General features: G+C 61.3%; 117 protein-coding genes, 1 tRNA gene and 2 pseudogenes (1 of these 120 cut by a window edge). 54 read left to right on the top strand and 66 right to left on the bottom strand.

Annotated elements, in window-relative coordinates; translation table 11 throughout:
* Positions 1–78 precede the first annotated feature (78 nt).
* A complete protein-coding gene (gene metH / locus FFM81_RS06630) occupies positions 79–3,852 on the bottom strand; it encodes a methionine synthase (RefSeq protein WP_138385693.1) in 3,774 nt (1,257 codons plus the stop codon).
* 168 nt (positions 3,853–4,020) lie between these two features.
* Between metH and FFM81_RS06625 the strand changes: the two genes are divergently transcribed.
* Positions 4,021–5,280, top strand: coding sequence for an AGE family epimerase/isomerase (locus FFM81_RS06625; protein ID WP_097534061.1), 1,260 nt, complete (start codon positions 4,021–4,023; stop codon positions 5,278–5,280).
* Between the two features lie 40 nt (positions 5,281–5,320).
* Here the strand turns inward: FFM81_RS06625 and FFM81_RS06620 are convergent, their stop codons facing one another.
* From FFM81_RS06620 to FFM81_RS06590, 7 genes are all read right to left on the bottom strand, one after another.
* Positions 5,321–5,818 (bottom strand): heme-degrading domain-containing protein, encoded by a 498-nt coding sequence (locus FFM81_RS06620; RefSeq protein WP_003565164.1) that lies wholly within the window; start codon positions 5,816–5,818, stop codon positions 5,321–5,323.
* Positions 5,819–5,907: 89 nt separating this feature from the next.
* Positions 5,908–6,519, bottom strand: coding sequence for a flavin reductase family protein (locus FFM81_RS06615; RefSeq protein WP_003565165.1), 612 nt, complete (start codon positions 6,517–6,519; stop codon positions 5,908–5,910).
* 5 nt (positions 6,520–6,524) lie between these two features.
* Positions 6,525–7,262, bottom strand: a complete 738-nt coding sequence (locus tag FFM81_RS06610) for an aspartate/glutamate racemase family protein (RefSeq protein WP_138385692.1) — start codon at positions 7,260–7,262, stop codon at positions 6,525–6,527.
* Between the two features lies 1 nt (position 7,263).
* Positions 7,264–8,085 carry an ABC transporter permease gene (locus tag FFM81_RS06605; protein WP_003565169.1) on the bottom strand — a complete coding sequence of 274 codons (822 nt, stop codon included), beginning with the start codon at positions 8,083–8,085 and terminating at the stop codon, positions 7,264–7,266.
* Between the two features lies 1 nt (position 8,086).
* Positions 8,087–9,001, bottom strand: coding sequence for an ABC transporter permease (locus tag FFM81_RS06600; RefSeq protein WP_003565170.1), 915 nt, complete (start codon positions 8,999–9,001; stop codon positions 8,087–8,089).
* Between the two features lie 166 nt (positions 9,002–9,167).
* Positions 9,168–10,466 carry an ABC transporter substrate-binding protein gene (locus tag FFM81_RS06595; RefSeq protein ID WP_003565172.1) on the bottom strand — a complete coding sequence of 433 codons (1,299 nt, stop codon included), beginning with the start codon at positions 10,464–10,466 and terminating at the stop codon, positions 9,168–9,170.
* Between the two features lie 53 nt (positions 10,467–10,519).
* Entirely contained in the window at positions 10,520–11,608 is a 1,089-nt protein-coding gene (locus tag FFM81_RS06590) for an ABC transporter ATP-binding protein (RefSeq protein WP_025416674.1), read from the bottom strand.
* A gap of 270 nt (positions 11,609–11,878) precedes the next feature.
* On the opposite strand from FFM81_RS06590, the gene FFM81_RS06585 reads away from it, so the two are divergent.
* Positions 11,879–12,589: a GntR family transcriptional regulator gene (locus FFM81_RS06585; RefSeq protein ID WP_025416675.1), complete on the top strand. Its 711-nt coding sequence runs from the start codon at positions 11,879–11,881 to the stop codon at positions 12,587–12,589.
* 209 nt (positions 12,590–12,798) lie between these two features.
* Here FFM81_RS06585 and FFM81_RS06580 read toward each other — a convergent pair whose 3' ends face one another.
* Positions 12,799–13,212, bottom strand: a complete 414-nt coding sequence (locus tag FFM81_RS06580; RefSeq protein WP_025416676.1) for a DUF4174 domain-containing protein — start codon at positions 13,210–13,212, stop codon at positions 12,799–12,801.
* A 115-nt stretch (positions 13,213–13,327) separates the two neighbouring features.
* Positions 13,328–13,711 (bottom strand): BRA0787 family protein, encoded by a 384-nt coding sequence (locus FFM81_RS06575; RefSeq protein WP_003565180.1) that lies wholly within the window; start codon positions 13,709–13,711, stop codon positions 13,328–13,330.
* A 361-nt stretch (positions 13,712–14,072) separates the two neighbouring features.
* Between FFM81_RS06575 and FFM81_RS06570 the strand changes: the two genes are divergently transcribed.
* Complete coding sequence (locus tag FFM81_RS06570; protein WP_003565183.1) at positions 14,073–14,297, top strand: hypothetical protein; 225 nt, start codon at positions 14,073–14,075, stop codon at positions 14,295–14,297.
* A gap of 25 nt (positions 14,298–14,322) precedes the next feature.
* On the top strand, positions 14,323–14,562 hold the full coding sequence (locus FFM81_RS06565) for a DUF2934 domain-containing protein (protein WP_003565184.1): 240 nt from the start codon (positions 14,323–14,325) through the stop codon (positions 14,560–14,562).
* Positions 14,563–15,161: 599 nt separating this feature from the next.
* On the opposite strand, the gene FFM81_RS06560 is transcribed toward FFM81_RS06565, so the two are convergent.
* Positions 15,162–15,356, bottom strand: coding sequence for a hypothetical protein (locus tag FFM81_RS06560; RefSeq protein WP_003565186.1), 195 nt, complete (start codon positions 15,354–15,356; stop codon positions 15,162–15,164).
* 124 nt (positions 15,357–15,480) lie between these two features.
* On the opposite strand from FFM81_RS06560, the gene FFM81_RS06555 reads away from it, so the two are divergent.
* The 3 genes from FFM81_RS06555 to FFM81_RS06545 all read left to right on the top strand — a co-directional run bounded on the left by FFM81_RS06555 (position 15,481) and on the right by FFM81_RS06545 (position 17,270).
* Positions 15,481–16,206 (top strand): LuxR family transcriptional regulator, encoded by a 726-nt coding sequence (locus FFM81_RS06555; protein WP_003565188.1) that lies wholly within the window; start codon positions 15,481–15,483, stop codon positions 16,204–16,206.
* A 210-nt stretch (positions 16,207–16,416) separates the two neighbouring features.
* On the top strand, positions 16,417–17,082 hold the full coding sequence (locus tag FFM81_RS06550; protein WP_003565194.1) for an acyl-homoserine-lactone synthase: 666 nt from the start codon (positions 16,417–16,419) through the stop codon (positions 17,080–17,082).
* Positions 17,079–17,270, top strand: a complete 192-nt coding sequence (locus FFM81_RS06545; protein WP_003565196.1) for a hypothetical protein — start codon at positions 17,079–17,081, stop codon at positions 17,268–17,270. The genes FFM81_RS06550 and FFM81_RS06545 overlap by 4 nt, the downstream gene beginning before the upstream one ends.
* Before the next feature lie 121 nt (positions 17,271–17,391).
* Here FFM81_RS06545 and FFM81_RS06540 read toward each other — a convergent pair whose 3' ends face one another.
* A complete protein-coding gene (locus tag FFM81_RS06540; protein WP_003565199.1) occupies positions 17,392–17,760 on the bottom strand; it encodes a response regulator in 369 nt (122 codons plus the stop codon).
* A 221-nt stretch (positions 17,761–17,981) separates the two neighbouring features.
* Here FFM81_RS06540 and FFM81_RS06535 point away from each other — a divergent pair.
* From FFM81_RS06535 to FFM81_RS06515, 5 genes and pseudogenes are all read left to right on the top strand, one after another.
* Positions 17,982–18,057 (top strand) — tRNA-Ile (locus FFM81_RS06535).
* A 303-nt stretch (positions 18,058–18,360) separates the two neighbouring features.
* Positions 18,361–18,714, top strand: a pseudogene (locus FFM81_RS06530) (L,D-transpeptidase); the annotation flags it as partial.
* Between the two features lie 339 nt (positions 18,715–19,053).
* Positions 19,054–20,142: a septal ring lytic transglycosylase RlpA family protein gene (locus FFM81_RS06525; protein ID WP_246401172.1), complete on the top strand. Its 1,089-nt coding sequence runs from the start codon at positions 19,054–19,056 to the stop codon at positions 20,140–20,142.
* A gap of 659 nt (positions 20,143–20,801) precedes the next feature.
* Positions 20,802–21,029: a hypothetical protein gene (locus tag FFM81_RS06520; RefSeq protein ID WP_097537524.1), complete on the top strand. Its 228-nt coding sequence runs from the start codon at positions 20,802–20,804 to the stop codon at positions 21,027–21,029.
* Between the two features lie 95 nt (positions 21,030–21,124).
* The gene (locus FFM81_RS06515) at positions 21,125–21,412 is read left to right on the top strand and encodes a DUF1236 domain-containing protein (protein WP_003565315.1); all 288 of its coding nucleotides are present in this window, start codon (positions 21,125–21,127) and stop codon (positions 21,410–21,412) included.
* 119 nt (positions 21,413–21,531) lie between these two features.
* Here the strand turns inward: FFM81_RS06515 and FFM81_RS06510 are convergent, their stop codons facing one another.
* The gene (locus tag FFM81_RS06510) at positions 21,532–21,813 is read right to left on the bottom strand and encodes a DUF982 domain-containing protein (RefSeq protein WP_003565317.1); all 282 of its coding nucleotides are present in this window, start codon (positions 21,811–21,813) and stop codon (positions 21,532–21,534) included.
* Positions 21,814–22,065: 252 nt separating this feature from the next.
* Here FFM81_RS06510 and FFM81_RS06505 point away from each other — a divergent pair, with 252 nt between their 5' ends.
* From FFM81_RS06505 to FFM81_RS33220, 5 genes are all read left to right on the top strand, one after another.
* Positions 22,066–22,338, top strand: a complete 273-nt coding sequence (locus FFM81_RS06505) for a BON domain-containing protein (RefSeq protein WP_037091455.1) — start codon at positions 22,066–22,068, stop codon at positions 22,336–22,338.
* Positions 22,339–22,465: 127 nt separating this feature from the next.
* Entirely contained in the window at positions 22,466–22,861 is a 396-nt protein-coding gene (locus FFM81_RS06500) for a DUF1236 domain-containing protein (RefSeq protein ID WP_003565321.1), read from the top strand.
* A gap of 98 nt (positions 22,862–22,959) precedes the next feature.
* Positions 22,960–23,757, top strand: coding sequence for a DUF1236 domain-containing protein (locus FFM81_RS06495; protein ID WP_138385010.1), 798 nt, complete (start codon positions 22,960–22,962; stop codon positions 23,755–23,757).
* Between the two features lie 51 nt (positions 23,758–23,808).
* Positions 23,809–23,961 (top strand): hypothetical protein, encoded by a 153-nt coding sequence (locus tag FFM81_RS06490; RefSeq protein ID WP_003565325.1) that lies wholly within the window; start codon positions 23,809–23,811, stop codon positions 23,959–23,961.
* Between the two features lie 185 nt (positions 23,962–24,146).
* The gene (locus FFM81_RS33220) at positions 24,147–24,356 is read left to right on the top strand and encodes a hypothetical protein (RefSeq protein ID WP_003565327.1); all 210 of its coding nucleotides are present in this window, start codon (positions 24,147–24,149) and stop codon (positions 24,354–24,356) included.
* A gap of 272 nt (positions 24,357–24,628) precedes the next feature.
* Here the strand turns inward: FFM81_RS33220 and FFM81_RS06485 are convergent, their stop codons facing one another.
* Positions 24,629–24,823, bottom strand: a complete 195-nt coding sequence (locus FFM81_RS06485) for a hypothetical protein (RefSeq protein WP_003565328.1) — start codon at positions 24,821–24,823, stop codon at positions 24,629–24,631.
* 253 nt (positions 24,824–25,076) lie between these two features.
* On the opposite strand from FFM81_RS06485, the gene FFM81_RS06480 reads away from it, so the two are divergent.
* Positions 25,077–25,223 (top strand): hypothetical protein, encoded by a 147-nt coding sequence (locus FFM81_RS06480; RefSeq protein ID WP_003565330.1) that lies wholly within the window; start codon positions 25,077–25,079, stop codon positions 25,221–25,223.
* Positions 25,224–25,264: 41 nt separating this feature from the next.
* On the opposite strand, the gene FFM81_RS06475 is transcribed toward FFM81_RS06480, so the two are convergent.
* A complete protein-coding gene (locus FFM81_RS06475; RefSeq protein WP_164895991.1) occupies positions 25,265–25,441 on the bottom strand; it encodes a hypothetical protein in 177 nt (58 codons plus the stop codon).
* A gap of 304 nt (positions 25,442–25,745) precedes the next feature.
* On the opposite strand from FFM81_RS06475, the gene FFM81_RS06470 reads away from it, so the two are divergent.
* Entirely contained in the window at positions 25,746–26,486 is a 741-nt protein-coding gene (locus FFM81_RS06470; RefSeq protein ID WP_025416691.1) for an SIMPL domain-containing protein, read from the top strand.
* Between the two features lie 322 nt (positions 26,487–26,808).
* On the top strand, positions 26,809–27,759 hold the full coding sequence (locus FFM81_RS06465; protein WP_138385009.1) for an IS110 family RNA-guided transposase: 951 nt from the start codon (positions 26,809–26,811) through the stop codon (positions 27,757–27,759).
* 369 nt (positions 27,760–28,128) lie between these two features.
* Here FFM81_RS06465 and FFM81_RS06460 read toward each other — a convergent pair whose 3' ends face one another.
* The 7 genes from FFM81_RS06460 to FFM81_RS06430 all read right to left on the bottom strand — a co-directional run bounded on the left by FFM81_RS06460 (position 28,129) and on the right by FFM81_RS06430 (position 32,809).
* Positions 28,129–28,482: a hypothetical protein gene (locus FFM81_RS06460; RefSeq protein ID WP_003565336.1), complete on the bottom strand. Its 354-nt coding sequence runs from the start codon at positions 28,480–28,482 to the stop codon at positions 28,129–28,131.
* Between the two features lie 153 nt (positions 28,483–28,635).
* On the bottom strand, positions 28,636–28,941 hold the full coding sequence (locus FFM81_RS06455) for a hypothetical protein (protein ID WP_003565338.1): 306 nt from the start codon (positions 28,939–28,941) through the stop codon (positions 28,636–28,638).
* A 118-nt stretch (positions 28,942–29,059) separates the two neighbouring features.
* On the bottom strand, positions 29,060–29,482 hold the full coding sequence (locus FFM81_RS06450) for a secondary thiamine-phosphate synthase enzyme YjbQ (protein WP_128399565.1): 423 nt from the start codon (positions 29,480–29,482) through the stop codon (positions 29,060–29,062).
* 131 nt (positions 29,483–29,613) lie between these two features.
* Positions 29,614–29,967 carry a DUF1428 domain-containing protein gene (locus FFM81_RS06445; protein WP_025416692.1) on the bottom strand — a complete coding sequence of 118 codons (354 nt, stop codon included), beginning with the start codon at positions 29,965–29,967 and terminating at the stop codon, positions 29,614–29,616.
* A gap of 92 nt (positions 29,968–30,059) precedes the next feature.
* Positions 30,060–30,728 (bottom strand): DUF922 domain-containing Zn-dependent protease, encoded by a 669-nt coding sequence (locus tag FFM81_RS06440; RefSeq protein WP_245456695.1) that lies wholly within the window; start codon positions 30,726–30,728, stop codon positions 30,060–30,062.
* Between the two features lie 3 nt (positions 30,729–30,731).
* A complete protein-coding gene (locus FFM81_RS06435; protein WP_138385008.1) occupies positions 30,732–31,952 on the bottom strand; it encodes an MFS transporter in 1,221 nt (406 codons plus the stop codon).
* Between the two features lie 137 nt (positions 31,953–32,089).
* The gene (locus tag FFM81_RS06430; protein ID WP_025416695.1) at positions 32,090–32,809 is read right to left on the bottom strand and encodes a Crp/Fnr family transcriptional regulator; all 720 of its coding nucleotides are present in this window, start codon (positions 32,807–32,809) and stop codon (positions 32,090–32,092) included.
* Between the two features lie 130 nt (positions 32,810–32,939).
* On the opposite strand from FFM81_RS06430, the gene FFM81_RS06425 reads away from it, so the two are divergent.
* Positions 32,940–33,182, top strand: coding sequence for a DUF6894 family protein (locus FFM81_RS06425; protein ID WP_138385007.1), 243 nt, complete (start codon positions 32,940–32,942; stop codon positions 33,180–33,182).
* A 151-nt stretch (positions 33,183–33,333) separates the two neighbouring features.
* Here FFM81_RS06425 and FFM81_RS06420 read toward each other — a convergent pair whose 3' ends face one another.
* From FFM81_RS06420 to dnaG, 17 genes are all read right to left on the bottom strand, one after another.
* Positions 33,334–33,567, bottom strand: a complete 234-nt coding sequence (locus FFM81_RS06420) for a DUF6894 family protein (RefSeq protein WP_003565354.1) — start codon at positions 33,565–33,567, stop codon at positions 33,334–33,336.
* Between the two features lie 79 nt (positions 33,568–33,646).
* Positions 33,647–34,045, bottom strand: a complete 399-nt coding sequence (locus FFM81_RS06415) for a DUF427 domain-containing protein (RefSeq protein WP_138385006.1) — start codon at positions 34,043–34,045, stop codon at positions 33,647–33,649.
* Between the two features lie 82 nt (positions 34,046–34,127).
* Positions 34,128–34,820: a B3/B4 domain-containing protein gene (locus tag FFM81_RS06410; RefSeq protein ID WP_138385005.1), complete on the bottom strand. Its 693-nt coding sequence runs from the start codon at positions 34,818–34,820 to the stop codon at positions 34,128–34,130.
* Between the two features lie 3 nt (positions 34,821–34,823).
* Positions 34,824–35,723, bottom strand: coding sequence for a DMT family transporter (locus FFM81_RS06405; protein ID WP_138385004.1), 900 nt, complete (start codon positions 35,721–35,723; stop codon positions 34,824–34,826).
* A gap of 84 nt (positions 35,724–35,807) precedes the next feature.
* Complete coding sequence (locus FFM81_RS06400) at positions 35,808–36,614, bottom strand: AraC family transcriptional regulator (RefSeq protein ID WP_025416698.1); 807 nt, start codon at positions 36,612–36,614, stop codon at positions 35,808–35,810.
* Between the two features lie 140 nt (positions 36,615–36,754).
* On the bottom strand, positions 36,755–37,543 hold the full coding sequence (locus tag FFM81_RS06395; protein ID WP_025416699.1) for an APH(3') family aminoglycoside O-phosphotransferase: 789 nt from the start codon (positions 37,541–37,543) through the stop codon (positions 36,755–36,757).
* Positions 37,540–37,701: a hypothetical protein gene (locus tag FFM81_RS06390; protein ID WP_003565364.1), complete on the bottom strand. Its 162-nt coding sequence runs from the start codon at positions 37,699–37,701 to the stop codon at positions 37,540–37,542. Before FFM81_RS06390 ends, FFM81_RS06395 begins: the two co-directional genes overlap by 4 nt.
* Positions 37,702–37,794: 93 nt before the next feature.
* Positions 37,795–38,850: a DUF930 domain-containing protein gene (locus FFM81_RS06385; protein ID WP_046154803.1), complete on the bottom strand. Its 1,056-nt coding sequence runs from the start codon at positions 38,848–38,850 to the stop codon at positions 37,795–37,797.
* 87 nt (positions 38,851–38,937) lie between these two features.
* Complete coding sequence (locus FFM81_RS06380; protein WP_138385003.1) at positions 38,938–39,675, bottom strand: DUF930 domain-containing protein; 738 nt, start codon at positions 39,673–39,675, stop codon at positions 38,938–38,940.
* 177 nt (positions 39,676–39,852) lie between these two features.
* Positions 39,853–40,146, bottom strand: coding sequence for a GYD domain-containing protein (locus FFM81_RS06375; protein ID WP_003565370.1), 294 nt, complete (start codon positions 40,144–40,146; stop codon positions 39,853–39,855).
* Positions 40,147–40,352: 206 nt separating this feature from the next.
* Positions 40,353–42,410: an RNA polymerase sigma factor RpoD gene (gene rpoD, locus FFM81_RS06370; RefSeq protein WP_003565372.1), complete on the bottom strand. Its 2,058-nt coding sequence runs from the start codon at positions 42,408–42,410 to the stop codon at positions 40,353–40,355.
* Between the two features lie 89 nt (positions 42,411–42,499).
* On the bottom strand, positions 42,500–42,658 hold the full coding sequence (locus FFM81_RS06365; protein WP_157214757.1) for a hypothetical protein: 159 nt from the start codon (positions 42,656–42,658) through the stop codon (positions 42,500–42,502).
* Between the two features lie 219 nt (positions 42,659–42,877).
* A complete protein-coding gene (locus FFM81_RS06360) occupies positions 42,878–43,225 on the bottom strand; it encodes a GFA family protein (protein ID WP_003565374.1) in 348 nt (115 codons plus the stop codon).
* A 10-nt stretch (positions 43,226–43,235) separates the two neighbouring features.
* Positions 43,236–44,273, bottom strand: coding sequence for an L-threonine 3-dehydrogenase (gene tdh, locus FFM81_RS06355; protein ID WP_003565376.1), 1,038 nt, complete (start codon positions 44,271–44,273; stop codon positions 43,236–43,238).
* A gap of 59 nt (positions 44,274–44,332) precedes the next feature.
* Positions 44,333–45,520, bottom strand: coding sequence for a glycine C-acetyltransferase (locus FFM81_RS06350; protein ID WP_128399973.1), 1,188 nt, complete (start codon positions 45,518–45,520; stop codon positions 44,333–44,335).
* A gap of 95 nt (positions 45,521–45,615) precedes the next feature.
* Complete coding sequence (gene recQ, locus FFM81_RS06345; protein WP_138385002.1) at positions 45,616–47,484, bottom strand: DNA helicase RecQ; 1,869 nt, start codon at positions 47,482–47,484, stop codon at positions 45,616–45,618.
* Positions 47,484–49,490, bottom strand: coding sequence for a DNA primase (gene dnaG, locus FFM81_RS06340; RefSeq protein ID WP_138385001.1), 2,007 nt, complete (start codon positions 49,488–49,490; stop codon positions 47,484–47,486). The genes recQ and dnaG overlap by 1 nt, the downstream gene beginning before the upstream one ends.
* A 672-nt stretch (positions 49,491–50,162) precedes the next feature.
* On the opposite strand from dnaG, the gene FFM81_RS06335 reads away from it, so the two are divergent.
* On the top strand, positions 50,163–51,050 hold the full coding sequence (locus FFM81_RS06335) for a hypothetical protein (protein ID WP_128399443.1): 888 nt from the start codon (positions 50,163–50,165) through the stop codon (positions 51,048–51,050).
* 7 nt (positions 51,051–51,057) lie between these two features.
* On the opposite strand, the gene FFM81_RS06330 is transcribed toward FFM81_RS06335, so the two are convergent.
* Positions 51,058–51,510, bottom strand: a complete 453-nt coding sequence (locus FFM81_RS06330) for a GatB/YqeY domain-containing protein (protein WP_128399444.1) — start codon at positions 51,508–51,510, stop codon at positions 51,058–51,060.
* A 270-nt stretch (positions 51,511–51,780) separates the two neighbouring features.
* Here FFM81_RS06330 and carA point away from each other — a divergent pair, with 270 nt between their 5' ends.
* Together carA and FFM81_RS06320 are read left to right on the top strand one after the other, a co-directional pair.
* Positions 51,781–52,986 carry a glutamine-hydrolyzing carbamoyl-phosphate synthase small subunit gene (carA, locus tag FFM81_RS06325; RefSeq protein WP_025416705.1) on the top strand — a complete coding sequence of 402 codons (1,206 nt, stop codon included), beginning with the start codon at positions 51,781–51,783 and terminating at the stop codon, positions 52,984–52,986.
* Between the two features lie 125 nt (positions 52,987–53,111).
* Positions 53,112–53,432 carry an antibiotic biosynthesis monooxygenase gene (locus tag FFM81_RS06320; protein ID WP_138385000.1) on the top strand — a complete coding sequence of 107 codons (321 nt, stop codon included), beginning with the start codon at positions 53,112–53,114 and terminating at the stop codon, positions 53,430–53,432.
* Between the two features lie 16 nt (positions 53,433–53,448).
* Here FFM81_RS06320 and FFM81_RS06315 read toward each other — a convergent pair whose 3' ends face one another.
* Positions 53,449–54,852, bottom strand: a complete 1,404-nt coding sequence (locus tag FFM81_RS06315) for an MATE family efflux transporter (RefSeq protein ID WP_003565393.1) — start codon at positions 54,850–54,852, stop codon at positions 53,449–53,451.
* Between the two features lie 142 nt (positions 54,853–54,994).
* Positions 54,995–56,239 (bottom strand): TCR/Tet family MFS transporter, encoded by a 1,245-nt coding sequence (locus tag FFM81_RS06310; protein ID WP_003565395.1) that lies wholly within the window; start codon positions 56,237–56,239, stop codon positions 54,995–54,997.
* 367 nt (positions 56,240–56,606) lie between these two features.
* Between FFM81_RS06310 and FFM81_RS06305 the strand changes: the two genes are divergently transcribed.
* The gene (locus FFM81_RS06305) at positions 56,607–57,599 is read left to right on the top strand and encodes an aldo/keto reductase (RefSeq protein ID WP_003565396.1); all 993 of its coding nucleotides are present in this window, start codon (positions 56,607–56,609) and stop codon (positions 57,597–57,599) included.
* Positions 57,600–57,640: 41 nt separating this feature from the next.
* On the opposite strand, the gene ypfJ is transcribed toward FFM81_RS06305, so the two are convergent.
* Together ypfJ and FFM81_RS06295 are read right to left on the bottom strand one after the other, a co-directional pair.
* Entirely contained in the window at positions 57,641–58,561 is a 921-nt protein-coding gene (gene ypfJ / locus FFM81_RS06300) for a KPN_02809 family neutral zinc metallopeptidase (RefSeq protein WP_003565398.1), read from the bottom strand.
* 330 nt (positions 58,562–58,891) lie between these two features.
* Complete coding sequence (locus tag FFM81_RS06295) at positions 58,892–59,161, bottom strand: hypothetical protein (RefSeq protein ID WP_138384999.1); 270 nt, start codon at positions 59,159–59,161, stop codon at positions 58,892–58,894.
* 419 nt (positions 59,162–59,580) lie between these two features.
* On the opposite strand from FFM81_RS06295, the gene carB reads away from it, so the two are divergent.
* Positions 59,581–63,069 (top strand): carbamoyl-phosphate synthase large subunit, encoded by a 3,489-nt coding sequence (gene carB, locus FFM81_RS06290; RefSeq protein ID WP_003565402.1) that lies wholly within the window; start codon positions 59,581–59,583, stop codon positions 63,067–63,069.
* Positions 63,070–63,152: 83 nt separating this feature from the next.
* On the opposite strand, the gene FFM81_RS06285 is transcribed toward carB, so the two are convergent.
* Both FFM81_RS06285 and FFM81_RS06280 read right to left on the bottom strand, forming a co-directional pair.
* Complete coding sequence (locus FFM81_RS06285) at positions 63,153–64,607, bottom strand: UdgX family uracil-DNA binding protein (protein WP_138384998.1); 1,455 nt, start codon at positions 64,605–64,607, stop codon at positions 63,153–63,155.
* Entirely contained in the window at positions 64,607–65,839 is a 1,233-nt protein-coding gene (locus tag FFM81_RS06280) for a putative DNA modification/repair radical SAM protein (protein WP_037091464.1), read from the bottom strand. The genes FFM81_RS06285 and FFM81_RS06280 overlap by 1 nt, the downstream gene beginning before the upstream one ends.
* Before the next feature lie 253 nt (positions 65,840–66,092).
* Between FFM81_RS06280 and greA the strand changes: the two genes are divergently transcribed.
* Entirely contained in the window at positions 66,093–66,569 is a 477-nt protein-coding gene (gene greA, locus FFM81_RS06275) for a transcription elongation factor GreA (protein WP_003565408.1), read from the top strand.
* Positions 66,570–66,591: 22 nt separating this feature from the next.
* Positions 66,592–67,650 (top strand): glycosyltransferase family 4 protein, encoded by a 1,059-nt coding sequence (locus tag FFM81_RS06270; protein WP_003565410.1) that lies wholly within the window; start codon positions 66,592–66,594, stop codon positions 67,648–67,650.
* A gap of 72 nt (positions 67,651–67,722) precedes the next feature.
* Here FFM81_RS06270 and FFM81_RS06265 read toward each other — a convergent pair whose 3' ends face one another.
* Positions 67,723–69,057 (bottom strand): dicarboxylate/amino acid:cation symporter, encoded by a 1,335-nt coding sequence (locus FFM81_RS06265; RefSeq protein WP_003565412.1) that lies wholly within the window; start codon positions 69,055–69,057, stop codon positions 67,723–67,725.
* Positions 69,058–69,282: 225 nt separating this feature from the next.
* On the opposite strand from FFM81_RS06265, the gene FFM81_RS06260 reads away from it, so the two are divergent.
* Positions 69,283–71,154 carry a sensor histidine kinase gene (locus FFM81_RS06260; RefSeq protein WP_138384997.1) on the top strand — a complete coding sequence of 624 codons (1,872 nt, stop codon included), beginning with the start codon at positions 69,283–69,285 and terminating at the stop codon, positions 71,152–71,154.
* A gap of 4 nt (positions 71,155–71,158) precedes the next feature.
* A complete protein-coding gene (locus FFM81_RS06255) occupies positions 71,159–72,505 on the top strand; it encodes a sigma-54-dependent transcriptional regulator (RefSeq protein WP_138384996.1) in 1,347 nt (448 codons plus the stop codon).
* A 6-nt stretch (positions 72,506–72,511) separates the two neighbouring features.
* Here the strand turns inward: FFM81_RS06255 and FFM81_RS06250 are convergent, their stop codons facing one another.
* The gene (locus FFM81_RS06250; RefSeq protein WP_003565418.1) at positions 72,512–72,979 is read right to left on the bottom strand and encodes an Lrp/AsnC family transcriptional regulator; all 468 of its coding nucleotides are present in this window, start codon (positions 72,977–72,979) and stop codon (positions 72,512–72,514) included.
* 229 nt (positions 72,980–73,208) lie between these two features.
* On the opposite strand from FFM81_RS06250, the gene trxB reads away from it, so the two are divergent.
* From trxB to FFM81_RS06220, 6 genes are all read left to right on the top strand, one after another.
* A complete protein-coding gene (gene trxB / locus FFM81_RS06245; protein WP_025416713.1) occupies positions 73,209–74,183 on the top strand; it encodes a thioredoxin-disulfide reductase in 975 nt (324 codons plus the stop codon).
* A 22-nt stretch (positions 74,184–74,205) separates the two neighbouring features.
* Entirely contained in the window at positions 74,206–75,102 is an 897-nt protein-coding gene (locus tag FFM81_RS06240) for a LysR family transcriptional regulator VtlR (RefSeq protein ID WP_003565421.1), read from the top strand.
* A gap of 553 nt (positions 75,103–75,655) precedes the next feature.
* Entirely contained in the window at positions 75,656–75,949 is a 294-nt protein-coding gene (locus tag FFM81_RS06235) for an ArsR/SmtB family transcription factor (RefSeq protein WP_003565423.1), read from the top strand.
* A 1-nt stretch (position 75,950) separates the two neighbouring features.
* Positions 75,951–77,117: an MFS transporter gene (locus FFM81_RS06230; RefSeq protein ID WP_138384995.1), complete on the top strand. Its 1,167-nt coding sequence runs from the start codon at positions 75,951–75,953 to the stop codon at positions 77,115–77,117.
* Between the two features lie 24 nt (positions 77,118–77,141).
* Entirely contained in the window at positions 77,142–78,266 is a 1,125-nt protein-coding gene (locus FFM81_RS06225; protein ID WP_003565427.1) for an alkene reductase, read from the top strand.
* 78 nt (positions 78,267–78,344) lie between these two features.
* Complete coding sequence (locus tag FFM81_RS06220) at positions 78,345–79,145, top strand: aminoglycoside phosphotransferase family protein (RefSeq protein ID WP_003565429.1); 801 nt, start codon at positions 78,345–78,347, stop codon at positions 79,143–79,145.
* Here the strand turns inward: FFM81_RS06220 and FFM81_RS06215 are convergent.
* Complete coding sequence (locus FFM81_RS06215) at positions 79,142–80,164, bottom strand: NAD(P)H-binding protein (protein WP_003565431.1); 1,023 nt, start codon at positions 80,162–80,164, stop codon at positions 79,142–79,144. The two genes, FFM81_RS06220 and FFM81_RS06215, sit on opposite strands and share 4 nt — an antisense overlap.
* A gap of 94 nt (positions 80,165–80,258) precedes the next feature.
* On the opposite strand from FFM81_RS06215, the gene FFM81_RS06210 reads away from it, so the two are divergent.
* Positions 80,259–81,158 (top strand): LysR family transcriptional regulator, encoded by a 900-nt coding sequence (locus tag FFM81_RS06210; protein ID WP_138384994.1) that lies wholly within the window; start codon positions 80,259–80,261, stop codon positions 81,156–81,158.
* A gap of 106 nt (positions 81,159–81,264) precedes the next feature.
* Positions 81,265–81,780 carry a GrpB family protein gene (locus FFM81_RS06205; RefSeq protein ID WP_003565435.1) on the top strand — a complete coding sequence of 172 codons (516 nt, stop codon included), beginning with the start codon at positions 81,265–81,267 and terminating at the stop codon, positions 81,778–81,780.
* A 2-nt stretch (positions 81,781–81,782) separates the two neighbouring features.
* On the opposite strand, the gene FFM81_RS06200 is transcribed toward FFM81_RS06205, so the two are convergent.
* Positions 81,783–82,064 carry a DUF2188 domain-containing protein gene (locus tag FFM81_RS06200; protein ID WP_003565437.1) on the bottom strand — a complete coding sequence of 94 codons (282 nt, stop codon included), beginning with the start codon at positions 82,062–82,064 and terminating at the stop codon, positions 81,783–81,785.
* Between the two features lie 232 nt (positions 82,065–82,296).
* On the opposite strand from FFM81_RS06200, the gene FFM81_RS06195 reads away from it, so the two are divergent.
* Positions 82,297–83,394, top strand: coding sequence for a calcium:cation antiporter (locus FFM81_RS06195; RefSeq protein WP_003565439.1), 1,098 nt, complete (start codon positions 82,297–82,299; stop codon positions 83,392–83,394).
* Positions 83,395–83,434: 40 nt separating this feature from the next.
* Here the strand turns inward: FFM81_RS06195 and FFM81_RS06190 are convergent, their stop codons facing one another.
* The 4 genes from FFM81_RS06190 to FFM81_RS06175 form a co-directional block, all read right to left on the bottom strand.
* On the bottom strand, positions 83,435–84,124 hold the full coding sequence (locus tag FFM81_RS06190) for a glycosyltransferase family protein (protein WP_003565442.1): 690 nt from the start codon (positions 84,122–84,124) through the stop codon (positions 83,435–83,437).
* Between the two features lie 94 nt (positions 84,125–84,218).
* Entirely contained in the window at positions 84,219–85,076 is an 858-nt protein-coding gene (locus FFM81_RS06185; RefSeq protein WP_003565444.1) for a hypothetical protein, read from the bottom strand.
* A 47-nt stretch (positions 85,077–85,123) separates the two neighbouring features.
* On the bottom strand, positions 85,124–86,029 hold the full coding sequence (locus FFM81_RS06180) for a glycosyltransferase family 8 protein (RefSeq protein WP_037091469.1): 906 nt from the start codon (positions 86,027–86,029) through the stop codon (positions 85,124–85,126).
* A 283-nt stretch (positions 86,030–86,312) separates the two neighbouring features.
* Positions 86,313–87,515, bottom strand: coding sequence for a pyridoxal phosphate-dependent aminotransferase (locus tag FFM81_RS06175; protein ID WP_025416721.1), 1,203 nt, complete (start codon positions 87,513–87,515; stop codon positions 86,313–86,315).
* Positions 87,516–87,748: 233 nt separating this feature from the next.
* Between FFM81_RS06175 and FFM81_RS06170 the strand changes: the two genes are divergently transcribed.
* From FFM81_RS06170 to FFM81_RS06155, 4 genes are all read left to right on the top strand, one after another.
* A complete protein-coding gene (locus tag FFM81_RS06170) occupies positions 87,749–89,422 on the top strand; it encodes an ArnT family glycosyltransferase (RefSeq protein WP_128399454.1) in 1,674 nt (557 codons plus the stop codon).
* 238 nt (positions 89,423–89,660) lie between these two features.
* Positions 89,661–92,045, top strand: coding sequence for a marine proteobacterial sortase target protein (locus FFM81_RS06165; protein WP_003565452.1), 2,385 nt, complete (start codon positions 89,661–89,663; stop codon positions 92,043–92,045).
* Positions 92,035–92,808: a class GN sortase gene (locus FFM81_RS06160; RefSeq protein WP_138384993.1), complete on the top strand. Its 774-nt coding sequence runs from the start codon at positions 92,035–92,037 to the stop codon at positions 92,806–92,808. The genes FFM81_RS06165 and FFM81_RS06160 overlap by 11 nt, the downstream gene beginning before the upstream one ends.
* 59 nt (positions 92,809–92,867) lie before the next feature.
* The gene (locus FFM81_RS06155; protein ID WP_138384992.1) at positions 92,868–94,010 is read left to right on the top strand and encodes a PQQ-dependent sugar dehydrogenase; all 1,143 of its coding nucleotides are present in this window, start codon (positions 92,868–92,870) and stop codon (positions 94,008–94,010) included.
* Positions 94,011–94,014: 4 nt separating this feature from the next.
* On the opposite strand, the gene FFM81_RS06150 is transcribed toward FFM81_RS06155, so the two are convergent.
* Entirely contained in the window at positions 94,015–94,488 is a 474-nt protein-coding gene (locus FFM81_RS06150) for a DUF3052 domain-containing protein (protein WP_138384991.1), read from the bottom strand.
* Positions 94,489–94,584: 96 nt separating this feature from the next.
* On the opposite strand from FFM81_RS06150, the gene FFM81_RS06145 reads away from it, so the two are divergent.
* The 3 genes from FFM81_RS06145 (at position 94,585) to FFM81_RS06135 (ending at position 96,787) form a co-directional block, all read left to right on the top strand.
* Positions 94,585–95,475, top strand: coding sequence for a DMT family transporter (locus tag FFM81_RS06145; protein ID WP_138384990.1), 891 nt, complete (start codon positions 94,585–94,587; stop codon positions 95,473–95,475).
* Between the two features lie 487 nt (positions 95,476–95,962).
* Positions 95,963–96,178 carry a cold-shock protein gene (locus FFM81_RS06140; protein ID WP_003561293.1) on the top strand — a complete coding sequence of 72 codons (216 nt, stop codon included), beginning with the start codon at positions 95,963–95,965 and terminating at the stop codon, positions 96,176–96,178.
* Positions 96,179–96,325: 147 nt separating this feature from the next.
* Positions 96,326–96,787 carry a BA14K family protein gene (locus FFM81_RS06135; RefSeq protein WP_138385017.1) on the top strand — a complete coding sequence of 154 codons (462 nt, stop codon included), beginning with the start codon at positions 96,326–96,328 and terminating at the stop codon, positions 96,785–96,787.
* Positions 96,788–96,848: 61 nt separating this feature from the next.
* Here the strand turns inward: FFM81_RS06135 and FFM81_RS06130 are convergent, their stop codons facing one another.
* Positions 96,849–97,721, bottom strand: coding sequence for an oxidoreductase (locus tag FFM81_RS06130; protein ID WP_138384989.1), 873 nt, complete (start codon positions 97,719–97,721; stop codon positions 96,849–96,851).
* A 35-nt stretch (positions 97,722–97,756) separates the two neighbouring features.
* Between FFM81_RS06130 and FFM81_RS06125 the strand changes: the two genes are divergently transcribed.
* Positions 97,757–98,215, top strand: a complete 459-nt coding sequence (locus FFM81_RS06125) for a winged helix-turn-helix transcriptional regulator (RefSeq protein WP_138384988.1) — start codon at positions 97,757–97,759, stop codon at positions 98,213–98,215.
* Here FFM81_RS06125 and FFM81_RS06120 read toward each other — a convergent pair.
* From FFM81_RS06120 to FFM81_RS06110, 3 genes are read right to left on the bottom strand one after another with little or no spacing between them, the layout of a single operon-like run.
* A complete protein-coding gene (locus FFM81_RS06120) occupies positions 98,212–99,588 on the bottom strand; it encodes an ATP-binding protein (RefSeq protein WP_138384987.1) in 1,377 nt (458 codons plus the stop codon). The two genes, FFM81_RS06125 and FFM81_RS06120, sit on opposite strands and share 4 nt — an antisense overlap.
* Before the next feature lie 23 nt (positions 99,589–99,611).
* A complete protein-coding gene (locus FFM81_RS06115; RefSeq protein ID WP_003565469.1) occupies positions 99,612–100,313 on the bottom strand; it encodes a response regulator in 702 nt (233 codons plus the stop codon).
* Positions 100,314–100,805: a MarR family winged helix-turn-helix transcriptional regulator gene (locus FFM81_RS06110; protein ID WP_138384986.1), complete on the bottom strand. Its 492-nt coding sequence runs from the start codon at positions 100,803–100,805 to the stop codon at positions 100,314–100,316. It abuts the gene before it with no gap.
* 212 nt (positions 100,806–101,017) lie between these two features.
* On the opposite strand from FFM81_RS06110, the pseudogene FFM81_RS06105 reads away from it, so the two are divergent.
* Positions 101,018–101,174, top strand: a pseudogene (locus FFM81_RS06105) (branched-chain amino acid aminotransferase); the annotation flags it as partial.
* An 81-nt stretch (positions 101,175–101,255) separates the two neighbouring features.
* Here FFM81_RS06105 and FFM81_RS06100 read toward each other — a convergent pair.
* Positions 101,256–101,525 (bottom strand): hypothetical protein, encoded by a 270-nt coding sequence (locus tag FFM81_RS06100; protein WP_003581133.1) that lies wholly within the window; start codon positions 101,523–101,525, stop codon positions 101,256–101,258.
* 186 nt (positions 101,526–101,711) lie between these two features.
* A complete protein-coding gene (locus tag FFM81_RS06095) occupies positions 101,712–102,329 on the bottom strand; it encodes a DUF1236 domain-containing protein (protein ID WP_138384985.1) in 618 nt (205 codons plus the stop codon).
* 287 nt (positions 102,330–102,616) lie between these two features.
* Here FFM81_RS06095 and FFM81_RS06090 point away from each other — a divergent pair, with 287 nt between their 5' ends.
* Positions 102,617–103,318, top strand: a complete 702-nt coding sequence (locus tag FFM81_RS06090) for an MBL fold metallo-hydrolase (RefSeq protein WP_138384984.1) — start codon at positions 102,617–102,619, stop codon at positions 103,316–103,318.
* Between the two features lie 8 nt (positions 103,319–103,326).
* Here the strand turns inward: FFM81_RS06090 and FFM81_RS06085 are convergent, their stop codons facing one another.
* The 5 genes from FFM81_RS06085 to FFM81_RS06065 form a co-directional block, all read right to left on the bottom strand.
* Positions 103,327–103,668, bottom strand: a complete 342-nt coding sequence (locus FFM81_RS06085) for a tRNA-binding protein (protein WP_138384983.1) — start codon at positions 103,666–103,668, stop codon at positions 103,327–103,329.
* Between the two features lie 10 nt (positions 103,669–103,678).
* Entirely contained in the window at positions 103,679–104,506 is an 828-nt protein-coding gene (proC, locus tag FFM81_RS06080; protein ID WP_138384982.1) for a pyrroline-5-carboxylate reductase, read from the bottom strand.
* A 1-nt stretch (position 104,507) separates the two neighbouring features.
* Complete coding sequence (locus tag FFM81_RS06075) at positions 104,508–105,008, bottom strand: type III secretion system chaperone family protein (RefSeq protein WP_003541709.1); 501 nt, start codon at positions 105,006–105,008, stop codon at positions 104,508–104,510.
* A 112-nt stretch (positions 105,009–105,120) separates the two neighbouring features.
* On the bottom strand, positions 105,121–105,372 hold the full coding sequence (locus FFM81_RS06070) for a hypothetical protein (protein WP_128399460.1): 252 nt from the start codon (positions 105,370–105,372) through the stop codon (positions 105,121–105,123).
* 29 nt (positions 105,373–105,401) lie between these two features.
* Entirely contained in the window at positions 105,402–105,662 is a 261-nt protein-coding gene (locus FFM81_RS06065; RefSeq protein WP_003581142.1) for an accessory factor UbiK family protein, read from the bottom strand.
* A gap of 202 nt (positions 105,663–105,864) precedes the next feature.
* Here FFM81_RS06065 and lgt point away from each other — a divergent pair, with 202 nt between their 5' ends.
* The 5 genes from lgt to FFM81_RS06040 form a co-directional block, all read left to right on the top strand.
* Positions 105,865–106,713: a prolipoprotein diacylglyceryl transferase gene (gene lgt / locus FFM81_RS06060; protein WP_138384981.1), complete on the top strand. Its 849-nt coding sequence runs from the start codon at positions 105,865–105,867 to the stop codon at positions 106,711–106,713.
* A 19-nt stretch (positions 106,714–106,732) separates the two neighbouring features.
* Positions 106,733–107,833, top strand: coding sequence for a class I SAM-dependent methyltransferase (locus FFM81_RS06055; RefSeq protein WP_138384980.1), 1,101 nt, complete (start codon positions 106,733–106,735; stop codon positions 107,831–107,833).
* Positions 107,834–107,944: 111 nt separating this feature from the next.
* A complete protein-coding gene (pgeF, locus tag FFM81_RS06050) occupies positions 107,945–108,739 on the top strand; it encodes a peptidoglycan editing factor PgeF (protein ID WP_138384979.1) in 795 nt (264 codons plus the stop codon).
* Positions 108,740–108,744: 5 nt separating this feature from the next.
* Positions 108,745–109,896, top strand: a complete 1,152-nt coding sequence (locus FFM81_RS06045; protein WP_138384978.1) for a M24 family metallopeptidase — start codon at positions 108,745–108,747, stop codon at positions 109,894–109,896.
* A gap of 90 nt (positions 109,897–109,986) precedes the next feature.
* Positions 109,987–110,250, top strand: partial view of a hypothetical protein gene (locus FFM81_RS06040; RefSeq protein WP_138384977.1) — the 5' portion only. The gene runs 549 nt beyond the window's last position; the window shows 264 of its 813 coding nt (coding positions 1–264); it begins with the start codon at positions 109,987–109,989; its stop codon lies beyond the right edge, outside the window.

Raw genomic sequence — 110,250 nt, 5'->3', positions numbered from 1 at the left:
AGCATGAAGCCGGAAAGTGAATCACTTTCCGGCTTCATCGTCTCTTGATTCATTGCATTAAGACGCGGCAAGCGGTCGTTACGCCGCGTCGTCGATCTCCTCATCCGTCTTGCGCGGCACATAATTCAGCACCGGCCCGAGCCAGCGCTCGACTTCGGAAACCTCCATGCCCTTGCGCTTGGCGTAGTCTTCGACCTGATCGCGCTCCACCTTGGCAACGCCGAAATAATAGGAATCCGGGTGGCCTATATAGAGGCCGGAGACCGACGAGCCGGGCCACATCGCATAGCTCTCCGTCAGCTTCACGCCCGCCGCCTTTTCTGCGTCGAGCAGCTTGAAGAGCGTCGCCTTTTCGGTGTGGTCGGGCTGGGCGGGATAACCGGGCGCCGGGCGGATACCGGCATAGGCTTCAGTGATGAGATCCTCATTGCTGAGTGTCTCGTCCTTGGCATAACCCCAATATTCCCGGCGCACCTGCTCATGCATGCGCTCGGCAAAGGCTTCGGCGAAACGGTCGGCCAGCGCCTTGACCAGGATCGAGGAATAGTCGTCGTTCGACCGCTCGAAGCGTTCGGCGATGGCGATTTCCTCGATGCCAGCCGTCACCACGAAGCCGCCGACATAATCCTGCACGCCGCTTGTGACAGGCGCGACGAAATCGGAGAGCGCCACGTTTGGCCGACCATCCCGCTTCGAAAGCTGCTGGCGCAGCGTGTAGAAAGTGGCAAGCTCCTGGCTGCGGCTCTCGTCGGTAAACAGGCGGATATCGTCGCCGACGGCGCCGGCCGGCCAGAAGCCGATGACGGCGCGCGGGCGGAACCACTTTTCGTCGATGATCTTCTTGAGCATCGCCTGCGCATCGGCCCAGAGCGCACGCGCAGCCTCGCCCTGCTTCTCGTCTTCGAGAATGGCGGGGTAGCGGCCGCGCAGTTCCCAGGTCTGGAAGAACGGCGTCCAGTCAATATATCGGGCAAGCTCGGCCAGATCGTAATCCTCGAACACTTTCGTGCCGAAGAACTCAGGCTTGGTCGGCTGGTAGGCGGACCAATCGACCTTATGCGCATTGTCCCGGGCCCGTGGCAACGGCAGGCGGACCTTCTCGGCCTCGCTGCGCGCATGGGCGGCCGCCACCTTGGCATATTCGGCCCTTGTATCGTCGACATAGCCCTGGCGCGTTTCCGGCGACAGCAGTGCCGAGACGACGCCGACGGCGCGGCTGGCATCGGTGACGTAGACCGCCTGCCCCTTATTGTAGCCGGGGTGGATTTTCACGGCCGTATGCACGCGGCTGGTCGTCGCCCCGCCGATCAGCAGCGGAATTTCGAAGCCCTGACGTTCCATCTCGGCCGCGACATGCACCATCTCGTCGAGCGACGGCGTGATCAGGCCGGAGAGGCCGATGATATCGACCTTTTCGGCAATCGCCGTTTCGAGGATCTTCGTCGCCGGCACCATGACGCCGAGGTCGACGATCTCGTAATTGTTGCAGGCAAGCACGACGCCGACGATGTTCTTGCCGATATCGTGCACATCGCCCTTGACCGTCGCCATCAGGATCTTGCCGGCCGAGCGACGTTCTTCGCCGCCGTTCAGGCGCTTTTCCTCTTCCATGTAGGGCAGCAACACGGCGACCGCCTGCTTCATGACACGCGCCGACTTGACCACCTGCGGCAGGAACATCTTGCCCGAGCCGAACAGATCGCCGACGACATTCATGCCGGCCATCAACGGGCCTTCAATGACATGCAAAGGCCGGGCGGCCTGCTGGCGCGCTTCCTCGGTGTCAGCCTCGATATATTCGGTGATGCCGTTGACCAGCGCATGTTCAAGACGCTTCTCGACGCTCCATTCGCGCCACGACAGATCCTGAACCCGGCCTTCCCTCGCACCGGCGCCACGGAACCGTTCGGCCACTTCAAGCAGCCGCTCGGTGCCGTCGGGACGGCGGTTCAGCACCACATCCTCGCAGGCCTCGCGCAGTTCGGGATCGATATTGTCGTAGACGGCGAGCTGGCCGGCATTGACGATGCCCATGTCCATGCCCGCCTGGATGGCGTGGTAGAGGAACACGGCGTGCATCGCTTCGCGTACCGGCTCGTTGCCGCGGAACGAGAAGGACAGGTTCGAAACGCCGCCGGAGATATGGACGAGCGGCATGCGCTCCCGGATCGTCCGCGTCGCCTCGATGAAATCGACGCCGTAATTATTGTGCTCTTCGATGCCGGTCGCGACCGCGAAGATGTTCGGGTCGAAGATGATGTCCTCTGGCGGGAAACCGATCTTCTCGGTCAGCAACTTATAGGCGCGCGTGCAGATTTCCACCTTGCGCTCATAGCTGTCTGCCTGTCCCGTCTCGTCGAAGGCCATGACGACGACGGCAGCACCATAATTGTGCAGGAGCCGCGCCTGGGCGAGGAAATTTTCCTCGCCTTCCTTCAGCGAGATCGAGTTGACGATCGGCTTGCCTTGGACACGCTTCAGGCCAGATTCGATGATCGAGAATTTCGAACTATCGATCATGACAGGCACGCGGGCGATATCGGGCTCGGCGGCGATCAGGTTGAGGAACTCGACCATCGCCTTTTCGGAATCGATCAGGCCCTCGTCCATGTTGATGTCGATCACCTGGGCGCCGTTCTCGACCTGGTCGCGCGCGACATCGAGTGCCGCCGTGTAATCGGCATTGGTGATCAGCTTGCGGAACTTCGCCGAGCCGGTGACGTTGGTGCGCTCGCCGACATTGACGAAGGGGATGTCCTTGGTCAGCTCGAAAGGTTCGAGACCCGACAGCGACATGAAGGGGCGATGCTCGGGGATCGGACGCGGCTTGTACTTGGCGACGGTCTCGGCGATCGCCTTGATATGTTCAGGCGTCGAGCCGCAGCAGCCGCCGACGATATTGACGAGGCCTTCGCGGGCGAAGCTGTCGATCTGCGCAGCCATCAGTTCCGGCGTTTCGTCGTACTGGCCAAACTCGTTCGGCAGGCCGGCATTCGGATAGGCGCAGATGAAAGTGTCGGCGACACCGGAAAGCTCCTGCAGATGCGGGCGCATCGCATTGGCGCCGAGTGCGCAGTTGAGGCCGATCGTGAAGGGATTGGCGTGGCGCACCGAGTTCCAGAAGGCCGACGGCGTCTGGCCCGACAGCGTGCGGCCGGAAAGGTCGGTGATCGTGCCGGAGATCATCACCGGCAGGCGGATACCCTTGGCCTCGAAACGTTCCTCGCAGGCAAAGATCGCCGCCTTGGCGTTCAGCGTGTCGAAGATCGTTTCGATCAGGATGATGTCGGCGCCGCCGTCGATCAGCCCGTCGATCTGCTCGCCATAGGCGGAACGCAGATCGTCGAAAGTGACGGCGCGGAAGCCGGGATTGTTGACGTCGGGCGAGATCGAGGCGGTGCGGTTGGTCGGCCCGATGGCGCCGGCGACGAAACGGCGGCGGCCATCCTCGCGCTCGGCGCGCTGGGCGGCCCGGCGCACAATCTCGGCACCTTCCTTGTTGAGGTCGTAGACCGCGCCTTCCATCTCGTAATCGGCCTGCGCGATGCGCGTCGAGGAGAAGGTGTTGGTCTCCAAGATATCGGCGCCGGCCTTGGCGTAGCGGTAATGGATCTCTTCGATCGCATCCGGCTGGGTCAGGATCAGAAGGTCGTTATTGCCCTTCTGGTGACAGGCGCAGCCGATGAAACGGGTTCCGCGGAACTGGTCTTCGTCATAACCGAGCCCCTGGATCTGCGTGCCCATGGCGCCGTCGAGGACAAGGATGCGCTCGCTCGCGGCCTTTCTCAAAGCTGCGAAAACTTCATTGCCGTCACGTTTGCCCGTTTCCGGACCAAAGAGGGTATCAAACACGGGAGGGCTCCTAGACGTCGTAAGACCAGTCTTCCAGATCACATAAAGATATCTTTATGTCAATAAATGCCTATCGATTTCGTGCTTCGCAAGTCTTCAGCGATGACAGGCTCGCCCGACCTCTATATAGGCGTTTGCGACGCCTGTGCACGAAATCGGAGGAACATCATGGCACCCGCAACCGGCAGCCCCGTGCTTGGAAACTGGACAAGCCGTGCCTATCATCGCGGCTGGCTGCTTGCCCAGGCAAACGGCCTCTTCGATTTCTTCCAACATAATTCTCGCAATCCCAAGGGCGGCTTCTACGACCTCGACAATGTCGGCCAACCTCTCGATGCCGAGGGCCAGGTTCGCAGCATCCATATCGCGGCGCGCGCCGTGCATTGTTTCTCGATCGGCACGCTGCTCGGCCGTCCGGGTGCTAGCGATCTCGTCGACCATGGCATGGACTACCTTTGGAACCACCATCGCGACCGGAAAAACGGCGGCTATTTCTGGTCGCTTAACAATGACGGTCCTGTCGACACCAACAAACAGGGTTATGGCCACGCCTTTGTGCTGCTCGCCGCCTCATCCGCCAAGACGATCGGCCACCCACTCGCCGACGGCATGCTCGACGATATCACCGAGATCCTGAACACCAGGTTCTGGGAAGCGCGGCACGGCGCCATCGCCGAGGAATTCACCGCCGACTGGCAGCCGCTCGACGGCGGCGCCTATCGCGGCCAGAACTCCAACATGCATCTGACCGAAGCGCTGATGGCCGCTTTTGAGGCCACCGGCGACCGGGAGTACCTGACCAAAGCCGAAAGCATCGCCGATCTCGTCATCCGCCGGCTGGCCGGTTCCGTCGACTGGCGCGTCGCCGAGCATTTCGACGCCGAATGGAAGCTCGACAAGACCTACTATCATCCGAACGAAATGTTCCGCCCGGCCGGCACGACGCCCGGCCACTGGCTGGAATGGGCCCGCCTGATCCTGCAGCTCTGGGCGCTCGGCGGCAAACGCATCGAATGGATGCCGGACGCGGCGAAGGCGCTCTTTGCGCAATCCATGGCGCTCGGCTGGGACAATGACAAGGGCGGCTTTTTCTATACGCTCGACTGGGACGACAAGCCCGCCAAGCGCAACAAGCTCTGGTGGCCGGCTTGCGAAGGTGCGGCTGCCGCCCATTTCCTCAACGAACACCTGCCGAGCGATTTCCACGAGGAGAGCTACCGCAAGATCTGGAACGTGATCGAACGCGCCTTCATCGACCACAAGAACGGCGGCTGGCACGAGGAACTGACGGAGGATCTCGTTCCCTCGCATTCGCTCTTCCCCGGCAAGGGCGACATTTACCATGCTTTGCAGGCCTGCCTCATCCCACTCTTCCCCGCAACCGGCAGCCTGACGAAGGGCATCGCCGAGGCCGGCGGCAAGCTCTGAGGTCAGTGGTTCGACGCCCGCCGGCGCAGCAACGGCCCGCTCAGAGCGGCGCGGCGAGCCGCAGCGTATCCAGATCCTTGGCAAGCATCAGCGCCAGCGCCTCGACCGCGAGATTGTGGTCGTCGCGCTGCGGCAGGCCGGAGACGGTGACCGCGCCGATGCAGCCGGTGCCCTTGACGTTGATCGGAAAACTGCCGCCATGCGGCGCATAGTCGGCGCCATCGAGCCCGTTATCCTCGACCGTCTTGCCGTCTTTCGCGAGCTTCAGGCCGGAGGCATAGCTGCTGCGGAAATAGCGCAGCACCATGTTACGCTTGCGCCGGACCCAATTGACGTTATCGGGCGTCACGCCCGGCAAGGCGGCATAGAAGACCGGCATCGCATGCAGGGTCACATCGATCGCGATGCCGAGGCCGCGCTCGGTGGCGAGTTCCTGCAGGAGCTTACCGAGCTGCCATGCCGTCGTCAGATCGAAGGCGTCGAAGCTCAGCGCCTTCTCCTGCTCGGCGATCCGGCTGAGATCCTGTTCGATTGTCATGGCTAAGCACTCCTCTGCCGTGATGATCCGCTGGACCATTCTTGCCGGGAGCAAAAAAGTAAAGCAAAAACTTGGGGCTACCCCATGACTCAGAGCTTCGGCGTCAGCATCTCGAAACGATCGCGGATGGTGGCGCAGGTGTCGCCACCGAGCCGCGCAATGGCATCGACCGCAGCCGGATCGACATGTAGCCGCTCCGGATCGACGACGCCGTCGCGGTAATGGGCATAGACGATCTCACCCAGGATAATCTGCCGCGAGCGGCCAAGCTCCAGCGTCACATGCCGCCGGCATTCGAAGGCAGCCGGTGCCTCGGCGATGAAGGGCGAAGCGACTTTCTCGCCCGGCACCGCCGTCAATCCGGCCTCCTTCAGCTCGTCGACGCCGCGCGGATACTTGCTGCCGCAGACATGCATTGCCTCGGCGATGGCGAAGGAGACGATGTTGACGGTGAAGACCTCGGTCATACGGATATTGTGACCGGTATCCTTGAACGACATGTCGGCATTGTTTTCGACGCCGATCGCCAGGATCGGCGGATCGGCCGACAGGCAATTGAAGAAGCTGAAGGGCGCCGCGTTGATCCGGCCATGCTCGTCGACCGTCGTCACCAGCGCGATCGGCCGCGGGATGATCGTGCCGATCATAAGCTTATAGCGTTCGCGCTCGCCGAGCTTTTTGAAATCGAAGGAAACCGCCATGAGGCTCAGCCGATTTTCAGCGCCGGCGAGAAGGCGCTTAACGCGCCCACAAAAGGTTTCGGCAGCGGCGAGGCATAGGAGCCGCGCTTGCTGGTGGAAAGCCCGAGCGAGACCAGCGCCTCGGCCTGCTTGACGGCGGCGGCCACACCGTCGACGACGGGCACGCCATAGATCGCCTGCAATTGCCTCGCCAGATCCGTCATGCCGGCGCAGCCGAGCACGATCGCCTCGGCGCCGTCGGCAAGCGCCCGCTCAATCTCGGCTCTCAGCTTGCCGATCGCATCCGAGGCAGCGTTCTCCAGCTCCAGCACCGGAATATCGGAGGCGCGCACTTTGGCCCGGTCGCCCATGCCGTAGCGGCGCACAAGATTGTCGATCAGCACCCGCGACCGCTCCAGCGTCGTCACCACGGTGAAGCGCTGCGCCAGGAAGCCGGCGGTCACGACGGCGGATTCGCAAAGACCGAGAATCGGCACATCGGCGAAACTCCGCGCCGCTTCGAGCCCGGTGTCGTCGAAGCAGGCGATGACCGCCGCGTCGTAGCCCGCCTGCCGCTCCTTCAGTTCGTGCATCAGTCCGGGGATGGCCAGCGCCCCGTCATAATGGCCCTCGATCGAAACGGGCCCCATGCTGGATGTCGCGGCAATGATCTCCGTGCCGGATGCCGCCACCGCGCGGGCGGCGGCCGCGGCCTTCTCGGTCATGGAGGCGGTGGTATTCGGATTGATGATGAGAATGCGCATGTCAGCTAATCTTTGCCTGCCGCCGGCTGAGCATGGTCATGATGCCGAGCGCGATGAGAATGATGGTGAAGGAAAACAGCGTCGTCACCGTGCCGAGCGCATAGAGCACCGGCGTCGTGACGTTGGTCGTCATGCCGTAGATTTCCAGCGGCAAGGTATTGTAGCTGCCCGAGGTCATCAAGGTGCGGGCGAATTCGTCATAGGAGAGCGTGAAGCCGAACAGGCCGACGCCGATCAGGCTCGGCGCGATCATCGGCAGAACGACGTGGCGGAACGTCTGCCAGGAGGTAGCGCCAAGGTCGCGCGCCGCCTCTTCATAAGCAGGCGAGAAACGGTTGAAGACGGCAAACATGATCAATACGCCGAACGGCAGCGTCCAGGTCAGATGCGCGCCGAAGGCCGAGGAATACCAGGCGGGCTTCAACCCTCCCTCCTGAAAGACGACACCGATGCCGAGCGAAATGATGATCGACGGCACGACGAGGCTGGCAACGGTAGCGTAGAACAGCGCCGTCGAACCGCGGAAACGGCGGCGGAAGGCAAGGCCGGCAAGCAGCGAGACAACGACGGTCACCGCCATTACCATCAGCCCGAGGGTGAAGGAGCGGCGGAACGAGGCGCCGAAATCGCCGACCGCCTGCTTCTCGAACAGGTTGAAGAACCAGTGCGTGGAAACGCCGTTCATCGGGAAGGTCAGGCCGCCGTCCGGCCCCTGGAAGGAAAGGATCAGGATCGCCGAAAGCGGGCCGTAGAGGAACAGCACGAAGACCGCGAAGAAAATCGCCAGCAGATAGAATTCCAGGCCGCGTTTCTCGTGGCTCATCTCAAAGCTCCTTGCGGATATCGACGACGCGCAGGATCGCCGCGACCATTAGCAACACGACAGCGAGCAGCACCACGGCATTGGCGGCAGCCGCCGGATATTGCAGCAACGACATCTGGTTCTTCATCATCAGCGCCACCGAGGCGCTCTGGCCGCCGGACATCACCTGCACCGTCGAAAAATCGGCCATGACTAGGGTGACGACGAAGATCGTGCCGATCGCCATGCCGGGCTTGGCCAGCGGAATGACGACGTTCCAAAGCACCTGCCAGCCCGACGCGCCTGCGTCGCGCGCCGCCTCGAACAGCGACCGGTCGATGCGCATCAGCGTGTTGAAGATCGGCGTCACCATGAACAGCGTGTAGAGATGCACCATGGCGAGTACGACGGCGAAATCGGAATACAGCAGCCATTCGATCGGCTGCGGGATGATACCCATCTTGATTAGCGACGAATTGACGAGACCATTGCGCCCGAGCACCGGGATCCACGAGATCATGCGGATGATGTTCGATGTCATGAACGGCACGGTGCAGACGAGAAAGAGGATCATCTGCGTCGAGGTCTTGCGGATGTGGAAGGCCAGGAAATAGGCGACCCAGAAACCGATGACGAGCGTCAATAACCAGACGATGGCGGTGAACTTCAGCGTGTTGAGATAGGTCTTCCACGTCACCCATGAACCGAGCGTATCGGTGTAGTTCATGGTGAGAAAATCGGGATAGAGACCGGCGAAATCGTAATCCCAGAAGCTGACAATGCCGATCATCGCAATCGGCAGCAGGAAGAAGAAGCCGAGAATGACGAACAGCGGCGTCGCCTGGAGATAGGAGATCGCCGAGGGGGAAAGGCGCAGGGCGCGGCTGCGCGTCGGCTGCGAAGCCGGATCCGTCTGCTCTGAAGCGATGGTCGCCATCCCTTGCCCTTTCATTCGTCGAAGTGATGAAAGGAGGGCTCACAAAAGACCCCTCCCCAACCCTCCCCACAAGGGGGAGGGAGCTTTGTGCCGCACTGCCTCACCTGACCCCCTCCGCCTTGTGGGGAGGGTTGGGGAGGGGAAAACGGCAAACGCCGACTTGGCTTTAAGCCGCGATGAACTCGTTCCAGCGGCGGACCATGTAGCGGTCTTCGTCCATGACCGAGTTCCAGCAGGCGACGGCACCCATCCGGGCTTCGAAGGAGCCGCCGTCGCGAACCGCACCGGCCTTCTCCATGACCTTGCCTTCAGGAGACAGGATGTCGCCGGTCGCTGCCTTGCCTTCGATCCAGTAGCCCCATTCGTCGGCCGACATGAATTCCTTGGCGGTGTCCATGCAGGCGGAATAGTAGCCCTGGCGGTTGAGGTAGCCGCCGACCCAGCCTGATGTGTACCAGTTGATATATTCATAAGCCGCATCGAGCTCGGCGCCCTTGAGATGCGAGGCGAGGCCCAGACCGCCGCCCCAGGCGCGATAACCTTCCTTCAGCGGCTGGAAGGTGCAGGCGATGCCCTTGGAGCGGACGGCGGCCACAGCCGGCGACCACATCGACTGGATGACGACTTCGCCCGAGGCCATCAGGTTGACGCTCTCATCGAACGACTTCCAGAAGGCGCGGAACTGGCCGTCGCCCTTGGTCTTGATTAGGAACTCGATCGTCTTGTCGATCTCTTCCTTCGTCATGTTGCCCTTGTCGGCATATTTGATCTTGCCGGCGGCTTCCATGATCATCGCCGCATCCATGATGCCGATAGACGGAATGTTGAGGATCGCCGTCTTGCCCTTGAAGGCCGGATCGAGAATATCGGCCCAGCTGGTGATCGGACGGCCGGTGAGATCGGGGCGGATGCCGAGCGTATCGGCATTGTAGATGGTGGGAACCATCGTCATCCACTGCGTCGGCTCCTTGGCGAACTTCTTGGAACCCTGCGCCTCGACGAAGCCGACCGTGTGCGGCGCCGTCCCCTGGGCAATCACACTGTCTGCCTTCAGCTTGCCGTTGATGAACAGCGGCACGATCTTGTCGTAATATTTGAGCTTCTTGACGTCCATCGGCTGCAGAACGCCGGTTGGAAACACCTTCTTGGCGATCCAGTATTCGATGTCGGCAATGTCGTAGCTGTCGGGCTGGGTGACGGCGCGCTGGGCAGCGGCGTCGGAATCGGTCGCCGTCATCTCCAGCGTGATGCCGAGATCGGCTTTGCACTTCTCGGCGATGGCATTGATGTTGGAAACGCCGGTGCCGAACTGGCGAAGCGTGATGTTGGTCTTCGCCCAGATGGTGGGAAAACCGGTGATGGCGCCGGAGCCGGCAATGGCGCCGACGGCAGCGGCACCCGTCTTCAGAAGCGTGCGGCGGGAAAGACCCTTCTCCGCCTTGGTCGATGTCATTTCAGTCGTCATGTCAGTTCCCCTTTTCTTGATATGGAAGGTACATGGTTATTGATGGTGATGGCTTATGCAGAAGGTCGGCCGAGCAGCACGGCATCGTCGAGCGCCCAGCTGAGCGCGACGGTATCGCCGACCGAGACCGGCCGGTCGAAATAATCGCCGTCGTCTGATATGACGGTGAAGTCGTCGCTGCCGGCGCCGAGAACGGTGATCTTCACCGAAGAGCCGCGATATTCGATATTGGAGACGATGCCGTTGAAGCCGAGCGTCCATTCGGTTGCCACCTTCAGCAGCACGCGATCGGTGCGGATGCCGATATCGATAGCCTCGCCGACCTCCCTGCGCTCGCCCCGTACGGAAAAGCTCTGCCCCTCCGGCACGGTCATGACGAGCACGCCGTTCTCGCTCGATGTTACCTGGCCGGAAAGCACGTTGTGATCGCCCATAAAACGCGCGACGAAGGCGGTTGCCGGCTTCTCGAAGACCTCGCGCGGGGCGGCCGCCTGCTCGATCCGGCCGTCATTCATGATCACCATGATATCGGCGAGCGCCATCGCCTCTTCCTGGCTGTGGGTGACATGCACGAAAGTGATGCCGAGCGACTTCTGCAGTTTCTTGAGTTCGGCGCGCATGCGGATCTTCAGGAACGGATCGAGCGCCGACAGTGGTTCGTCGAGCAACAGCGCCTCCGGATCGGTGATGAGCGCGCGCGCCAGCGCCACGCGCTGCTGCTGGCCGCCGGAAAGCTGGGCCGGGCGCCTATTGGCATAGGGCTCCATCTGCATCAGCCTCAGCATTTCGAGCGCCTTGGTTCGCCGCTCCGCCTTGTCGACGCCCTTCATCTTCAGGCTGAAGGCGACATTGTCGATAAGGTCGAGATGCGGGAACAGCGCATAGGACTGGAACATCATCGCCGTGCCGCGCTTGGCCGGCGGAAAATCGGTGACGACTATTCTGCCGAGCCGGATATCGCCCGACGAAATGCTCTCATGGCCGGCAATCATGCGCAGCGTCGAGGTCTTGCCGCAGCCGGACGGGCCGAGGAAGCAGCAATAGGAGCCGGCCGGAATCTTCAGGCTGATCGCATCGACCGCGGTCGTCGCCCCATAAACCTTCGAAACGGATACTATATCGATCTCTGCCGCTTTCGACATCATGCCTTCCCCTGTTTGGGAAAAGGCGATGCACATGCCGTGCCAATTCGCTGACAACTTCTCAACGTGTTGATAATCAGCGGCTTTATCTGCCACACATCCGGGAAAGGTAATTTATGAGCAGAAATGCGTCTGCACAGGATTTAGGCTATCGTCTGCAATTTATGCAGATGATCGTATACAATACGTCCCAAGCTTCGAGCACAAATTCCGTTTAACTTTTGCGAGGAAGCCGGATATGGTTTGCCGATCATCAGGAAATCGATTTTCATGAAATCCGCTGCCAAGGCCACGCAGGCCGAAGACTCCGCTGAAACCAGCACACAACTGATCCGCGATTCCATTCGCGTAGCAATCGTCGAGCGCAGACTTTCGCCCGGCACAAAGCTATCGGAAAACGATGTCGGCAATCTCTTTAATGTCAGCCGCACGCTTGCCCGCGCGGCGCTACAAGCACTATCCTATGAAGGCCTCGTCAGCGTCGCGAAGAACCGCGGCGCCTTCGTCGCCTATCCCTCGCCCGATGAGGCTCGCCAGATCTTTGCCGCCCGCCGCCTAGTCGAGCCTGGCATATTGCGCGAAGCGGCGGCGCGGATCACCCCCGATGACATCAGCCAGCTGAAACAGCTTCTGCTGGAGGAAGGCCGCCTGATGAGCGAGCGTGGCCAGACGGCACGCCGCGCCGAGATCAAGGCATCCGGCGATTTCCATCTGCGGCTGGCGGAAATCTCCGGCAACGCGATCATGCAGCGCTTCATGGAAGAGCTCGTTGCCCGCTCATCGCTGGTGATTGCGCTTTATGGCCAGTCGACCGTATCGAGCTGCGGCCATTCCGAACATGGCGACATCATTGCGGCGATCGAAGGCGACGAACTGGACCGCGCCTGCCGGCTGATGCTGCATCACATCGCCCATATCGAGGCCGATCTCGACCTGCGCGAACGCAAGAGTCTCGGCCTCAAGGAAGCCTTCGAGCTTTAGCAATACCCTTTAGAGCAGTTCAGGTTTTCGTAGAAGCGCAGAATCGCTCTAACCTTTTGTATTTGCACAATTCCCGGCAAAAGCGCTTCGCGCTTTGCCTGGGAAAACCGCTTCGCACTTTTCCTGGAGTTACTCCAGACAATCGGCATGCGGAGACGCCGGACACACAGCTTCGCCACGCCCCGTCGCGTTACGCGCAGGCCCAATCCCTACCAAGGCGTCTGCTTCGGCAGCATCTCGAAGGCCGCAAAGATATCCTCCGCGGTCCTTGGCTCGCTGGAGCGCAGTTTGACCGTCCCGTCGCGCCCGATCAGGATCAGCCCGAACTCGCCGGACGGCGGCCCCTGCAGCCGCTCCCTGACATCGTCGGCATCGAGTTCGGAGCCGTCGTCAAGCAGCGAGAAAGCGCCGCCGCCGGCGATGATGAAGACCTCGACGTCTTCCTCGATGAGACGCATATGCGCGTTGCGCAGCCATTCGTCCTGGATGACGGCCCGGTCGTCCTGGGCGTCGGCAAAGATGATCAGCACCCGCTTCCTGTCGCGAAACTGCTCGAGCGACTGCGGAAGTTCCGGCTCACGCCGAGGCGTGCCGATGATTTCATGAACGATAGATTTCAGCATGGTGCTCATTCCTCACCCGCACTGGCGGCGGGCATGCCGGTAAACGGCTGGCAATGAGCGAGGTTCCGCCAAGGAGCGGAAAAGGATCGCAGCCCTGGCCGCGATCCTCATCCTGTCAGTCGCGGCTCTGATCTTCGGCCGCGTGGGCCGAAACGGCGACGAGATCGACCGTGCCATTGGCAAGGAGGCGCTTGCGCACCAGCACGCGCATGACGCGCGCCGCCGTCGAGAAAGTCATCTGGTCGAGTGGGCCTTCGCCCTCCCACGGCTTGGTCAGCCGCTCGGTGACGGCGCCGACGATGTTCATCGGCACGATGTCGGTGCATTCGCGCATAGCCTCGAAAACGAAACCGATGGGGATGACTCGTCCTTCGTATGTTACGATCGGTTCGGTCAATTCGCTGTCCCATTCCTCGAAGGCGTAGAGCGCTTCACGAAACAGCTGCTGGAGGGTAAACGGCGCGTGGCCGTCATGAAGTGGCGGCAGGGCATTCATCATGTCTGTCTCCTCTTGATGGGTTGAGGCCAAAGTCCTCCGGTATCGGTCGCGCCAACGCGGGGAATGGAAGGTTTTGCTGCCCCTGCGAACCGAATAACACTATTGATTCTATAGACTAACGCGCTGGGGTAAAGCCCAATTATGCGCCATTCCGGAAGCCAATTCCATAACGCACTGATTTTCTTGCGCGTTTTAGACGAAATTTTCTCAACGACGACCCTTCCTGAAAATCCATGCCGCCGCCTGCAGATCGCCCCGCAATGGCACGATCAGGCGAAAAAACCCTGAAAATTCACGGAACTTTTGCCGCTGTAATTTGTTTTGTCCTCACACTTTGCAAAACAGTCTGGGGTAACCACCGATGACGCAAATCCGTGAACCGGAGCGCCGAAGCAGAATCCTGCGCGGCCGCCCCTATAGCCTTGATGAATTCGCTTCCAAATATGGCCTGGGTGGCGAGCAGGCCGAAAGCCTTTTCACCCGTTTCGGGCCCTCCTCGATCGAACTCGACCTGCTGATGGCCGCCAAGCGCCGCCTGCCCGTTCGGCAGGACGCACCAATTCCGCAGGACAGAATTGCCGAATAACACCTTGATCGAACGGAATTAACAGATGAGCGACCGACGTCACGAATGGATCAGCAAGAGAGCCTACGCCATCTGGGAAGAACAGGGCCGTCCCGACGGACGCGGTGACGATCACTGGCGCCAGGCGGTGGCCGAACGCAACGCACTGGAACGCACGCAAGCCTCTGTCGACGGCCGCGAGGTGTTGGTGAAGTTCCGACCAAAGCCGCCGCGGCCCGAACTGCCCCGCCAGGATTGGGTCAATCCATCGACGAAGGTTGGCTGATCCCAATCGCGTTGTCAGCGCTCGGCATCATATGGCACCCGGTGGCCGCTAAACGGCACACCGATCAGCGCGCATTCTTGGCTACACCATAAGGGGCCTCGAAGGACAATGGCGGATGGCCAGCCCGATCCTTCGAGGCTACGCCCCGCGGATTCGCTATCCCTGCGTGCATTCGCGGCTGCACCGCTCACCCTCATCTGTCTGCCGGCATCTCGCCCGCTGGGGAGAGGAGAATCGTGGAAGCGCCTCGTTCCCCTTAAGCCTGTGCTACAGGAATGATGACCGTGCACTTGCGCCCTTCTTCCCAGTGGGGAGAAACTGCCCGCAATGATACAGCGCAACCGATTCCCCGACCGCCACTGCTCCGGCTCGAAACGATTCATCAAGCATATTGGCATAAATCCATGGAGTACCGGCTTTCCGTCTGTCCGCCCGCGACATTGCCGCTCGACACTCTCTTCGCAAAATCGGAAACGGATGGGAATGGAAACGCGGTCGCTCGCAGGACACGGATTTCATCTCGCCGTGGCCAATCCCGGCGCCAGGCCTGTGCTGTAATCTCGGGGAAAAGCCTGAACGCCCTGCCGGGGGCGGCCATGTCAGAAAACCTTGTTTTCCACGCTAAGCGCCCTGTGGACCTCGGTCCAGAATAGCGCCAGGGGGGTGTCGCCGTTGCGTTCGGCAACGAGGGCGCGGATCAGCGCTTCGGAGCCCGCCATGTCCTGCCAGCTTGATTTCAGGCCCTTTGCGGCCTGTTGGCATTCGGCAATCTCGAAGGGTCTCTTGCTGTCCATATGAGGTCTCCTCGTGGAAAGGCGCTAGCAGGCGGAGCCGGGGTTGTCATTCCCCGCATATGTGGGGATGCCTTGTATTTAAGACAGTCCTCACGGTAGGATTGAGGGAATTGGGGCAGTGGAAATGATTGAGAATACCTATAGCGAAAAGTTCGAACCCGCCTTCGAACAGATCAAGGCCGCGGCCAACGTGGATGCGGCCATCCGCATTCTGCAGGCGGAGTATGGGCTCGATTTCGTCACCTACCACCTTGCCCAGACGATCGCCAGCAAGATCGATTCGCCCTTCGTGCGCACCACCTATCCGGATGCCTGGGTCTCCCGCTATCTGCTGAACAGCTATGTGAAGGTCGATCCGATCGTCAAGCAAGGCTTCGAGCGTCAGCTGCCTTTCGACTGGAGCGAGGTCGAGCCGACGCCGGAAGCCTATGCCATGCTGGTCGACGCCCAGAAGCATGGCATCGGCGGCAACGGCTATTCCATTCCCGTCGCCGACAAGGCGCAGCGCCGCGCGCTGCTGTCGGTGAATGCCCGCATCCCGGTCGACGAATGGACCGAGCTTGTGCGCCGCTGCCGCAACGAATGGATCGAGATCGCCCATCTGATCCATCGCAAGGCCGTCTACGAGCTGCACGGCGAAAACGACCCGGTGCCGGCGCTGTCGCCGCGCGAGATCGAGTGCCTGCACTGGACGGCACTCGGCAAGGATTACAAGGATATCTCGGTCATCCTCGGCATATCCGAGCACACCACGCGCGATTATCTGAAGACCGCCCGCTTCAAGCTCGGCTGCGCCACGATTTCGGCGGCCGCCTCACGGGCGGTGCAGTTGCGCATCATCAATCCCTGAGAATCGCAATCGATTTTGCGAAAACAAGATGTGTCGATCCAAAGAAGGATCGCGATCCTTCCCGGCCGCGCCTCGTTTTCGCGTGTCGTGACCACTCCTGATACTTTCGGGCTAATCCCCTCATCTGGGGGGGCCCATCTGAGGGAATTTCCGATCCGGCCCGGCTGAACCATTCTGCTCTCCACGAACTTGAAAACGCTGGAGGGCAAAATGTTCGTTATCATCCAGGCACATGAGTATCAGAAATACGCTGCCGTACTCGACCAGATGTTTCGCCTGCGCAAGAAGGTGTTCGCCGATACGCTCGGCTGGGACGTTCCCGTCATCGGCCCTTACGAACGCGACAGCTACGACGCGCTGGCTCCCGCCTATCTGGTCTGGTGCAACGACAGCCGCACCCGTCTTTACGGCGGCATGCGCCTGATGCCGACGACCGGCCCGACCCTTCTCTACGACGTCTTCCGTGAGACGTTCCCCGATGCCGCCGATCTCATTGCGCCGGGCATCTGGGAGGGCACGCGCATGTGCATCGATGAGGAGGCGATCGCCAAGGATTTCCCCAATATCGATGCCGCCCGCGCCTTTTCGATGATGCTGCTTGCGCTTTGCGAATGCGCGCTCGATCACGGCATCCATACGATGATTTCCAACTACGAGCCCTATCTCAAGCGCGTCTACAAACGCGCAGGCGCCGAAGTGGAAGAACTCGGCCGCGCAGACGGCTACGGCAAGTACCCCGTCTGCTGCGGCGCCTTCGAAGTGTCGGACCGCGTGCTGCGCAAGATGCGCACAGCCCTCGGCCTGACCCTACCCCTTTTCATCAGACATGTTCCGGCCCGCTCGGTCGTAACCCAATTCCTGGAGATGGCAGCATGAGCCGCATCGTTGAAACCGCATTGCAGAAAGATATCGGCGCCTTGGAGCGCCACGTGCTCGCCTCCCGCGACATCGCCACGCAAATTGGGGATCCCTTCCTCTCCTATCTTCTCTCGATGGCGCTGTTCACGATCTACGAGAAGAAGGCCCATCACGAGAACGAGGCGCTGAAGAGCAACTTCAGCTGAGGGCGTGACCCCCTCCGTGCGCCTGAAGAGGAGGCAAGTCTCCCGGCGCCTCGCGCGCAGCCGCAAAACCAGTCCCCGTTTTGCGGCTGCGCGCCCCTATCATGTCATCAAGGAATCGCCCTCATGACATCAAGGAATCTATGGTCGAGATTAGCGCGTCGTGCATGTAGGGCTTCGGCAGGAAAGCGGTATTGGCGGGCAGCGCCATCGGGTCGAGCCGCACCATGCCCGAGGTGATGATGATGCGGATATTCGGCCGCATCGCCCTCACCCGCTTGGCAAGCTGGATACCGTCCATCGAACCGGCCATGTTGACATCGGTGAACAGGATATCGACATCCTGCCGGCCCTTCAGCACCACCATCGCCTCGTCGGCATTGGCCGCCTCCAGCGCTATATGGCCAACATCTTCAAGCACATCGAGGACACTGAAACGGATCAGCGGCTCATCCTCGACGATAAGCACCACGGCACTGTTCAACCCCACCATCTACGATCGCCTTCCTCATCGAATCCAATCTCTGTAATTGTCGCCGGCGCCACAAGGTTCCAGTGCCCGCATCCATGAAATATGCATCGTCCACAGATGCTTGCGCTCTGCGCTTGTGGCTCCCTGCAATTTGCGTTAGAGCGAACCGATGCTGCGGGAACCATTGCCCCGGCATTACGGTGCCGGCCTCCGGCATCAAGGCGCCGGACATCCGACGCTGAGGGCCTGTAGCTCAATGGTTAGAGCCGGCGGCTCATAACCGCTTGGTTGGGGGTTCGAGTCCCTCCGGGCCCACCACTTTTTCCAGGGTTTTGCGCCGTGCGGCCCGCGCTGGCTTCATCTGGTCAACAGGCAGACGGCTATATATCGCCTCCTGTGGCGCGCATTGTATAGAAAGTACACGGTTTTTCAACGGTTAGCGAACCGCTGGATTGGTCACTCGATCAGGCCGCGGAGCTGTTTGAGCCATGGAGCGCCGGATTAGCGTTCGAGCCGCAGTTCGAACCGCCCCGCCCCGCCGTGGCTAGACAGGAATCCGCTGGCGGAGGTCGAGCGGTTTGGTCAACGGAATGGTCAACGTATCAGGTCTTTTGCCCCACCACGACGTCGTGGGGCGAGCAGTTCGCCTATCCCATCGCCGTCGGCCGCGAAGGCAAGCAAAATGGTACGGCACAACGCGGGTGGTGTCGAAGCGACTGCATCCCGAGTGGCGGCCAACGGCAGGTATGCGCCAGAAGAACCCAAGGCTTCCGGAAGTTGTGAAACCCGGCCCCGCAAATCCGCTTGGAACCCGCGCCATCTACCTTGCCGACTTTGCTCCGCATCCACGGAACCAACGACCCCTCCTCCATCGGCACCAATGCGTCGAGCGGATGCTTTCGGATGTACCGCGAGGACGTCGAGGAACTTTACAATCTGGTCCAGCCGGGGACACAAGTGATCGTCCAGCGGTGATCGGATCGGGTGGAGCCCCCAGCTGACCCCCTCTCCAAGCTGCAGCTGGCGCTAGGCTAGCCTTAGTTGGTTTAGCCGGTTCAGCTACCTGGCAAAGCACGGCGTAAAATCGCATGTCCCCATGGAACTATTGGCCTCAGGCCAGATTTCACAATTATCTCAGGGATGGAGCGAATTGACGGCACAATCCCAGAAGGTAGTAGCGCATCGAAGTGCGCTCGGGCGGCTATTCCGTCTGGCTCTCGACCCCACGCGTAGCAAACTTCTGCGCGGCCGGGATGAGCGTTTGTATCGACGCATGGCGCGGATACATGGAAGACTGTTGTCAACGATGAACGGATGGCTATTGATTTAAGTGCTGCAAAGGGCTTGCGATGGCTGGCGATCATGGCCGTCTGCGCATGCTGTGCCTGTACGACCACACAAACACCGAACACGTATCGCAGCAAAGGATATGTTTCCGAGAAGGTTTACGGTGTGAAGACGAGCCCGCGACACGCCCACGGCAGGAATATTCGCAAGGGTGGTGGCCGTTATACCGTCGGCAAGCCCTACGTGGTGAAGGGCAAACTTTACTCACCGAAGGAGGACCCGAGTTACGACAGGAATGGTGTCGCTTCCTGGTACGGCTCAGCGTTTCATGGTCGCCTGACTGCAAACGGCGAAGTTTACGACAGGGATCACCTTTCCGCCGCGCATCCCACCCTCCCTTTGCCCAGCTACGTGAGGGTGACCAATCTTGAAAACGGTTCTTCGCTCATCGTGCGTGTTAACGATCGCGGTCCCTACCATAGGGGCCGCATCATCGACGTTTCCAGCAAGGCGGCAGATTTGCTGGACCTGAAGCACCATGGCACGGCCTATGTTCGGGTCCAGTATGTAGGCCGCGCCGGCTCGGACGGACATGATATGCCTTTTCTTATGGCTTCTTACGTCACGAAGGGTGATCGTCTCAGGGACATCAAACCAGAGCCCGACGTGACGGTAGCCTCGAACCAGTCGACCGGCGATCATTTGGGGAGCCACAGCAAGTTCTTCTCGTCGTCACGGGCGAACCCTGCCATCAAGGCGATGAGCGCCTCCTACCAGCCGGGGGCAATCGCCGCGGCGGCGTTTCAGACATTCGGGCAATTCGTGATGTTACCTGAGATCGGCACTACTACCTTTGAGCGGACGCCCGAATTCGCTCCATCGATGCCGCCACAAAAATACTGCTTGAACAAGGATAGTGATGACGGTGAGCGCGGCTCCTGCGAGGTTCAGGCTCTCCCGTTACCGGGCGTCAAACGCAATGTGCGTCTGACGGTGGTTGTCTCCGTAAAGCGACGCCGCTCTCGACTAAGAGGCCACCGCCGGCGAGGAACAGCAATGGTTCTTCCCCAGAGTGCGCAAGAAGCCGTCACGAGACATGCCCACCTGCGGCGATAGTGCCAAGATAACCGGCGATAGCGCCCGAGCCCATGATCGCGATCCGCATGCCCCCGACGACCAAAGCCGTGGTTGTAAAATCAATACAGCAATTCCACCGCCACAGAGCAGAATCGAATGCTAAGTCCGGGGTGGCTGCGCATCGCAGGGTCGTGCGCGACAATTGAGCGCTTTTGCAGCCAAACGCTCGTCTAACGCCAAGGGCAGGATATACTTTACTCGTGGCTCCCCAATAAAGATCTGGCGCTCACGGAAAATCTCCCAAAAAATCACGATTGTCTTTTGGCGCTATTTCGATCATTTCGACGTGCTGGGATATTCACTTGCGAACAAGTCAGCGAAGACGCCCAAATCATCGGAGATAATTCGCTTTGAAACTTTTCGCGTGGCTTTCCTGGATGAATTGTTCGAATGAATGGACGCCTTTCCCTTCCGAAGAAAATGGAAACCTTGGCGGCATAGTCATGCGACGGCGTGGCACGAAATTTCTATTGGTTGAAACTCGCGTTCCGACGCTAGATGAACAACGTGAAGCACAGCTCTACTACGCCATACGTTAGGCGGGGGCTGCGCGTTACCATACAGACTGGCGTGGGCGCCTTCATCCTGCGTTCAGGCTCGATGGTAGAAACTGACGCGTCTTCTTGGGGGTGTTCACCATGACCAGAGATCATTTCGCTGCGATCGATGCACCATTGCAGAACGAAGATATTGTGATCTGCAAAAGGGTCTTCGATCATATCTGCGCGACCGGACACATAACGGGCGGCGACGCCTGCGACGAGCTCGCAACCCAGATCATCTATTTCTATCAGCATGGCGTCACGAACGAAGACAGCTTGGAACAGTTACTCGCGCGGGTTGCCAACAAACAAAGGCAGACATGAGTATTCCGAACATGCCCGCAGGCATTTCGTGTAGGGGCGGAACGATAGCTTATCGGCAGCGTTGTGCCCGGACACTCAAGGTCCTGGAGGATAACATGAAAATACTGCTCATCTCTGCCGCATCGCTGTTTTTGACACTCGGGGGAGCGGCGGTCGCGCAGACTACGACGGTCGTCGTTCCTGGCGAGGTCAAAACCTACGTCCTCAAACAGGAAACGCCATCCGTCATGTTTGAAGGTGACGTTGCAGTCGGCACGGCGCTTCCTGATACAGTCGAGATCCACACAATCCCCGATCAACCTGATTACGGTTATGTGGTCGTCAACAAAAAGCGTGTGCTCGTCAATCCGAAGACCCGCGCAGTCATTGAGGTCGTCGAATAAGTTGAAAGAACCGCGGGCCTCTTCCAAGGCCCGCGAGTTCTCTGCGCAGGCCCATCTGGAAGATAAGCCAAGCCACGGCCGAACGGCCCCGACTGACAAATATGGTCTGCGGCATCTCGTCAGTGGACGGCGGCAATCACGGGAATTCCGGCTTCCTCCGCCGCGCGAATGAGCGCGTCACGCGCTGTCTTTGCGGGGATATTGCCTTGAATGGCATCCAGGCAGGTTTTTACGGCCGCAATATATTCCCTGCCGTCGTCTGCCGGCCATGCGGCGACAAGGGCCTCGGCAACCTCGCCAAGTGATCGGATCAGCCTATGCTTTTCCTGACCGCTCATCACAAGCATAAGAGGGGCGAAATCTTCGCTTCCATGCCAATCCACGATACCAACCGTTTGCATTAATAGCCGCCCTTTATGCCCAAGAAGCGCCCGACATGGATCGACAACGCTTCATCAGGGAGGTTCTGACTGGAGTTCAGCAACATGGCTAAAACCTCCCTGATGTCCTTTCAACAAGGATCAGGAGAACCTAAGCCGGATGGCGCCGAAGGAAAGACAGACTTAAGTCGGGCTGGCGGCCTTAGACCCCGCTTCTCATATTAGATTTGAGGTAACATGACGGTCCGTGGAGGGACGGAACAGGAGGACGATATGAAGTTCGGTTCCGACAACACCAACCATGAAGAGTGCTGCTCCCAAGGCCATAGTTCGGCCTCGACCATCGCGACGATCGAAGCGGCGCTTTCCGCTGATCAGGATATCGACAGCAGTGCCATCGAGATCAGGATGCTCGGCCCGGTGGTCCTGCTCGAAGGCTACATAACAAACGCCGCAGACCGCGAGAAAGCCATCTCGCTTGCAGCGATGATCGTTGGCCGCGAGAACGTCCAGGATCGGATGCTGAGTCGCTTCCCCACGCAGTAATATATCCAAATGCGGTTAGGACCAAGGTCGGGCTGAGCCCCGGCATCAAGTCTTAGCTTTGGAACAGTTCCTCTATTCGACGGTTTGGCTCTGCAGCGGAACCAACCGCATCTAAAGAGGAAAACAAATGAATATCAAAGTTGTAGGTATTGCCGTCGGTGTCCTGTTGGCATCGACATCCGCCTTTGCACAGTCATCGACGGTGACAGGCGCCGTTGGTGGGGCTGCAACGGGCGCGATCGTCGGCGGCCCGGTCGGTGCGGCTGTCGGCGGCATTGTTGGCGGCGTGGCAGGTAGCGTCATTGATCCGCCGCCTCAGCAGGTTGTGACCTATGTTCAGCAGGCTCCGACCCCGACCGAACGCGTCGTGGTGAAGGAGAAGGTCGTCGTCGGCCAGCCCCTGCCGGAGACCGTCGTCGTGACGCCAATTCCCGATGATCCGAAATATGCATATGCGATCGTCAACGATCAGCGTGTGATCGTCGAACCTTCCTCGCGGAAGGTCATCCAGGTCATCCAGTGACCGACGGGCGGCTCCAGCCGCCTCCTTCCAAAAAATGACGGCATGCCTGCACCGCATCGAATGCGGGTCGTCGTATGCACAAACCTCGGAGATCGATCATGAAAGGCAACCATCTCGCCGTGCTCGTGGCAGCACTGTCACTGAGCGTATCCCCACTTGCAACATTGCCGGTGGCGGCCCAGCAGGACACAAAGAGCAGCGGACAGGCCCAGCCTAGCACGGAGGCTGGCGCCCAGTCGGGCTCTGCCAAGACCGGCGCCGACTGCACCCCCGACGCTTCCGGAGCCTGCCCAGGCAAGGGCCAGTCATCGCAGCAGAAATCCGGTCAGGGCTCCGACGTGAAAAAGAGTGCCGAGCAGCCTTCGACCGATGGCGCGACGAGCGGAAGTGCATCCGGCAAGACTTCGACAGAAACCAAGCCTGCATCGAAAGACGGCGGCGGTGGCACCACGACAGAACAGAAGCCCGCCGGCAAGTCCGGCACCACGGATAGCAGCGGCTCGGCCACCACAGGCACGAAGAGCACTTCGGAAAGCGGCGATGCGTCGAAGCAGTCGACAGACCAAAACGCCACGACAACAAACAAGAGCTCTTCTGAAACCAACGTCGACAACACCACGACGAACACCAAGACCAGCGTCAACATCTCGGTCGAGCAGCAGACCGAGATTCGAACGGTGGTGAAGGAGGTTCATGTTGCGCCTGTGAAGGAGGTCGACTTCACCATCTCTGTCGGTACGGCGATCCCGAAGAAGGTCCGGCTTGAACGGCTGCCGACGCGCATCGTGAAGATCGTTCCGCAGTATGAAGGCTACCGCTTCTTCATCCTTGCGGATGGCAGGATCGTCATCGTCGATCCCGACGCTCTCACCATTGTCTACATCATCGAGGCCTAACACGCGTTTCCCGGCGGCGTCCTATGCGTCGCCGGGCCGCAGGAGCAATCAATGATCTACCATGAAGATAAGCCGTCCGGCCTCGCGTTTCCCATCATCGTCATCCTGATTGCCATGGTCGCAATTGTCGGCAGCCTGGCACTGTCATCAGGCCATCAGGCATCAGCTCGGGTCTGGCTCCCTGCTACTTCGGCAGGGCCTTGATTTCATTTTAATATGCTGAGCGCAGAGCGCGCGCTTCCCCGTTGAGGCGCTTGGTCATCCTAGCGAGGTCGCGCTTTGCGCATGGATATGCGCGTGATTGACCCGGTCGTCGAGCCACCTGCCTTTCGATCGAAGTTGTGGTACTGTTTGATGGATGTCGTTGTCCTCGGGAGGGGTAGCAATTCATGGTCGTGCACAGGGATATGACTAGCGACGAATGGAAATGGCTTGTGCGCCTTTGCCAGCACGAGGCAGATAGCATTCCAAAGGAAATCGAAGCGCGATTTACCGAACTTGGTCTGTTCGGGCCGGACGGTCTCTCGGACAATGCCAGGAATTTGGTTCGAAATGAACTGCTGGCAGAGCGACGGAACAGACTGCAAGGGCTTCACTGACTGATAACTTTAGACGCAGAAGTCCAAAGCGGTGATGTCGGACGAGACGTTCCAAGCCGGAGATCCGACTATCTCGGCGCGCCGGCCGCAGACAGCTGGTCGCAATCGTCCAGCCGCAGTCTAAACCTGTGGAGATTCCGATCGCTCGGCCTCGGGAAAGCCAAGCATGGATTGGGCCATAAGGACGATGTCGGGGCGAACATCGGCTCCCGCGCGATGCCGGCAAACCTGCTGACGTCGTCCCACGGCGTTGTGTTGATTGGCCCTCTTTTCTAATAGCTACAAGACCGCCCGTCGCTGGGCCTGAACCCGCCTCCACAGGCCGGATTGAGCGGCTGGCTCTCGTAATGGTAATAACCGCCGCCGATCGACGAAGTCTGATCGGGGCTTGTGGATGTGCAGGCCGAAGTGATCGTGGCAAGGCTGATCAGCGTTCCGGTCGCGATAAATGCGAAAAATCGGTTCATCTGAGCGTCTCCTCGGAGGGGCGTGGCTTTGCCCCGGCCAAGCAATCTACCACGCCATAGCGAATGCAGGCATTGATTGATGGCAATCGACTGCCTTCTGCGGCCTCGCGTAACGCTAAATTGATCGCCTTTCAGCCCATCTTTTCAAGCCTATGCACCGTCACATAACTGTCATGCAAAATTGCCCATTGTTATGGCAGCCTGAGCAAAATATATGCCGCGGGCTAACAAAAAGAAGAATGAGCGACCTGTGATGAGTGCCATACAGAAACTTTTCAACCGCAATCTCCTGACCCGTTTTGTGACCGGTCTCGGTGCGGTTCCGCAGCGTTTTCGCGAAACCCGCGAAGAGCGCAAGCCTGCGATCCATCCCTCCTTCATGGATGATTTCGGCGCCTGACCCTACAATGCGTCCGCCGGCCGCCGGGTGAGGCAAACGCCTTATCCTGGCTGGCGCGGGCCCTCAGTTGACCGCGGGCGTCGCCATCCGCCCACCAGGAAATAAGAAAACCGATTATTCTCGGAAACTGTGGAGCTGCCGACCAGGCCGGCGAAATTCGTGCCGGTCTCGGTCTTCGCGGCCGGCGCCATATGCCGGTAGATGGTCATGCCGTCCATAAACGGCGCCTGACGAAGGCGTTACCCTCAACCTCCTTCGGTCCTGTGCTCGTCACAGGAATCCAGCCACTGCGCGTCTGCGCGGTGAATGACCCTTCTATGTGAAAGCCGAGTTTTCCGCGCCCAAAGACTTGGGCGCCTTGGATTCCTGTGACGAGCACAGGAATGAGAGAGGGGAAGGAGGAGCCCCCTGAGGACCCACATATTTTTCCCGCGATGAGGCTCACGGTTCCCTTCCGCCGCAATAGCTTCACAATCAACCGACAGAAAGTTCATCCGGGAAACGACAACTAGGGAATGAAACATGGCGCCGATTCTCTCCAAGACTCTTCTGATGACTGCCCTTCTGGCCCTGCCGCTTGGCTCCGCCGCGCCGGTATTGGCGCAGGAGGCAAAGCCGCGTGAGGCGGTGATTTCGGTGACGGGCGATGGCGAATCGGCCCTCGCGCCCGATATGGCCGTCGTCAACCTCGCCGTCGTCAAGCAGGCGAAGACCGCCCGTGAAGCGCTCGACGAAAACAACAAGGCGATGAACGAGGTGCTGAAGGCGCTGAAGGACGGCGGCATTGCCGAGCGCGATCTGCAGACCTCCGGTTTTTCCATCCAGCCGCAATACAACTATCCGCAGCCAGTCGATGGTCAGCAGCAGCAGCCGCAGCTGATCGGCTACCAGACCATCAATTCCATCACCATCAGGCTGCGCGATCTTGCCAAGCTCGGACAGGTGATCGACCAGTCCGTGACCCTCGGCATCAACCAGGGCGGCGACATCCAGTTCACCAACGACAAGCCGCAAGCAGCCCTCGAAGAGGCGCGCAAGAATGCCGTCGCCGAGGCGGTGAAGAAGGCGAAGACGCTGAGCGAAGCGGCCGGCGTCAAGCTCGGCCGCATCATCGAGATCAACGAGAATGTTCCTCGCCCGATGCCGCAGCCGGCCTATCGCGCCACGATGATGAAAGAAGCCTCAGATGCGGCCGTTCCCGTCCAGGGCGGCGAGAACAATTACAGTGTCAGCGTCACTGTGACTTTTGCGATTGAGCAGTAAAATGAGGGTGCCGGTGTCTTTGAGGACGCGCGGCGCTCAGACTGCTGACAATTGACGAGCAAGAGTTCAGCGTGACGGCCCGTCCGGCCTCGGAGATCGGTGAGATCAGCCCCTCATCCGCCTGCCGGCACCTTCTTGGATGATGAAAATGTAGGATATTGATGCTTGCCGGGCGGGTGGCCGCCCGCCCGGCAGCTGGTTGTCGGATCGTCACCTTCTTAGCCGTTTGGGGCTGTGGGGAGCAGGATCGCAACCGGCTCTTCATCTGGCCCGTGTGGTTGCAGGAACCTTGGGGTTCGTATCCAAGACAGGGACGACGAAGATGACAGATAATAGCATGATCTGTGCCGGAATCGATGTCGGCAAAAGCCATCTCGACATTGCCCTCCATCCCGGCAACGCAAGGCTGAGGGTCACTTACGACACCGCTGGCCTGACGGCGCTTGACGCCTTTCTTCGAGAGCATGACGTCAGCCGCATCGGCTTCGAAGCTTCTGGCGGCTATGAATGGCGGCTGCTGGCGCATCTGCGGGCCGGCGAGCGGCCGGCGGCGCGTCTGCAGCCGGCACAATTGCGTTTCTTCGCCAAGAGCCGGCTCAAGCGAGCCAAGAACGACCGGCTCGATGCCGCGCTGATTGCACTCTTCACGGCAAGTCTCGAGCAGTTGCCGGCGCTGCCGGACGCACGCTTCGACAAGTTGGCCGCCGAACTGACCTATCTGGAACAGATCGAGCAGCAGATCGCCCTGGTCAAGACCTTTGCCGAGACCGCCTTGTCGGAGCCGATCAAACGCCGTCACGCGCGCGAGGTCGCCCGCCTCGAAACCTGTCGCAAGGCCCATCTGCTGCGGCTCGAAAAGACGGTTCGCAACGATTGTGACCTGGCGCAACGGCTCGATCTGCTGATCTCAATCAAGGGAATCGGGCTGCGCAGCGCACTGTGCCTGATCATTCGGCTGCCCGAACTCGGCCATGCCGGCCGCGCCGAGATCGCCGCCCTTGCCGGCGTCGCACCCTATGACGACGATAGCGGAAAACATCATGGCAGACGCCGCATCCAGGGTGGTCGCGAACGCCTGCGAAAGAGCCTGTTCATGTGCGCATTCACGGCAACCCGGCACAATCCGGATCTCGCCGCTTTCTACACGCGCTTGCGTCAGAGCGGAAAGGAGCACCTGTGCGCCGTCATAGCCGTCGCCCGAAAACTCATCGCTCTCGCCAACACAATCCTCTTTCGAAAGACCGAATGGACGCCACAATACAGCAAAAATTAAACATGGTTGCTCCCCGCTTGCGGGGCGAAGGGGATATGGCGCACCGGCCTCCTCCATCTCCACGTTGCCTTTGGCACGTCCCCTCGCCCCGTTTTTTACGGGGAGAGGGTTAGGGTGAGGGGCAGTCGTGCGGTCGAACCGCAGCTATGGCAGTAGGCGAAGACGACGCCGGACTCACAAAAGAAAACCGCCCTTGCCGATCCGGGGAGACTGGCAAAGGCGGTTTTGCAGCGCCGCACGTCTTTCGGACGTGCTAAGGACGCCGCAACACTTTGAATTGCTGCATAATTTTATCCTCAGATCGATTCCGATCTAAGAAATTATGCAGTGCCGCCGCATCGGGGAGACGAGGCGGTATTCTACTTGATATCAGCGGCGCATCGCCGGGCAGCCGCGGACGTTGGCGAAGCTCATTTCGCCGGGGCCGCGGCGGGTCCAGCCCTGGACGATGACGCGGCGGGGCGTGACGTCGACGACGCGGGCGCGGCGGAAGCCGTAATCGCGGGCCATATCTTCGGCCATACGCGGATCGCAGCCGCGCGGCCGGCGGTCGAAGCCCGGACGCTCGTAACCCGGAGGCGGACGGCGGTAGTCGCGCGGCGCGTCACGGTCCTGATCGCCGATAATGATATTCAACTGCGCGGCGGCAGGCGCCACCGTGCCGGCAAGGGTGCCGGCTGTCAGCATGACGGCAAGACCCGCCTTTGCCAAAAACTGCATCATCGAAAAACCTTTCATTCTATAGTCGGTGCGGTCGAGCCGCCCTCCCCCGCTCTCCGCGGGAATCACTCATACGGGTTAGAGAAGAGACGGCTGAAAGTGGCGCCGTCAAGGCAAAACGGCGGCAAGCGCCTGTCGGCGCTCGCCGCTCGATGCTCAGCGCCGGATCAGCGGGCAGCCGCGGACATTGGCGAAGACCATTCTGTCCCAGCCGCGCCGGTCGCGACCGGCGACGACGACGACCCGGGGCGACATGCGGGTGATATGGGCTCTCCGGAGGCCGAAATCACGCGCCTTGTTCACGGCATGGATCGGCGAGCAGCCGCGGATCGGCCGATGATATTGCGCCTCGACGACGAAGTTCGTCTGCGGCCCGGCGGCTGCCGCCGTGGAAACCGTGGCCGGAATGGAGCAGAGGGCGAGCAATGCGGCCAGCGAGGCCTTGGCGAGGAAATGCGTCATGGAGTGTCTCCGTCGGTTTGATAGGCTCTCCCTTCAGGGATTGCCTCGACAGTAGACGCTGCAAACTGAATGGTGTTCGAACCACCCATTCAGTTTTCATTCACAAGGATTAATCCTTTCAGGGGCTGAGATGCAGGACGATTTCGCGCCGGTGCGGGTGGTCGCGATGTTCGAAGAGATAGAGCCCCTGCCAGGTGCCGAGCATCAGCCGGCCGCGCGCGAAGGGAATGCCGATCGTGACCTGCGTCAGCGCCGCCTTGATATGCGCCGGCATGTCGTCCGGCCCCTCGGCCCGATGCACGACCCAGCCCATCGCAGGATCGGTGGCCGGCGGCACCAGGCGGCGGAAGAAGGTGAGAAGATCGGTGCGCACGTCGGGATCGGCATTTTCCTGGATCAGCAACGAGCAGGAGGTGTGACGCACGAAGACGGTGAGCAGCCCCTCCTCCAGCCCCGAGGTGTTGACGAAGGCGTCCGCCTGATCGGTGAATTCATAAAGGCCCTGTCCGCGGGTGGATAGGGTCAGGATCGTCTGGGGCAAGGCGCTCTCCCGTCTCGAAATCTTATCGCAGCGAGGTGGCGCGTCACTGGCGGCAAGTCAAGCTTGCCGGGGCAAGTCAAGCTTGCCGGGGCAAGTCAAGCTTGCCGGGGCAAGTCAAAGCGAACACCGTGTCAAAGCTTGATCAGCGTCTCGAAGCCACCGTAGATCATTCGCTTGCCATCGAAGGGCATCTGCCATTGATCGCCTTTGAGCCGCGGATCGGCCATCACCTTGGCGTTGATATCGTCGCGCTCCTGCCGCGACCGGTAGACAATCCAGGCAAACACTACCACCTCGTCCTCCTCGGCCTGCACGGCGCGGGGAAAGGAGGTCAGCTCGCCATAAGGCACGTCGTCGCCGATGCATTCGACATATTCGAGCGCGCCGTATTCCTTCCAGATCGAACCGGCAAACGTCGAGAACGCCTTATAAGCTTCGATATTCTCCTTCGGCACCGCCACGATGAAACCGTCGATATAGGACATCACACTGCTCCTCCCTCTCGCGCTGGGGTGAGAGATAGGAGCGCGGCGGGGCAGGTCCAGGGATGACGCGCCCGCCAGCCTCGTTAGGGCAGTCAGGGCCCGTTGACCAGCTTGAGGATGAGTTGCTGGATATTGCCGCCGTCGCCCATTTCCACCTTATCGAAGTCGCGGCCGCGATGACGCTGCTTCGCCGAGATCTCGCCGAGGCGCCGGGTCAGCTCTATGCGAATCTTTTTGCAATCGGGGTCGTCGGCAACGGTGAGGCCGATGCTCATCACCTCGATTTCCTTGACCATCTCCTTGATGGTGTCGCCATGCACCCGCTCATGCGCCTGCACGCCGGCGATGAAGCTCCCCCAGCTGCCGCCAACGGCCGGCGGCAGCGCAGCCGAGGGTTTCGGCAGCGTATAGGTGATGATCAGCTTCGGGCGGTTGGTCGTGATGACGCAGGAAGTGCCCTGCGCTTCGTATTTCCGTGTCCAGGTCAGCTTGAACGTCGTATGTGCGATGACCCGGCCGATGCCGACCTGAGGTCCCCGCGCCCCGATCGACTCGTAGAGCTCAGTGCCTGACTTGCCTGATATCGAATAGGGCCGCACTTCCTCGACCACCTGCCACTCGGCCTGCGCCGCAACGGGCGCGCAGGCGAAAACCGCCGCCAATGCATAGGGTAGAAAAGCTCTCGTCACGCGTTGCCCCGCCGAATAATCGTTCGCGCGGACCCTAACGGGAGCCGCCACTACTTTCAACGCGCCATGCATGTTTCAGCCCTGCAGCGTCTTTACCTTGGTAAGAGCGGGGAAGAGCCGCATCCACAGCAGCACGACGGCGATCGTCCCAAGCCCGCCGACGAGGCCGGTGGCGACCGGGCCGAGTGCTGCCGCCATCATGCCGGATTCGAATTCGCCGAGCTGGTTGGAGGTGCCGATGAATAGCGAGTTGACGGCGCTGACGCGGCCGCGCATTTCGTCCGGCGTCAGCAGTTGCACCAGCGAGCTGCGCACGACGACGCTCACCGTATCGGAGGCGCCGACGACAAGAAGGGCGGCGACCGAAAGCACGATATTGGTGGAGAGCGAAAAGACGATGGTGGCGAGGCCGAACACGGCGACAGCGGCAAGCATCTTGCGCCCGACATTGCTCTCGAGCGGCCGGCGAGCAAGCACGATCGACATGGCAAGCGCGCCGATCGCCGGTGCGGCGCGCAGGAGGCCCAGTCCCCAGGGGCCGGCATGCAGAATATCACGGGCGAACATCGGCAGGAGCGCGGTGGCGCCGCCGAGCAGTACCGCAAAGAGATCGAGCGAAATCGTGCCGAGCATTACCGGCCGGCTGCGGATGAAGGAGACGCCGGCAAAGACCGAGGCAAGTGTCACCGGCTCGCGTTTGGAAGGCGCCCATTGCATGCGGATCGAGATGACGTTGAAGCTCGCCACGGCAAAGAGCAGCGCGGCAACAGCGAAGGGCGCCACAGGGTCGAGGCCGTAGAGCAGGCCGCCGAGCGAGGGGCCGACGATCAGCGCCGTCTGCATCAGCGAGGTGGAGGTAGCGACCGCCTTCTGCAGCAGCGAAGCCGGCACGATGTTCGGCAGCAGCGCAGCCATGGTCGGCCGCTCGAAGGCGACGACAGCGCCGAGCACGGTGACGGCGGCAAGGATGCCGGCCGGCGTCAGCCATTGCTGCCAGGTGGCAACCGCCAGCACCAGCGCCGTCACCGCCTCGATCAACTGGCAGATGAGGCCGATTCGCCGCCGGTCGAACCGGTCGGCGACATGGCCGACGACGAAGGTCAGCGCCGCCATCGGCAGGAACTGGCAGAGGCCGACGAGGCCGAGCGCAAAGGCGCTGTGCGTCTGGTCGTAGATCATCCAGCCCATGGCGATGCCGATCGACTGGAAGGCAAGCGAGGAAAAGACGCGGGAGGCAGCGAAGTTCAGATAGCCGGGGTGGCGAAGAACGCTCCGCGGGCCTTGGGATATGTCCATGTTGCGATGTCACCGGCCGACGTGGGAGGCAGCGGCCTTCAGGAGATTTTTCGTGAATGTGCGAATGGTGTTCTGCCCCGATAGAGGGTTTGTCAATTGGAATGAACCGATGTCACCGGATTGTGCATGCGACGCGCTTAGCGCGGCTCCTTTATGATGTTCAGGTAGGCGGAGTCGAATTCGGCGATTTCCTGCAGGCGCTCCCAGTCGACGATTGTGATCGTCCGGTTCTCCCAGGTGAAAACGCCCTCGCGCCTCAGCGCCTGCAGCGTCTTGTTCAGATGGACGACGGAAACGCCGAGCACGTCGGCCATCTCGATCTGCGTCAACGGAAACTGGAAGCTCGCGCCCCGCGTCCGCTTGACGACCTGCAGCCGCACGAAGAGCTCGCAGACGAGGTGGGCGATATGGGCGCGTTTGGAGCGCCGGCCCATGGCGACGATCCACTCGCGGTGAATGGCGCCATCGACCAGCGTATCGAGCCAGAGCAGCCGTGTCAGATGCGGCATTCGCTCGGTGATCGCCCTGAGATCGCCGTGGTCGGCGAAAACGACGTGGCAGGACGACAGCGCGACGATGCCGTGATCCATTTTCTTGACGGGAAAGGCATGCAGGTCGACGAAATCGCCGGCGACATGCAGCGCGGTGATCTGGCGGCTGCCATCGGCCATGACCTTGTAGCGCGCCGCGAAACCATCGAGCAGCAGCGTGCTGTAGGGCGGGCGGCTGCCTTCGGGGACGATATCTTCTCCGGCAGCGAAGTGCCTGTCCTTGATCAGGATCGACCGGAGTAGGTTCTCCTCCTCGGCCGAAAGCACATCGCGGCTTCCAAGGTTGAGCAGCAGGGCTTCAATCACGGGCTTGCCCACCGATGGCACACGAGGAGACCATGACTATGCGACCTGTATTTTCTATAAGAATCAATGCCTAGCCTCGGGAACAATTGTCTTCATCTGTAATTTCTCCCTGTGACGCACAGGAAAAAACATGGCTCGCTACTTTTTCGATCTGCATAACGGCGAAGGTCCCACACGCGACGAGCACGGCACCGAGCTCAGATCACGCGAGGATATTCCCAAAGAGGTCACCCGCATCCTGCTGGATGTGGCCCGCGACGAACTGCCGGCGGGTGATCGCACCATCATCGCCGTCACCGTTCGCAACGAAAGCGGTGACCCGGTGACGGTTGCCAGCCTGGTCTTCAACAATGAATGGCTCGACGTCCTCTGATAGATTCGCCGCTTCAGGCTTGACACCGATCTTCTCCGCACCATCCGACTCGGTCGCCGCGACGCTAAGACCCGCCTTCATGGCCGGCAATTAAATTTGACATAGTCGCGTCATCGCTTGGCCAACATAGCAGGCAGTACACCGGCCGCGGCTATTTGGCGATTTCCTCGAGAATCAGCCGGATTTCCGCAAGCGGCCGCCGGCTTTCGTCGAAGAGTTCCACCGACAGCATGTTCAGAGGTTCCGCCGGCAGGCCTTCGGCGGCCATCTCCGCCAGCACGCGCCGCGCCTCCGCTTTCGCGGCCTCGATGGAGGCGAATTCATATCCTGTCTCGGTCGCCCCGACGCCATCACGATCAAGGAGCTGAAAGTAGAATTTCGGCACGACCCATCCCCCGCTAGATCAGTCTAACGATCCCGCAAGCAACATGTTCCCGACCGCAACCGTGGCCCATCTCCCATGGTCAGAAGGTGCCGGCCTCCGGAGAGGCCATTTCCTCGATGCCGTCGACGCGGTCGGGATAGAAGGCGAGATGGTCCTTGATGCTGCTGACGGCAGCATTCGGCGCCTCGTAAGTCCAGACGGCATTTCTGGAGCGCTCGCCGCCCGCAATGATGCTGTAATAGGCGGCGTCGCCCTTATAGGGGCAATGGCTGGCATGATCGGTGCGCTGCAGCAGCGACATCTCCACATCCCGGCGCGGAATATATTGCACCGGCGGATAGGAGGCCTCACGCAGCGTCAGCGCATCGTGGCTGTCGGCAATCACCTTGCCATCAAGCGTGACGACGACACGGCAGGGATTGTGCTCGACGGTGATCGGATGATCCGGGCCCGGAATCTTGATCGATTTGTCTGACATGAGGTTCGTCTCCACGAGATATCGATCTCACCGAGATAGGGCGGGCATGCCGCCAGCCCAAGACCTTTCGCGACGACATGTATCAGAATTCGAAACGCGGCGATGTCAGGCTCAGCATGGCGGTTTTCGGCGCCGCCGGCCAGTGATGCGCCAGCGCCTCTGCCAGCGTTGCGACCAGCCTGCCAATATCCTCGTCGGCAGAAGCATGCAGGGCCTCGGCAACGATCAGCACCGAGCGGCTCTCCTGCCGCACCGCCGACAGACCGCTCTGCCGGTTTGTCCAGCGCCGCGCATGCGCCCTCTCCTCACCGTCTACGAAGATCACCTCGTTAGGTTCCGGATGCTCGATGTCTCCGCCGAAGGTCAGATAGGTCTCGTGGCCGCCGGCCCGCCGAACCTCGAGATCGCCCGCAATCCGTTCGGTGTCGAAGACGGCGATCGGAATGGCGAAGGCGAGCGAAATCGCATTGCAGAGATTGACGAGCGGATGCAGGCGCGGCAGGCCATGCTCCTGGCGGAAGCGGCGCAGCAGCGCCTCGGAGGCCGAGCGATATTGCGTCGGCTTCAGCCCCATGCGGGAAAAGCCGCGCCGCCACGCCTGTATTTCAGGAAATTCGCCCTCCTGCGCGGCGGCCAGCCGGGCGCTGGCGGTCGCGCTGAAGCCCGCAATCGCCTTCTCGACCTCGGCATCCGCATGAATATCGTCCACATGGAGCGCGCCGGCACGAAGCTCCGGAAACGCCTGCCATATCGCATCGGAATGATGGAACTGCATGGCCTATCTCCCTCCAGATATGTTCATCGCCGCCCGGCTGCCGGCAAAGGCAAGCCCGAGCATGGCCGCCAATACGCAGGCAATGCCGGCGATCTGATTGAGCCCGATCGGTTCGCCGAGGATGAGGAACGCAAGGATGACGGCGGAGACCGGAGCGACCGCAGTGAAGAGCGCGGCTTCCGTGCCGCTCACTCTTGCCGCCCCCGCATACCAGAGCAGGAAGCCGCCGGCCGTCGGCACCAGCGCATAATAAACGACGGCAATAACGGCGCTTGTGGACATATCGCGTGCAAAAGGCGCCTCGAAAACCGCCGGGATGACAGCGACGACAAAGCCGATGCCGGCCATCACAGTCGACTGGGCAAGCGGCGGAATGTCAGTCTTCAGCCTCTTGTTCAGCAGGATGAACAAACCCTCGCAGACGACGGCGCAGAAGATCAGCACATTGCCGGCGAACGACCCGCCGGCGGCACCCGGCGTGAAGGCGATCGAAAACACGCCCGCCGTCGCAAGCGCCACGGCAACAAGCAGACCGCGCCCAGGGCTTTCACGAAGCAGCAGGATGGAAATGGCCGCCGAGACCACCGGCAGCGTGCCGATGATGACGCCGGCATCGGCGGCCGAGGTCAGGCCAAGGCCTGATATCAGCAGCGTCGTATAACCAACGCTGCCGGCACCCGCCTGAATGGCGAGGATCAGGCGGTCATGCCCGGAGAGCTTCGGCAGCCGGCCGCCGCTTGCCCGCATCAGCACGAGGAGGACAGGGAAAGCCAGCGCAAAACGCAGGGCTGTGGCGGTAAATGGCGGGAAGCCCGATGCGATGAGCTTACTGGCAATGACGGTGCTTCCCACCGTCACCATGGCCAGCGCCAGATAGAGATATCCTTGAACCTGCCTCGACATTCAAACGCCTCCTGTTGGGAGCGCAGAGCAAACAGCAGGGGCTTCTCGCGGTCTTGAACGAAATTGCAGGCGCGACGCCGGCTCTTACGGAAAGGCGCTGGCATAGAGCCGCGGCGACAGGCCGTATTTGCGCACGAAGACCCGTGTCATATGGCTCTGGTCGGCAAAGCCGCTGGCGAAGGCTGCTTCGGCAAGCGGCATGCCCTTGGCGATCAGCCGCCGGGCGATATGGATGCGGGCCTGGACGAGATAGGCATGCGGCGTCAATCCCGTCGCCTTGGCAAAGCCGCGCAGCACCTGGAAGCGGCTGAGCCCGCTTTCCCTGGCGAGATCGGCGAGCGAGACGGCGGCAAGCGGATCGTCGTCAATCAGGTCTCGGGCCGCGCGGATGGAGCCCGGCACCGGCGGCCGCTCGTGGCCGCCGGCGCGTTCCCGCATGACATCGGCGACGAGCTGCAGCAGCAGTTGCTCGCAGAGCAGCCCGTTGGCCGCTCCGCCGCCAGTCACCGCGCCAAACAACATTTCGAAACGGGCGGCGATCGCCCTGTTGCGGATGACGGGATAAGGGATTTCCTGCCGCCCTGCCCCACCCTCGGCGAACTCTTGCGACAGGCCAGTGACGATCTCCGGATCGAAATAGAGGATGCGCCACGACCGCCCTTCGCCGATCGGCGCACCGTCATGCACCTCGTTCGGATTGACCGTGATGATATCGCCGGCCTCGGCCTCCACCATGCCGCGGCCGCTCAGCGATTTCTGTGCCCCTGATGAGACGAGGCCGATGCCGAACTGATCATGGGTGTGGCGGATGAAACTGCGATGCGTTTCCGCTTCCATCGCTTCGACGCCCGTCAGCGCCGAGCGCCGCATCCTGAACTGGTTTTTCGGCATGTTTCGTCCGCAGGTCCGATCGCCGCCCACTTTGCCAGCCGGGCGCAGATGGCGCAATGACTAGAGCATGGCGCGCAAAAGTTTGCCGCGGTTTTGCGATCACGACATGCGTAAAAACAGGGAGCTAAAGCGCGTGGCGCTTAGAAGAACTCGTCGAGCAGTTGATAGTAGTCGAGCCTTGCCGGTTCCGGCGCCGTCAGCCCGTAACGATCGAGGAATGGCTGCAGCAGCGCTTCGCCGAAATTATGGGCGATGCTGCGGCAGGCGAGCGCGATATCCTGATAGCGGTCGGCCACGCCGAGCCGGCTGCAATCGATATAGCCGGAAAACCGCTCTTCGGCGGTAATGAAATTCGGCAGGCAAGCGTCGCCATGGGTGACGACGAGATCCTCGTCGATGGGCCTCGTGCGCAGCAGTTCGGCAAATAGGGCCGCAGCGCTCTGTCCAAGCCGCGCCGCGTCGAAATCGGTCTCGTCGACGATGCCGGCCTGCATCCGCGCTTTGGCCACCGCCACGCGGTTCTCCAGCCGGTGATCGAAGGGACAGGATGCGATTGGCAGACGATGCAGGTCGAGAAGCGCCGCAGCCAGCAATTCGACCCGCACAAGCGGCGTCAGCGTCGAGGCGCTGGCGAGATCGGCGCCTGGCAGCGCGCCGATCAGCAGCCAATTACGCTCCCCGTCGCTTTGTTCTGCGATCACATCGGGGCATGGCAAACCGGCGGCCTTGAGCCAGCCGAGCCGGGCCGCTTCATCGGCAATCTCGCCGAATGTCCCCGCCAGCTCGACCTTCAGATAGAGCGCCGACAAGCCCTCGCCTTCCAGCCGGAAGACGCTTGCCGCCGAACGGCCGAGCCCATCCCGCTCCAACCGGTAGCCCGACAGCCGGTCGCCAAACGGTCCGGCCGGCAATGTCCAGGGAAATGTCAATGAAGTGTTTCGGCGGGGGCAGCTTCGAGAAGGATCTCGAAGGCCTCTTCAAGTGCCGCCACCAGAATATCGGTCAGCTCGTCGCCTTTGTGTTCCAGGAACAGCGCGCTGACGGCTTCATCCTGACGCTCCAAAAAACGCTCGATCTCGTTCGACATATCATTGTCCCTTCTTCACCGTATCATTACGGCCGTGAGGAGAGGCTAGATGCGGTTCCTTGTGTGTGGCTTGTTGACATCCAGATTCCAAATTCAATTGTCAGGAAGCCCCCGACGTTTCCATTGGCTGCGCGGAATTTCTCCGCTGACATCAAATGCAAAAGAGACAACCTTCATAGCGTCATCATCCACTTCACAACGAAAGTGGACGTCGTACCAGCCCTCAGCCGTGCGGAAGGCGGCTCGGAGATCCAGAACGGTGCCCTGTGACAAACCCTGACTGGGTACAATAATTGGCTGAAAGCTTGGCGAAGCGTGGATCAGCTGTTGCTGGAGTTCGCTTCTACACAGCTGGGCAACACGTTTACGGCGCGGCACGCCATTCATCGCGATTTTCGCCACAGGATCGTCATCGGCTGACTGCGAAAACAAGGTCTTGGCCTTTACGAGATCGTCCTTTTCTGCGTCCGTCTTCGTTGTCTCAGGAGGCTTCCGTTCTGGCGGCTTGACCACCTGGATATCTGTCTTGGCTTCACCGGTCGCTTCCGCAAGAGGCGCGTTGCGCTCAGGAGAAACGTCGGCCGTCGCGACCTCTGGAAGTTGCACATCGTCAGGAACTGGCCTTGCCGGAGGCGTCTCCGTCTGCGGCTTTTCTGCCGAAACCTCTGCAGGCGCCTGTTCCGGCTTCGCTCCGTGCTGGGGCGCCGTCGTCGCAGGCTTTACCTCACCCTGAGAAGAATTCCCCGCTGGCGATTTTTTCGGTCCGCTATCCCTGTCTCCGAACTCGACGACAGGATTCAGGCTGGGCATGGGGGCCGCGGGCTTGGCTTGCTCTGCCTGCTTATTTTCAACGGGGCGCGGCGGTGGTGGCGGAGGCGGTGGTGGCGGTGGCGGCGGCGGTTGTTTCTTGGCCTGTTCCGGGGGCTTCGGCTCCGGTGGCTTTTCCTTGGGCTTTTCCTCCGGCTTCTTCTCCTCCGGCGGCGGGACGAGTTCTACTTTCACGCTCTCGTCTTCGGGCGGCTTCGGCTCGATCTTCGGCAGCCCGAAAATGAGCAGCGCGACGATGGGCACATGCAGAAGCACCGACACGGCAACACCCCAGCGGAATTCGGGCCGCTGTTTTGCCGTTGCGTGATTCGTCTCTGTCATTTCCACGTCGTTTGTCACAGCAGCGATGTGGCTGTTAAAGCCGGCAGCATCAAGCCACGAAACAAAAAAACCTCGTGATCGTGGTGGTCATTGGTCGGCGGCACCGTCGTCCGCCACCAGATCGTGCGCCTGCCATTCACCCTCTGGAATGGCATCGCCGACGAGGAAGGCGAAGGACACGACCTTGCCGGAGCCGGCATCGAGCCCGCATTTGAACTGGATGTTGTACCACTTGCGTTGGCTGCGGAAGGCGCCGCCCCTCACCTCGACATTGTTGCCGCTGACCTTCTCCGCCGCCATCGCGTAGGGGGCGAGCGTATCGGGCCGCAGATCCGGCCGCGCGCGGCGGACCTGCTCCAGCGCCTCGAGGTCGCAAAGCTGCAGATTGCGCTCACTGCCGGCAAGGCCACGCAGCGCTTCGCGGGCGCCCCGGCTGCGCGGATCGGCCAGCACCTTGTCGGAAAACAGCTGGCTTGCCGCGACGAATTCCGCCGGCCTCGGTGCCGGCGGAGCGACTGGCGTCACAGACGGCATTGCCGCAGCGGGCGCGTTAGTGGTAACCGGCGCAGGTCTTTCGGCTTGAGCCCGCGCGGCTTCAGGTTTTGCCGGTCCCGGTGATGGCGCCTTGATCGGCTCGGTCGGTTTCAGTGGCTCCACAGACTGCGGAACAATCTCCACAGAGAGACCATCATCAGGTAATGGCAGCGGCGGCTCGGTCTTCGGCATCAGCAGCAGAAGAAGCAGGATTGCAACGGCATGCAGCGCAAATGACGCGGCAGCGCCGCGCTGGATCCCATCATCCCATTTGCCCGCCGCCAGTTCCATCGGTCAGTAAGCAGCTGTTGAATGATCGGCGGAGATGATGAAACTGAGGAGCGCCTTGATCATGGAGCTTGCCGAAAATCAGGCCGGGAGACCTGCCGCGGAAATTGAAGCACGGCGCGACACTGCCAGCACAGCCGAGGCTCTGCAACATATAAATCACACAACCATAATTTGCACCTAGCCGAGCGAGCCTATCAGATCCCGGTAGGCAGCCTCTGGAAAAGCTTTCAGCGTCTCGGTCCGGACATTGCCGCCCATGGCAAGAGAGAGGGTAAAATGCGCCATCACCGCGTCATCCGGCGCCTCGCAGACGGCAACCATGTCATGCCCGCCCATTGTCAGGAAGAACTGGTTGAAGGAACCGCCCACGCTGGCGAGCAATTTCTTCGCCGCGTCCAGCCTCTTTGCCGAGTCGCGAACGTTGCGGATGCCCTGATCCGTCCAATCGATCAAAAGAATGTAAGTGGTCATGTCGTACCTCCTGAACGGAGGAGCCAGTCCACGCAGGTATGCGTCGACCTTGGTTCGCGCCTCGCGATCGATCCCTTCCCCCGTGGCCGGATTATAGCCCTGTCACCATGAGGGGACAAGAAAATCGCCCCGATCATTGGTGTTAATTACAAAAGCAAAAGCCGGGCGCAGGCCCGGCTTTTCCAATGATCGGCGTCGTCGAAACCTCAGCTGTCGAGGAAGCTTCTGAGCTTCCTGGAGCGGCTCGGATGCTTCAGCTTGCGCAGCGCCTTCGCCTCGATCTGGCGGATACGTTCGCGGGTGACCGAGAACTGCTGGCCGACTTCTTCGAGCGTATGATCGGTGTTCATGCCGATGCCGAAGCGCATGCGCAGCACACGTTCCTCGCGCGGCGTCAGCGAGGCGAGAACGCGGGTCGTCGTCTCGCGCAGGTTCGCCTGGATGGCGGCGTCGATCGGCAGCAGCGCGTTCTTGTCCTCGATGAAATCGCCGAGATGCGAATCCTCTTCGTCGCCCACCGGGGTTTCGAGCGAGATCGGTTCCTTGGCGATCTTCAGCACCTTGCGGACCTTTTCGAGCGGCATGGCGAGCTTTTCGGCCAGTTCTTCCGGCGTCGGCTCGCGGCCGATCTCGTGCAGCATCTGGCGCGAGGTACGAACGATCTTGTTGATCGTCTCGATCATGTGCACCGGAATACGGATCGTGCGGGCCTGATCGGCGATCGAACGGGTGATCGCCTGACGGATCCACCATGTCGCATAGGTCGAGAACTTGTAGCCGCGGCGGTATTCGAACTTGTCGACCGCCTTCATCAGGCCGATATTGCCTTCCTGAATGAGGTCGAGGAACTGCAGGCCGCGGTTCGTGTATTTCTTGGCGATGGAGATGACGAGGCGAAGGTTCGCTTCGACCATTTCCTTCTTGGCGATGCGGGCTTCGCGCTCGCCCTTCTGCACCATGTGCACGATGCGGCGGAATTCCGAAATCGAAATGCCGGTCTCGGTGGCGAGATTCTGGATCTCCTGACGGATATCGCGGATCGTCGTATTTTCGCCGCGGGCGAATTCCTTCCAGCCGCGGGCGGCCAGATTACCGATCGACTTCATCCAGTTCGGATCGAGCTCGGCACCCTGGTATTGTTCCAGGAAGCTATCGCGCTTGACGCCGTAGGATTCGGCCAGACGCAGCAGGCGGCCTTCGTTGGAAACGAGGCGCTTGTTGATGTCGTAGAGCTGCTCGACCAGAGCGTCGATGCGGTTCTGGTTGAGCGACAGCGACTTGACGGCCTTGATCAACTCGTCCTTGAGTTCCTTGTAGCGGCGCTCCTGGGCTGAAGACAGCGTGCCGGATGCCGACAGGCGCTGCTCGACCTGCTGGTCCTGCAGCTTGCGCAGCTTCTTGTAGGTCTCGGCGATCGTATCCAGCGTCTCCATCACCTGCGGGCGAAGCTCGGCTTCCATTGCCGCCAGCGAAAGGTTGGATTCGTCCTCGTCCTCTTCCTCCTCCTCGGGAGGCAGGCCTTCGCCGCCGACATCGGTGATGTCGTCGTCGCCGGAGCGGGCGCGCCGGGTCTTTTCCTTTTCCTCGGCCGCCTTGCGGTCGGCCTCGATTTTCTCGGGGCTCTGGAACTGCGGCGCAGCCTTGGCTTCGGGACCGGAATAGGTGGTTTCGAGATCGATGATCTCGCGCAGCAGCGTCGTGCCTTCGTTGAGTTCGTCGCGCCAGATGATCAGCGCCTGGAAGGTCAGCGGGCTCTCGCAGAGGCCCGCGATCATCGTTTCGCGGCCGGCCTCGATGCGCTTGGCGATGGCGATTTCGCCCTCGCGGGAGAGAAGCTCCACCGAGCCCATTTCGCGCAGGTACATGCGCACCGGATCGTCGGTGCGGTCGGTCGGCTCTTTCTTCTTGGCTGTCGCGAGCGCCGTGCCGCTCGAAGGTGCGAGTTCGCCGCCTTCGCTCTCTTCGTCGCCGCCGCTATCGTCGTCATCGCCGCCGCCGGAAGCACCGGCTTCCTCGGCCTCTTCATCTTCGATGACGTTGATGCCCATGTCCGACAACATCGACATCGTGTCTTCGATCTGCTCGGACGTCACTTCTTCAGACGGCAGGACGGCGTTGAGCTCGTCCATCGTCACATAGCCGCGCTTCTTGGCGGCTTTGATCATCTTCTTGACCGCGTCGTCGGAAAGATCGAGAAGAGGGCCGTCGCTTGCGCCGTCGCGTTCGACTTCCGCGTCTTCGTTCTCTTTGACCTTGGTTGCCATTTATATCGTCGCCTTCCTGACGCTATCCAATCTCGCTACGGTGAATGGGCCGTCTCCGGGCCTGACGCGCCGCACGCGTCGCCCTAGAATCACCTTTGCCCACCTAACGGGATGACATTTAAAGCCTGATTAACCACGATCGCCGGCACCGGATAGCAAAGCTTTTTTGCTTTTGGATTTCCGGCCATGGTTGCGCGATCCGCCTTGACCCAATTCACCGTTTCAACAAGTCGAACGGTGATTCCCACATTTTTTGCTCTCGTCAAGCTTTTCCAGAAAAAAAGCTCACGAAATATCGGAAAAAGCCTTATCCACAGGCTTTGAACCGCGGCAGCGATTGCGAACCCTTATTTAAGATGCGGCGAACAAAAGACAAGGGCAGCACAGATTTTGCTCCCCGTGCCAGTTGTTCGCGGCTTTTTTGCGTCCTGTCGTTGGTCTATTCGCCTCTGTACGGACAATACTGGCTACTTTGCCTCACCATCATAGGCCGTCACCTTCAGCGCGCCGAGATCGACCGCAGGAATGCAGCGCAGATTGACCGACGCCATGGCCGCGCCATTCGGTCCTACGCCTTCGCCGAACGGCGCGATGCCGCAATTGGCGCAGAAGTGATGCCGGATGACATGCCTGTTGAAAGTATAGGTCGAGAGATCGTCTTCGGGCGTCTTCAGCACCAGCTTGTCGCGCGGCACGAAGGCCAGGAGCCCGCCCCGCCGGCGGCAGAGCGAACAGTTGCAGTCCAGCGCCTCGGTGAATTCGCCTTCGACTTCGAAAGCGACTTTTCCGCAATGGCAGCTTCCTTCATAGAGCATGTCTTCCTCCTCACATCCAATCCATCACGACCTTGCCTGAATTGCCTGACCGCATCGCCTCGAAGCCGTCGCGGAAATCGTCGATGCCGATGCGGTGGGTGATGATCGGCGAAAGGTCGAGGCCGCCCTGGACGAAGGCGATCATCTTGTACCAGGTCTCGAACATCTCGCGGCCGTAGATGCCCTTGAGATTGAGCATCTTGAAGATCACCTTGTTCCAGTCGATCTCGAAACCGGCAGGCGCAATACCGAGAATGGCGATCTTGCCGCCGTTGTTCATCTTGTCGATCATGTCGCGGAAGGCGGGTGCGGCCCCCGACATTTCGAGCCCGACGTCGAAACCCTCCGTCATGCCGATCGCCTTCATCACGTCGGCCAGGTTTTCGCTCGAAGCGTCGACGACGTGGTCGATGCCGAGCTTGCGCGCCAGCGCCAGCCGGTGCGGGTTGATATCGGTGATCACCACCTTGCGGGCGCCCGAACGTTTGGCGACCAGCGCCCCCATGATGCCGATCGGCCCGGCGCCGGTGACGAGCACGTCCTCGCCGACGAGATCGAAGGAGAGTGCCGTGTGCACGGCATTGCCGAACGGATCGAAAATCGCGGCGATCTCATCGGAAATATCCTCCGGGATCGCCACGACATTGCTTTCGGGAATGCAGACGAACTCGCCGAAGGAACCCGGCCGGTTGACGCCGACTCCGAGCGTGTTGCGGCAGAGATGCCCCCTGCCCGCCCGGCAGTTGCGGCACTTGCCGCAGACGATATGCCCCTCGCCCGAAACCCGCTCGCCGACATGATAACGGGTAACCGCCGAACCGATCTCGGCAATCTCGCCGGAAAATTCATGGCCGACGACCATCGGCACTGGGATGGTCTTCTGCGCCCACTGATCCCAGTTCCAGATATGGACGTCGGTGCCGCAGATCGCCGATTTCCTCACCCGGATCAGCACATCGTTCGGCCCGACCTCCGGCACCGGCACATTCTCCATCCAGAGCCCGACTTCCGGCTTCGACTTGACCAGCGCCTTCATCATGTTCGACATATCTATATCCTTGGCCAGTGCCTATTCCCGCAGGGTTAGGGTGAGGGGCAGCCCCAGTCTCAAATCACGCCCAGATCCCGCCCAGCCTCGGCAAAGGCCGCAATCGCCCGCTCCACATCCGCCCTGGAATGCGCCGCCGACATCTGCGTGCGGATGCGGGCCTGGCCCTTCGGCACGACCGGGAAGGAAAAGCCGATGACATAGATGCCCTTCTTCAGCATCAGGCCCGCCATGTCCTGGGCGAGCTTGGCATCGCCAAGCATGACCGGGATGATCGGATGGCCTTCGCCGGCAAGCGTGAAGCCGAGCTTGGTCATCTCGCGGCGGAAGAGATCGGCATTGTCGGACAGGCGCTGGCGCAAGGCATTGCCGTTTTCAATGAGGTCGAACACTTTGAGCGAGGCGGCGGCGATAACAGGCGCCAGCGTGTTCGAGAACAGATAGGGCCGCGAGCGCTGCCGCAGCCATTCGACGACTTCAGCCTTGGCAGATGTATAACCGCCGGACGCGCCGCCGAGCGCCTTGCCGAGCGTGCCGGTGATGATGTCGATCCGGCCCTCGACGCCGCAATGTTCCGGCGAGCCGCGGCCATTCTTGCCGACGAAGCCGACCGCGTGGCTGTCATCGACCATGACCATCGCGCCGTATTTTTCGGCGAGATCGCAAACGCCGCCGAGATTGGCGATGATACCGTCCATCGAGAAGACGCCGTCAGTGGCGATCAGCTTGAAGCGGCTGCCTTCAGCCTTTTTCAGTTCCTCTTCGAGTGCCGCCATATCGTTGTTGGCGTAGCGGAAGCGTTTGGCCTTCGAAAGCCGGACGCCGTCGATGATCGAGGCGTGGTTGAGCGCGTCCGAAATGATCGCGTCCTCCTCCGAAAGCAGCGTTTCGAACAGGCCGCCATTGGCATCGAAGCAGGAGGAATAGAGGATCGTATCTTCCATGCCGAGGAAGGCGGAAATGCGCGATTCGAGCTGCTTGTGCTCTTCCTGCGTACCGCAGATGAAGCGCACCGAAGCCATGCCGTAGCCGTAGCGATCGAGCGCCTGTTTGCCGGCCTCGGCCAGTTCCTCGTTGTCGGCAAGGCCGAGATAATTGTTGGCGCAGAAATTCAGCACCCGCTCGCCTGTGGAAATCGCGATCTCGCCGGCTTGCTTGGAGCTGATGACCCGCTCGGATTTGTAGAGGCCGGCATCCTTCAGCGCCGAAATCTCGGCTCGGAGATGGGAGAGAAATGGCGAGGTCATGGGCGGCCCTTCCTGACGTTTTTTATAGCACTCGGGTTAGCATACCGCCGCCGGCTTGTCTTGTTCAGTGCTGAACGGAGATCAACCGACCTCGTTCAGCCGTTATCCTGCGCCAGGATGATTTCCAGGAACGCATCGCCATAGCGCTCGAGCTTCGCCTGCCCGACGCCGGATATGGCAAGCAGTTCCTTGCGGCTCCTCGGCCGTTCGGTGGCAAAGGCGATCAGCGTCGTATCGGGGAAGACGACATAGGGCGGCACGCCGAGCGATTTGGCGATCGCCATGCGCTCGGCCCGCAGCGCCTCGAACAGACTGCCGTCAGCCCCCGAAAGCCCTGATTTGCGCTCGCTGCGTTCCGCCTTCTTCGTGCGCCGTTCCGAGGCCGGTCGGTCCTTGCGGAAGAACACCTGCCGCTCTTGCTTGAAGACGGCGCGCGCCTCCGGCTCCAGCTTCAGCGCGCCATAGGCTTCATGATCGACACGGATCAGCCCCATGGCCAGCAGCTGGCGGTAGACGGATTGCCAGGTGCGCGATGGAATATCCTTGCCGGCGCCGAACACCGGCATATCGACATGGCCGAAACGCTCGGTCTTTTCATTGATGTTGCCGACAAGCACATCGATGACGTGGCCGGCGCCGAAACGCTCGCCGGTACGGTAGACCGCGGCCAGCGCCTTGATCGCCGCTTCCGTGCCTTCCCAGGTCTCGACCGGCTTCAGGCAAGTGTCGCAATTGCCGCATTGGCCGGCATGCGCCTCGCCGAAATGGCCAAGGATCGCCTGGCGGCGGCAGGAGGCGGTCTCGCAGATCGCCAGCAATGCATTGAGCTTGGCGCGCTCGACCCGCTTGATCTCCGCGGCGGCGCCGCCCTCATCGATCATCCGGCCGCGCTGGATGACATCGGCCATACCATAGGCCATCCAGACCTCCGACGGCAGGCCGTCGCGCCCGGCGCGCCCGGTCTCCTGGTAATAGGCTTCCACCGAGCCCGGCAGGTCGAGGTGGGCGACATAACGTACATTCGGCTTGTCGATGCCCATGCCGAAGGCGACGGTGGCGACCAGGCAGAGGTTTTCCTCTTTCAGGAAAGCATCCTGATTTGCGTCGCGAACCGCCCTGTCCATACCGGCATGGTAGGCAAGCGCGCGCACTCCCTGCCCGTTCAACCACTCGGCCGTATCCTCGACCTTGGCGCGCGACAGGCAATAGACGATGCCGCTGTTTCCCTTGTGGCCGGACAGGAACCGCAGCAGCTGCTGACGCGGCTGGTCCCGCTCGACGATTTCATAGGCGATGTTTGGACGGTCGAAGCTGGTGGTGAAGATCTCGGCAGCGTCGAGCCCCAGCCGCTCGATAATGTCGTCGCGCGTATGCGGATCGGCGGTTGCCGTCAGCGCCACCCTCGGCACGCCGGGATATTGCTCGCCGAGTTGGCCGAGCGCTCGATATTCCGGGCGGAAATCATGGCCCCATTGCGAGACGCAATGGGCCTCGTCGATCGCAAACAGCGCGATCTTTTCGTTGGCGATCAGCTCGCGGAAACCGTCGGACAGGATGCGCTCGGGTGTGACGTAGAGAAGGTCGAGCTTGCCTGCCGAAAGCGCCCGGCGAACCTCGATGAACTCCTCGCGTGACAGCGACGAATTGAGCGCGGCGGCGCGGATGCCGAGCTGCTTCATCGCCTCGACCTGATCGCGCATCAGCGCAATCAGCGGCGAAACGACGATTCCGACACCGTCACGGCAGAGCGCCGGGATCTGGAAGCACAGGGATTTGCCCGCACCTGTGGGGAAGAGCACCACGGCATCGCCGCCGGCGACCACATGCTCGACCACCTGTTGCTGCTTGCCGCGGAAGGAGGAATAGCCGTAGACCTGCTTGAGAATATCGAGCGGCGCGCGGCCGGCGGAAAACAGCGCATCGGCGGCGGAAAAGCCTGGTTCGTTCCGTTCGGTCAGCGGCATCAGTGGTTCGCCGCCCCTTTGACGCGGCCGGAAAGCACGCCGAAGCCGTCGATGATCGCCTCCTGGTTCTCAAGGCGCACGCCTTCGAAATGCACTTCCTGCTGCGCCCGCATCAGCTGAACGATCGCCTCGCCGTCTCCGGCTTCGGTCGCCAGCGCGATCTCGCGTTCGAGCTCGTTCTTCTGCCGGCGCAGCGCTTTTGCCCGTTTATGGGAGGCCAGCGCCTGCCGGTATCCCTCACGCGCATCCTCCATCGCCGCCTCTTCGGTGGCGATCCACAGCCGGGCATTGCGCACCTGCTGGTCGAGGCTCTTGATGAGCGGGCCGAAGCCTTCGAATTCCAACCGTTCGGTCAGATACTCGCGCGTCAGATGCGGGCCGGCGACGGCAGCGGCGGCCCCAAGCATCGCCGACCAGAGCCGCTGCAGCTCGCGGCTGTCATATTCGATTGCGGCGATCTCATCATAATCGTCGATCATCAAGGCCGGATGGTTGACGACGGTGAGCGCCAGCACGCTTTCGCGCAGCGCCGTATTGGCCTGGTGGCCGCGAACGGGGCCCGAACGGGCAAGCCGGTCGGAAATGATGCTGGGGCTTTTCGGCCCTGCCTTGGACGGATTGTCGCGGCCCGCACGGAAATTGCCGTTGCCGTTAAAGGCGCGGCGCTCGCCATTATTGCGGTTCTGGAACTGCGGCTGGAAGAAGGCGTTCAGCCGGTCGCGTATATCCTGCTGATAATGGCGGCGGACATTCTCGTCGGCGATGACCGCCACCAGCTGCTTCAGCCGCGCCTCGAGCTCGGCGCGCGCTTCGGGCGTGTCGAACTTGCCGGTATTGATCTCTCGGCTCCAGAGCATCTCCGATAGAGGCTTTGCCTGGCTCATCACCTTGTCAAAGGGGGCACGGCCGTCATCGCGCACCAGATCGTCGGGGTCCTTGCCATCGGGCAGTAGCGCAAAGCGGACGGAACGCCCGGGCTTCAAATGCGGCAGCGCCAGTTCGGCGGCGCGGTTGGCGGCGCGAATGCCGGCGCCGTCGCCGTCGAAACAGAGCACCGGCTGCGGCACCATCTTCCAGAGCAGTTCGAGCTGGTTTTCGGTGAGCGCCGTGCCGAGCGGCGCGACGGCGTTCTCGATACCCGCCTGATAGAGCGCGATCACATCCATATAGCCTTCGACAGCGATAATGGTGCCGCTCGCATTGTCATCCTGGGGATCACCGCGGCCAGGCCCCTGGATGGCGCGGCGCGCGCGGGCGAAATTGTAGAGGACATTGCCCTTGTGGAAGAGTTCCGTCTCGTTGGAGTTCAGATATTTCGCCGGTGCATCTGATGACATGGCGCGGCCGCCGAAGGCGATCACCTTTTCCCGCGACGAAAGGATCGGGAACATGATGCGATCGCGGAAACGATCGTAGGACACCGGCACGTTTTCATGAACGACCAGGCCGCAGGCCTCGATCTGCTCTTTGAGAACGCCCTTGCCGGCGAGATATTCCTTCAGCGCATTGCGGCTGTCAGGCGCGTAGCCGAGACGGAAGGTCTCGATGGTGCGCCCGGTCAGTCCGCGGTCGCGCAGATAGGCGCGCGCCCTCGCCCCATTCGCCGTCTGCAATTGATCCTGGAAAAATTGTGTCGCCATTTCCATGACGTCGATCAGCGAGCCGCGCTCCTTCTCGCGCTTCTCCATCACAGGATCGGCAAGCGGCATCGGCACGCCGGCCATATCGGCGACCTGCTGCACCGCCTCGGGAAAGCTCAAGCCTTCCAGCTCCGTGAGGAAGCGAAAATGATCGCCGGTGACGCCGCAGCCGAAGCAATGATAGCGGCCCTTACGGTCCTCGCAGTGGAAACTCGGCGATTTCTCGCCGTGGAACGGGCAGCATGCCCAGTAATCGCCGCGCGACACGTTGGTCTTGCGCTTATCCCAGCTGACGCGGCGCGCAATCACGTTCGAAATCGGAACGCGGTCGCGAATATCATCGAGAAAGGTGTTGGAAAAGCGCATCTAAACCTCTTGGCCAGCCTCCATATAAGCTGCTTTGCCGCCCCATGCCACGAAACTTGTCATGAAAACCCGCTATTCACAGGCAAGTGCACCCGTCATCAGCGGCGTCGGTTATCCAATCAAAAACACGTTATCGCCCCCTGCGACAGGGTGCGACACTATTGTCCTTCGAGCACTGAAATTCCCCCCTCCGCAAAAGTCTTGGCAAAGGTGCCGGCGTTGTTGGGGCGGAGGTAAACCGTTTTGAAACATATACTTATCACCCGCTTCGATGGCGCAACCTTATCCCGGCGCAGCCACCCGAGCCTTCGCTTCGACGCCTCCAAAACCGACGTTTTCGGCAATCATTATTTTTTTGTAATTTGAATAAGCCGCCATCCCGCAATAGGTTCGATCTCAACAAAGCGATCCCCGAGCGAAGCACCATCCCTACCCCCGGCGCCGCTTCGCAAGGGTGCCTTTGCAAATACCCTCCGGCTTGGGCCTCGGCCCTGCGTTTGCCGGCGGAAGCAAAGAGCAAGAAGGCAGGAGCGCCCCCAGCTCCTGCCTTCTTAAATTTTGGCTTCCCCTGATACAAATTCCCTTTTGAAATTAACCGATTATTGACAAAGTCGTTGACAGGCAGCGCTTGCGTGAAAGAAGTATGCGCCGAATTCCCTGGACCGCTTCCACATGGCTTTTACCGCAGAAACTCTTGCAGCAGACGATCGCTTTCTCGCTGCGATCCTGCATTGCGCCGATCAGATGCTCACGATCTATCGTGAGAGCCCGCGCATCGCCTCGATTTTCGCCGCACAGCAGCGCTGGCTGATGGCACATGCCGGCTTTGCGCTTCACTACGGTCACCCCGACGATGGCAGGAGCGGTCTCTATTCCGGCCGCTTCATCGATTTCGCGATCAGGAACGATATCGCCAGCCGCAACACGGCCGCAGCCTTCATGCAGGAAATGCTGGCCTATCGTTTCCTGCGGCCGGTTCCCGGCCCCGACAGGCGCACACGCTACCTGGAGCCCACGGAAACCGCCGAGCAACATTTCACTCGTTGGCTCGTCGCCCATCTGATGATCCTCGACAGCCTCGACGGCGGTGAACGCGCCGGCAAGGTCACCGCCGATCCCTCGGCGATGATGGCAGCGATCCAGCCGCGGATCGCCAAGGCGATCATCGGGAGCGAAGCGGTGCGCAACCCCGGCCCCACCTTCAACCTCTTCAACTGGGCAAATACCGGCGGCCTGGTGATGGACTACCTGATCTCACGCCTTCCGGAATTTCCCCGCACGGCCGAACGTGTCGTGATTGGCCCGCTGTCGCTCCGGGAAATCCGCGAACAGTTCATGATTTCCAACACTCACCTGAAGCGGCTTCTGACGCAGGCAGCGACCATGGAAAGCGTCGGCTGGACCGAACCCTCCCGCAAGGGAGACTTCTGGCTGTCGGGCCGCTTCATCATGGAATATTGGAATTATCAGGCGGCGAAATTCGCCATCATCGATGCTGCCGCTGAAGCGGTGCTCGGGCCTGCGGTTCAGGAAGAACCGCAGGCAAGACGCGTGGTCTAAAGACGCATCAGTTTAGAAGTTCCTTGACGGTCGCCGACGCCTTGGCGAAATCCATCTGCCCGGCATAACGCTCCTTGAGCGCTGCCATGACCTTGCCCATGTCCTTGGCGCCGGCGGCACCGGTCTCGGCGATGATCGCCGAGATGTTGGCGCGTACCTCACTGTCCGAAAGCTGCTTCGGCATGAAATCCTGAATTACGGTGATTTCGGCGCGCTCCTTGGCGGCAAGCTCCGGGCGGGAATTCTCCTCGTAGATCTTGGCCGATTCGTCGCGCTGCTTCACCATCTTGGCGAGGATCTGCAGGATCTCATCGTCGCTCGCCTGCTCTTTGCCGGTGCCGCGATTGGCGATATCGCGGTCCTTGACCGCAGCCTGAATCAGCCGGACGGTGGAAAGCCGCTCCGCGTTCTTGGCCTTCATCGCCTCTTTCAGCTGGGTGGCGAGTTGATCGCGCAGCATGGTCTTCACTCCTGTTTTGATGCCGCTTCATAAACCACGCTGATGTGGCGGATCAAATAAATTGCGCGGTCGCCGCGATAAAGCGCAGGAAAACAGCGGCAATCTCGGCTAGAAAGATTGACGCTAAGCGATTGCGTGGCTATTTACCGCCACCTGCACCAAAATTCGTGATCAGGCCTGAAGCGCGCGGCATTGCCGTGTCCACACGCCTGCGAGATCAAATGGCGACGAGCGCGGCAACGCGCACCGACCGCCGGAAACGGGATGAAGATGACCGCGACAGCACCCTGGACAATCGAAAAGCCGACCGCCCTGCTCGTTCTTGCCGACGGCACGATCATCGAAGGCAAGGGCATCGGCGCCACCGGCAAGGTCCAGGCCGAAGTGGTCTTCAACACCGCGCTGACCGGCTATGAAGAGATCATGACCGACCCCTCCTATCTCGGCCAGATCGTCACCTTCACTTTTCCGCATATCGGCAATATCGGCGCCAATGATGAAGACATCGAGGATCTGACGCCTGCCGCCCGCCACGGCGCCGTCGGCGTCATCTTCAAGGCCGATATCACCGACCCCTCGAACTATCGCGCCGCCAAGCATCTCGACCATTGGCTGAAGGCGCGCGGCGTCATCGGTCTCTGCGGCATCGACACGCGCGCACTAACCGCCTGGATCCGCGAGAACGGCGCCCCGAACGCGGTGATCGCCCACGACCCGAACGGCGTCTTCGATATCGAGACCCTGAAGGCCGAAGCCAAAGCCTGGAGCGGCCTCGAAGGTCTCGACCTTGCCAAGGTCGCCTCGTCGGGCCAGTCCTCGCAATGGACCGAGACCCCGTGGGTTTGGAACGAAGGTTACGGTCAACTCGGCGCGGCGGATGCCAAATACCACGTCGTCTGCCTCGATTACGGCGTCAAGCGCAACATCCTGCGGCTGTTTGCCGGTCTGGATTGCAAGGTGACGGTCGTGCCGGCCGCAACCAGCGCCGAAGACGTGCTCGCCATGCAGCCGGACGGCATTTTCCTGTCGAACGGCCCGGGCGACCCGGCGGCGACCGGCGAATACGCCGTCCCGGTGATCAAGACGCTGGTTAAAACCGATATCCCGGTCTTCGGCATCTGTCTCGGCCATCAGATGCTGGGCCTTGCCCTCGGCGCCAAGACCGAGAAGATGCATCAGGGCCATCACGGCGCCAACCATCCCGTCAAGGATCATACGACCGGCAAGGTCGAGATCGTCTCGATGAACCATGGCTTCGCGGTCGACTCGAAGTCGCTGCCCGATGGCGTTGAAGAGACCCATATTTCCCTTTTCGACGGCACCAATTGCGGCTTGCGCGTCCTCGGCAAGCAGGTTTTCTCTGTCCAGCACCATCCCGAAGCCTCTCCCGGCCCGCAGGACAGCCACTACCTCTTCCGCCGCTTCATCAACATGGTGCGCGAGAAGAAGGGCGAACCGGCGCTCGCTGAACGCTGATCTTAAGGAATACCGATTTCGAAAAGGCCCCATCAACCGGGCCTTTTTCTGTGCTTCGCCTATTGACCTCAACTTAACTTGAGGAATTACAGAATTGCCTGCAGATCTCATGTAGGAGAAAATGGATGAGCGAAGCCTTCTTTCGTGTCGATAAGTTCGTCGTGCCGGCCGCGGCGCGTGAGGAATTTCTCGTCAAAGTGATGATGACACACAAGCTGCTGGAGGCGCAGGAAGGTTTCGTCGATCACAGGGTGCTGGAGCAGGTCGCCGGTCCCGGCGAATTCAATTTCGTCACCATTGCCGAATGGGAAAATGCCGAGGTCGTCGAGCGCGTACGGGTAGCCGTCGCGGCTGCCCACGAGGCTGCCAATTTCGATCCGCAGGAAATGTTTAGCCGTCTCGGCATTCGCGCCGATATCGCCAGCTACAAACCTGTCTCGGCCTGAGGGCAAGACGGCCGGCTCAGGCGCCGGCCATCGCTCCTTCCCGACGAAGCAGAAGATAGAACCGCCAGCAGAGCATGACGGCCGCCGCCGCCAGTCCGACGAGGAACCCGAACCAGATGCCGATGCCGCCGAAGCCCAGCGGGAAGGCAAAGGCCCAGGCAAGGAAGAAGCCGATCGGCCAATAAGCAATCAACGCCATGATCATCGGCACACGTGCGTCCTTGAGGCCGCGCAGCAATCCGTTGGCGACGACCTGCAACCCGTCGACGAGCTGGAAAAGCCCGGCAACGACGATCAGCGGTCCGGCATAGGCAAGCACCGCGGGCGCCTCCGGCGAGTTGACGTCGAGGAACCAGCTGCCGAGGAATTGCGGCATGGTAGCAAAGAGCACCGAGCCCACCGCCGAAATGGCGCAGGCAAGGATGAGCACCATGAGCGAAGCCCGCACCAGGCCATCATAATCGCCCTGCCCATGGGCAACGCCGACGCGCACCGTCGCCGCTTGGCTGAGGCCGAGCGGGATCATGAAGGCGATCGAGGCCCATTGCAGGGCAATGCCGTGGGCGGCAAGCTCGATGGTGCCAATATAGCCCATCAGCAGCGAGGCCACCGTGAACAGGCTGACCTCGGCAAGGATGGTGACGCTGATCGGAAAACCGAGCCGGATGACCTCCAGCAGCGCATGCCAGTCGGGCTTCCAGAACCGCACGAAGATCTCGTAGCGCCGTGTCTCCTCCCGCCCCTGAACGAAAGCGAGGATGAAGAGGAAGCCGGCCGTCTGCACGACGACCGAAACGATCGCCGCGCCCTCCAGCCCCATCGCAGGAAAGCCGAAATGGCCGAGCACCAGGGCATAGGCGAAGATCGCGTTCAGCGCCAGCGTGGCAATGGTAACGTTGAGGATGATGCCCGCCTTGCCGATGGCGCTGACCAGCGCGCGCATGACGTTGAAAAGCAGGGCCGGCAGCACGCCGAACTGGCCGATCCTGATGTAGCCGTGGGCGAGCCTGGCGACCTCCGGCTTCTGCTGCGCGAAGAGAAGGATCTGCTCCGAATTGAAGAAGGCCGGCTGCATGATGAGCCAGTAGGCAATCACCACCCACAGACCCATGCGCAGCGCCCGGCGCGCGGAGACGACGTCACCGCGGCCATAGGCCTGCGCCACCATCGGAATGACGGCGATGGCAAAACCCGAGCCGAAGATCAGGATCGTGAACAGGAACTGGGCCGACAGCACCATCGCCGCCAGATGTTCGGCGCCGAGGCGGCCGACGATCATCACGTCGGTGGTGTTGATACCGAGCTGGGCGAGCTGCGCGCCGATCAGCGGAATGCCGAGCGCCAGCGTGGCACGGAAATGTGCGCCCCAACGATTATCGGTTTTCGGCGCAAGCCTGCGCGCGTCGATCGGCGTGTCCATGACACTAGTCCTGTGATTGAAATCGCATCGCCGCAGCTCGCGGCAAAATATCATGCCGGGCTTAGATCAAAGCCCGGCGAAGAACTACCCCAAAACAGGCAGATGATGAAAAATTCATCATCACATCAGCATTCCTGATCGATTACTCCGCGGCTTCCAGCGCCTCGGCCGGCTGACGGACCCGGACCCGCACGAGGAACACGCCGGCGGCCACCAGGATGAACAAAGCGGCGGTCAGATAGGGCGCGCCGGCAAAGGTGACCGGCGCCTCCGGCCGGGTGAAATAGCTGAACAACTGCGTGAAGATCAGCGGCCCGACTATGGTCGTGATGCTGCTGAGGCTGGTCAGCGCGCCTTGCAGCTCGCCCTGCGCTGAGGGTGGCACCTTGCCGGCGGCGATGCTGCGCAGCGGCGGATCGGCAACGTTTTCCATCACTGTCGCAACGATCACCACATAGACCACCCAGCCCTCCCAGGCGAAGGCATAGCCGGTCAGCCCTGCCGCCGAAAAACAGAGGCCGAGAAGCGCTGTCTTCCATTCGCCGAGCAGAGGCACGACACGCGGCAATACCAGTCCCATCACCAGCGCCGCGCCGATGCCGTAAATGCCGAGCGACAGGCCGATCTGCCCCTCGCTCCAGCCGTAGCGATAGGTCGAGACGAACGACCAGACCGAGGGATAGACGGCATGGGCCAGGAAGAACAGGAACATGACAAGGCTGACCCAGCCGATGCCGGGATAATGGCGCATCTGCCGCAGCGCGCCGAGCGGATTGGCGCGCTTCCACTCGAAGCGGCGGCGGTTCTTCGCCTCCAGCGTTTCCGGCAGCAGGAAGCAGGCGGCGATGAAATTGACAAGCGAGAGTGCTGCCGCGCCGAGGAACGGCACACGCGGGCCGAATTCGCCAAGGACACCGCCGATGACGGGACCGATGGTGAAGCCGACGCCGAAGGCGATACCGATCAGACCGAAATTCTTCGCCCGGTTCTCCTCGGTGCTGATATCGGCGATATAGGCCGAGCAGGTGGCGAAGCTGCCGCCGCTGATGCCGGCTAGTACGCGGCCGACGAACAGCATCCAGAAGCTGGTGGCGATGCCGCAGATGAAATTGTCGATCGCAAAGGTCAGTACCGACAGCAGAAGGATCGGCCGGCGGCCAAACCGATCGGAGAGGTTCCCGAGCAACGGCGCAAACAGGAATTGCATGCCGGCATAGACGAGCATCAGCCAGCCGCCATCGATCGCCGCATCGCTGATGCCGCCGCCGGTCAGCTGCTCCAGATAGGCCGGCAGCACCGGCATGATGATGGCGATGCCGATAATGTCGAGGAAGAGGATGATGAAGACCAGGAAGAGGCCACGACGGACGAATTTAGGGTCAAGCATGAGGCATCTCTACAGCGGTTGGTTCTGAAAAGACGATCTCGTCGCCGAGAAAGTGACATAACTCAGAAAAGAGACCGAAACAATCCGTGAACATTTCAAAGTTTTTGATGCTGCCGTACGGGAAATTTACGCAAGACCTCAACCGCAGGGAGCGCTCCTCAGCAGATCGAGCCCAGCGATCGCCATGCCGCACGTCACCTTGCAATTGCCGCGACGGCATCCAGATCACTCAGGGAAGATCGCTCATTGTGCATTTCTCCGCACAGCCTGTTCGATGCCGTACGATTATCGCCGGGATGCGAAAGCGGTAGAACGACATCGGCAGCGCCGCTCGGGAGCGCGCGCCGCGCGGACGAAGGAGAAGACAATGCAAACCTATCGTTTGGGAAAGACCGGACCCGAAGTCTCGGCCATCGGTCTCGGCTGCATGGGCATGTCTGGCATGTACGGCCCCTCCGACCGCGCCGAAAGCATCGCGACCATCCATGCCGCGCTCGATGCCGGCATCAACCTGCTCGATACCGGCGATTTTTACGGTATGGGCCATAACGAGATGCTGATCGGCGAGGCATTGAAAGGCCGCAAGCGCGAGAATGCCGTCATCAGCGTCAAGTTCGGCGCGCTCCGCGATCCCGCTGGCGCCTGGAGCGGCGTCGACGCCCGCCCGGTCGCGGTGAAGAATTTCCTCGCTTACACGCTGCAGCGCCTCGGCGTCGACTATATCGATATCTACCGCCCGGCCCGCCTCGATCCGAACGTGCCGATCGAGGACACGGTCGGCACCATCGCCGACATGGTAAAGGCAGGCTATGTCAGGCATATCGGCCTGTCCGAGGTCGGCGCAGACACCATCCGCCGCGCCGCAGCGGTCGCCCCGATCGTCGACCTCCAGATCGAGTATTCGCTGATCTCGCGCGGCATCGAAGAGAAGATCCTGCCTGCGACACGCGAACTCGGCATCTCGATCACCGCTTACGGCGTGCTCTCGCGTGGCCTGATCAGCGGCCACTGGCAAAAGGGCCAGGCCGCGGCCGGCGACTTCCGTGCCCACAGCCCCCGCTTCCAGGAAGGCAATGTCGATCAGAACCTCGCTCTGGTGGAAAAGCTGCGCGAAATTGCCGTGGCAAAAAGTGCCTCGGTCGCCCAGATCGCCATCGCCTGGGTCGCTGCCAAGGGCGGGGATATCGTCCCGATCATCGGCGCCCGCCGCCGCGACCGGTTGACCGAGGCGCTCGGCTCACGCGCGGTCGACCTGTCGCCGGAGGACTTCGCCGCCATCGAACGTGCCGTGCCGAAGGACGCAGCCGCCGGCGGACGTTATCCCGAGCATATGCTGCAGCATATGGATAGTGAGAAATAAAGTTGGGTCAAAGGGGCCGAAACGTTCTGCCGTGCAGCCCCTCAAACCGGCCCCGAAAACGTATCGCAAGCCGACAGCTGTCCGCTGTCGAACCCGCGCTTGAACCATCTGACGCGCTGTTGGGAGGTCCCGTGATTGAAACTCTCAGGGACCACGTAGCCCTGCGAGCGCTTCTGCAGCGTATCATCGCCGATCTGCTGGGCGGCGTTCAGCGCCTCCTCTAGGTCGCCGGCCTCCAGGATACCTTTCTGCTGGGTATACTTGCCCCAGATGCCGGCGAAGCAATCGGCCTGCAGCTCGACCCGCACAGACATCTTGTTGGCCTCTTCCTCGCTCATGCGCTGGCGGGCCTGGTTGAACTTCGGCAGGATGCCGAGCAGGTTCTGCACGTGATGACCGACCTCGTGGGCGACGACATAGGCCTCGGCGAAATCACCCGAGGCGCCGAACCGGTTGGAAAGTTCCTGGAAGAATTGGGTGTCGAGATAGAGCTTGTGGTCGCCGGGGCAGTAAAATGGCCCAGTGGCCGCCGACGCCGAACCGCAGGCCGATGCCGTCGAGCCAGAAAACAGCACGAGGCGCGGCTCTTCGTAAGTCCGGCCCTGCGCCTGGAAGATGCCCTGCCAGGTATCCTCGGTCTCGGCAAGCACCGTGCGCATGAAGGCGGTCATCTCGTCATTGGCCGGTGTGCGCGTGCCTTCGGACTGGCTCTGCTCGTAGCCGGGGCCGCTCGTCATGCCGCCGCCTTCGAGGACCTGCAGCAGATCGACGCCCATCATCTTGAAGATGAAATAGATGACGACAAGGAAGATGATCGTGCCGATGCTCAAGCCGCCGCCGGCGCGGCGAACGCCGCCGCCCGAAGGAAAGTTGAAGCCACCGCCGCGGCCGAAACCGCCGCCTGTGGGATCGCCGCGGCGATCCTCGACATTGTCGGACTGACGCCGGCCTCTCCATTCCATCTTCGTTCTCCCCGGCAATGCCTGTGCTTGCACTTTAGGAATCTATATATCCGTCGACGGGCGGAATTCCAGCGACTTCATCGGACAATCGGACCCCTGCCGCGAGCACCATGGACCGCTGCGGCGCCTTTCACGGCGAAACGACACGCTGGACGCGACGCCTGATCTCGGCATTGTCGCGCGAGGTGCCGGACAGAGCGACGGTTGGGTGTGCCCCAATAACCAGAGGCGCTGGCCTTCATCCCTGCGGGCAGAATGCCCCTGGCTCGCGACGGCGGGATTTGCGGCCTAAGCCTGTCGCCACGTTATCATCAACTGCGAATGCAGGATTCAGCGTTGCCGGCTGTGTTTTCCGAAGGCTTTGCTCACTGTCAACATGATCGCGTTTGCCGCCGACGCCAGTACGGAGGGTTTCCGAATGACCGGGGGCAGACCCATTTTCAATCGCTGTTGAGGCGCGAGCGACACGGTATCGACGAGGGTCCACGCATCACCGATAGCAACATCGACCAAGCCGAGATCTTCCGCCGCTTTGACTGCATCATCTTCTGCAAGGCCGACACCGGTTACGCGACCTCCCTGTGCGGCGATGGCGATCAAAAGCTTATCGATTTCCTGTGAATATGACACCTTGCGCCCCCCAGCACCTCACACCCAGAGCATCGACTATCAGCTTGTAAAGTGGGCGTAAATCGCGAATAGCACTGGTCGCAGCAAGAGCCCAAAAATGGTTTGCCGGGTAAAGACCAAGACCGACCGCGCCGTCATCATGCGGCGCCAACGCCGCCATCGCCAATCCGGCGCGTGGCGGCAAAATGCGGGTGCTGATCGAGCCTGACGGAAAATAGCCTGCCGCGCTATGTTGGATTCCTGTCGATTCCTCGATTTATGGGGTTCCGTTTGCAAATACATTTGCCTATAAGCCGCTTCTAGCCTGAAAAGACCCAGCACGCGCGACCCGACCCGGTGATCTCCCCACCTTGGCCGGCTTTCTGCGCAGCCAGAAAACGGAAGCACTCATGCCGAAGCGCCAAGACATCAAATCGATCCTCATCATCGGCGCGGGACCGATCGTCATTGGCCAGGCTTGCGAGTTCGATTATTCCGGCACCCAGGCCTGCAAGGCGCTGAAGGAGGAAGGCTACCGCGTCATCCTCGTCAATTCCAACCCGGCAACGATCATGACCGACCCGGGCCTCGCCGACGCCACCTATGTGGAGCCGATCACCCCTGAGGTCGTCGCCAAGATCATCGCCAAGGAGCGCCCGGACGCGCTGCTGCCGACTATGGGCGGCCAGACGGCTTTGAATACCGCCCTCTCCCTGAAGCGCATGGGCGTGCTCGACCGCTACAATGTCGAGATGATCGGCGCCAAACCTGCCGCCATCGACATGGCCGAGGACCGGGCGCTGTTTCGCGAGGCGATGGTCCGCATCGGGCTGGAAACGCCGCGCTCGATGCTGGCGAACGCCACCGACATCAAGGACCTCGATCGCAAGACGCACGAGGCCGAGCGCAACAAGTTGCGCGAAAGCCTCTCCGGATCCGACCTCGACAAGGCGCTCGACGAGCTGGAAAACCAGTGGAACCTCGGCGAGAGCGACCGCAAGCAGCGCTACATGAACCATGCCGTGGCGATCGCCGCCCAGGCGCTCGACCATGTCGGCCTGCCCGCCATCATCCGCCCCTCCTTCACCCTCGGCGGCACCGGCGGCGGCATTGCCTACAACCGCTCGGAATTCTTCGAGATCGTCGGCGGCGGCCTCGACGCGTCGCCGACCACCGAAGTGCTGATCGAAGAATCGGTGCTCGGCTGGAAGGAGTATGAGATGGAGGTCGTCCGCGACAAGGCGGACAACTGCATCATCATCTGCTCGATCGAAAACATCGACCCGATGGGCGTCCACACCGGCGATTCGATCACCGTCGCCCCGGCGCTGACGCTGACCGACAAGGAATACCAGATCATGCGCAACGCCTCGATCGCGGTGCTGCGCGAGATCGGGGTGGAGACCGGCGGCTCGAACGTCCAGTTCGCCGTCAATCCGAAAGACGGCCGTCTCGTCGTCATCGAAATGAACCCGCGTGTGTCGCGTTCGTCGGCGCTGGCCTCAAAGGCCACCGGCTTCCCGATCGCCAAGATCGCCGCCAAGCTCGCCATCGGTTATACGCTCGACGAATTGGACAACGACATTACCGGCGGCGCCACGCCGGCCTCCTTCGAACCGTCGATCGACTATGTCGTCACCAAGATCCCGCGTTTCGCCTTCGAGAAATTCCCCGGCGCCTCGCCGGTGCTGACGACAGCAATGAAATCCGTCGGCGAAGTCATGGCGATCGGCCGCACCTTCGCCGAATCGCTGCAAAAGGCGCTGCGCGGCCTCGAAACCGGCCTGACCGGCCTCGACGAGATCGAGATCCCCGACTCCGAGGAAGGCGAATCCAGCCACAACGCCATCCGCGCCGCCATCGGCACGCCGACGCCGGATCGCCTGCGCATGGTCGCCCAGGCACTGCGCATGGGCCTCAGCATCGAAGAGGTGCATGAGGGCTGCAAGATCGATCCGTGGTTCATCGCTGAGCTCAAGAACATTATCGACACTGAAGCCCGCATCCGCGAGCACGGCCTGCCTGAAGATGCCGCCAACCTGCGGATGCTAAAGGCTATGGGCTTTTCCGACGCCCGCCTGGCGACGCTGACCGGCAAGCGCCCCAAGCAGGTCGCCGAATTCCGTAACAGCCTGAACGTCCGCCCGGTCTTCAAGCGGATCGATACTTGTGCTGCCGAATTCGCCTCGCCGACCGCCTACATGTATTCGACCTATGAGACGCCCTTCGTCGGCGCTGCCCGCTCCGAGGCCGAAGTGTCCGACCGCAAGAAGGTCGTCATCCTCGGCGGCGGCCCGAACCGCATCGGCCAGGGCATCGAGTTCGATTATTGCTGCTGCCATGCCGCCTTCGCCCTGAAGGATGCTGGTTATGAAGCGATCATGATCAACTGCAATCCGGAAACCGTCTCGACCGATTACGACACATCAGACCGCCTCTACTTCGAGCCGCTGACGGCCGAAGACGTGATCGAGATCCTCCGCGCTGAGCAGGAAAAGGGCGAAGTCGTCGGCGTCATCGTCCAGTTCGGCGGACAGACGCCGCTGAAGCTCGCCGAGGCGCTCGAAAAGAACGGCATTCCGATCCTCGGCACCGCGCCCGATATGATCGATCTCGCCGAAGATCGCGACCGCTTCCAGAAGCTGTTGATGAAGCTCGATCTCAACCAGCCGAACAACGGCATCGCCTATTCGGTCGAGCAGGCCCGCCTGGTCGCCGCGGAAATCGGCTTCCCGCTGGTCGTGCGTCCCTCATACGTGCTCGGCGGCCGCGCCATGCAGATCCTGCATTCGGAAGGCCAGTTGCAGACCTACCTGCTCGACACAGTTCCGGAACTGGTGCCGGAGGACATCAAGCAGCGTTATCCCAACGACAAGACCGGCCAGATCAACACCCTGCTCGGCAAGAACCCGCTGCTCTTCGACAGCTACCTCAGCCATGCCATCGAAGTCGACGTCGACTGCCTCTCCGACGGCACCGACGTCTATGTCGCCGGCATCATGGAACATATCGAGGAAGCCGGCATCCATTCCGGCGATAGCGCCTGCTCGCTGCCGCCGCGCTCGCTGCCCGTCGAACTGCTCGACGAGTTGGAGCGCCAGGCAAAGGCAATGGCCAAGGCGCTCAATGTCGGCGGCCTGATGAACGTCCAGTTCGCCATCAAGGATGGCACCGTCTACGTTCTCGAAGTCAATCCACGCGCCTCGCGCACCGTGCCCTTCGTCGCCAAGACCATCGGCGCGCCGATCGCCAAGATCGCCGCCCGGGTGATGGCCGGCGAGAAGCTCGATGCGACCTTCGCCGCCTATGGTGAAAAGCCCGATCCGCGCCGGCTGAAGCACATCGCCGTCAAGGAAGCGGTCTTCCCCTTCGCCCGCTTCCCCGGCGTCGACACGCTGCTTGGCCCGGAAATGCGCTCGACCGGCGAAGTCATCGGCCTCGATACCGATTTCGCCCTGGCCTTCGCCAAATCACAGCTCGGCGCTGGCGTTGAGCTGCCGCGTGACGGCACGGTCTTCGTCTCCGTACGCGATGAAGACAAGTCGCGCGTGCTGCCGGCGATCCGCATCCTCGTCGAACAGGGCTTCAAGGTGCTGGCAACCGGCGGCACCGCCCGCTTCCTCGGCGAAAACGGCATCACCGCCACCAAGATCAACAAGGTGCTGGAAGGCCGTCCGCATATCGAGGACGCGATCCGCAACCGCCAGGTCCAGCTCGTCATCAACACCACCGACGGCAACAAGGCGATCTCGGATTCGAAGTCGCTGCGCCGCGCCACGCTGATGCAGAAGGTGCCCTACTACACGACGATGGCCGGCGCCGAAGCCGCCGCCCAGGCGATCAAGGCGCTGAAGGCGGGCAATCTCGAAGTGCGGCCGCTGCAGAGCTACTTCACCTGAGACAGCGCGCGATCAACGGTGCCATCGCTCGATGAGCGATGGCACCGGTCGTTCTGACCGAAGTGCCACAGTCCGGAATCAAACTATCCAATCGCTGTCATAAGCTGCTGTATATTCAGCATATCGTCGCGAAACCGCGCGAATTCCTCCGCCTTCAACCGCTCGTCTGGAATGCGCAGCAGATAGGACGGATGCACTGTCACAAACAGCGTCCGCCCGCCTTCCATCGCCATCGCCTGCCCACTGATATCCTGGAGACGCTGCTTCGCATCGGTCAGCGCCGCAAGCGCCGTCGCTCCCATGGCAACGATCAGCTTCGGTTTGACCAGTTGCATCTCCAGGTTCAGCCACCAGCGGCAATGTTTCACCTCGCCCATATTGGGCTTCTGGTGGATCCGGCGCTTGCCGCGCGGCTCATATTTGAAATGCTTGACGGCATTGGTGATGTAGAGCTTCGAGCGGTCGATGCCCGCTTCCGCGATCACCTGATCGAGCAGCCTGCCAGCCGGGCCGACGAAGGGTCGCCCGGCAATATCCTCCTGATCGCCCGGCTGCTCGCCGACGAACATCACCTGCGCATCGGGCGGCCCCTCCCCGAAGACTGTCTGGGTCGCATTGGCGTGAAGTGGACAGCGCGTGCAGATCGCGGCCTCCGCGCGCAGTGCATCGAGTGTGCCGGCGGGAGCCGCAGCTTCTGTAGGAAGATGGCGCGCGGCCTGCTGTAAGCGGTCGTGAAAAGGCAGCGATTGCGTCGCCTCGCGCGCCGCCATCTCACGCACCTTGCTCTCGGCCGATGCAATCAGCCCTGGAATGAGATCGGCCTCCGGCAGGTTCTTCCAGTATTTTTTCGGCATCTCCGCCTGCATCGCCTTCACCTTCAATCGCGCCGGATTGAAGATGCTGGCGTAATAGGTGCGCCAGAGTTCATCTGTGACATCGCTGAGATTGGGCTTTTCGCACGGCTCGTCCTTGATCGTCAGCCGCTCGCCGTCCCAGGCGGCAGAGCCCTTGGGCGTTGCAATCAGCCAATCCATGTCAGTGAAGCGCCGCTGGAAGAAGGGCGCCGTACGCCTGACGATATGGTGGTCCGGCTCGAACCAGGCAATGAATTTTCGACGCCCTGCGGCAGCCGCACCAGTCTCCTTAAAGCGGACGAAGGCCGTCATCTTGTGCGCGTCGCGCCGGACATTTTTCGCCATCAGCCGGGCACGCACGACATCCTCGTCGGAGGCCACTTCGAGCAGTTGCCGGTCGAGTTGCAGCCGCCAGAGGAGGCGATAAAGCAGGGAAAACCGCACCGGATCGGAATGGCAGAGAACCGTCTCAGCCAGCTCGACAAAGACGGGCGGCACCGTCATCGGCCTGCGTGTCGCCGCGGGTGCCGGCGGCATGGCGTCGCGTTGGAATGAAAGATCGGCCTCGGGGCTTTTTTCCCGCCAGTCGATCTCCTCGGGCAGGATGCCGGCGGCCGCAAGCGCACGCGCGGCGTCGCGCCACTCGGCAAGATCGCCCCGCCCGGCAAGTACGACCCGGCGCATCACAGTAACGACAATTGTTCGGGTTGCGGTTCGAACATGGCGCGAAGGTCCGGCCGGTCGATCAGCCGGCGCGGCGACCAGCCTTCCGCTGAGATGAAGGATTGGACTTTCCTGATCGAAATGCCGAGCCGCGAGAGATCGTCGAGCCGCAGGCGGTGAAATCGGCGGGCCGAAACGATCGCTTTGACCGTCTTGGTGCCGAGACCGGGCACACGCAGCAACCGTTCACGCTCCGCCCTGTTGATATCGACGGGAAACTCGGCGCGGTTGGAAAGCGCCCAGGCAAGTTTCGGATCGAGGTTCAGATCGAGCATGCCGCCCGTCTGGTTGGCGGTGATCTCGTCGATGCCGAAACCGTAGAAGCGATAGAGCCAGTCGGCCTGATAGAGCCGGTGTTCGCGCATCAGCGGCGGCTTGATCAGCGGCAGGTTTTTCGACGAATCCGGGATCGGGCTGAAGGCGGAATAATAGATGCGCTTCAGGCCGTAGCTGCTGTAGAGCCGTCCGCTAGTGGCAAGGATCGTCGCGTCGTTGGCGCCATCGGCGCCGACGATCATCTGCGTGCTTTGGCCGGCGGGCACGAATCGCTGACGCTTCTTGGTCCGCAGCGTCGGTTCGCCGGCCGCCTCGATCTTTAGCCTCAGATCGCCCATCGATCGCCGGATATTGGCGGGTTTCTTTTCCGGCGCGAAGCGGCTGATGCCGGTATCCGTCGGCAATTCGATATTGAGGGACAGCCTGTCTGCATAAAGTCCCGCCTCCTCGATCAGACGCGGCGACGCCTCGGGGATCGACTTGAGATGGATATAACCGCGAAAATTATGCGTCACCCGCAATTCGCGGACGATGCGGACCATCTCTTCCATCGTGTAATCGGACGAGCGAATAATGCCCGAGGATAGGAACAGCCCTTCGATATAGTTGCGGCGATAGAATTCCAGCGTCAACCAGACCACTTCTTCCGGCGTAAAACGCGCCCGTTCGACATTGCTCGACGAACGATTGACGCAATAGGCGCAGTCGTAAATGCAGAAATTCGTCAGCAATATTTTGAGAAGCGAAATGCACCGCCCATCCGGCGCATAGGCATGACAGATGCCGGACCCCTCGGTCGAGCCGAGCCCGCCGCTTGCGCCGGAATCACGTTTCACCGTGCCACTGGAGGCGCAGGAAGCGTCATATTTGGCGGCGTCGGAAAGGATGGCCAAGCGTTCTGTTAGCGACTTCTTCATTAGTGTGTTCACTATATGTTCCGCACCGCAAAGTCAATCACGGCGATCCCGCCTTTGCCCATTTTTACGGCGCGCGACCCGCTATTGCGGCGGCTTGCGTTTCGTCTATGCGAATTTTCTGGAAATCGGCCTTGCCGATCTGCTATAAGCACTTAACTAGAATTGTGGCACGGTTCCGAAGCTCCCCTTCGGGACCTGTTTTCTTTTGTGTCCGCGCCTGATTGCGCGAACATAAGGAGTGAAGGACAGAGAAATGGTTGAAAAGGTACCGATGACACCGGGTGGTTTCGTCAAGCTGCAGGAAGAACTGCGCTGGCGTCAGCAGGAGGAGCGCCCGCGAATCATCGAGGCGATCGCCGAAGCCCGTGCTCATGGCGACCTTTCCGAAAACGCCGAATACCACGCCGCCAAGGAAGCCCAGAGCCACAATGAAGGCCGCATCAGCGAGCTGGAAGACCTGACGGCGCGCGCCGAGGTCATCGATCTCACCAAGATGTCGGGCGACAAGATCAAGTTCGGCGCCAAGGTGAAGCTTGTCGACGAGGACACCGAGGAAGAAAAGACCTATCAGATCGTCGGCGACCAGGAAGCCGACGTCAAGGCCGGCCGCATCTCCATTTCCTCGCCGATCGCCCGCGCGCTGATCGGCAAGGAAGTTGGCGATTCCATCGAGGTCAATGCGCCCGGTGGTTCCAAGGCCTACGAAATCCTCCAGGTTTCCTGGGGCTGATCGCCCACCAGAGATCCATCCATTGCCGGACATTCGTGACGTCGAGATCATCGCGCCCAATTTCAAGCGCCGGCTCTCCGGCGTCACGTCGACCATCATCCAGCTCATCCCATGCCAGGTCCGCCTCGGTTTCAGGATCGCCACGCTTGGCCCCGGCTTGCCGCAGGGTCTGCCGGAACTGAAGTGGCCGCAGCTCGCCGGCCTCTGGCGTCCGCCGGCGCGCCGGCGCCAGCGTGTCTGGCACGCCCGCCGCAACAATGAGATGGCCGTCGGCATCCTGCTTCGCCATCTCCTGCGCATGCCATTAAAGCTGCTTTTCACCTCGGCCGCGCAACGCCGCCACACTGCCTATACGAAATGGCTGATCCGCCGCATGGACGCGGTGATCGCAACCAGCGACCGTTCCGGTTCGTTCCTTGAGGTGCCGCATACGGTCATCCAGCACGGCGTCGACCTTTCCCTGTTCCACCCACCGGAAACCGCAGAGGACGGCATTGCCGCCAGCGGCCTGCCCGGCCGCTATCTCGTCGGCTGTTTCGGCCGCGTACGCCATCAGAAGGGCACCGATCTTTTCGTCCAAGCAATGATCGAATTGCTGCCGCAGCACCCGGAATGGACGGCGGTCGTCTCCGGCCGCGTGACGGCCGAGCACGCTGCCTTCGGCGAAAAGCTCAAGGCCGATGTCGCCGCCGCCGGGCTCGGTGACCGTATCGTCTTCCTTGGCGAAGTGCCCGATATCAAGGTCTGGTATCGCCGCCTGACGCTTTACGTCGCCCCTTCCCGTAACGAGGGTTTCGGCCTGACGCCACTCGAAGCCATGGCCTCGCGGACCGCCGTGGTGGCATCGGATGCGGGGGCCTATGCCGAACTGATCGCCGAGGGCGAGACCGGCGCGGTCGTCGTCGCCGGCGACGGCGAGGCGCTGACGCGGGCAATCGCCCCCTATATCGCAGAGCCCGCGCTGGCGATTGCGCATGGCGAGAATGCGCTGCGGCATGTCAGGGCAAATTTTGCGCTGGAAAAAGAAGCAAACGCGATCGGCGCCGTTTACACCAGGCTTCTCAGCGACAACCGCGGCTAACGCCGAAAAGAGAAGCGGCCCGTTTCGGAACGAGCCGCCGCAAGATTTCTTAATGATGACCAATCCGGCCGATTACTCCGCCGGCTGAAGCCCGGCAGCCGGAGCGCCCTCTTCTGCCTGGCCGCCCAGCGCTCTGGCAAGCTGGGCCGTATCCAGCTCGTTTTCCCAGCGCGCGACAACGATCGTCGCGACCGCATTGCCGACGAGGTTGGTCAGCGCCCGGCATTCCGACATGAAGCGGTCGATGCCGAGGATGAGCGCCATGCCGGCGACCGGCACAGAGGGCACGACGGAGAGCGTTGCGGCCAGCGTGATGAAGCCAGCGCCGGTGATGCCAGCGGCACCCTTGGAGCTCAGCATCGCCACCAGCAGCAGCAGGATTTGGTCGCCCCAGGAGAGATTGATGCCGGTTGCTTGGGCAATGAACAGCGCCGCCAGCGTCATGTAGATGTTGGTGCCGTCGAGATTGAAGGAATAGCCTGTGGGGATGACGAGGCCAACGACCGAGCGTTTGCAGCCGGCCTTTTCCATCTTGTTCATCAGCCCGGGAAGTGCGGCCTCCGAAGACGAGGTGCCGAGAACCAGGAGCAGCTCTTCCTTGATGTAGCGCAGCAGCGCCAGGATCGAGAAGCCGTTGTAGCGGGCGACGGCGCCGAGAACGACGAGGACGAAGAGCAGCGAAGTGATGTAGAAGGTGCCGATCAGCATGGCGAGATTGGCAATTGATCCGATGCCATACTTGCCGATGGTGAAGGCCATGGCGCCGAAAGCGCCGATCGGGGCGGCTTTCATCAGGATGGCGACCAGCTTGAAGACCGGAGCCGTCAGGGCATTGAGGAAGCCGACCACCTGTTCGCCCTTTTCGCCGACCATGGCGAGCGCGATGCCGAACAGCACCGAGAAGAACAGCACCTGCAGAATGTCGCCATCGGCAAAGGCGCCGACGATCGTCGTCGGGATGATGTTGGTGAGGAAGCCGACGATGCTCTGCTCATGAGCCTTCGAGGCATAGCTGGCCACCGCGGTAGGATCGAGCGAAGCCGGATCGATATTCATGCCGGCGCCGGGCTGAACGACATTGGCGACGATCATGCCGATGACGAGCGCCAGCGTCGAGAAGGTCAGGAAGTAAAGCATCGCCTTGCCGGCGACGCGGCCGACCTTTTTCAGGTCGCTCATGCCGGCAATGCCGGTCGCAACCGTCAGGAAGATGACCGGCGCAATGATCATCTTGACGAGCTTGATGAAGGCATCGCCGAGCGGCTTCAATTGCGCGCCGAGTTCGGGGTAGAAATGGCCGAGCAGGATGCCGGCGGCGATGGCCGCGAGAACCTGGACGTAAAGATGGGAATAAAAGGGCTTCTTGCCCTTGCTGTCTGCGACTGCATCGAATGGTGCTGCGATCATGTTATCCTCCTAAGGGCCCGTCCGGAAAGAACTCCGGCCTCCCGAGCCGTTCGCTTCACTCCAACAGCTCAGCCGTTGTTGCCATCTCCCTCGCAATCACCGTGCCAGTTTCGGCGATCCACATTAAACAATTGATTTTACTAAATAAAAACCTTCAGACGTCGTCAGCAGCTCGCTGAGGAATGCGGAAATCCGCACAAATCCATTTGCATACCGTGCAGAAAAATGCACAAATCCGCCATGTCCTTGTCCCTATCGCCGCTGTGGTCTTCCCTGCCCCTGCAGCACCGCATCCGCCGGATGTGGTGGGCCTTTGCGGCAATCGCGCTTGTCGCCGTCGCAGCAAGCCTGTGGGCCGGCGGCGAAATCGGCCGCTACCGGGCCGAGACCGCCCTCGAAGAGCAGGCGCGCACGGATGCAAGGCTGAATGCGGCATTGCTGCGCACAGTTCTCGAAAAATACCGGGCGCTGCCCTTCGTGCTGTCGCAGGACGCGGCACTCACCGCGGCACTGGCGGGAAACGATGCGGGGACCTTCGAGCGCCTCAGTCAGAAGCTGGAGACGCTGGCGGCGGGTACGAAGGCTGCGGTCATCTATGTCATCGACAAGGACGGCATGGCGGTTTCGGCCAGCAACTGGCACGAACCGACGAGCTTCGTCGGCAATGACTATCGCTTCCGGGAATATTTTCAGGGGGCGGTCGCGCAAGGACAGGCCGAGCACTTCGCGCTCGGCACCGTCAGCAAGAAACCCGGCCTCTATATTTCCGAGCGGATATCAGGCAGCAGCGGGCTGCTGGGCGTCGTCGTGGTCAAGGTTGAATTCGACGACGTCGAGGCGGATTGGAATGCCTCGGACGCGCCGTCCTACGTCATCGACGATCGCGGCATCGTCCTCATCACCAGCATTCCCTCGTGGCGGTTCATGACGATCGGCCGGATCGCCGACGACCGGCTGACGGCGATCCGCGAAAGCCTGCAATTCGGCGATGCGCCGCTTCAGCCGCTGCCGCTCGATACGGTCCGGAGCCTCGGCGACAGGCTCGATGTCGTCGAGATCGTCATGCCGGGCGGCGCCGGGAAAACCAGGTTTCTCGATGTCGGGATGCCGGTTCCCGCCACAGCATGGCATTTGCAGCACCTAGTGGCGCTGGGGCCGTCCGTTGATGCCGGCATTCGCGAAGCCCGAATGCTGGCATTGCTCATGCTTCTGCCCCTGTTGTCAGTCGCAGCCTTCCTATTGCGCCGCCGCCAGGTGGTCACCCTCAAAATTTTCAGGCAACAGCAGGCGCGAGAGGAACTGGAACGGCGCGTGGCCGAGCGGACCCTGGATCTCAGCCAGGCCCGCGACCGGCTGCAGGCGGAAATCACGGGTCACAGAAGCACGGAGCAGAAGCTGCAGGCGGTGCAGCAGGATCTTGTGCAGGCCAACCGGCTGGCAATCCTCGGTCAGGTGGCCGCCGGCGTCGCCCATGAGATCAATCAGCCGGTCGCAACCATCCGCGCCTATGCGGATAATGCCCGCACCTTCCTCGATCGCGGCCAGACGGCGCCTGCCGGTGAAAATCTCGAAAGCATCGCGGCGCTGACAGAACGCATCGGCTCGATCACCGAGGAGTTGAAGACCTTTGCCCGAAAGGGCCGCGGCAACGCCGAACCGACGGGATTGAAAGACGTCATCGAAGGCGCGGTGATGCTGTTGCGCAGCCGGTTTGCCGGCCGCATGGATACGCTCGACATCGCCCTGCCGCCGGCCGAACTGCAGGTCATGGGAAACCGGATCCGTCTCGAGCAGGTGCTCATCAATCTGCTTCAGAATGCGCTCGAAGCGGTGGCGCCGAAGGCCGATGAGGCGCGCGTCGAGGTCAGGATATCAATCGATGTGGAGATGGTGACCCTGACGGTCGCCGACAACGGCCCGGGCATTTCCCCCGAGATCCGCAAGGGCCTATTCACGCCGTTCAACACTTCGAAGGAAAGCGGTCTCGGCCTGGGGCTGGTCATCTCCAAGGATATCGTCGGCGACTACGGCGGCCGGATGGAGGTTGAGAGCGACGACAGGGGTACCCGATCCATGGTTCATCTGAAGAAAGTTTGAGATCATGGCCACACCGATGCCCGTTGCGCTGATCGACGACGACAAGGATTTGCGCCGCGCCACGGCCCAGACGCTCGAACTCGCCGGATTTTCCGTTTCGGCCTATGACGGTGCGAAAGCTGCGCTGGCCGACCTGCCGCTGGACTTTGCCGGCCCCGTCGTCACCGATATCCGCATGCCTGAAATCGACGGGCTGCAGCTGTTCGCCACGCTCAAGGGCATGGATGCCGACCTTCCGGTGATTTTGATGACCGGCCATGGGGATATTCCGATGGCCGTTCAGGCGATCCAGGACGGCGCCTATGATTTCATCGCCAAACCGTTTGCGGCGGACCGGCTCGTCCAGAGCGTGCGTCGCGCCAGCGAGAAGCGGCAGCTCATCCTGGAAAACCGCATGCTGCGCAAGGCTGCCGAAGATGCGCAGGAGAATTCGCCGCTGATCGGCCAGACGCCGGTCATGGAAAACTTGAGAAAGATCCTTCGCCACATCGCCGATACCGACGTGGACGTGCTCGTTGCCGGCGAGACGGGCAGCGGCAAGGAAGTGGTCGCTCAGATCCTGCATCAATGGAGCCACCGCCGGAAGGGCAATTTCGTGGCGCTGAACTGCGGGGCGCTCCCCGAAACCGTGATCGAAAGCGAACTATTCGGCCACGAGGCCGGCGCCTTTACCGGCGCCCAAAAGCGCCGCACCGGCCGCATCGAACATGCTAGTGGCGGCACGCTTTTCCTCGACGAGATCGAGAGCATGCCTGTCGCCACCCAGGTCAAGATGCTGAGGGTGCTGGAAATGCGCGAAATCACCCCGCTCGGCACCAACGAGGTGCGCCCGGTCGATCTGCGCGTCGTCGCAGCCGCCAAGATCGACCTCGGCGATCCCGAACTGCGCGGCGATTTTCGCGAGGATCTCTATTACCGGCTGAATGTGGTGACGATTTCCATTCCGCCGCTTCGGGAGCGACGCGACGATATTCCGCTGCTGTTTTCCCATTTCGCCGCCCGCGCCGCCGAGCGCTTCCGCCGCGATGTACCTGAGCTTTCGCCAGAGGTGCGTCGGCACTTTGCCTCGCACGCATGGCCGGGCAATGTCCGCGAACTCTCCCATTATGCCGAACGCGTGGTGCTGGGCGTCGAAGGCGGCGGAGCAGAACTCGCCCCCCCGCAGCCGACAGGCGGCACGCTGCCCGAACGGCTGGAACGCTACGAGGCGGAGGTCATCCGCGATGCGCTCACGGCCAATGACGGCGACGTGCGCCGCACAATCGAGGCGCTCGGCATTCCGAGAAAGACCTTTTACGACAAGCTCCAGCGCCACGGCATCAACCGCGGCGGCTATATTCAGCGAAAATAACCGGCTTTAAACTTCCACCAATCCGAGCTTCTTCACCTGGCGGATCGTCAGCATGGTGCGCACGGTATCGACATGTTCGTTCGCCGTCAGCACCTCGATGACGAAATCCTGGAAGTGGGTGAGATTTTCGGCCACGCAATGCAACAGGAAATCGCTGTCGCCCGAGACCATCCAGGCCTGGCGCACCAGCGGCCACTCGGTGGTGGCGGCGGCGAATGATTTGAGATTGCCTTCCGACTGGTGTTTGAGGCCGACCATGCAGAAAGCGACCAGATCGAAGCCCAGCCTCGGGCTGTTCAGCATCGCGTGGTAGCCCTCGATGATGCCGGCTTCCTCGAGCTTTCGCACCCGGCGCAGGCAGGGCGGCGCCGAGATGCCGACGCGATCGGCAAGCTCCACATTGGTCATGCGGCCGTCGGCCTGCAGCTCCCGGAGGATCTTTATGTCGATGACGTCGAGCTCGGCGCGACCCACATCATTGCCTTTCTTTAATTCTCCGCGGGGAGCTTCTATATAAAGCCGCGGAATACGCAAGAATGTTTCACGCCGATGACGGATTCTTGCACATCCGGGTGATTTGCCTTGTTGGTAACGCAAGGCTGCCCTTGAATAAAAGCATTGGACGTTCATAAATGGCGCGTGGACCGCGAACGGCGCAATCGCCACTGAGCCGCCGCCTCCTGCCCAGTCGAAAGGAAATGACATGCCCGCCCGCCACACCAAGGTGCTCATCATCGGTTCCGGACCCGCAGGCTATACCGCCGCGGTCTATGCCGCGCGCGCCATGCTGAAGCCGGTTCTGATCGCCGGGCTCGAACAGGGCGGCCAGTTGATGATTACCACCGATGTCGAAAATTATCCGGGCTTTGCCGATCCGATCCAGGGTCCCTGGCTGATGGAACAGATGCTGCAGCAGGCAAAACATGTCGGCGCTGAGATCGTCAACGACCTCGTGACCGAAGTCGACATGAACCAGCGTCCCTTCGTCGCCCGTACCGACAGCGGCCAGGTCTGGACCGCTGATACGCTGATCATCGCTACCGGCGCCAAGGCCAAGTGGCTCGGCATCGAGAGCGAGCAGCATTTCCAGGGTTTTGGCGTTTCGGCCTGCGCCACCTGCGACGGTTTCTTCTATCGCAACAAGGATGTGATCGTGGTCGGCGGCGGCAACAGCGCCGTCGAGGAAGCCCTCTATCTCTCCAACATCGCCAAGTCGGTCACATTGGTGCATCGCCGCGATTTCTTCCGGGCTGAGAAGATCCTGCAGGAGCGCCTGTTCGCCAAGGAAAACGTCAAGGTGCTGTGGAACAGCGAAATTGCCGAAATCACCGGCACGCCGGCCAAGCCGCCAATGCCGCAATCCGTGACTGGCGCGCGCCTGCGCGACGTCAGAACCGGGGCGATCACCGAGATGCCGATCGACGGCGTCTTCGTCGCCATCGGCCATGCGCCGGCCACCGAGCTATTCAAGGACAAACTGAAGCTGAAGGACAATGGCTATCTCTGGACGGCGCCGGATTCGACCGCGACCAGTCTGGAGGGGGTCTATGCCGCCGGCGACGTGACCGACGATACATTCCGCCAGGCGATCACTGCCGCCGGCCTGGGGTGCATGGCAGCGCTTGAAGCCGAGCGATATCTGACGGGCCACATGCCCGTCGCCGTGGCCGCGGAGTAAGATCGGCATGAGGGGTGGGGGAATGCCATTGGATTGGGACAAGCTGCGTATCTTTCACGCAGCTGCCGAGGCGGGCTCGTTTACGCATGCGGCGGACAAACTGCATCTGTCCCAATCCGCCATCAGCCGCCAGGTCAGCGCGCTGGAGCAGGATGTCGGCACCAAGCTGTTTCACCGCCACGCGCGCGGCCTGATCCTGACGGAACAGGGCGAACTGCTTTACCGCACCGCCCATGACGTGCTGCTAAAGCTCGAAACCGTGAAGATGCAGCTCACCGAGACGAATGAGACGCCGTCCGGCAAGCTGCGCGTCACCACCACGGTCGGCCTCGGCCAGGGCTGGCTGACCGACAAGATCCAGGAATTCCTCCAGCTTTATCCCGATGTGCAGATCCAGCTGATCCTCGACAATGAGGAAGTGGATGTGAACATGCGCCATGCCGACTGCGCAATCCGACTGCGCCAGCCGCAGCAGTCCGACCTTATCCAGCGCAAGCTCTTCACCGTGCACATGCACGTCTATGCCGCTCCCTCCTACATCAACCGCCATGGCGAGCCACAGAAGATAGAGGATCTCGACAGTCATCGAATCATCACCTTCGGCGAGCCGGCGCCGAGCTATCTGCTCGATGTTAACTGGCTTGAGGTCGCCGGCCGCTCATCGGACAACAAACGCATCCCGCATCTGCAGATCAACAGCCAGACTTCGATCAAGCGCGCCGCGCTGCTCGGAATCGGCGTCGCCTGCCTGCCGGATTACATCGTCGGCCGCGATCCAGGCCTGATTCAGCTGGCGATCAATGCCGACGTCCCCTCTTTCGACACCTATTTTTGCTATCCGGACGAGATCAAGAACGCCGCCAAGCTGAAAGCTTTTCGTGATTTCATCGTCAGCAAGGCGAGAAACTGGAATTTTTAAGCCAGTTTTATGGAATGCTTTCCATACCATGCGGTGAGTGCATGACTGGCATGCACAAATGAGGGTTGCCGTTTGCCCATTAAACCACCATATCGCACATAGCTGATGCACATGGTGGCTTTTCCTCCCAGTTCCACCGCATTAGCTGTTCCCCTCTGGAGGTTTTTGACCTTCACACTTAAAAGGGCCCTGGTTTTCCAGCGGCCCTCTTTTTTTGCCTTGGGTCGACGGGAAATGCCGCACCGCAAAAAAATTGTGCGGCGCATAGCAGGCATGCACAAAAAAGCATTGAAACCTGCCTAAGGAAGCACCATATCCAATCCAGCTGATGCATTTCGTGGTTTCTCTCCCAGTACCACCGCATTAGCTGTTCCCCTCTGGAGGTTTTTGACCTTCACAATTCAAAGGGCCCTGGTTTTCCAGTGGCCCTCTTTTTTTTGCCCAAAATTTGCCCAATCGCCAAAAGCCGCGGCCTCACGTCTCCGTGATTTGCATATCGCCATCCGGCGATCAATATATCGACCAAACACGATTTATAGTTCGGTAAACAACGATGGACAAAGACGAGATCATGAAGGCCCTCGCCCATCCCACCCGGATGGACATTTTGAGCTGGCTGAAAAATCCCGAAGAACATTTCCCCACGCAGGAGCATCCCTTCGAGATGGGCGTCTGCGCCAGCCAGTTCGAGCGCTGCGGCCTATCGCAGTCCACCGTCTCTGCCCATCTCGGAACCCTGCAGCGCGCCGGCCTCGTCACCACCAAACGCGTCGGCCAATGGATCTTCTACAAGCGCAACGAAGAAATGATTGCTGCTTTCCTCAAGCAGCTGACACAGGATCTCTAGAATGCCCCTCGCCCTTCTCGTCCTTGCCTTGAGCTCTTTTGCGATAGGCACAACGGAATTCGTCATCATGGGTCTGCTGCCGGAGGTCGCCGCCGACCTCTCGGTCACCATCCCGCAAGCCGGCTGGCTGGTGACCGGTTATGCGCTGGCGGTCGCGATCGGCGCCCCGTTAATGGCCATATCGACCGCGAAGCTGAAGCGCCGGACCGCGCTGATTGCGCTGATGGCCTTCTTCATCGCCGGCAACCTGCTGTGCGCTCTGGCGAACGACTATTGGGTGCTGATGATCGCCCGTGTCGTGACCGCGCTGTGTCATGGCGCCTTCTTCGGCATTGGTTCGGTCGTCGCCTCCGGCCTCGTCACCGAAGACCGCAAGGCCCGGGCCGTCGCACTGCTGTTCACCGGCCTGACACTGGCCAATGTCCTCGGCGTGCCGATTGGCACGGCGATCGGCCAGGCCTATGGCTGGCGCGCCACCTTTGGCGTCGTCACCGTCATCGGCGTCGTGACCATTCTCGGCCTGATTGCCATCCTGCCCCGGGATAAGCAGCAGGAAAACGGCAGCATCTTGCGCGAGATCGCGGCACTCAGAAACGGCGGCCTGTGGCTGGCGCTGTCCACCACCGTCTTCTTCGCCGCTTCGATGTTTGCGCTCTTCACTTATATTGCTCCGCTCTTGCGTGACGTCACCGGCGTTTCGCCGGAAGGCGTCACCTGGACGCTGTTCCTGATCGGCCTCGGCCTGACCATCGGCAATCTCGTCGGCGGCAAACTGGCAGACTGGCGCCTTGGCGCAACGCTTGCCGGCGTCTTCGTCGCGATCGCCCTCACCTCGATTGCCTTCAGCTTTACGAGCCGCTTCTTCATCCCGGCGGAAATCACGCTTTTCCTCTGGGCACTCGCAAACTTTGCCGCCGTGCCGGCGCTCCAAGTCGGCGTCGTCGGCTTCGGAAAGGACGCCCCGAACCTGGTTTCAACAATCAACATCGGCGCCTTCAACACCGGCAATGCACTCGGCGCCTGGGCGGGCGGCCTGGTCATCGAAGCCGGCTTCGATCTCACCCGCGTTCCCCTCGCCGCAGCCCTGATGGCTCTCATCGGCCTTGGCGCGACAACGCTCACCTATCTCTCTGCCAGGGGCCGAGCCGCGCTTGCCCCCGCCGAGTGATCCTCCCGCAAAGAAAGGACCATCATGGCCAAGCTTTTCGAACCCACCAAGATCGGCGACATCGCAATCAAGAACCGCATCGTCATGGCGCCGCTTACCCGCAACCGTTCGCCGGGCGCGATCCCGAACGACCTCAATGTCGAATATTACCGCCAGCGCGCCACGGCAGGCCTGATCATCACCGAAGCGACAGCGATCACCCATCAGGGCCAGGGTTATGCCGACGTGCCCGGCCTCTACAGCAAAGAGGCTCTCGACGGCTGGAAGCGCGTGACCGACGCCGTCCACGCAGCCGGCGGCAGGATCGTCGTCCAGATGTGGCATGTCGGCCGCATCTCGCACGCGACGCTGCAGCCGAATGGCGGCAAGCCGGTCTCCTCGACCGACCGGGTTGCCAAGGCCAAAACCTATCTGGTCAATGGCGACGGCAGCGGCAGCTTTGCCGACACTTCAGAGCCGCGCGCGCTCGAAACCGCTGAAATCCCCGGCATTATCGAGGATTACCGCAAGGCTGCCCGCGCCGCCATTGATGCCGGCTTCGACGGTGTCGAAATCCACGGCGCCAACGGCTATCTGCTCGATCAGTTCATTCGCGATGGCGTCAACGACCGCACCGACCAATATGGCGGCTCGGTCGAAAACCGCACCCGCCTGACCTTCGAAGTCGTCGATGCCATTGTTAAGGAGGTCGGCGCAGGCCGCACCGCGATCCGCATCTCACCGGTGACGCCGTCGGGTGAAAGCTATGATTCCAATCCGCAGGCGACCTTTACCCATGTCGTCGAGGGGCTGGCCAGATACGGCCTCGCTTATCTCCACGTGATTGAAGGCCAGACCGGCGGTGAGCGTGACTACCGCCATGGCGACAACCCCTCCTTCGATTACACGGCGCTGCGCCAGGCCTATGAAAAGGCCGGCGGCAAGGCCAACTGGATGGTCAATAACGGTTACGACCGCGATCTCGCGATCGACGCTGTCGAAAGCGGCCGTGCCGACCTCGTCGCCTTCGGCAAACCCTTCATTGCCAATCCCGATCTCGTCGAACGGCTGGCGAAGAACCTGCCGCTTAACACGCCCGACCAATCGACCTTCTATGGCGGCACCGCCAAGGGTTATCTCGACTATCCCGTCCTCGAAAAGGTCGCCTGAGCCTTTCGGATGCGAGCCGCGAAATCCCGCCGAAAGGCGGGATTTCCATTTCCCTCGCATCTTTGTAGGCTGTGCTCAATGTTCGCTCCCTATTTCGATCGCTGGTCGCTCATATCAGACGGCGAGCCCATCATCACCCATTCGAGCCACCTGCTTCCGGTTCTCTGGCAGGACAAGCCCGCCATGCTGAAAGTCGCCGCCGATATCGACGAACGATATGGGGCGCTGTTGATGCAATGGTGGGATGGCGACGGCGCAGCCCATGTCTATGCCCATGAGGGCGACGCGGTGCTCCTGGAACGGGCGATGGGAGAACGCTCGCTGCTTGCCATGGCGATGAACGGCGAAGACGATGAGGCAAGCCGCATCCTCTGCCGGACGGCTGCACGGCTGCATGCGCCGCGCGAAAAACCGCTTCCCGATCCCATACCCCTCAGCCGCTGGTTTCGCGATCTGGAACCAGCAGCCAAAAAACATGGCGGCACGCTTGCCGACTGCTCGGCGGTCGCCAATGCGCTCCTTGCCGATCCACAGGACCTCTCCGTCCTCCACGGCGACATCCACCACGGCAACATTCTCGATTTCGAGGAGCGCGGCTGGCTGGCGATAGATCCGAAGCGGCTCCATGGCGAGCGCGGTTTCGACTTCGCAAACATCTTCGCCAATGAGGAACTGCCGACAATTACCGACCCCACCCGCTTCCGCCGCCAACTCGCCGTCGTCTCTGCCGAGGCCCGGCTGGAACCGAGGCGGCTGCTGCAATGGATCGCCGCCTATTCCGGCCTTTCCGCCGCGTGGTTCCTCGGCGATCCGAACGTCGAGCAGGCCGAGACGGCCTTGACGGTTGCCCGGATGGCACTCGCCGAACTTGCCGCTTAACGCGCCTTCTGCAGCGAATGACCGATGAAGGCAACCGCCGCGTCGCGATGCTGTTCGGGCAGGCAGCCGAGCGCCACAAGCGAAGCCCTGACCGCCTCGTCGATCGGCGTCTGCGGTTCCTTTCCGAGTTCGCCCACAAGCTTGGCGTTGCTCATTCTGAGCGGGACCTTCCAGAGATAGCGCATTTCCTTGAGCTCCCGCATGATCGGAACGGAAGGCGCGGCGAGCGGCACGATCCACCAGGGAAATCGCCCGATCTTCGCCTTACCGCCGGCAACGCGCTTGATTGCTTCCGCCATCTGCATGCCATCCGCATCCCAGAAGCCATCCATATGATAGACGGCAAAGGATGGCAGCCGCTCAGCCCGGTCGATAAGCTGGGCAACGGTTTCCGCCATATCGGGCAGATAGGTCCATTGATGGCCGATGCCGCGCCGCCCCGGATTCTTGATTGTGCCGATCGGCTTGCCCGGCGTCACCAACCCCGATGAGAACCAGCTATTGGCCGTTGCACCCGGGCCGAAGAAATCTCCGGCCCTGAGGATGATCGCGCCAACACCGGCCTGCGACCCCGCCTCCAGCCGCTTCTCCATCTCGACGCGGACCGCCCCCTTCTTCGTCAGCGGATGCTGCGGGCTTTCCTCCGTCGGCGCCGGCAGGGCATCGGGGCCGAAATTGTAGACGTTTCCAGGCAGTACGATGCGCGCGCCGACGGTTCTGGCAGCGGCGATGCTATTGTCCAACATCGGCAGCACCAGCGTTTCCCAATTGCGGTAGCCGGGCGGATTGACGGCGTGGATGATCAAGTTGACGCCTTCAGCCGCCCTCAACACGTCACCGGCATTCATCGCATCGCCCTGCACCCATTCGAATGCCGGCTCGGACCTCGACGCCTTGAGCGCATCACGGTTGAGCGCCCGGATGCGCCAGCCACGCGCCGAGAGCTTGCGGGCAACTGCGCCGCCGATACCGCCCGTGGCGCCAAGAACGAGCGCCGTCGTCTTCATTTCGCTGCTCATGACAATCATCTCCTTCGCTTGACTGGAGGGACTATGCCACCGGCCCGGAATAAACAAAATTGACGAAATAAATGCATCAGCTATACAAAAATATATGAACATTGAACCGAACTGGGATTTCTACCGCAGTTTCCTGACCGTGCTCCAGCAAGGGTCGCTTTCGGCCGCCGCCCGCGAGTTGGGGTTGACGCAGCCGACGATAGGCCGACATGTCGACGCACTGGAAATGGCAATCGGCGCCGAACTCTTCACCCGATCCCCGAACGGGTTGCTGCCGACCGACGCCGCATTGGCGCTGAAGCCCTATGCCGAGACGCTGGCGGCAACGACCGCCGCTCTTTTGCGCACCGCATCCGGTGAGCGCCAGCGCGTCGCCGGAACCGTCAGGGTCAGCGCCAGCGAGGTCATCGCCGTCGAAGTGCTGCCCGGAATTCTCGGACCGTTGCAGGAGACCTATCCAGAACTCCAGATCGAGCTCTCGGCTTCCGATGCGATTGAGGATCTGGTGAACCGCGAGGCCGATATCGCCGTGCGCATAGCCGAGCCGAAGCAAGGTGCGCTCGTCGTGCGCCGCATCGGCGATATCCCGCTCGGTTTCCACGCTCACCGCCGCTATCTCGAACGACATGGCATTCCGCAAACCCTGGGTGAGATCGCAAACCACCGGCTCATCGGCTTCGACCGGCAGACGGCCTATGTCCGCATGGTAACGAAACGCTATGAAGTGCCGGGCATCAACTTCTCCTATAGAACCGATAGCAATCTTGCCCAGCTTTCGGCGATCCGCGCCGGCATCGGCATCGGCATCTGCCAGACTGGGCTGGCGCGGCAGGATCCCGACTTGGTTCATCTTCTGCCCGACGCGTTCAGGATCCCGCTCGGCACGTGGGTGGCGATGCATGAGAGCCTGAAGACCTCGCCGCGCTGCCGCGCCGCCTTCGACGCACTGGTCAAAGGGCTTCAGGACTATCACCGATATTCGACCCGCGCTTAACTTCGAAATCCGCAATCGATTTTCGAAGCGAATCATGCGCAAATTTCAGCGCAAGAGAGCATCCGAAACCTGTCCTGTCGGATGCGCGGCGCTGCAGCGGAAGAAAATGATGAGCCACGATCCGGTTGAACTCGTGCCCTACGATCCGCAATGGCCGCACGCGTTCCGGCGCATCCGCGACAAGCTACTCCTCTTGCTGCCGCAGGCGCTCTCCATCGATCACATCGGCAGCACCTCCATATCAGGGATGACCGCCAAGCCGCTGATCGATATCGACATCGTTCTTCCCGGCCTCGGGCATATCGAGGCTGCCACCGATGTGCTTCTGGCAGAAGGTTACGAACCGCGCGGCAATCGTTACGACGACGAGGTCTGGGCGTTTTTATCGAGAGGTTTGGTGCCGCGGGAGCGGGTCTACCTTTGTCCTGCGGGCAATGGCACGCATCGAAACAGGCTGGCTTTCCGGGATCATCTCATCGCGCATCCCGAGGCTGCGGCCGAATATGCCGCACTGAAACGCAGACTAGCGGGCGAATTCAGGATGGACGGCGACGGCTATACCGCGCATAAGCGCGAATTCGTCGACGCGATCGTCGCGCGGGAATTGGCGGACGATCGCTAACATCAAATGCCTTGCGAGGCCTCGGCCGCGCGGCCCTTCCACTGGCCGTCCACCACCTCGGTTTCCGGCCGATCGCCGCCCTCGGCATATTCCTCATGCCACTTGCCGTTTTCGTCCTGCCAGCTGATCTCGGCGGAATCGCCGCCGACCTGCTGTTCGGCCGCGACGATGCGCGCAGCTTCGAGCGCCTCGGCATGGGTCGGGAATGCTTCGGAGTAGACGCCTCCCAGCCTGTAGGCCCAGCCGCCGTCATGCGGCACGACTTCATAGACCACCTTGATCATGCATCCGTCTCCTCATCCTTCTTGTTGCGCATTCGCATGCTTCCGGACAGGGTCCGGATCATCGCGGCCGCGTGACGAGAATTCGAGGGCGCCGCGATCTGCTTTCCGGCCCCGATTGTGTTCAGTATTCCATTAAACGCCGAAGACTGCAAATGGCACCGGATCACGGCTTCCTTGATATGCGAAATCAGCGGCTTAGATAAAACGCATGAATCGGGACAGGAGCTGAAATTTGGCGATTGCCTCACGCTTAAGAGAAGAGAAATTTCTGGTCGCTGCACTTGCCGTTGCAGCGACCGCCTATTTCTTGGAACATGCGGTGATCGAGATGGGGCGCGGCATCGCGCTGATCGCCGCCGCCGCCCTGGTCGGCACCATCGTTCTCGCCTCGATCCGCGTTGCTCATCACGCCGAACTGCTCGCCCTCAAGGTCGGCGACCCCTATGGCACGATGATCCTGACGCTGTCGGCCGTCGCCGTCGAGGTCATCATCCTAGCCATCATGATGAGCGAAGAAAGTTCGCCGACATTGGTGCGCGACACGATCTATTCGGCGTTGATGCTCGATATCAACGGCATTCTGGGTCTCGCCGCACTGCTCGGCGGCCTCAAGCATGGAGAACAGCCCTATAACGATAATTCGGGCAAGACCTACGGCGTGATGATCCTCACCGCCATGGGTATCTCGATGATCGTGCCGGAATTCGTGCCTCATGATAAATGGCACTATTATTCCGCCTTCACCATCGTCGCGATGATTGCGCTCTATGGCCTTTTCTTGCGCATGCAGGTCGGCCAGCACAGCTATTTCTTCAGCTACAGCTACCCGCGCTCCGAACGGAAGAAAGAAAGTCCGGACAAGCATGGCTCAGACGAGCCGGCCGCGCTGTCGATCGCCACCATTCTCGTCGGCGTCGTCATCATCGGCCTGCTGGCCGAGTTTATGGCCGCCTTCATGACCGAGGGTCTGCTTGACAGCGGTGCGCCGATCGCGGTCACCGCCGTCGTCGTCGCAGCGATTTCAGCCGCCCCCGAGATATTGACCGCCTTGAGGGCGGCACTGAGGAATCGCATGCAGGCGACGGTCAACATCGCCATGGGCGCCTCGCTGTCGACGGTAATCCTGACGGTCCCGGTCATGGAGGCGATCGCCCTCTTCACCGGCCAGCCCTTCGTCATGGCGATGACCCCGGTGCAGACGGTGATGGTAACAATCACCTTGATTGCGGCCGCGATCAACCTCAACGACGGCGAGACCAACGCCATCGAAGGCATGACGCATTTCATCCTCTTCGCCACCTTCGTTATGCTGACGGCGCTCGGGCTTTGACCGCCCCCGTCCCCGCAGAGAATGGCAAAGAACAGGCTGGTTAGGCGCGCGGTTGGACGAAAAGCAGGCGTTCGCGGGCTGCGAACCATTCCTCGGCGTAATCGTCGTTCTTGTATTCCTCGAAATACGGTCCGCCATCGGTGAAATGGATGTTCTTGGCGTCTTCGCGGTAGTCGTATTCATTGACGAGGTAATTCCAGGTCACCGGCAATTCGCCGATGAGGTCTTCGTTCTCCAGCCACTTGAACTGATGCAGTTGCAGCCCCGTCGCCGTATTGACGTAGTCGGGCGTCAGCGCGCGGCATTCGTCATTATTGAAGAGGATGAAGCTCGACCAGTTCTTCTTTTCGTACTTGGTCTGCGTCTGGCCGAGGAACTTGGTGTCGATCTTCGGCTGGTAATCGTGTTTGACGCACATGATGGCGTAACGGTCGTCTCGCAATGCCCAAAGCTCGGCGATATCGGCACGCATCAGCATGTCGCAATCCATGAAGAGGCTCCAGCCTCGGTAATCGCTGAGATAGGGCGCTAGGAAGCGCGAGAAGGAAAATTCCGTCGATTGCAGCGCATTGCGTTCGCGGGTGAAAATCCCGCCAAGATTGGAAAGTGCAATGGGCGAGAACTCGACCGGGATTGACGACTTCTCGATGATGCTCTGCACGAGAACGTGGTAGGCAACCACTTCCTTAGGGTCGAAGCCGACGAAAATTCGGACGTTGTGTTGTTGCATTGTCCACCTCCAAGGCCAGTACAGAGAGATGAATTGATTGGTATCGGAAACGCCTTTCTTGGCCACCACACCTGTAAGCAACGGATTACGACAGTCATTCCTTCGATTTTTCGAGAAAACGCTCCTTGCGGGTTTTTGGTTTGAACCGTCGAAAGAAATTGTCGATGGACCGGATGAATTTGGTAACTGACATCAGTCTGTCGATCTGCGTGTTCGTATTGTCGAGCCTCTCCGACAAGACCTCCGCCGCGGTCATCGCGATCTCGATCGGCGGCACCTCAGGAAACCGTTTGGCGAGCGCCGAATAGGGGCTGGCATCGACGCCGCCCATCATCGAGATCGAACCCATGCGCGCAAAGAGACGCAGGAAGATCTGCTCGAACGTCCAGTCGTGAACGTCGAAGACCTTCCACTTCTCGCTCCGTTTTGCGGAGAAGCCGGAAAGCAGTATCTTGGCCGGCAGTTGCAGATCGGCGAGCCACAGCGCTACCGCAAAGCCACTCGTCGCGATCTTACCGATCGGATAGAGGCCGACGAGCATTTGCGCTAGATCAAGGTGACGGACCTGAGCGCCTTCGAAGCGGCCGCTTTCGCTGAGATTTTCCTCCGCGGATACCCGAATGTTGACGACGCCGAGGAAATCATCGCCGCCAAAGAAGCGCAGGACATCCGCCACCTCGCGCCGGTGGACGATATGGGCGCCCATCACGTCGCTGCGGGCAACCAGCATCGAATGGCCGATAAATGGCTCGTCGAGCACCTTGTAGACCTTGTTGAAGAAGACGTAGAGTGTCGTCTCCGGCAATTCGCTTCGCAGCCGCTCAAGATCGACCGCCTCGCTGTTTGCTACGAGCACGATATGGGAATAGCGCGATAGCAGTGCCCTCCACGCGTCCGGCGTCAGGGAATTAAATCCGGTCATAGCCTTGTTATCGCTGGGGATTGCTTCCATATCGCCTCACATGCACTTTCCAAGGACGATGCGCTCTGACCGCGCGACTAGTTGTTGCTGAAATAGGCGCGCATCCGTGCCAGCCGCGCCAGCCCGCCGATCTGCTTTCCCAAATGCGCGAGGAAGCCCGCCACCCGGCCCGTCATCGACGGCTGCCTGCAGAAGGAAGCCCAGGGCGTATTGTGAAGATCCTCGGCATAGTGCTTGGCCATCCGCCGGTGCACCCAAGGAACGGTCGCCTGCCACGGTTTTTTCCGGCCGGTGAAATGGAAGATTGCCGGCTGGGCGACGAAAGGCAGCAGCCCCGTCTGCGTGTTCCAGCGCGGATCGAGCACCAGCCAGTCGCCGTCGAAAGTGACGTTCAGCGCATCCTGGTCGTTGTTCTCGAACAGATGCGACCGCTCCTCGAAGATGTCGCGGGTCCTGGCGAAAAGCCCCTTCGCCCGACAGGCCGACCAGTCAAACAGCAGCACGCCGGCATTGAAGTAGCGGCCGCCCTCGCCTACGCCGATCTTGCGCTGCCGGGCGCCTGATTTCCCGGGAAAGGCCATGACATAGTCATCGACGGCGGCAAGCGCCCTGCCTTGAAAATCAAGGGTGAAGAGTTCATCGACTGATGCAACCGCCAGTACGTCGGCGTCAAGGTAAAGCAGGCGCTCGATATGGTCGGGTATATCCCGGTCCATGTAGAGCCGCGCCAGCGTGGCGGCCGACCAGCGGCCCCGCGCCTGGAGGCCGGCATCCGGCGTCCTATAGGGCAGTACCCTGATCGCCATCCCGTGAAGCCGCCCAAAATTGTCGATCTCGGCGACCTCGTTCGGCTTGAGGTCGATGCCTAGAAGGAGGTATTCTACACCGGCCTTCGCCAAATTGCGCTTGACGGACAGCAGGGTGCAGCAGGCGGCCGGCAGCATGTTGACATCCGAACAGACGATGACGGCACTCTGCTGCAAAATCCGGCCCCCCGAAGCGGCAAATTGAACTTGATGCCGGATATCTAGTTGGTTTGGCGTCCGCCCGCAACCGCCGATCACCCGCCCCACCAGCACTCCCCTGTCACGATTTGAATCGGAATTCAACGACTTGCGAGGCGAAGCAGATTCAATGCGGCAACGCCTTGAATCGGGATGTGAGCTATAGTCGCAATGCCGGAGGATGCAGCCACATCGTCAACGCCGGGCAAAGAAAAGGCCCGCCGTCACCGGCAGGCCTTGGATCGATATGACGGCAAACAGCTTACTTGCAGGCGCCGCAGAAGCGCTGGATGCGGCGGCAGGCTTCCTCAAGCAGATCTTCCGACGTTGCATAGGAAATGCGGAAATTCGGGCCGAGGCCGAAGGCAGAGCCGTGAACGACGGCGACGCCTTCTGTTTCCAGTAGCTCGGAAACGAAATCTTCGTCCGTCTCGATGACCTTGCCCGACGGAGCCGTTTTGCCGATCAGGCCTTTGCAGGAGGGGTAGACGTAGAAGGCGCCCTCCGGCACCGGGCAGACAATACCCTTGGCCTGGTTCAGCATGGAAACGACGAGATCGCGGCGGCCTTCGAAGATCTTCTTGTTCGCAGGAATGAAGTCCTGGGTGCCGTTCAGCGCTTCGACAGCCGCCCACTGGGCGATCGAGGTCGCACCCGAGGTCTGCTGGCCCTGGATCATGTCCATGGCCTTGATCAGCTGGAGCGGGCCGGCAGCATAACCGATACGCCAGCCGGTCATCGCATAAGCCTTGGAGACGCCGTTCATCGTCAGCGTCCGGTCGTAGAGGCTGGGCTCGACTTCAACCGGTGTAACGAACTTGAAGTCGCCATAGGTCAGGTGCTCGTACATGTCGTCGGTCAGCACCCAGACATGCGGATGCTTGACCAGCACGTCGGTCAGTGCCTTCAGCTCGTCATGCGTATAGGCCGCACCCGTCGGGTTGGACGGCGAGTTGAAAATGAACCACTTGGTCTTCGGAGTGATCGCCTTTTCGAGATCGGCGGCTTGGAGCTTGAAATTGTGCTCCTGCGTGGCCGAAACGAAAACCGGCGTGCCGCCGCAAAGCGCCACCATTTCCGGATAGGACACCCAGTAAGGCGCCGGGACGACGACTTCATCGCCGGGATTCAGCGTCGCCATGAAGGCGTTGAACAGGATCTGCTTGCCGCCGGTGCCGACGATCGTCTGCTCCCAGGAATATTCCAGGCCGTTCTCGCGCTTGAACTTGGCGGCGATCGCCTTGCGCAGCTCAGGAATACCGGAAACCGGCGTGTACTTCGTCTCGCCGCGGTTGATCGCGTCGATGGCGGCCTTCTTGATATTCTCGGGCGTATCGAAATCAGGCTCGCCGGCGCCGAGGCCGATGACGTCGCGTCCTTTTGCTTTCAGCTCGCGCGCTTTTTGGGAAACGGCGATGGTGGCTGAAGGCTTCACACGGGAAAGAGCATCGGCAAGGAAGGCCATGATATCGGTCCTAATGGTTGAAACGGGCAGAAAGCCGCGACCGGAGTTCTGCGGTTAGCTCTATGTCCAATGTATCACGGCATTTCAAGCGCAAAGGCGTGATGGGGGCAATGATTCTTATTGATCCTTTTGCCGCACCGGTGAACAGGCCAGCCGTCCGTTTGCACGAGGGATGGAGTCACTAATCAATCTGGGTGAATTGCTTTTTCAGACTTTGCTGATGAACTGCCGGCATGACAAAGCTGCCCCGCCAGCCTTCCACGCCGCTGCGTATCGCGCCAGACGGTCCGGATTTGAACCAGGCCGAAGATCAGCGATATCCGCAACAGACCATCGGCCGGAACATGGCTCGTCGCAACTATCTGAACCTCGACACGGCGATCCTACTGGGGATCCTGATCATTGCGATCGTCTTCAGGTTCCACAAGATCACCTTGCCGCTGGTCGATGGCTTCAGCTGGCGCGAGATAAGCACCGCGATGATGGCCGACAATTTCCATCAGCGCAGCTGGAACATCTTCTTTCCGGAGGTCAGTTGGACCGGGCCAGGGCCAAGCTATCAAGGCCGCGAGTTCCAGATCGTCAGCTATCTCACTGCCCTGCTCTACCAACTCTTCGGCTGGCACGACTGGTTCGGCCGCGTGGTTGCGGCCTTCTTCGGGCTGGTGACCGTGTTTTCGCTGCATAGGCTGACGGCACAATGCTGGAGCGAGATGCACGCCCATGCGGCGGCGCTTGCCTATGCGCTGATGCCGGCGGCGATCATGATCGACAGCTCGTTTCTTCCAGATCCCGCGATGCTGGCCCTCGTGACTCTCGGCGTCTGGCTGTTCGTCAAATACTGGGCCGGCGGCAGCGGCTGGCTCTTGCCCCTCGCCACGGCGAGCGTCTCGCTCGGTGCACTGTCAAAGCCGCCAGGCCTCGTCGCCGGCGCCGTCATCTTCTATTTGATGGTTTGCTGGGTTCTGGAGAAGAAGCAGAAGCAGGCGACCCGGGTGTTCCTATGGGGGCTTGTGAGCTTGGCTATCGTCGCCGCTTATTACAGCTGGGCCATTTATCTCGGCCGTAATTATCCGCCGTTTCATATCGCTGGCAGCGGCGGCTATATTTGGGATGGCGGCTTCTGGGCATACGTGAAGAACAGGTTCTACATCAAATCGGCGTGGAACACGTCGGTCTGGTGGTTCTACGGCTACCCATTCTTGATGCTGCTGGCGGTCGGCTTATGGATACCACCCAGACCTGCCGATGATCCGGAGCGACGCAGACTTTCGGCCATTCCGTATGTCTGGCTGGCAGCGGCCACGATCCTCTATTTGGCGGCGGCGGGCGAGATCACCGCCAATGTGTGGAACTTCCACATCTTCCATGTGCCGGTCGCGATGTTCTCGGGCCACGGCGCGCTTCTCCTGGCAACGCTTTCATCGAGGGCCATTGTTAAGCCGGCTGTGGCGCTTCGCGCGGTCTGCATCGTAGCCGTGGCGCTTGCCTGGTCGACCCTTCCCCTTGTCAGGACGATGAAGAAGCCAATCGCCATGAACGGCAAGCTGCTTGGCGAGGAACTGGCGCGGTTGGCGAAACCGGGCGATCTCGTCGTCGCCACCGCGCCAGACGTCGGCGATCCCGTCGCAGTCTATTACAGCAGGACGCGCGGCTGGGTGTTCCCGCCCGGCGGAGGCGACGCCGATTGGTCGACATTCGTCGCGGATGACGCCACTGCGATTGCGCAACTCGAGGAACTGCGCGCGCAAGGCGCGGATCTGTTCGGCGTGACAAAGAACGCCACCGATCATCAGAATCTGCGGTTCATCGAGCATCATGTTGGCGTCATCAAATATCTGGACAAGACCGCAACCAAGCTTGTGGATTCGGCGGATTTCCTGGTCTATCGGATCACCCGTCCATGAGAGCTGCGACAGCGGCGAATGATCGGTGACGCCTCGGCGGCATCCGGCACTTTCGCGGTAGCGACGATCGCGCTTTTTCCTCCCCTATGTCTTTTGAAATCAGAGAGATCGTCGGATTTCGTCGTCGCCACGAATAAGCCGCAACAAATGCCGGGCCGCGCCGCAATTCGGTCGCGAGCGCGCCGAGATCGAAGCCGCATCATTGCGTTATCCAAAATTGGTTATTGAGGGTATGCCAATGTTTCTGGAAGACGAATATGCCATAGGGCGCATACGCGCCCGCCGGATTTCCATTTCATTTCTTGTCGCCATCACCGCCTTTGTCGCCTGTGTCACGGCGATGCTGGGGCTTGCCTCCAGCGCCCGCGCCGAGGCGCGACAGGCCTCCGGCCAGCTCGCGGCCCTCGTCCGGCCGAACGACGTCAACAGCGGCTCGCTGCTCTTTCCGTCGAAGGAGCCGGGCTTCTATGTCGAAGCGCCGCGGCTGAAGACCGACGTTGCAATCGATGTTTCCGGCCCGATCGCCAGAGTGAAGGTGACGCAGCGCTTCCGAAACCCGAGCCAGGGCTGGGTCGAGGGTACCTATGTCTTCCCGCTGCCGGACAATTCCGCCGTCGATGTGCTGAAGATGCAGATCGGCGAACGCTTCATCGAAGGCCAGATCAAGCCGCGCCAGGAAGCCCGCGAAATTTACGAACAGGCCAAGGCCGAGGGCAAGAAGACGGCGCTGCTCGAACAGCAGCGGCCGAACATCTTCACCAACCAGGTCGCCAATATCGGCCCCGGCGAAGAGATCGTCGTGCAGGTCGAATATCAGCAGACCGTCCACCAGTCTGGTGGCGAGTTCTCGCTGCGCTTCCCGATGGTGGTCGCCCCGCGCTACAATCCGGCGCCGATCGTCCAGACCGTCGAGTTCAACAATGGCGCCGGTTTCGCCACGCCGCGCGACCCGGTGGAAAACCGCGACAAGATCGAAGCCCCGGTGCTCGATCCGCGCGAGAACGCGAAGATCAATCCGGTCTCCCTGACCGTCGACCTCAAGGCCGGCTTCCTGCTCGGCGATGTCAAATCCTCCTTCCACGAGGTCGATATCCGCCAAGACGGCAACCAGGCAAGAACGATCAGCCTGAAGGGCGAAGCCGTTCCCGCCGACAAGGATTTCGAGCTCACCTGGAAGCCCGCGCCCGGCAAGCTGCCGAGCGCTGGCCTCTTCCGCGAAGTGAAGGACGGCAAGACCTATCTGCTCGCCTTCGTCACCCCGCCCACGGCGCCGGATGCGGCAGCGCCCCTGGCAAAACGTGAAGTGGTCTTCGTCATCGACAATTCCGGCTCGATGTCCGGCCCGTCGATCGAGCAGGCAAGGCAGAGCCTGGCGCTCGCCATTTCGAGGCTGAATCCCGACGACCGCTTCAACGTCATCCGTTTCGACGACACGATGACCGACTATTTCAAGGGTCTCGTCCCTGCCACCCCAGACAACCGCGAAAAGGCGATTGCCTATGTCAGGGGCCTGACCGCCGACGGCGGTACGGAGATGCTGCCCGCGCTCGAGGACGCGCTGCGCAATCAGGGGTCGGTCGCCAGCGGCGCACTGCGGCAGATCGTGTTCCTGACCGATGGTGCGATCGGCAACGAACAGCAGCTGTTCCAGGAAATCACCGCAAACCGCGGCGATGCCCGCGTCTTCACCGTCGGCATCGGCTCGGCCCCGAACACCTATTTCATGACCAAGGCCGCCGAAATCGGCCGTGGTACCTTCACTCAGATCGGCTCCACCGATCAGGTGGCAAGCCGTATGGGCGAGCTTTTTGCCAAGCTGCAGAACCCGGCCATGACCGATATTGCCGCAAATTTCGAAGGCATTGCTGCCGAGGATATCACGCCGAACCCGATGCCGGACCTTTATAGCGGCGAGCCTGTCGTTCTGACCGCGGAACTGCCTGAGGATAAGCCCGCCGGCAAGCTTGAAATCATCGGCAAGACGGGCGACCAGCCCTGGCGGGTCGAAATGAATATCGCCAATGCCGCCGACGGCAGCGGCATCTCCAAGCTCTGGGCGCGGCGCAAGATCGATGATTTCGAAGCCCGCGCCTATGAGCGCCAGGATCCGGCCGGGCTCGACAAGGATATCGAGACGGTGGCGCTCGCCCACCATCTCGTCTCCCGCCTCACCAGCCTGGTCGCCGTGGACGTCACTCCGTCGCGGCCGGCAGGCGAGCCGCTGGACTCGGCGAAGCTGCCGCTCAACCTGCCTGAGGGTTGGGATTTCGATAAGGTCTTCGGCGAAAACGTTGTTCCTCCTGGCGGCGGAGAACGTCATGGCGCAGCTACCCCTGCAGGAAGCGCCGGACCGCAGCAAGCCGCGGCCGAAACGCAGGATCTCGCTGCATCTCCTGAGATCGCAAACATGATGGCCGCAGCCCCGACCGCCAAGGCCGCCACCCTGATCGCGCAGAAGAGCTCGACCGTGAACCTGCCGCAAACGGCGACGCGCGCCGATGAGCAGATCATCCGCGGGCTTACCATGCTGCTCCTGGCGCTGACGGCGGCAAGCGGGCTGGCCGTCTGGCGCCGGCGCATCAAGCGCATGATTGCGGTCGGAGCCAAGCCAAATGGTCTCTAGGCTCTCAGCAAGCCGGAACGAGGAAGCGGCCGAATTCGAGCCGCTTCCGACCTATCTGGAACTCGCCATGGCCGCCGCCACGGCCCACGACAGGCCCAAGGTGCGCCAGAGGAAGGGTTTCTTTCTCTGGCGTCTTTCCTCGATCGAAAAAGCGATCGCCGTCGCCATCGCCGGTCTTGCCCTTTACGGCTTGGCGCTGATCGGCGACGGCTTCCTGATGAAGGCGAAGGCCGAGCTCTCTCAGATCCTGCTGAAGCGCGCCTTCGCCGCGGAACTCAAGGGCCAGGAGACAAAACCCTGGCCTTGGGCGGATTTCAGCACGGAGGCCAAGGTGCGCGCACCGCGCCTCGGCAAGGAGGCGATCGTGCTCTCCGGCGCCTCCGGCGAAGCCCTCGCCTTCGGCCCGGCCTGGCTCACCGATACGCCGCAGCCCGGCGAGGAAGGCACCTCGGTGATCGCCGCTCATCGCGACACGCATTTCCGCTGGCTGCAATATGTAAAGCCCGGCGACACGATCGTGGTCACCCGCCGTGACGGCAAACTATTGACCTTCAAAGCCGGCGAAGGCCGCATCGCCGCATGGGATGCCAGCGGCATCGACCCCTCGTCCAACGGCCGCCGCCTGGTGCTGACCACCTGCTGGCCCTTCGATGCGACCGAACGCGGGCCGCTGCGCTACATCCTGGAAGCCGAACTGGTCGACGGCGAGGCAACCGGCTCCGTTCAACCGGCAAACACAAAGCCGTTATTGCAGACCGAATGAGGCTTGAACCCGTCCCCTGCCCGCTCCACGTTCCGGATGAGAAACGACAGGGAGCAACGATGAAGAGAATATCCGCCATCCATTTCGCCGCAGCGCTGGTCTTCGCGGGCGCCCTATCGGCCAACGCGGCCGATACCGTCAGCACGCAGGGTCCCACGGTTCGTGTCGAAAAACTGGCGGAGGGCCTCGAACATCCCTGGGCGGTCGAGGTGTTGCCCGATGGCGCCTATCTCGTCACCGAGCGGCCGGGCCGCATGCGGATCGTCCGCGAGGGCAAGGTCTCAGCCCCGATCGGCGGCGTGCCCAAGGTCAGCGCCCGTGGCCAGGGCGGCCTGATGGATGTGGCGCTCACTCCGGACTTTGCGACGTCGAGAAAGCTCTATTTCACCGCCGCCATCGCCAATGGACAGGGCTCGGGGACCGAGGCCTTCAGCGCCACGCTTTCCGCTGACGAAAAGAGACTGGATGCCGTAACACCGGTTTTCACCATGCGGCGCTTCACCTCGGGCAACATCCAGTACGGCTCGCGCATCGCCATTGCCCGTGATGGTTCGCTGTTCATCAGCGTCGGCGACCGCGGCGACCGCGACCGCTCGCAGGACTGGCGGGACGACGCCGGCTCGATCATCCACATCAACGCCGATGGCAGCATCCCGGCCGACAATCCTTTCAAGGACGGCGGCAAGGGGTTGCCGGAAATCTGGTCGAAAGGCCACCGCAACCCGCAGGGCATCACCTTCGATACCAAGGACGGCAAGCTTTATACAGTCGAACACGGCGCGCGCGGCGGCGACGAAATCAATCAGCCCGAGGCCGGCAAGAATTACGGCTGGCCGATCATCACCTACGGCCGTGATTATTCGGGCGCCGAGATCGGCGAAGGCACCGCCAAGAAAGGGCTCGAACAGCCGCTGCATTACTGGGATCCGTCGATCGCCCCTGGTGCGCTGACCGTCTATCGCGGCGCCATGTTTCCCGAATGGGACGGCAACTTCCTCGTCGCGGCGCTGAAGTTCCAGCTGCTCTCGCGCATGCAGCGTGACGAAAGCGGCGCCTTCGTCGCCGAAGAGCGCTTGTTCGAGGGCGAATACGGCCGAATCCGCGATGTCATCGTCGCGCCCGACGGCGCACTGCTGATGGTGACGGACGAGGATAACGGCGCGCTGCTCAGGGTCTCACGCGCTGAGGCCAATAACGGCTGAAAGATCACAAGGCGCCGCGCAGCTCCTTGCGGATGACGAATTTCAGTCCGGACCAGATCTCATCGACAGCGCAGACCTTGACGTCGACAAGCCCAGTGGGAAGGAGGATCTCTCGCAACACATCCTCGGTGACATCGGTCGGCACCCGCGAACTCTTCTTCGGCCAGGAGATCCAGAGCATACCGTCCGGCCTCAGAGCACCGAAGAGCGTCGGCGCGATAGAATCCAGCGCCTCTCGTTCAGTCACAAACAGATGCATATAGTCGAATGCCCGCCGAGGCGTTTCGGGAAGCGCAAGGGCGACCGAGGCAAACCCACCGAAGCCATGGATGTCACCGATCGCTTCCGGAACGCCGAGGAGCGCCGCCGTCTGCCCGGGCACAAGGCCGAGCTTCCTGACGAGCGGCGTGCCCGAGTAGCCTGCCGTCCCGGGTGCCGCCGCCATGCCGCCGGCCGGCCGGCCTTCTTCGCCTCGCATGCCCTCACCTCCATCGTCAGCTTTGACGTCTTGAGCCTTGCCTAGAGAAAAGACAACTGCTAACCGCTTGTGCCACCCCTTCCCATCGAGGACGACATGACGCGCGTTCAGGCGAACCTCCTGCTATTGCTTGCAGCCGCCATCTGGGGCGGCGGCTTCGTTGCGCAATCGACGGCGATGAAGGCGATCGGGCCCTTCTGGTTCATCGCGCTGCGTTTTGTCGTCGCCACATTGGCCGTGCTGCCTTTCGTCGTTTTTGAAGCGCGCAAAGCTAAGGCGAAGACAAGCGCCCGCCATGCGAAACTCTATATCCTCACCGGCCTTGCCCTTTTCAGCGGCGCAGCCACGCAGCAGGTCGGGTTGCAGACGACGACGGTGACGAATTCCAGCTTCATCACCGGCCTCTATGTCGTCTTCGTTCCGCTGATCGCCGTGTTCTTCCTGCGCCGTGCCCCGCATTGGATCATCTGGCCGGGCGCGCTGATGGCCGTCGCCGGCATCTATCTCCTGTCTGGCGGTCATCTCTCGGCCCTCACATCAGGTGATTTTCTGACCGTCGCCTGCGCCCTCTTCTGGGCAATCCAGATCACCCTTGCCGGCACAACCGTTTCTGCGACCGGAAGGCCACTCGCACTCTCGGCCACGCAATTCGCCGTCACCGGGGCCTGCGCGCTCGCGATTGCCGCAGCGGTCGAACCGATCACTCTATCGGCAATATGGGCCGCAGGACCTGAAATCCTCTATGTCGGTATCTTCTCCTCCGGCCTCGCCTTCGTGCTGCAGGTGATCGCCCAGCGTTACACAACGCCCTCGCAGGCCGCGATCTTCCTCTCCTCCGAAGCGCTTTTCGGCGCCTCGCTTGCCGCTCTGCTGCTCGGCGAGACAATGCCGGCGAGCGGTTATGCTGGTTGCGCGCTCATGTTTATCGCTATGCTTGTAGTCGAACTCGTGCCCGGACTCGTCCGGCGACCTCTGCCAGCCGCCTGAACACGCGTCCAAATATGGGTTAATGGCCTCTCCAGAAAAAATTTGTCGAATTCGAAAAGACGCGTTCACGTTGCACTTTTGGGAAAATCTCCTCGAAAATTATATTGCAGACGATATAAAACGTTAATCATTCCCTATCGGCGAAGGAAATTTTGCGTTTTTGCGCAAATTGGCTATCCGAGCAGGTGTGCCACGAACGACACGGCAAAAAACTTTTACTTGCCAAAATTCGTTTATCGCAGCAATCTCGGCGCGTTCGGGCATTTTGCGAGCATGGGAAGTCCTTAAGTATTTGCGCGCCGGGAACGCTAATATCCCGGTCAGCCGGTTCCGAAAATGGTGGGCGAAAGTCCTGTCTGGAACAGGCCGAGGTAGAGGGGACCTTTTTCTCACATTTCAAGAATTGCCTGCCAACACCTCCCCGCAAGGAGGCAATGCTATGATGCTGCCCGTGTGGATGGCGGGCAGAGAGAAAAGGACCTGAAGCATGGCAGAGACTGGGACTGTAAAATTCTTCAATACCGACAAGGGCTTCGGCTTCATCAAGCCGGACCGGGGCGGCGCCGATATCTTCGTTCACATTTCTGCCGTTCAGGCCTCTGGGCTGGCCGGTTTGACGGAAAACCAGAAGGTAAGCTTCGACACGGAGCCGGATCGCCGCGGCAAGGGCCCCAAGGCCGTCAATCTGCAGATTGCGGGCTGAGCCCTTAACAAGGCTGTCGAATTCGAGTTGAAGCCCGGCAGCAATGCCGGGTTTTGTCGTTCAGCCTTCGTTCAGCTATAGCTCCTTAGGACTAACACCATCGAGAAGGAGCCGGCGTTCGGTTTCCGGGATTAGGACTTGATGGTTATGAACAGGCTCGCCAAAACTCTTCTGCTGACGGCAACGGCTGCTGCGCTTACTCTCTCCGTCATCGGTGAGGCCTCGGCCCGCGACCGCCACTGGCGCCATCATAACAACAACGACGCCCTCGTCGGCGGCGCTGTCGGTCTCGCCACCGGCTTGATCGTCGGCTCGGCAATCGCCAACGCCAATAACGGTCCGGCTTACGAAGAACGCCGCTACATCGACCCGGCCTACGAGCCGGATTATTACGAGCCCGCCCCGGTCTACCGCGCCCCGCGCCGCGTCTATGTCGAGCAGCCGCAATATGTCGAGGAGCCGCGCTACTACGCGCCGGTCCGCACCGCCGTCGAACCCTGGACGCCGCAATGGGAGCGTTACTGCTCCTACCGCTACCGCTCCTTCGATCCGCGCAGCGGCACCTATATCGGCAATGACGGCCGCAGCCATTTCTGCACCGCCGGCTGATCGCTCGACGATCCCTGATACCAAGCGCCGCTCCTCAGCGGCGCTTTTGTTTTGTGCCTTATCAACCGGCCTTTTTGTCCCAAGGCATCAGTCCCGCCTCGGCATCCGGGTCGAAATCGGTCGAGACGCTGACGGCGCGCCATTCCCGATCGGCGCCGATGCGCGCAGCATCCGCTTTCTCGACATTACGCACCGCGTCGCTGCCGAGCAGAAGCCGGAGCGGTGGTTGGTCGAGACCGGCAATATGGATGACGACCGCAGCCGCTTTGGCGGGATCGCCGGGCTGGCGGCCGTCATATTCACGCTGGAAGCGCACCGTTGCGCCGACCGTCTCCGCATATTCCGCCCGCCCCTCGGCAAGCACGGTCGAGGCGCCGGCGAAATCCGTCCTGAATCCGCCGGGCTCGATCACCGTCACCTTGATGCCGAAAGGCGCCACTTCCTTCGCCAGCACCTCGGAAAAACCCTCGACAGCGAATTTCGCCGTCGAATAGGCGCCGCGCCCGGCAGGACCGATGCGACCACCGACGGATGAGAACTGGATGATATGCCCCGTCCCCTGCTCGCGCATCAGGGCGATCACCGCCTTGCTCATGATGATCGTGCCGAACAGGTTGGTTTCGATCTGGGCGCGGAAATCGGCAAGGCTGGTGTCCTCGATCGAGCCGACATTGCCGTAGCCGGCATTGTTGACGAGCACGTCGATGCGGCCGAATCTCTTGACGCCCGCCTCGACGGCTGCAGCCGCCGCCGCCGCGTCCGTCACGTCGAGCGCCAGCGTCAGAACCTGGCCGCCATAACGCTCGGAAAGATCGGCAAGCTGGGCGGGATCGCGCGCCGTCGCCACCAGATTGTCGCCTGAGGCGAGCACTGCCTCCGCCAGCGCCCGGCCAAGACCGCGCGAACTCCCCGTAATCAACCACACCTTCGACATCGGAAACCTCTCCTTGATTGGTTCCCGGCCCATGTATGTTCTATTGTTTCCGATCGAAAGAAGGTACCAGGAAGATCCATACGCACCGGGAGGTAACCAACTTGACCAGCGACGTTTTCGATTTCTGCTGCAACATGACCGATGAACAGGATGCGCGGGCGCGCGCCTTGATCGAGCGGGCGGCGGCGAAGTGGCCGCTGCGCATCCTGCACGCGCTCTCCGATGCCGGCGCGCCCTTGCGCTTCTCGCGCGTACTGGAGCGGGTCGAGGGTATCAGCCAGAAGGTGCTGACGCAGACGCTGCGCACCCTCGAAAGCGACGGCCTCGTCATTCGCACGCTTTATCCCGAGATTCCGCCGCGCGTTGAGTATGAATTGACGCCGCTCGGCCGCGACCTCCTGATGCAGGTCGTCACGCTCTGGCGCTGGATCGTCGAGCGACTGGACGATTTCGATGCACGCAAAGCCGTGAAGCTAAATGCTGCCGATGATTAGGCTGGAATGCGGATCGTTGCCCTCAGTCCGCCGAGCGGGCTGTCACTGAGCGTGACGTTGCCGCCATGGCTGCGGGCAATGTCGCGGGCGATCGCAAGGCCAAGGCCGGTACCAGACGCATCGAGGTTACGCGCCGCGTCCAGCCGGAAAAACGGCTTGAACACGTCCTCGCGGCTCTTTTCCGGAATGCCCGGTCCGTCATCGTCGAAGATGACGGTCAGCCATTTGGCATTGTGCTTGGCTTCGATGTCGAGCCTGCCGGCATAACGACGCGCATTCGAGGCTAGGTTGGTGACAAGACGCATGAAAGCGTTCGGCCTGACGGATATGTCGTCATCGCCTTCGATGGAATAGCTGAATGTCTTGCCGTGCAGAGCGAAATCGGATTCCAGCTTGCTGAAGATCTCGCTGAGTTTCAGCTCGCCGACATCCTCTTCGACCTCGCCGCGTGCGAAGGCCGTATAGGCCTCCAGCATGGCCTGCATATCGTTGACGTCGTCGCTTAGCCCATGCAGGTCGGGATTATCGCCGGCGAGCGCGAGTTGCAGTTTGAAGCGGGTAAGGATGGTGCGCAGATCATGACTGACGCCGGAGAGCATCGCGGTGCGCTGCTCGATCTGCCGTTCAATTCGCTCGCGCATCAGGATGAAGGCAAGGCCGGCGCGCCTAACCTCGTCGGCACCACGCGGATAGAAGTTATCGGGTTTCTGCCCCTTGCCGAAGCTTTCGGCCGCGCGCGCCAACGTCAGGATCGGCCGGATCTGTCCACGCAGGAAGAGGATCGAGATGCCGATCAGCACCAGCGAGGTGCCGACCATCCAGACGATGAAGATATGCGTGTTCGAGGCATAGGTCTGGCTGCGCTTGGTCAGCACCCTGAGAATCTTGTTGTCGAGCTTGATGCGGATCTCGACGAGGTTCGAGTTGCCGACCGTGTCGATCCAGAAAGGCCGGTGAATCTCGTCGGTGATCTCGTCGCTGAGGATGCCGTCGAGGATCGAGAAGAACGGCTTGACGCGCGGCGGCGGCAGGTCGCCGTCCGGCTCGATCGAGATCTGCAGGCTGAGCTGATCGCGGGCGATGCGGATGATCTCGCTATAATCCGAGTTCTGCGGGTAGGTCTCGATGATCTCGATGATCGCGGCAATGTCACGAGTGACGGCAAGCGACAGCCGCTCCGTCACCATCTGCCAGTGGCGCTCCATGAAGACGGCGGCGACGACGGATTGCAGCAGCACCATCGGAATGATGATGATCAGCAGCGAGCGCGCGTAAAGCCCGGTCGGCAGCCGCCGGCGCAGCCAGCGGACGATCCAGCGCCAACCCGGCGCAGAACTGCGGTCTTCCCGCCGCAAGCTGTCGATCGTCACCATCAGCGCCGGTCCTGGCCTCTATCCTAGTCGATGCTTAGCCTGTATCCGATCCCGCGCACGGTCTGCAGCCAGACGGGATTGGCCGGATCATCCTCGATCTTACGCCGCAGCCGGTTGATCTGCACGTCGATCGTCCGCTCGCCGACCTCGGTATCGTTGCCGATCAGTTCATGGCGGGGGATCGTATCGCCGGCGCGCCGTGCAAAGAGCAGCATGATCTCCTGCTCGCGGTCGGTGAGCCGGATGACCTCGGTGGCTTTCTTCAACTCCTTGCGGGTCAGCGAGAAGGTGTAGGGGCCGAACATCACCTGTTCGATCTTCGGTCCCTCGCCGCCGGCATTGCGCCGCAGGATGTTGTTGATGCGCAGCACCAGTTCGCGCGGGTCGAAGGGCTTGGAAAGGTAGTCGTCGGCACCGGCCTCGAGGCCTTCGATGCGGTTGCCCGACTCCGCCAGCGCCGTCAGCATGATGATCGGCACGTTCTTGATGGCCCGAAGCCCGCGGGTGACGTCGATGCCGGATTCGCCGGGCATCATCACATCCATGATGATCAGGTCGAAATCGAGACCCGCGAGCTTGCGCTGCGCCTCGGCGCCGTCAGCGGCGACGGTAACGCGGAAGCCGTTCTCGGCGAGATAACGATTGAGCAGCGCGCGGATGCGCGAATCGTCGTCGACCACCAGCAGATGCGCCGCATCGTCGGAAATACCTGTCTTGACCGCCATTCAATCCGCCTTCTGTCTGTCCCGCATCCCTCTGAGGAAAGCTTTTACGCCCTCCCGCACCTCCGCAGAAGCCCCTTCGAATGCCCGCTCAATGCGGCGCGATTGCGGCTCTGCAAGGGCAAGCGCCAGCTCTCGTCCCGATTTCGTTGGATAAAGCTTGCGCTGCCTCCGGTCCTCAGGCCCTGCCACCTGGCGAATATAGCCTGAATCGATCAGCTGTTTCAGCACCCTTGCAAGGCTCTGCTTGGTGATCTTCAGCGTATCGAGAAGATCGGCCACCGTCATGCCGGGGTTGCGGTTGACGAAATGCACGACGCGGTGATGCGCCCGCCCGAAGCCGCTTGTTTCGAGGATGGCGTCGGGATCGGAAACGAAGTCGCGATAGGCGAAGAAGAACAGCTCGATGATCTCGAAATCGATGATGTCAGTATCTTCCATCGGCGTGGCCAGCGGCTCTGGCTTGGCTGTTTTCGGGCCGGTCTGTCGTGACACGCGGCATTCCCTTTCTCATTCCGCATATTGCGGGAAACTGCTTTGCCGAACTTTGCGGGAACCCGCCCGACCTCTCATTTTTCTGGCATGTTCGGAAACCAAGGCTCGCCCGGAACTTCCGATGCAATAAAACAATTCCTCTTGCGTCTGTGGATAAAACGTATTGGGGATAACAATCAACAGGAATGGCGCTTGAAGCGCCTGAGGAGGTTCAGCACGCCGCCGAAGCCATCGGCTATGCGGATGCGGGGATGCTCGATTATCGTGGCAAGGCCGCCGAAGCGACAGGGCCAACGTCTTCTCGTCGGGGACGGCGTCATAGACGCGCCGACCCCGGATTGCTTCCTGGACGGCATCACCCACCAGACGGGTCGTCGAGCGCGCGATCCGGCGGCGATCACCGCCGGATAAGACTTTTCACGCAATCGGTCCGGCTGGATAGCCGGGCATTTACCGATGCGCCCGTGCCATGACCAGTCCGGCGAGCGTCGAGAGAATGCCGCCGCCGATGAGGCCGCCGATGCCGTCGGCGATCAGGCCGGTCATAGCCGCTTCTCCACCGACCATGCCGAGCAGCATGCCGCCGGCGACACCGCCGATCGCCCCTGCGATCGTACGGGCAACGACATTGATCGCATGCTGCTTCAAGGCGGCGCTGGCGGCATTGCCGCCGATGGCACCCGATATCAATTGTATGACGAGCGGAAGTAGCGCTTCCATGACTTTCCTCCTCTGGCGATCTCCCCGATCGCCGTTATATGCCGAACCTTCAGCATATTAGCATTTTATCATATTAAGGAAGAAAGCGTTAAGAAAAAATCAACCGATGCGGGAGGCAAGGGAGCAGGCGGACGGGCTGAAAACGAGGCGGCCAGCGACCGCCTCATTGTGCTTTTACCGGTTACATCACTGGTAAACGTAGACGATCCGGCGTGTGCCGGGATCGACCAGCACCGGCCGGTCGTTGATCCTGGTATAGCGGTACTCGTAGTCCGGGATCGACTGGAAGGTAACGTCGGCGGGCACCTCTGCGCCGACGACGACATCGCCGCCGAGCTGCACCGTCTGGCCGGGATTGGTCTCGATATAGGTGCGAACAGTCTCCGGCGGGGTGATGGTCTCGACAGCCCCGACAGGACCGAGCAACTCGTCGCCCGGGGCCGGCTGCGGGTCAACGGGAACAACGCTGGCGGTCGACTCGTAGGTCACGACTGGAACGCCGATCTCGGCGCGGTGTTGTTCGACGATGACCGGTGTGCCGCCGCGGTCAACCTGCAGATAATCGGCATAGACCCAGCCGCGCATGCCGTTGACGTCAACGCGGCACCAGCGGCTGCCTTCGATGCAGCCGTCCAGCACTGCGGTCGAGCCACGCGTGGCAAGACCGACTGCCGGATATTGCGGGCCGGGACCGGCGCGGACGTTGAGATCATTGACGGTCGTCGCCACCATCTCCGCCTGCGCAAGACCACCGCTCGCCAGGAGCACGGCTCCAGCCAGCAGAATGTTTCTTTTCAAGGTCATGTGAGCGTCTCCTTGGTTTCGATGGCCGGACAACGCACGGCGTTCCACGATGTTCCCTTGTGCTTCTCACGGGGAAAGGCCGCTCGCGAGCGACTTCATGCAAGTAATTGAAACAGCTTGCTAAAAATGGAATTTTCCGCTCCTTCGCAAGGACAGAGAAACGCATAAATTCTTGTTGCAGCCGGTCATTTTGCCGTGAAACACACCGCAGAAGCGGAAAAATCAAGCTGCCCTTCCCGCCGTTTCGGACTATACCCTGAGCATCCGAGACACCAAGCGAGGCGCTTATGGGCATGCTCCAGGCCGGCATCATTCCGGTGACACCCTTCCAGCAGAACTGCACGATCTTCTTCGATCCCGAGACCAAGGAAGGTGTCGTCGTCGATCCCGGCGGCGACGTGCCGCTCATCCTGCAGGCGATCGCGCAAAACGGCTTGATCATCAAGGAAATCTGGCTGACCCACGGCCATCTCGACCATGCCGGCGGCGCCAGCGAACTGAAGGAAGCCCTCGGCATCGACGTGGTCGGCCCGCATCAGGACGACCTGCCGCTGCTGCAGCGGATCGAGACCCAGGCCGAAAAATACGGCATATCGGGATTGCGCAACGTCGTGCCCGACCGCTGGCTGAAGGATGGCGACAAGATCGCTTTCGGCGTCCACGAATTCGAGGTCTATCATGCGCCGGGGCATGCCCCTGGCCACGTGATCTATTTCAACCGTGCGCAGAATTTCGCCCATCTCGGCGACGTGCTCTTCAACGGCTCGATCGGCCGCACCGACCTGCCGGGCGGCAATCATCAGCAGCTTCTCGATTCGATCCGCGACAAGGTGCTACCACTCGGCGACGACGTCGGCTTCATCTGCGGCCACGGCCCCGGCAGCCGCATCGGCGATGAGCGGCGCAGCAATCCATTTTTGCAGGAAATCAGGGCCAGTGGGGCATCCGGCGCGGGCGCATCAGCCGAAACGACCGATAAAACGATGTGAGCTGACGCTCACATCATCTTCCGGCCGTTCGGCACCGGCTGCCCGACGGCCGCAAGCACGATCGCGCCATTCTCGTCCTCGAATCCCAGTGTCAGCACTTCCGAGCGGAACGGCCCGATCTGGCGCGGCGGGAAATTGACGACGCCGAGCACCTGCCGGCCGATCAGGCTTTCCGGCGTATAATGTACGGTGATCTGGGCTGAGGATTTTTTCGTGCCGACCTCGGGGCCGAAATCGATCACCAGCTTGAATGCCGGTTTGCGTGCTTCCGGAAAGGGACTGGCCTCGATGATCGTGCCGACGCGGATGTCGACACGCTCGAAATCGGCGTAGGTGATCTCTTCGGCCATATCGTCTCCGTCAGCCGGCCAGTTCCTCGGCCCGCTTGCGCGCCGCCGCGAGTGCTGCGTCGAACAGAGGCTGCATGCCGTTTTCGGCCATCAGTACGGCGAGTGCGGCCGCCGTCGTGCCGCCGGGAGAGGTCACATTCTGCCGCAGACGCGAAGCGTCGTCGGGGGACTGGTGCAAGAGTTCACCAGCCCCCGCGACTGTTTCCCGCGCAAGACGCATGGCGAGGTCCGCCTGCAGGCCGAGTTTACGGCCTGCCTCCGCCATACATTCGACGAGATAGAACACATAGGCAGGACCACTGCCCGAAAGCGCCGTCACGGCATCGATATCGGCCTCTTCAGGCACCCATTCGACCGGACCCGAGACGCTGAGAAGGGAATGCACGCGCTCACGCTGCTGCTTGCTGACCCCAGAATTGGCAAAAGCGCCGGTGACGCCGCGCCCGACCATGGCCGGCGTATTCGGCATGGCCCGCACCATGGCGGCTTTGCCCAGATGTTTCTCGAGGAAACCGAGTGTCTTGCCGGCAGCCACCGAGACGACGACCGTTTCCGGCCCGACGGCAGTTTTTACCGCCGGCAGCACCGTCTCCATCACCTGCGGCTTGACCGCGAGAAACAGGACGCTTGCCTTCAAATCCGCGGGAATCGCGACCAAATGCGTCGCGCCGGCCTCGCCGATCGTCGCAAGCATTGCCGGCGACGGGCCGGGATCGACGACAACGACGGCCGAGCCCGGAACGCCGCTTTTCAGCCAGCCGGAGAGCATTGCCCCGCCCATGTTGCCGGCGCCGATCAGCACGACGGGATTTGTCGAGGAGAAACTATTCGCGGGCATCTTATGCCTCGCCGACTGTTTCGAACAACACGGCTTCCATCGCTTTCGTCGCCTCCATGCCGGACCAGACGACGAACTGGAATGCCTGGAAATAAGCTTCGCAAGTATCGAGCGCGCTGGAAAGCAGCACTTCCACCTGGCGGTTGGTAGGCTCCGCACCGCCCGCGAGCAGCAGCGACTGCCGGAAGATGACGACATCTTCCTGGCGCCAGAGATCGAAATGCCCCATCAGCACCTGCCCGTTGATCGCCGAGAGCAGCTTGACCACCTCGTTGACCCTGATGTCGGGAACTTTGATATCGAAGGCGCAGCCAAGGTGCAGCGCCTCGAATTCCTCCATCCAGGAGAAGGAGACGTGGTAGTCCGTCCAGCGCCCCTCGACCGTCATCGCGATCTCGTCCTCGCCGGACCGTTCGAACGACCAATCATTGTTGGAGGCAACGTACTCGATCATGTCGACCGGGTTCGACTGACGCTCGACTTCCAATTCCATCAGGTTCATGCAGCACCTTCTTGACCGGAATGAATGCGGCTAACTTGGTGTAGAAACACAAGAAAAGACACACGCAAATACCGGAACCACCACTCGGATGATCGTTGAACCGCTGCCAGACTTAACGCAGATAACCTGCCCGGAGCTTACCAAGTCGCTTCGAATCATCATTTAAAATCAGTGTATAATGCCCCTTGCCCCCTGCCAGCCCCCTGAGGGGAAAATAGGCCGGGCCACTGTGGAAAGGCTCTTCGAAATTCAATTCAGAAGGGAGAATAAGCGACTCTGCGAATTGGCTTTTTTGGCAGTGTCCACAGGTGGAAAACTCACCTGATTTTTTTATGGAAGATGCGGCATGTGCGGTGAAGGCCATGCCGCATCTGCGTCATATCGCGACGCGCTTCAGTGCCCCTCCCCGGCAAGCCTCGCCTCGAGCGCTGCGATGCGGGCGGCAAGCGCCTCGTTCTCATCGCGCGCCTTGATCGCCATCTCGCGCACGGCCTCGAACTCCTCGCGCTTGACGATATCCATGCTGTTCAGCCAACGCTCGGCCTGAGCGTTAAAGGCGGTCTCGATCTCCTTGCGGACGCCCTGGGCGGCACCCGCCGCATCGGTCATCAGCTTGGCGAATTCATCCATGATGCGGTTCGTTCCGGTCGTCATGGCGTTTTTCTCCCTTCGCATGAGGTGAATTCAGCCCTTCGGGGCCTCAAGGATTGAGGTAGGGCTTCGCCACCCGCGATGCAAGCGCTTTGCACGGGATAGGCTTGCCGGAACCGGCCGGCAAAGAGCCATCACGAACAATGGACTTGACCGTCCGGGATCGCAGCGGCATGTTCCGCGCAACCAAACAGGTGGGAAAACCTTGCCGACAGCAGCCAATCTCCTTGCCATCATGCCTTTTCCGGACATCGATCCGATCGCCTTTTCGATCGGCCCGCTGGCGATTCATTGGTACGGTCTTGCTTATGTCGCCGGCATCCTGCTCGGCTGGGCCTATGCGCGCCGCCTCGCCGCCAATGAAAGTCTCTGGCCCGGCAATACCTCGCCAATGACAAGGACGCAGATCGACGATTTCATCGTCTGGGCGGCCCTTGGCGTCGTCCTCGGCGGTCGCCTCGGCTATATTTTCTTCTATGATCTCCCCGCCGTCCTGCGCAGTCCGGTCCGTGCGCTCGAGATCTGGAACGGCGGCATGTCCTTCCATGGCGGCCTGACCGGTACGACGATTGCCATGATCGTCTTTGCCCGCCGCAACGGCATTCCGATCTGGAGCCTGTTCGACATCGTCGCCACGGTCGTTCCCTTCGGCCTCTTCTTCGGCCGCATCGCCAATTTCATCAATGGCGAGCTCTGGGGCCGGTTGACCGACGTGCCCTGGGCCGTGGTCTTCCCCACAGGCGGCCCCTTCGCCCGCCACCCGAGCCAGCTCTACGAAGCCGGCCTCGAAGGCATCGTTCTTCTGCTGGTGCTGGCCGCCCTGGTTTACGGCATGCGCGCGCTGAAAAGCCCCGGCTTCATCACGGGCGTCTTCGTCTGCGGATATGCCCTGTCGCGCATCTTCGTCGAATTCTTCCGCGAGCCTGACGCCCAGCTCGGTTATCTCCTCGGCACGAACTGGCTGACCATGGGCATGGTGCTCTCTTCCCCGATGATCCTGCTCGGCCTCTGGGCGATGCTCCGGGCCCGCCGCCAGGCTGCGCTGCAGCTCTGATAACGGCAGGACGCACGACATGACCACCGCTCTAGGCGAAAAAATCAAGGCGATCATCCAGGCTAACGGCCCGATCAGCGTCACCGATTACTTCTCGCTCTGCCTGGCCGATCCCGAACACGGCTATTATCGCACCCGCGAGCCCTTCGGCCGTTCGGGTGATTTCGTAACCGCGCCCGAGGTCAGCCAGATCTTCGGCGAAATGATCGGCGTCTTTATCGTTCATGCCTGGCAGCGTCACGGCACGCCCGCAGGCGTCCGCCTCGTCGAGATTGGCCCCGGCCGCGGCACCATGATGGCGGATATGCTGCGTGTCATTTCCCGCATCGCCCCGCCGCTGCTGGACGCCGTGACCGTGCATCTCGTCGAAACCAGCGAGCGCCTGCGCGACGTCCAGAGCCAGACACTCGAAGCTCACGGCGAAAAGATCGCCTGGCACAACGGCTTCGACGAAGTACCGCCAGGCTTCACGCTGATAGCCGCCAACGAATTGTTCGACGCAATCCCGATCCGCCAGTTCGTCCGCATGCCGACCGGTTTTCGCGAGCGCATGATCGGCCTCGATTCCGATGGCGAGCTGACCTTCGCCGCCGGCGTCGCCGGCCTCGATCCGGCACTGCTGCCCGAACCGGTGCAGAACCTGCCGCTCGGCACGCTCTTCGAAATCTCGCCTGCCCGCCAGGCTGTCATGATGGCAATCTGCGAACGCCTGCGCGCCTTCGGCGGCACGGCGCTTGTAATCGATTACGGCCATCTCGTCACCGGCTTCGGCGATACGCTGCAGGCCGTGCGCATGCATGAATTCGATCCGCCGCTCGCCCATCCCGGTGAAGCCGATCTGACGAGTCATGTCGACTTCCAGCAGCTCGCCGAAACGGCGCTTGCGGCCGGCGCTCATCTGAACGGCGCCCTGCATCAGGGTGATTTTCTGACCGGCCTCGGCATCCTCGAACGTGCCGCCGCCCTCGGCAAGGATCGCGAGCCGCAAACCCAGCAGGTCATCCAGACCGCGGTCGACAGGCTCGCCGGCGCCGGCGAAGGCCGGATGGGCGAACTCTTCAAGGTCATGGCGGTCTCGCATCCCGCCGTCGATCTCATGCCCTTTCGCCCGGTGGATTGACAGGGCGCACGCGGCTGGTTCAACATCCCAGCGAACAAGAACTTGAAGCGCGCCGCCTGTGCGATGCGCTTGGGATAACAACAAACCCCTTAAAAAACCCCGGAAGCACAGATGCAGGACGCGGCCTCTCCCGCACCGATCGAAAGCGCGCTGCTGAACGCAGCGGCAGGCAGCACTATCCGCCACGGTTATTTCACCCGCGCCGGCGGCGTTTCCGAAGGGCTGTATCGCGGCCTCAATGTCGGCCTCGGCTCCAATGACGAACGCGACAAGGTCCTGGAAAACCGCCGCCGCGTCGCCGCCTGGTTCGACCTGCCGGTCGAGCGGCTGGCGACCGTGCATCAGGTCCATTCCCCTGATGTCGTGACCGTCGATGCCGATTACGACGGCGCGCGCCCCGAGGCGGATGCGATGGTGACGCGCACTCCCGGCATCGCGCTTGGCGTGCTTGCCGCCGATTGCGGCCCGATCCTGTTCGCCGACCCGGACAATCGCGTCATCGGCGCCGCCCATGCCGGCTGGAAGGGCGCGCTGACGGGCGTGCTCGAAAATACCATCGCCGCCATGGAAGCGCTGGGGGCCGACCGCGCGCGCATTATCGCCTGCCTCGGCCCCTCGATCAGCCAGGCAAGCTATGAGGTCGGTCCTGAGTTCGTCGAGCGTTTCGTCGCCGGGAACCCGGATGATGCGCGTTTTTTCGCGCCTTCCGCAACATCCCGCCACGCCATGTTCGACCTGCCGGCGCTGACCGTCGACCGGCTGACGAAAGCCGGCGTGCGGGCCGAAAGCCTCGGCCTCTGCACCTATCCGGACAGTGAGCGCTTCTTTTCGTACCGCAGGACGACACATCGCAAGGAGCCGGACTACGGCCGCCAGATTTCCGCGATATCAATCAGGGAGACGTGAGCAGAATGGCACTGCACTTCGAAAAGGCCGAATTCGCAAGCCGGCTTGCGCGCCTCACCGAGAAGATGAAGGAAGAAAAGCTCGACGCCCTGCTGCTCTTCGCTCAGGAAAGCATGTACTGGCTGACCGGCTACGACACCTTCGGCTACTGCTTCTTCCAGACGCTGGTCGTCAAGAGCGACGGCACCATGGCGCTTTTGACCCGCTCGGCCGATCTTCGCCAGGCAAGGCACACCTCGATCCTCGAGGACATCCATATCTGGGTCGATCGGGTCAATGCCGATCCGACGCTCGACCTGAAGAACCTGCTGGTCGAGATGGATCTGCTCGGCGCCCGCATCGGTATCGAATATGACACGCACGGCATGACCGGCCGTATCTCGCGCCTGCTCGACGCGCAGCTGACCACCTTCGGCCAGATCTCCGATGCATCCTATCTCGTCAGCCGCCTGCGCCTTGTCAAAAGCCCGACTGAGGTTGCCTATGTCGAGCGCGCCGCCGTTCTCGCCGACGATGCGCTGGATGCCGCGACCCGGCTGACGAAACCCGGCGCCGACGAGGCCGATATCCTCGCCGCCATGCAGGGTGCGATCTTTTCCGGCGGCGGCGATTATCCCGCCAACGAGTTCATCATTGGCTCCGGCGCCGATGCCCTGCTTTGCCGCTACAAGGCCGGCCGCCGCAAGCTCGACGCCAGCGATCAGCTGACGCTCGAATGGGCCGGCGCCTACGCGCATTATCATGCCGCCATGATGCGCACGATCGTCATCGGCGAGCCGATGCAACGCCACCGCGAACTCTACAATGCTTGCCGCGAAACCATCGAGGCGATCGAGACCGTGCTGAAGCCCGGCCACAGCTTCGGCGACGTCTTCGACATGCATGCCAGGATCATGGACGAACGCGGCCTCGCCCGCCACCGGCTGAATGCCTGTGGCTACTCGCTCGGCGCCCGCTTCTCGCCCTCCTGGATGGAGCATCAGATGTTCCATGTCGGCAATCCGCAGCCGATTGAGCCGAACATGTCGCTCTTCGTGCATATGATCATCGCCGATTCCGACACCGGCACGGCGATGACGCTCGGCCAGACCTATCTGACGACGACGGATGCGCCGCGCGCGCTATCCCGCCATCCGCTCGATTTCATCGGTCTTTGACCGATGAGAATCCGGAATTGACAGACGCCCGCCCCCGCCCGCATAAATTCGGGCGGGGCTGATGCGATTGTGGGAAGGACGGATCAAGGGATGACGCGAGCTGCGATTGTACCCACGCTCCTGGTCTTCACGGCTCTATTGACCGCCTGCAATACCACCGATGCGCTGACGCCGCTGGTCGACATCGGCAGTTCCTCAGCCAGTGCGCCATCGAGCCCGGTGACGCAGGGCGAGGCCGAGGGCCTGGCAGGCACCCGTCAGCCGGCCTTCGCCGCAAACACACGGCAGCGCGGGTATCACCCGGCCTATGACCAAACGCAACGGACCTATCGGCCCGGTTCCGGTGCACCGCCG

It is taken from the genome of Rhizobium hidalgonense, assembly GCF_005862185.2.
GTDB classification, from domain to species: domain Bacteria; phylum Pseudomonadota; class Alphaproteobacteria; order Rhizobiales; family Rhizobiaceae; genus Rhizobium; species Rhizobium hidalgonense.
Note: the sequence above shows the minus strand (reverse complement) of the source record. Positions and strands in the feature narration are given on the sequence as shown.

What these genes read in the sequence shown, in the direction of transcription:
- FFM81_RS06625 (WP_097534061.1), top strand. Translation starts at nt 4,021, where the DNA reads ATGGCACCCGCAACCGGCAGCCCCGTGCTTGGAAACTGGACAAGCCGT.
- FFM81_RS06620 (WP_003565164.1), bottom strand. Translation starts at nt 5,818, where the DNA reads ATGACAATCGAACAGGATCTCAGCCGGATCGCCGAGCAGGAGAAGGCG.
- FFM81_RS06615 (WP_003565165.1), bottom strand. Translation starts at nt 6,519, where the DNA reads ATGGCGGTTTCCTTCGATTTCAAAAAGCTCGGCGAGCGCGAACGCTAT.
- FFM81_RS06610 (WP_138385692.1), bottom strand. Translation starts at nt 7,262, where the DNA reads ATGCGCATTCTCATCATCAATCCGAATACCACCGCCTCCATGACCGAG.
- FFM81_RS06605 (WP_003565169.1), bottom strand. Translation starts at nt 8,085, where the DNA reads ATGAGCCACGAGAAACGCGGCCTGGAATTCTATCTGCTGGCGATTTTC.
- FFM81_RS06600 (WP_003565170.1), bottom strand. Translation starts at nt 9,001, where the DNA reads ATGGCGACCATCGCTTCAGAGCAGACGGATCCGGCTTCGCAGCCGACG.
- FFM81_RS06595 (WP_003565172.1), bottom strand. Translation starts at nt 10,466, where the DNA reads ATGACGACTGAAATGACATCGACCAAGGCGGAGAAGGGTCTTTCCCGC.
- FFM81_RS06590 (WP_025416674.1), bottom strand. Translation starts at nt 11,608, where the DNA reads ATGTCGAAAGCGGCAGAGATCGATATAGTATCCGTTTCGAAGGTTTAT.
- FFM81_RS06585 (WP_025416675.1), top strand. Translation starts at nt 11,879, where the DNA reads ATGAAATCCGCTGCCAAGGCCACGCAGGCCGAAGACTCCGCTGAAACC.
- FFM81_RS06580 (WP_025416676.1), bottom strand. Translation starts at nt 13,212, where the DNA reads ATGCTGAAATCTATCGTTCATGAAATCATCGGCACGCCTCGGCGTGAG.
- FFM81_RS06575 (WP_003565180.1), bottom strand. Translation starts at nt 13,711, where the DNA reads ATGATGAATGCCCTGCCGCCACTTCATGACGGCCACGCGCCGTTTACC.
- FFM81_RS06570 (WP_003565183.1), top strand. Translation starts at nt 14,073, where the DNA reads ATGACGCAAATCCGTGAACCGGAGCGCCGAAGCAGAATCCTGCGCGGC.
- FFM81_RS06565 (WP_003565184.1), top strand. Translation starts at nt 14,323, where the DNA reads ATGAGCGACCGACGTCACGAATGGATCAGCAAGAGAGCCTACGCCATC.
- FFM81_RS06560 (WP_003565186.1), bottom strand. Translation starts at nt 15,356, where the DNA reads ATGGACAGCAAGAGACCCTTCGAGATTGCCGAATGCCAACAGGCCGCA.
- FFM81_RS06555 (WP_003565188.1), top strand. Translation starts at nt 15,481, where the DNA reads ATGATTGAGAATACCTATAGCGAAAAGTTCGAACCCGCCTTCGAACAG.
- FFM81_RS06550 (WP_003565194.1), top strand. Translation starts at nt 16,417, where the DNA reads ATGTTCGTTATCATCCAGGCACATGAGTATCAGAAATACGCTGCCGTA.
- FFM81_RS06545 (WP_003565196.1), top strand. Translation starts at nt 17,079, where the DNA reads ATGAGCCGCATCGTTGAAACCGCATTGCAGAAAGATATCGGCGCCTTG.
- FFM81_RS06540 (WP_003565199.1), bottom strand. Translation starts at nt 17,760, where the DNA reads ATGGTGGGGTTGAACAGTGCCGTGGTGCTTATCGTCGAGGATGAGCCG.
- FFM81_RS06525 (WP_246401172.1), top strand. Translation starts at nt 19,054, where the DNA reads ATGGCTATTGATTTAAGTGCTGCAAAGGGCTTGCGATGGCTGGCGATC.
- FFM81_RS06520 (WP_097537524.1), top strand. Translation starts at nt 20,802, where the DNA reads ATGACCAGAGATCATTTCGCTGCGATCGATGCACCATTGCAGAACGAA.
- FFM81_RS06515 (WP_003565315.1), top strand. Translation starts at nt 21,125, where the DNA reads ATGAAAATACTGCTCATCTCTGCCGCATCGCTGTTTTTGACACTCGGG.
- FFM81_RS06510 (WP_003565317.1), bottom strand. Translation starts at nt 21,813, where the DNA reads ATGCAAACGGTTGGTATCGTGGATTGGCATGGAAGCGAAGATTTCGCC.
- FFM81_RS06505 (WP_037091455.1), top strand. Translation starts at nt 22,066, where the DNA reads ATGAAGTTCGGTTCCGACAACACCAACCATGAAGAGTGCTGCTCCCAA.
- FFM81_RS06500 (WP_003565321.1), top strand. Translation starts at nt 22,466, where the DNA reads ATGAATATCAAAGTTGTAGGTATTGCCGTCGGTGTCCTGTTGGCATCG.
- FFM81_RS06495 (WP_138385010.1), top strand. Translation starts at nt 22,960, where the DNA reads ATGAAAGGCAACCATCTCGCCGTGCTCGTGGCAGCACTGTCACTGAGC.
- FFM81_RS06490 (WP_003565325.1), top strand. Translation starts at nt 23,809, where the DNA reads ATGATCTACCATGAAGATAAGCCGTCCGGCCTCGCGTTTCCCATCATC.
- FFM81_RS33220 (WP_003565327.1), top strand. Translation starts at nt 24,147, where the DNA reads ATGGTCGTGCACAGGGATATGACTAGCGACGAATGGAAATGGCTTGTG.
- FFM81_RS06485 (WP_003565328.1), bottom strand. Translation starts at nt 24,823, where the DNA reads ATGAACCGATTTTTCGCATTTATCGCGACCGGAACGCTGATCAGCCTT.
- FFM81_RS06480 (WP_003565330.1), top strand. Translation starts at nt 25,077, where the DNA reads ATGAGTGCCATACAGAAACTTTTCAACCGCAATCTCCTGACCCGTTTT.
- FFM81_RS06475 (WP_164895991.1), bottom strand. Translation starts at nt 25,441, where the DNA reads ATGGACGGCATGACCATCTACCGGCATATGGCGCCGGCCGCGAAGACC.
- FFM81_RS06470 (WP_025416691.1), top strand. Translation starts at nt 25,746, where the DNA reads ATGGCGCCGATTCTCTCCAAGACTCTTCTGATGACTGCCCTTCTGGCC.
- FFM81_RS06465 (WP_138385009.1), top strand. Translation starts at nt 26,809, where the DNA reads ATGACAGATAATAGCATGATCTGTGCCGGAATCGATGTCGGCAAAAGC.
- FFM81_RS06460 (WP_003565336.1), bottom strand. Translation starts at nt 28,482, where the DNA reads ATGATGCAGTTTTTGGCAAAGGCGGGTCTTGCCGTCATGCTGACAGCC.
- FFM81_RS06455 (WP_003565338.1), bottom strand. Translation starts at nt 28,941, where the DNA reads ATGACGCATTTCCTCGCCAAGGCCTCGCTGGCCGCATTGCTCGCCCTC.
- FFM81_RS06445 (WP_025416692.1), bottom strand. Translation starts at nt 29,967, where the DNA reads ATGTCCTATATCGACGGTTTCATCGTGGCGGTGCCGAAGGAGAATATC.
- FFM81_RS06440 (WP_245456695.1), bottom strand. Translation starts at nt 30,728, where the DNA reads ATGCATGGCGCGTTGAAAGTAGTGGCGGCTCCCGTTAGGGTCCGCGCG.
- FFM81_RS06435 (WP_138385008.1), bottom strand. Translation starts at nt 31,952, where the DNA reads ATGGACATATCCCAAGGCCCGCGGAGCGTTCTTCGCCACCCCGGCTAT.
- FFM81_RS06425 (WP_138385007.1), top strand. Translation starts at nt 32,940, where the DNA reads ATGGCTCGCTACTTTTTCGATCTGCATAACGGCGAAGGTCCCACACGC.
- FFM81_RS06415 (WP_138385006.1), bottom strand. Translation starts at nt 34,045, where the DNA reads ATGTCAGACAAATCGATCAAGATTCCGGGCCCGGATCATCCGATCACC.
- FFM81_RS06410 (WP_138385005.1), bottom strand. Translation starts at nt 34,820, where the DNA reads ATGCAGTTCCATCATTCCGATGCGATATGGCAGGCGTTTCCGGAGCTT.
- FFM81_RS06405 (WP_138385004.1), bottom strand. Translation starts at nt 35,723, where the DNA reads ATGTCGAGGCAGGTTCAAGGATATCTCTATCTGGCGCTGGCCATGGTG.
- FFM81_RS06400 (WP_025416698.1), bottom strand. Translation starts at nt 36,614, where the DNA reads ATGCCGAAAAACCAGTTCAGGATGCGGCGCTCGGCGCTGACGGGCGTC.
- FFM81_RS06390 (WP_003565364.1), bottom strand. Translation starts at nt 37,701, where the DNA reads ATGTCGAACGAGATCGAGCGTTTTTTGGAGCGTCAGGATGAAGCCGTC.
- FFM81_RS06385 (WP_046154803.1), bottom strand. Translation starts at nt 38,850, where the DNA reads ATGACAGAGACGAATCACGCAACGGCAAAACAGCGGCCCGAATTCCGC.
- FFM81_RS06380 (WP_138385003.1), bottom strand. Translation starts at nt 39,675, where the DNA reads ATGGAACTGGCGGCGGGCAAATGGGATGATGGGATCCAGCGCGGCGCT.
- FFM81_RS06375 (WP_003565370.1), bottom strand. Translation starts at nt 40,146, where the DNA reads ATGACCACTTACATTCTTTTGATCGATTGGACGGATCAGGGCATCCGC.
- rpoD (WP_003565372.1), bottom strand. Translation starts at nt 42,410, where the DNA reads ATGGCAACCAAGGTCAAAGAGAACGAAGACGCGGAAGTCGAACGCGAC.
- FFM81_RS06360 (WP_003565374.1), bottom strand. Translation starts at nt 43,225, where the DNA reads ATGCTCTATGAAGGAAGCTGCCATTGCGGAAAAGTCGCTTTCGAAGTC.
- tdh (WP_003565376.1), bottom strand. Translation starts at nt 44,273, where the DNA reads ATGTCGAACATGATGAAGGCGCTGGTCAAGTCGAAGCCGGAAGTCGGG.
- FFM81_RS06350 (WP_128399973.1), bottom strand. Translation starts at nt 45,520, where the DNA reads ATGACCTCGCCATTTCTCTCCCATCTCCGAGCCGAGATTTCGGCGCTG.
- recQ (WP_138385002.1), bottom strand. Translation starts at nt 47,484, where the DNA reads ATGCCGCTGACCGAACGGAACGAACCAGGCTTTTCCGCCGCCGATGCG.
- dnaG (WP_138385001.1), bottom strand. Translation starts at nt 49,490, where the DNA reads ATGCGCTTTTCCAACACCTTTCTCGATGATATTCGCGACCGCGTTCCG.
- FFM81_RS06335 (WP_128399443.1), top strand. Translation starts at nt 50,163, where the DNA reads ATGGCTTTTACCGCAGAAACTCTTGCAGCAGACGATCGCTTTCTCGCT.
- FFM81_RS06330 (WP_128399444.1), bottom strand. Translation starts at nt 51,510, where the DNA reads ATGCTGCGCGATCAACTCGCCACCCAGCTGAAAGAGGCGATGAAGGCC.
- carA (WP_025416705.1), top strand. Translation starts at nt 51,781, where the DNA reads ATGACCGCGACAGCACCCTGGACAATCGAAAAGCCGACCGCCCTGCTC.
- FFM81_RS06320 (WP_138385000.1), top strand. Translation starts at nt 53,112, where the DNA reads ATGAGCGAAGCCTTCTTTCGTGTCGATAAGTTCGTCGTGCCGGCCGCG.
- FFM81_RS06315 (WP_003565393.1), bottom strand. Translation starts at nt 54,852, where the DNA reads ATGGACACGCCGATCGACGCGCGCAGGCTTGCGCCGAAAACCGATAAT.
- FFM81_RS06310 (WP_003565395.1), bottom strand. Translation starts at nt 56,239, where the DNA reads ATGCTTGACCCTAAATTCGTCCGTCGTGGCCTCTTCCTGGTCTTCATC.
- FFM81_RS06305 (WP_003565396.1), top strand. Translation starts at nt 56,607, where the DNA reads ATGCAAACCTATCGTTTGGGAAAGACCGGACCCGAAGTCTCGGCCATC.
- ypfJ (WP_003565398.1), bottom strand. Translation starts at nt 58,561, where the DNA reads ATGGAATGGAGAGGCCGGCGTCAGTCCGACAATGTCGAGGATCGCCGC.
- carB (WP_003565402.1), top strand. Translation starts at nt 59,581, where the DNA reads ATGCCGAAGCGCCAAGACATCAAATCGATCCTCATCATCGGCGCGGGA.
- FFM81_RS06285 (WP_138384998.1), bottom strand. Translation starts at nt 64,607, where the DNA reads ATGCGCCGGGTCGTACTTGCCGGGCGGGGCGATCTTGCCGAGTGGCGC.
- FFM81_RS06280 (WP_037091464.1), bottom strand. Translation starts at nt 65,839, where the DNA reads ATGAAGAAGTCGCTAACAGAACGCTTGGCCATCCTTTCCGACGCCGCC.
- greA (WP_003565408.1), top strand. Translation starts at nt 66,093, where the DNA reads ATGGTTGAAAAGGTACCGATGACACCGGGTGGTTTCGTCAAGCTGCAG.
- FFM81_RS06265 (WP_003565412.1), bottom strand. Translation starts at nt 69,057, where the DNA reads ATGATCGCAGCACCATTCGATGCAGTCGCAGACAGCAAGGGCAAGAAG.
- FFM81_RS06260 (WP_138384997.1), top strand. Translation starts at nt 69,283, where the DNA reads ATGCACAAATCCGCCATGTCCTTGTCCCTATCGCCGCTGTGGTCTTCC.
- FFM81_RS06255 (WP_138384996.1), top strand. Translation starts at nt 71,159, where the DNA reads ATGGCCACACCGATGCCCGTTGCGCTGATCGACGACGACAAGGATTTG.
- trxB (WP_025416713.1), top strand. Translation starts at nt 73,209, where the DNA reads ATGCCCGCCCGCCACACCAAGGTGCTCATCATCGGTTCCGGACCCGCA.
- FFM81_RS06240 (WP_003565421.1), top strand. Translation starts at nt 74,206, where the DNA reads ATGCCATTGGATTGGGACAAGCTGCGTATCTTTCACGCAGCTGCCGAG.
- FFM81_RS06235 (WP_003565423.1), top strand. Translation starts at nt 75,656, where the DNA reads ATGGACAAAGACGAGATCATGAAGGCCCTCGCCCATCCCACCCGGATG.
- FFM81_RS06230 (WP_138384995.1), top strand. Translation starts at nt 75,951, where the DNA reads ATGCCCCTCGCCCTTCTCGTCCTTGCCTTGAGCTCTTTTGCGATAGGC.
- FFM81_RS06225 (WP_003565427.1), top strand. Translation starts at nt 77,142, where the DNA reads ATGGCCAAGCTTTTCGAACCCACCAAGATCGGCGACATCGCAATCAAG.
- FFM81_RS06220 (WP_003565429.1), top strand. Translation starts at nt 78,345, where the DNA reads ATGTTCGCTCCCTATTTCGATCGCTGGTCGCTCATATCAGACGGCGAG.
- FFM81_RS06215 (WP_003565431.1), bottom strand. Translation starts at nt 80,164, where the DNA reads ATGAGCAGCGAAATGAAGACGACGGCGCTCGTTCTTGGCGCCACGGGC.
- FFM81_RS06210 (WP_138384994.1), top strand. Translation starts at nt 80,259, where the DNA reads ATGAACATTGAACCGAACTGGGATTTCTACCGCAGTTTCCTGACCGTG.
- FFM81_RS06205 (WP_003565435.1), top strand. Translation starts at nt 81,265, where the DNA reads ATGATGAGCCACGATCCGGTTGAACTCGTGCCCTACGATCCGCAATGG.
- FFM81_RS06200 (WP_003565437.1), bottom strand. Translation starts at nt 82,064, where the DNA reads ATGATCAAGGTGGTCTATGAAGTCGTGCCGCATGACGGCGGCTGGGCC.
- FFM81_RS06190 (WP_003565442.1), bottom strand. Translation starts at nt 84,124, where the DNA reads ATGCAACAACACAACGTCCGAATTTTCGTCGGCTTCGACCCTAAGGAA.
- FFM81_RS06185 (WP_003565444.1), bottom strand. Translation starts at nt 85,076, where the DNA reads ATGGAAGCAATCCCCAGCGATAACAAGGCTATGACCGGATTTAATTCC.
- FFM81_RS06175 (WP_025416721.1), bottom strand. Translation starts at nt 87,515, where the DNA reads ATGGCCTTCCTTGCCGATGCTCTTTCCCGTGTGAAGCCTTCAGCCACC.
- FFM81_RS06170 (WP_128399454.1), top strand. Translation starts at nt 87,749, where the DNA reads ATGACAAAGCTGCCCCGCCAGCCTTCCACGCCGCTGCGTATCGCGCCA.
- FFM81_RS06165 (WP_003565452.1), top strand. Translation starts at nt 89,661, where the DNA reads ATGTTTCTGGAAGACGAATATGCCATAGGGCGCATACGCGCCCGCCGG.
- FFM81_RS06160 (WP_138384993.1), top strand. Translation starts at nt 92,035, where the DNA reads ATGGTCTCTAGGCTCTCAGCAAGCCGGAACGAGGAAGCGGCCGAATTC.
- FFM81_RS06155 (WP_138384992.1), top strand. Translation starts at nt 92,868, where the DNA reads ATGAAGAGAATATCCGCCATCCATTTCGCCGCAGCGCTGGTCTTCGCG.
- FFM81_RS06150 (WP_138384991.1), bottom strand. Translation starts at nt 94,488, where the DNA reads ATGCGAGGCGAAGAAGGCCGGCCGGCCGGCGGCATGGCGGCGGCACCC.
- FFM81_RS06145 (WP_138384990.1), top strand. Translation starts at nt 94,585, where the DNA reads ATGACGCGCGTTCAGGCGAACCTCCTGCTATTGCTTGCAGCCGCCATC.
- FFM81_RS06140 (WP_003561293.1), top strand. Translation starts at nt 95,963, where the DNA reads ATGGCAGAGACTGGGACTGTAAAATTCTTCAATACCGACAAGGGCTTC.
- FFM81_RS06135 (WP_138385017.1), top strand. Translation starts at nt 96,326, where the DNA reads ATGAACAGGCTCGCCAAAACTCTTCTGCTGACGGCAACGGCTGCTGCG.
- FFM81_RS06130 (WP_138384989.1), bottom strand. Translation starts at nt 97,721, where the DNA reads ATGTCGAAGGTGTGGTTGATTACGGGGAGTTCGCGCGGTCTTGGCCGG.
- FFM81_RS06125 (WP_138384988.1), top strand. Translation starts at nt 97,757, where the DNA reads ATGTTCTATTGTTTCCGATCGAAAGAAGGTACCAGGAAGATCCATACG.
- FFM81_RS06120 (WP_138384987.1), bottom strand. Translation starts at nt 99,588, where the DNA reads ATGGTGACGATCGACAGCTTGCGGCGGGAAGACCGCAGTTCTGCGCCG.
- FFM81_RS06115 (WP_003565469.1), bottom strand. Translation starts at nt 100,313, where the DNA reads ATGGCGGTCAAGACAGGTATTTCCGACGATGCGGCGCATCTGCTGGTG.
- FFM81_RS06100 (WP_003581133.1), bottom strand. Translation starts at nt 101,525, where the DNA reads ATGGAAGCGCTACTTCCGCTCGTCATACAATTGATATCGGGTGCCATC.
- FFM81_RS06095 (WP_138384985.1), bottom strand. Translation starts at nt 102,329, where the DNA reads ATGACCTTGAAAAGAAACATTCTGCTGGCTGGAGCCGTGCTCCTGGCG.
- FFM81_RS06090 (WP_138384984.1), top strand. Translation starts at nt 102,617, where the DNA reads ATGGGCATGCTCCAGGCCGGCATCATTCCGGTGACACCCTTCCAGCAG.
- FFM81_RS06085 (WP_138384983.1), bottom strand. Translation starts at nt 103,668, where the DNA reads ATGGCCGAAGAGATCACCTACGCCGATTTCGAGCGTGTCGACATCCGC.
- proC (WP_138384982.1), bottom strand. Translation starts at nt 104,506, where the DNA reads ATGCCCGCGAATAGTTTCTCCTCGACAAATCCCGTCGTGCTGATCGGC.
- FFM81_RS06075 (WP_003541709.1), bottom strand. Translation starts at nt 105,008, where the DNA reads ATGAACCTGATGGAATTGGAAGTCGAGCGTCAGTCGAACCCGGTCGAC.
- FFM81_RS06070 (WP_128399460.1), bottom strand. Translation starts at nt 105,372, where the DNA reads ATGGCCTTCACCGCACATGCCGCATCTTCCATAAAAAAATCAGGTGAG.
- FFM81_RS06065 (WP_003581142.1), bottom strand. Translation starts at nt 105,662, where the DNA reads ATGACGACCGGAACGAACCGCATCATGGATGAATTCGCCAAGCTGATG.
- FFM81_RS06055 (WP_138384980.1), top strand. Translation starts at nt 106,733, where the DNA reads ATGACCACCGCTCTAGGCGAAAAAATCAAGGCGATCATCCAGGCTAAC.
- pgeF (WP_138384979.1), top strand. Translation starts at nt 107,945, where the DNA reads ATGCAGGACGCGGCCTCTCCCGCACCGATCGAAAGCGCGCTGCTGAAC.
- FFM81_RS06045 (WP_138384978.1), top strand. Translation starts at nt 108,745, where the DNA reads ATGGCACTGCACTTCGAAAAGGCCGAATTCGCAAGCCGGCTTGCGCGC.